The following is a 97,773-nucleotide window of genomic DNA, read 5'->3' on the forward strand; positions in this document are numbered from 1 at the left end:
TTGCCGGCGACCGGGAAGCCGGTGAGGAGCATGTCGGTCATGGCGATGTGGAAGTCGGCGCCGCCCATCGAGTGGTACTGGTTGTCGAGGCCCATGATGGAGCCCGAGTTGTAGTCCTGGACGTGGAGCAGGGTCAGGTCGTCGCGCAGGGCGTGGATGACCGGCAGGTAGGCGCCGGCGCGCGGGTCCTGGCCGCCCCAGGGGCCGGAGCCGTAGTACTGGTAGCCGAGCTGGACGAAGAAGGTCTCCGGGGCCATCGTGAGGACGAAGCCGGAGCCGTACGTGGCCTTGAGGGTCCTGACCGCCTGGATCAGGTTGACGACGACCGGGCTGGTCGGGTTCCGGAAGTCGGTGTCGCCGGTCTGGAGCGAGAGGGAGTGGCCTTCGAAGTCGATGTCCAGGCCGTCGAGGCCGTATTCGTCGATGATCTTCGATACCGACGTGACGAAGGTGTCGCGGGCCGCCGTGGTGGCGAGCTGCACCTGGCCGTTCTGGCCGCCGATGGAGATGAGGACCTTCTTGCCGGCGGCCTGCTTGGCCTTGATCGCCGCCTTGAACTCGGCCGGGGATTCGGCGTTCGGGCACTCCGTGACCGGGCAGAGGGTGAAGCGGATGTCGCCGGAGGTCACCGAGGTCGGTTCGCCGAAGGCGAGGTCGATGACGTCCCAGGAGTCGGGGACGTCGGCCATACGGGTGTAGCCGGAGCCGTTGGCGAAACTGGCGTGGAGGTAGCCGACGAGGGCGTGCGCGGGCAGGCCGCCGCCCCCGCCCCCGCCGCCGGAGGTCGTCGTCGCGGTCGCGGAGGCCGACTTCGGGGACTCGCCGGCGCTGTTCACGGCGGTGACCTGGAAGGTGTACGGGGTGGAGGCCGTGAGGCCGGAGACGGTGGCCGTGGTGCCGGTGACCGTCTGGACCTTGGTGGACCCCTGGTAGACGTTGTACGAGGTGGCTGCCGGGACCGCGGTCCAGCTCAGCGGCACGGAGGTGGAGGTCGGGGAGCCGGTGGTGAGGCCGGTGGGGGCGGCCGGGAGCTGGACGGGGTCGCCGCCGGGGCCGTACAGGGAGAGGTCGTCGGCCTGGTAGGCGGGGGTGCCGTACCAGCCGTGGGTGTAGATCGTGACCGAGGTGGTCGAGGCGCCGGTGGTGAAGGTGGTGCTGAGCTTCTGCCAGTCGGGGGCGGAGGCCGTCCAGGTGGAGACGTCGGTGGTGCCGGTGCCGGAGGCGCCGAGGTAGACGTAGCTGCCGCGCACCCAGCCGCTGAGCGTGTAGCTGGAGTTGGGCTTCACGGTCACGGTCTGGGAGCACTTCGCGTTGTCGCTGCCGGCCGGGGTGGCCTGGAGCGCCTTCGTCCCGCCGTGCACGGGTGACGGGACGACGGCGCCGCTGCCCGCCGTACAGGTCCAGCCGTCGAGGCCTGCCTCGAAGCCGCCGTTGCGGGCGAGTTCGGTGTCGGCGGCCTGGGCCGCGGGGGTGAGTGCGAGGAGCCCGCCGGCGGCGAGGGAGCCCGCCAACAGCAGGGTGAGGGGTCTGGTGCGGTCCACAACTGCCTCCGTGCGTGGGGGAATCGAGGTGGAGCGCGCCACAGCATGGTCCAGACCAATCGAGTGGTCAAGACCTCTGTCCGGCCCGGAGCCCCTTCAGTGCGGACCCTCCCCCCTGGCCAGCCGACCCGCCGCCTCGTGCATCGCCAGTTCCAGGAGCGAGGCGTCGGTGAGGGTGCCCAGGCCGTCGGGCGCCACCAGCCAGCGCACCCGGCCGGTGACCCGCCCCGGGTACGGGGCGACGATCCAGGTGCCGGCGCCCGCGCCGCGCACACCGGTGCCGAGCCAGCGGGCGGCGGTTCCCGGGGGGACGAAGAAGCCCATCCGGGCCTCGCCGAAGTCGGCCAGGACGGGTCCCGGCCGGTCGACGAGCCGGGTCAGCACGTCGAGCGTGGGATAGCCGAGCTCGCCCGGCAGGATCAGCACGTCCCAGCGCCGGCCGGCGGGCAGCAGCGCGACCCCGTGCGGGTTGCGCTCCCACTCCCACCGGCAGGCGTCCGGATCCGGTGCGACCGAGACCAGCCACTCGACCGCGGCCTTGGCGCCAGAAGCCCCCGTACCAGTCATCGCGACGTTCTCCTTCCGTGTGGACCGGATGTCCACACGGAGAGAGCGGGTACGGGGGCTTCTCTTACGCGGCTTCGACCACGAACCGAGAGTGACCTGCGTCACATCGCGGGGTCAGCTGTCGAAGCCGAGGCCCAGCTTGTCCATCGTCTTCAACCACAGGTTCCGCCGGCCGCCGTTCTCGTCGGCGCGGGCGAGCGACCACTTGGTGATGCCGATGCCGGCCCAGGCGACGGGCTCGGGCGGGAAGGGCAGCGGCTTGGAGCGGACCATCTCCAGGTCGGTGCGCTCGGTCCGCTCCCCCGCGAGCAGGTCGAGCATGACGTCGCCGCCGAAGCGGGTCGCGCCGACGCCGAGGCCGGTGAACCCGGCCGCGTACGCCACCTTCCCTTGGTGCGCCGTGCCGAAGAAGGCCGAGAAGCGCGAGCAGGTGTCGATCGCGCCGCCCCAGGCGTGGCTGAAGCGGAGCCCCTCCAGCTGCGGGAAGCAGCGGAAGAAGTGCTCGGCCAGCTTGAGGTACGTCTCCGGGCGGTGGTCCATCTCCGACTGCACCTTGCCGCCGTAGCGGTAGATGGCGTCGTAGCCGCCCCACAGGATGCGGTGGTCGGCGGTGATCCGGAAGTAGTGGAACTGGTTCGCGGAGTCGCCGAGCCCCTGCCGGTTCTTCCAGCCGACGGAGGCGAGCTGCTCGGGGCTGAGCGGCTCGGTCATCAGGGCGTAGTCGTAGACCGGGACGGTGTACGCGCGGACGCGCCTGACCAGCGACGGGAAGACGTTGGTGCCGAGCGCGACGCGACGGGCGACGACCTTGCCGTACGGGGTGCGGACGCCCATGCCGGCGCCGACCGAGACCAGTTGCAGACCGGGGGTGTTCTCGTAGATCCGGACGCCCAGGTCGAGGCAGGCCTTCTTCAGGCCCCAGGCCAGCTTGGCCGGGTGGACCATGGCGACGCCGCGCTTGTCCCACATGCCGCCGAGGAAGGTCGGCGAGTCGACCTCGGCCCGCACGGCGGCCTGGTCCAGGAACTCCAGGCCGTCGGCGAGACCGATCCGGTTCGCCTCCTCGTACCACTCGTGGAGCTCCTCCACCTGGTACGGCTCGGTGGCGACGTCGATCTCGCCGGTGCGCTCGAACTCGCAGTCGAGCCCGTAGCGGGCCACGGTCTCCTCGATGGCGTCGAGGTTCCGCTCACCCATCCGCTCCAGCCGCGACAGCTCGCCCGGCCAGCGGGCGAGCCCGTTGCCGAAGCCGTGGGTGAGGGAGGCGGCGCAGAAGCCTCCGTTGCGGCCCGAGGCGGCCCAGCCCACCTCGCGGCCTTCGATCAGTACGACATCCCGGGAGGGGTCGCGCTCCTTGGCGAGGAGCGCGGTCCACAGTCCGCTGTATCCGCCGCCGACCACGAGGAGATCGGTCTTCTCGGTGCCGGCGAGGGCGGGCAGGGCTCCGGGCTTGCCGGGGTCTTCCAGCCAGAAGGGGACGGGCTGGGCGTCGGAGAGAGATTGTGCAGCGAGACGCATGGCGACTGGGGCCATGGTTTCCAACTCCTTCGGTGCCTGACCTCTGAACGGTCAGGCGGTTGCTGTCTTCTTGCGCCGGTTCGTGATGATCTGCCCGGCCATGACCATCAGTACCGCGATGACGAACATCGCCGTGCCGATGACGTTGATCTGAACGGGGGTGCCGCGCTGCGCCGAGCCCCAGACGAACATGGGGAAGGTGACGGTGGAGCCCGCGTTGAAGTTGGTGATGATGAAGTCGTCGAACGAGAGCGCGAAGGCGAGCAGCGCACCGGCCGCGATGCCGGGCGCGGCGATCGGCAGGGTCACGCGCAGGAAGGTCTGCGCGGGTCCCGCGTAGAGGTCGCGCGCGGCCTCCTCCAGGCGCGGGTCCATGGACATGACCCGGGCCTTGACCGCCGTCACGACGAACGACAGACAGAACATGATGTGGGCGATCAGGACCGTCCAGAAGCCCAGCTCGACGCCCATGTTGAGGAAGAGCGTGAGCAGGGAGGCGGCCATGACGACCTCGGGCATCGCCATCGGCAGGAAGATCAGCGAGTTGATCGCGCCGCGCGCCCGGAAGCGGTAGCGGACCAGCGCGAAGGCGATCATCGTGCCGAGGACGACCGCTCCGAACGTCGCCCAGGCGGCGAGCTGGAGCGAGAGCGAGAGCGACTCGCACATGTCGGCGACGCCGCAGGGGTCCTTCCAGGCGTCGAGCGAGAACTCCTGCCAGGAGTAGTTGAAGCGTCCCTTCGGCTTGTTGAAGGAGAACGCCATCACGACGATGTTGGGCAGGATCATGTACGCGAGCGTCAGCAGGCCCGCGATGACGACGAGGTTGCGTCGTACCCAGCGCATCAGACCAGGTCCTCCGTTCCGGCACGGCGGATGTACACGGTGACCATGCCGAGCACGATCGCCATGAGGATGAAGGAGAGCGCGGCGGCCGTCGGGTAGTCGAGCACCCGGAGGAACTGCGACTGGATGACGTTTCCGACCATCTTGGTGTCGGTGGAGCCGAGCAGTTCGGCGTTGACGTAGTCGCCGCTCGCCGGGATGAACGTGAGCAGGGTGCCGGAGACGACGCCGGGCATCGACAGCGGGAAGGTCACCTTGCGGAAGGTGGTCGCCGGGGAGGCGTACAGGTCCTGCGCGGCCTCGTGCAGCCGGCCGTCGATCCGCTCCAGGGACGTGTAGAGGGGCAGGATCATGAAGGGCAGGAAGTTGTACGTGAGACCGGTGACCACCGCCATCGGGGTGGCCAGGACGCGGTCGCCCTCGGTCCAGCCGAGCCAGCTGGTCACGTCCAGGAAGTGCAGGGCGTTCAGCGCCTGCACCACGACGCTGTCGTCGGCCAGGATCGTCTTCCACGCGAGCGTGCGGATGAGGAAGCTGGTGAAGAACGGCGCGATGACGAGGACGAGGAGCAGGTTCCGCCAGCGGCCGGCCTTGAAGGCGATCAGGTACGCCAGCGGGTAGCCGAGCAGCAGGCAGAGCAGGGTCGCGGTCCCGGCGTACAGCAGGGAGCGGACGAACTGCGGCCAGTACTCCTGGAAGGCGTCCCAGTAGGTCTGGAAGTGCCAGGTGACCTCGAAGCCCTTCTCCAGGGAGCCGGTCTGCACGGAGGTCGAGGCCTGGTAGACCATCGGCAGCGCGAAGAAGACGAGCAGCCAGATGATGCCGGGCAGCAGCAGCCAGTACGGGACGAGCCGCTTGCGGGTGGAGGGCTTGCGCAGAACCGGTTCCTCTATCGGGTCCGCCGCCTCTTTCGTGAGCGTGGACGTACTCATCCGGCGTCCTCCACCGTCTCCACGCCCGCGTCGATGTCCTGGGCCGCGTCGAGCCCGAAGGTGTGCGCCGGGTTCCAGTGCAGGACGACCTCGGCGCCGGGGACCAGACGCGTGTCCCGCTCGATGTTCTGCTCGTACACCTGGAGCTCCGCGCCCGCCGGCGAGTTCACCACGTACTGGGTGGAGACCCCGATGAAGGAGGAGTCGACGATCCGGCCGGTCACCCGGTTGCGGCCGTCGGCGATCGTGCCCGCGTCGTCGGCGTGCGCGAGCGAGATCTTCTCCGGGCGGACGCCCACGAGCACCTTGCCGCCCTGGCGGACGGCGGAGGTACAGCGGCCGCCGGGCACCTTGAGCTTGCCGCCGCCGGCCGTGACGAGCACGTCGGTGCCGGTCTCCAGGACCTCGGCCTCGATGAGGTTCGAGGTGCCGAGGAAGTTGGCGACGAAGGTGGTCTGCGGGTTCTCGTACAGGTCGGCGGGGTTGCCGAGCTGCTCGACCCGGCCGCCGTTCATCACCGCGACCTGGTCGGCCATCGTCATGGCCTCCTCCTGGTCGTGGGTGACGTGCACGAAGGTGATGCCGACCTCGGTCTGGATCCGCTTGAGCTCCAGCTGCATCTGGCGGCGCAGCTTGAGGTCGAGGGCGCCGAGCGGCTCGTCGAGGAGCAGCACCTGCGGGTGGTTGATGAGCGCGCGGGCCACGGCGACGCGCTGCTGCTGGCCGCCGGAGAGCTGGTGCGGCTTGTGGTGGGCCTTGTCGCCGAGCTGGACGAGCTCCAGCATGTCGTCGACCTGCTTCTTCACCGACTTGATGCCGCGGCGGCGCAGGCCGAAGGCGATGTTCTCCGTGATGTCCATGTGCGGGAAGAGCGCGTAGGACTGGAAGACGGTGTTGACCGGCCGCTTGTAGGGCGGGAGGTCGGTGACGTCCTTGTCGCCGAGGAAGACGGTGCCGGTGCTCGGGTCCTCCAGGCCGGCGATCATGCGCAGCGTGGTGGTCTTGCCGCAGCCGGAGGCGCCGAGCAGGGCGAAGAAGGAGCCCTGCGGGACGGTCAGGTCCAGCGGGTGGACGGCGGTGAACGAGCCGTACGACTTGCTGATCCCGGTGAGACGGACGTCGCCGCCGCCCGTGTTCTTTCCAGTGTGAGCAGTGTTGTCAGTCATGGGTTGTGGTCCCAGGGAGTGAGAGAGGTGGACGAGGCCGGACTCAGGCGCCGATGAGCTTGGCGAACTTCTCCTCGTACGCCGTCTCCTCCGCGCTGGTGAGCGAGCGGAAGGCGTGCGACTTCTTGGCCATGGCCTTGTCCGGGAGGATCAGCTTGTTGCCGGCGAGCTCGGGGTCGATCTTGGTGAGCTCGTCCTTCACCCCGTCGACGGGGCAGACGTAGTTGATGTACGCGGCGAGCTGGGCGGCGGCGGGAAGCTCGTAGTAGTAGTCGATGAGCTTCTCGGCGTTCGTCTTGTGCCGGGCCTGCGCGGGGACGAGCAGGTTGTCGCTGGAGGTGAGGTAACCGGCCGCCGGGATGGCGTACTTGATGTCCGGGTTGTCCGCCTGGAGTTGGATGATGTCGCCGGCCCAGGCGAGGCAGGCCGCGATGTCGCCCTTGTCCAGGTCGGAGGTGTAGTCGTTGCCGGTGAAGCGGCGGATCTGCTTCTTGTCGACGCCCTTCTGGAGGCGGCCGATCGCCGCGTCGTAGTCGGCGTCCGTGAACTTCCCGGGGTCCTTGCCCATGTCGAGCAGGGTCATGCCGATGGAGTCGCGCATCTCGGTGAGGAAGCCGACCCGGCCCTTGAGCGAGGGGTCGTCGAGGAGCTGGGTGACCGAGTCGACCTTCTTGCCGCCGGTCGCCTTGACGTTGTAGGCGATGACGGTCGAGATGCCGGTCCAGGGGTACGAGTAGGAGCGGCCCGGGTCCCAGTCGGGGCGGCGGAACTGCGCGGACAGGTTCGCGTACGCGTTGGGGAGGTTGGCCGGGTCGAGCTTCTGCGCCCAGCCGAGCCGGATGATGCGGGCGGCGAGCCAGTCGGTGACGCAGATCAGGTCGCGGCCGGTGTCCTGGCCGGCCGCGAGCTGCGGCTTGATCTTGCCGAAGAACTCGACGTTGTCGTTGATGTCCTCGGTGTACTTGACCTTGATCCCGGTGCGCTTCGTGAACGCCTCCAGGGTCGGGCGGGACTTCTCGTCCTCGCTGACGTCCATGTACTCGGTCCAGTTGGAGAAGGCGACGGTCTTCTCCTTGGCCGACACGTCGATGGACGCGGGCCCCTGGCCCTCCCGCTTGGCCGGCGGGATGCCGCAGGCGCTCAGGCCGGCGAGACCGCCGACCGTGAGCGCCCCGACGCCGCCCGCGCGCAGCATCGAACGGCGGGTGAGGGCGCCCCGGCCGCTCGTCATGCTGCGCCGTATCGCCGCCAGCTGCGCCGCGGACAGGCTGTCGGGCTCGTACTGCTCCATGCGCTGTGCCCTTTCGGGATGGGTGGGGCCGCTGGTCGGGCGGCGGAGTTGTTATCGGTCCCCGAAGATCGTGCGGTGCCAGTCCTTGGCCGGCACCGCCGTGTTGTCGAACATCACGTGCTTGACCTGCGTGTACTCCTCGAAGGAGTACGCCGACATGTCCTTTCCGTAACCGGAGGCCTTGGTGCCGCCGTGGGGCATCTCGCTGATGATCGGGATGTGGTCGTTGACCCACACGCATCCCGCCTTGATCTCCCGTGTGGCCCGGTTGGCCCGGTAGACGTCTCGGCTCCAGGCGGAGGCCGCGAGGCCGTAGGGGGTGTCGTTGGCGAGCCGGATGCCCTCGTCGTCGCCGTCGAAGGGCAGGGCCACCAGGACCGGACCGAAGATCTCCGACTGCACGACCTCGCTGTCCTGTGCGGCGCCGGTGATCAGGGTGGGACGGTAGTATGCGCCGTTCTTGAGCTCTCCACCAGGGGCTTCGCCGCCGGTGACGACGGTGGCGTAGCCGCGGGCGCGCTCGACGAAGCCGGCGACGCTGTCGCGGTGGCGGTGGCTGACGAGCGGACCGAGGTCGGTGCCGGGCGCGAAGGGGTCGCCGACGCGGACGGTCTCCATGAGTTCGGCGACGCGGGCGACGAAGGCGTCGAAGAGCGGACGCTGGACGTACGCGCGCGTGGCGGCGGTGCAGTCCTGGCCGCTGTTGATGAGGGAGGCGGCGACGGCACCCTGTGCGGCGGCCTCCAGGTCGGCGTCGTCGAAGACGAGGAACGGGGCCTTGCCGCCGAGTTCGAGGTGGAGCCGCTTCACGGTGGAGGTGGCGACCTCGGCGACCCGCTTGCCGACCGGGGTGGAGCCGGTGAACGAGGTCATGACGACGTCGGGGTGGCCGACGAGGTGCTCGCCGACGACCCGCCCGGAGCCGCTGACGATGTTGACGACACCGTCGGGGATGCCGGCCTCCTTCGCCGCCATCGCGAACATCAGCGAGGTCAGCGGGGTGATCTCGGCCGGCTTGAGGACGATCGTGTTGCCGGCGGCGATCGCCGGGAGGATCTTCCAGGCGGCCATCTGGAGCGGGTAGTTCCAGGGGGCGATGGAGCCGACGACGCCGATCGGCTCGCGGCGGATGTACGAGGTGTGGTCGCCGCTGTACTCGGCGGCCGACTGGCCCTGGAGGTGGCGGGCGGCCCCGGCGAAGAAGGCCGCGTTGTCGATCGTGCCGGGCACGTCGAACTCGGTGGTCAGCTTGAGCGGCTTGCCGCACTGGAGCGACTCGACGCGGGCGATGTCCTCCGCCCAGTCGGCGAGGACGCCGGCGAGGCGGTGCAGCGCGTCGGAGCGCTCGCCCGGGGTGGCGGCCGCCCAGCCGGGGAAGGCGGCCTTGGCGGCGGCGACGGCCTCGTCCACGTCGGCGGTGGAGGCGAGCGTGTACGTGTAGACGCTCTCGCCGGTCGCCGGGTCGATCACGCTGTGTTCCTGATCCGAGGTTCCGGCGCGGAGCCTTCCGCCGATGTACTGCGCGCCGTCCGCGAAGCGGTCGGTCACCTGGAAGCGGTTGGTCATGACGCTCTCCGTTGTCCCAGCTCGAATTGAGTGCCGATCCTGACAGAGTGAGACGCACGCAACAAGGGATTCCGTTGTTGCCTTTTGGTTACGCGACGGAATCGGTCGACCATGTGTCGAGGTGGCCGGAAAATCTCCGTACGGAATGTCTGTGGTGGCTGCCAGACTCGCATGTATGACCAAGATCGAAGAGCTGACGCAGCAGGTCACGCGTGGTGACCGTGTGAAATGGCTGCACTTCTGGGGGCACCGTCCGCACCCCGACGGGCGCCTTTCGGCAAGCTGTCTCAGCCAGTGGTGGCCGGCGCGCTTCACGGTCGACGGAGTGGCGTACGCGACCGCCGAGCACTGGATGATGGCGGCCAAGGCCCGCCTCTTCCGGGACGCGGACGCCGAGCGGGCCGCGCTGACCGCCCGTACCCCCGCGGAGGCCAAGAACGCCGGGCGCCTCGTGCGGGGCTTCGACGAGGCCGTCTGGGAGCGGGAGCGCTTCGGGATCGTCGTCGAGGGCAGCGTCCAAAAGTTCTCCTCGGACGAGGCCCTGCGCGCGTACCTGGTCGGCACGGGCGAGCGCGTCCTCGTGGAGGCCAGCCCGCTGGACCGCGTCTGGGGCATCGGCCTCGCCGCGGACGACCCCCGCGCCCACGACCCGGCCCGCTGGCGCGGGCTCAATCTGCTCGGCTTCGCGCTCATGGAGGCGCGGGCGCGGCTGCGCGCCGGGTGACACGCAGAGGGGCCCCGCACCGGTGAGGTGCGGGGCCCCTTCGCGGGCGCCGGCTCAGCGGGGAGCGCTGAGGGACGTGCCCGTCGACGACCAGGAGTCGTTGCCGCTGTCGCTCCACTCGTCCGCGTGCGTCGCGAGGACGATGATGAGCGCGAGGCCCGCGAGGCCGAGGGCGATGCCGATGGAGCCGAGCACGATGCCGGTGACGGCCTGCCCCTTGTTGTTCGCCTCGCCCCGCAGGTGCCGCTTGCGGCCCACGATGCCGAGCGGCAGCGCGATCCCGCCCAGGATCAGGCCGAGGATGCCGTACGAGCAGAGGGAGAGGGCGACGGCGCAGATGCCCAGCACCATCGCGGCCACGCCCATCCCGTTGTTCGGCGGCTGCTGCCAGCCGGGCTGACCGTATCCCGGGGCCGGGTAGCCGTACCCGGTGACGACGGGGGGCGTCGGGGCCGGCGGATAGCCGTACGCGCCGGACGTGTTCGCCGCCGGGTAGCCGTACCCGGGCGTGACCGCCGGGCCGCCGGGGGCGACCGGCGGCGGCGGGACGTCCCCGCCCGGAGCTCCCGGCGCGGCCGGGAAGGACGTCATGGTCGGCTGGTCGTGCACCGGCGAGGGCGACGGCGTCGCCGGCTTGCTGAGTTCCACCCCGTCGCGGTTCGGCGGAGCCCATGGGTCGGTCGGGTCGTACCCGCCCTGCGACTGGTCTCGGTTGTCAGACATGGGCCTCCCCCATCGTGGTCACGTCATGCTACGGCCTCCCTCCTGGGAGGGCCGCGCCCGGCCTACGATGACCCGATGACCGATCTCCACCCTTTCATCGCGGGACTCCCCAAGGCCGAGCTGCACGTCCACCACGTCGGCTCCGCCTCGCCGCGGATCGTCGCCGAGCTCGCGGCCCGGCACCCCGACTCCAAGGTCCCGACGGACCCTGAGGCGCTCACCGACTACTTCACCTTCACGGACTTCGCGCACTTCATCGACGTCTACCTGTCGGTCGTCGACCTGGTCCGCACCCCCGAGGACGTCCGGCTGCTGACCTTCGAGGTCGCCCGTGACATGGCCCGGCAGAACATCCGCTACGCCGAGCTGACCATCACCCCGTACTCCTCCACCCGCCGCGGCATCGACGAGCGCGCCTTCATGGCGGCGATCGAGGACGCCCGCAAGGCCGCCGAGGCCGAGTTCGGCACCGTCCTGCGCTGGTGCTTCGACATCCCCGGCGAGGCCGGCCTGGTCTCCGCCGAGGAGACCGCACGGCTCGCCACCACCGACGGGCTGCGCCCGGAGGGCCTGGTCTCCTTCGGCCTCGGCGGCCCGGAGATCGGCGTGCCGCGCCCGCAGTTCAAGCCGTACTTCGACCTGGCCCGCGCGGCCGGGCTGCACTCCGTCCCGCACGCCGGCGAGACGACCGGCGCGCAGACCGTCTGGGACGCGATCCGCGAGCTCGGCGCCGAGCGCATCGGCCACGGCACCAGCTCCGCCCAGGACCCGGAGCTCCTCGCGTACCTCGCCGAGCACCGGATCGCCCTGGAGGTGTGCCCGACGTCGAACATCGCGACCCGGGCCGTCGCCGACCTGGAGGAGCACCCGATCCGGCAGTTCGTCGACGCCGGGGTGCTCGTCACGATCAACAGCGACGACCCGCCGATGTTCGGCACGGACCTCAACAACGAGTACGCCGTCGCCGCCCGTCTCCTCGGCCTCGACGAGCGCGGTCTCGCCGCCCTCGCCAAGAACGCGGTGGAGGCCTCCTTCCTGGACCCGGCCGGCAAGGCCCGGATCGCGGCCGAGATCGACACGTACACGAACGACTGGCTGGCTCGCTGAGGGCGAAGAGAATGGGGCCATGCGCTCCGTCACTGTCGTAGGCCATCGCGGCGATCCGTACCGCGTCCGTGAGAACACGCTCCCCTCGATCGCCTCGGCGATCGAGCGGGGGGCGGACGCCGTCGAGATCGACGTCCGGCTGACGAAGGACGGCGTGCCCGTCCTCCTCCACGACGACACCCTGAAGCGGCTGTGGCGCCACGACCGGCCGCTCGCGGAGCTGCCGTACGAGCAGCTGCGCGAGTTGACCCGCGACGGCGTGCCGACCCTCCGCGAGGCGCTGCAGACCGCCGGGGACCACCGGCTGATGCTGGACCTGCCGGGCGGGAACGAGGACTCGGTCCGCCGGATCGTCGGCACGGTCCGCGAGTGCGGGGCCGGGGAGCGCGTCTACTACTGCGCGGGCGCCGTCGCCATGCTCCAGGTCCGGGCCGCCGACCCGGCCGCGGAGATCGCCCTGACGTGGACCTCGCTCGCCCCGCCCCGGCGGGTGCTGCTCGACGCCGTGCGGCCGCACTGGCTCAACTACCGTTTCGGCCTGGTGAGTCGGGAGCTCGCCGAGCGGGTGCACCGGGACGGGCTGCTCGTCTCGGCCTGGACGGCGGACACCGCGCGGACCATGCGTAAGCTGATCGGGAACGGAGCCGACTCGGTCACCACGAACCGGCCCGACACCCTCGCCGCCCTGCTGCGAAAGGCCCGCGCGTGAACCACCGGATCACCCACCCGACCCTGGAACCGGAGCCGGGCGGCTGATGGGCATACGGGGGGATGTACGCAGCGGGTGGGAGCGGGCTCGGACCTGGGGCGCGGCGAACCCGTGGGCGGTGGACACCGGGATCGCGCTGCTCGTGCAGGCGGCGATGACGATGCCGTTCGTGGTGCCGCGCGGGCCCGAGCTCGAACCGGCGACCTGGCCGGCGTACGGGCTGACCACGCTGACCGTGGTGCCGCTGGTCTGGCGGCGGCGCGCGCCGCTCGCCGTGCTGCTCGCGGTCCTGGCGGCGAGCGCGCTGTACAAGCTGGCCGTGGAGGGCCCCGGGCAGCCGCTGCCGTACACCGGGCTGGTCTGCGTCTACACGATCGCCGCGCTCTCTCCGGCGTGGCAGCGGTTCACGACGGCGGGGCTCATGGTGGTCGCGGTGCCGGCCTCGGTGTGGCTCAACACCCAGTCGGCGCGCGAACTCACCTTCTCCCTCTTCGTGTTCGGCGCCGCCTATGTCTTCGGGCGGCTCACGGACGCCCGGCAGCGGGCGCAGCGGGTGGAGGCCGAGCGGGTCGCCGCGAGCGAACGGGTCAGGATCGCACGGGAGATGCACGACATCCTGTCGCACGCGGTGAGCCTGATGGTCGTGCAGGCGGAGGCGGGCCCGGTCGCGGTGCGGGCCGCCCCGGAGCGCGCGGAGGCGGCGTTCGAGGCGATCTCGCAGACGGGCCGGGAGGCGATGACGCAGCTGCGGCAGATGCTGGGGCTGCTGCGCGAGGGCGGCGAGTCGGCGGCTCCGCGCGAGCCCGCGCCGGACCTCGCCGACCTGCCCGGCCTGTTCGAGCGGGTGCGGACGGGCGGTCTGGCCGTCGGGTACGCGACGGAGGGCGGGGTGCGGGCGCTGCCCGCGGCGACCGGGGCGAGCGTCTACCGGATCGTGCAGGAGGCGCTGACGAACGTGGTGAAGCACGCCCGGGCGCGTACGGTCGACGTGCGGCTCGCGCACGCGGACGGCGTCCTGCGGGTCACGGTGACCGACGACGGGCGCGGCCCGCAGGGCGGTCCTGGCGGGCACGGTCTGGTGGGCATCAGGGAGCGGGCCGCCGCGCACGGCGGGACGGCGGAGACGGGCCCTGGGCCCGGCGGCCGGGGGTTCGAGGTGCGGGTGCTGCTGCCCGTACGGGAGGGGGAGGTATGACGATCCGGGTGGTGGTGGCGGACGACCAGGAACTGGTCCGCAGCGGCTTCGCGATGATCCTGGACGCGCAGCCGGACATCGAGGTGGTCGCGGAGGCCGGGGACGGCGCGGAGGCCGTCGAGGCGGTGCGCCGGCTCGCGCCGGACGTGGCGCTGCTCGACATCCGGATGCCCCGGACGGACGGCATCGAGGCCTGCCGGGCGATCAGCGCGGGGTCCGCCTGCCGGACGGTGATGCTGACGACCTTCGACACCGACGCGTACGTGTACGAGGCGCTGCACGCGGGCGCGAGCGGTTTCCTCCTCAAGGACGTGCGCCGGGACGACCTGGTGCACGCGGTACGGGTGGTGGCGGCGGGCGACTCGCTGCTCGCGCCGTCCGTGGCGCGGCGGCTCGTGGAGCAGTACACGGCGGGCGGGCCGCGCAGGACACGGGGAGAAGGAGCGGGTGGCGCCGATCCGCGGCTTGACGTCCTCACCGGGCGGGAGCGCGAGACGCTGCTGCTGCTCGCGCGGGGCCTGTCGAACGCGGAGATCGCGGCGGAGCTGGTGGTCAGCGACCACACGGTGAAGACGCACGTGGGGAACGTGCTGTCCAAGCTGGGGCTGCGGGACCGCATCCAGGCGGTGATCTGCGCGTACGAGACGGGTCTGGTCGCGGCGGGCTCTCCCCCGCCCGGGGGATGAGCCGGCCCGGTTCCTCCCCCGCGCCGGGGAGGAACCGGGCCGCCGAAGACCGCCGGTTCGGGCGATCCGCGGATCGCCGCTGGTCAGCAGGATGGAGTCATCGAGAACAACGGCTCACACCCACGGAGTTGACCATGCGGAAGTCCACCCGCACCCTGCTCGCCGCCGCCCTGGTCCTGGGCGTCGCCGCCGACCCCGCCCTCACCCCCGCCTTCGCGGCGGAGCAGCCGGCGGTGTCCGCCCCGCAGGCCGCGCAGGCCTCCCCCGCCGATCTGTCGGCGGTCATCGCGGGCCTCCCCCGCGCCGACGCGACGGCCGCGCTCGTCCGGGTCGGCGGCACCGAGGGTTCCTGGCAGGGCAGCGCGGGCGTCCACGACCTGGAGACGAACGCCCCCGCGGACCCGGCCGCCCGCTTCCGGGCCGGTTCGGTGACGAAGGTGTTCACGGCGGCGACCGTCCTCCAGCTGGCCGCCGAGGGCCGGATCGACCTGGACCGGACGGCCCGCTCGTACCTCCCGGATCTCATCCCCGGCGAGTACGCGACGGTGACCGTGCGGCAGCTCCTGAACCACACCCACGGCATCCCGGCCGCCGACATGCCGGGCGAGACGGTCGAGGAGTGGTACGCGCACCGCTTCGACGTCCACACCCCGGAGGAGCTGGTCCGCTCGGCGACGGCGCAGCCGCGCGAGTTCGAGCCCGGCACGAACCAGCACTACCTGAACATCGGGTACACGATCGCCGGCCTGATCGTGGAGCGGGTCACGGGCGACTCGTACGAGCACCAGGTGGAGCGGCGGATCCTGAGGCCGCTCGGCCTGCGGAACACGTACTTCCCGCGCGGGGCGGCCGGGATCACCGGCCCGTACAACCACGGCTACCAGACGATGCAGCTCGGCGACGGCACGACCGGCCTGCGTGACGTCTCGGAGTGGGGGACGTCGGAGGCCTGGGCCGCCGGGGACCTCGTCTCGACCACCGCCGACCTGGAGCACTTCACGAAGGCCCTGTTCAAGGGGCGTGTGGTGCGCGGTCGGCTCCTGGAGGAGATGTTCACGCTCCCGAAGGTCCCCGACGCCCAGTCGGGCGACCCGGCCGCGTACTCCGTCGGCCTGTCGATGAAGAAGCTCGGCGGCCGCGAGGTCTGGGGCAAGACCGGCGGCCGCTGGGGCTACAACACGGCCATCGCCTCGACCCGCGACGGCGCCCGCACGCTCGTCTACAGCGTCAACGCCACCGACGCCAAGGGCCAGGACATGAACAAGACGGCCCTGCGCCTGATGGTGGCGGCCTACGGCCTGCCGGACTAGGCGGGGCGCACGCCGCCGGACGAAGAGCCTGTTGGTGCATCCGAGGTGCGGTCCGCCACCCGCGCGTTCAGAACCGCCCCGCGAGCCTCCGTCCGACGCCGTGCGCCACCACCGTCGCCCCCGCCGCCACCGCGAGGCCCGCCGCCACTCCCCCGGGCCTGACCGGCCGCAGCACGCCGGCCCGGCGCAGCCGGCCGCGGGCCCACAGGGAGAAGGGGATGACGACGAGCGGCGAGGTCGCCGCGCCGGGCGTCACGTCGCGCGCCACGGCGGCCTGCGCGAGGTGGACGAGGCCGTGGAGCCCGAAGCCGGTCACCGCCCCCTGGTAGAAGCCGGACCGGCCGCCGGAGCGCGCGCCCGACACGGCGGCCGAGGCGACGATCACCGCCATCACCCCGACGGCGGCGGCGAATTCCCGCTCGTCGACGGACTCCATCGCCTTCCACACCCGCTCCGGCACGCCGGGGAAGCGCTCGCGCAGGCCCGGCAGGTTCTCCCGGAGCCAGCGCGGGCCGCGTGCGAGCTCTTCGGCGTCGTGCACGGCCCAGGCGAGGAACAGACCATAGGTGACGAGGGGGTTGAGGCGTGTGTCCGTCATGATCGTCTCAACTCACAGGCCCACGATCGAGTTCCACCGCTTGGCGAACTCCTGGCGCTCCTCGGTGGTGATGTCCCGGGCGATGGCGAGCCGGCCCCGCATGTCGGCGTCGGGGAAGATCAGCGGGTCCTCGGCGAGCGCCACGAGCTCCTCGTCACCGGAGTCGGCGAGGACCTTCTGGGCGGCCGGCACCGGGCAGACGTAGTTGACCCAGGCGGCGAGTTCGGCGGCGACCTCGGGCTCGTAGTAGTAGTCGACGAGCTTCTCGGCACTGGTCTTGTGCTGGGCGAGGTTGGGGATCATGAGGGACTCGGCCCACAGTTCGGCGCCCTCCTCGGGGACGACGAACTCGATGTCCGGGTTGTCGGCCTGGAGCTGGATGACGTCGCCGGAGTACGCCTGGCAGGCCAGGACGTCGCCGGTGGACAGGTCCTTGATGTAGTCGTTGCCGGTGAAGCGCCGGATGTGCTTCTTCCGGACGAGCCCCTCGATCTGCTCGCACAGGGCGTGGAAGTCGTCACCGGTCCACCGGGTCACGTCGACGCCCCTGCCCAGCATGAGCAGGGCGAAGGACTCGTCGAGCCCGGACAGCAGGGTGACCTTGCCGCGCAGGTCGTCGGCCCAGAGCTCCTGGGTGGAGCGCAGTTCCCGGCCGAGCTTCTTCCGGTTGTACGCGATGCCGGTGATCCCGGACTGCCAGGGCACGCTGTGCAGCCGGCCGGGGTCGAAGGCGGGCGACTCCAGCTGCGGGTCGAGGTGCCGCGCGACGTTCGGCTGGGCGGCGCGGTCCATCTCCTGGACCCAGCCGAGGCGGACGAAGCGGGCGGCCATCCAGTCGCTGACGACGATCAGATCGCGCCCGGTCTCCTGGTGGTTCATCAGGGAGGGGCTGATCTTGCCGAAGAACTCGTCGTTGTCGTTGATCTCCTCGGTGTACCGGACGGAGATGCCGGTGCGCTTCCGGAAGGCGTCCAGGGTCGGCCGCTTCGACGTGTCGTCGTCATCGGTGTCGATGTACAGCGGCCAGTTGGCGAAGTCGAGGGTGCGGTCGCGGGCCGAGAGGTCGCGCCCGGCCCGGTCGCCCTCCTCGACGTAGGCGGCGGGGACCCCGCATCCGGCGAGCAGGGTCGCGGCCCCCACGCCGCCGAAGCCGCGCAGCAGGGTCCGGCGGGACAGGTGTTTCCTGGCAGTCGCTCTCACCCGTGCAGCATCGCGGCCCGCCGCGAGCTGCGGCAATGGACGGTCCGTCGAGCGACGGCGCGCGGCCCCGACACCCTGTCGATCAAGGTGTCGGGGCCGCGCGCCGGGTCCGGGCGGGGATCAGCCCAGGGAGGTCATGACGTGCTTGATGCGCGTGTAGTCCTCGAAGCCGTAGGCGGAGAGGTCCTTGCCGTAGCCGGACTTCTTGTAGCCGCCGTGGGGCATCTCGGCGACGAGCGGGATGTGGGTGTTGATCCACACGCAGCCGAAGTCGAGGGACTTGGACATGCGCATCGCGCGCGCGTGGTCCTTGGTCCAGACGGAGGAGGCGAGGGCGTACTCGACGCCGTTCGCGAACTCCAGGGCCTGCGCCTCGTCCGTGAAGGACTGGACGGTGATGACCGGGCCGAAGACCTCGTTCTGGACGATCTCGTCGTCCTGCTTGAGGCCGGAGACGACGGTCGGGGCGTAGAAGTAGCCCTTGTCGCCGACGCGGTGACCGCCGGCCTCGACCTTGGCGTGGGCCGGGAGGCGCTCGATGAAGCCGGTGACCTGCTTCAGCTGGTTGGCGTTGTTCAGCGGGCCGTAGAGCACGTCCTCGTCGTCCGGCTGACCGGTCTTGGTCTCGGACGCGGCCTTGGCGAGCGCGGCGACGAACTCGTCGTGGATGGACTCGTGCACGAGCACGCGGGTGGCGGCGGTGCAGTCCTGGCCGGCGTTGAAGTAGCCGGCGACGGCGATGTCCTCGACGGCCTTCTCGATGTCGGTGTCCTCGAAGACGACGACCGGGGCCTTGCCGCCCAGCTCCAGGTGGACGCGCTTGACGTCCTTGGCCGCCGACTCGGCGACCTGCATGCCGGCGCGGACCGAGCCGGTGATGGAGGCCATCGCCGGGGTCGGGTGCTCGACCATGGCCTTGCCCGTCTCGCGGTCGCCGCAGACGACGTTGAAGACGCCCTTGGGGACGATCTGGCCGATGATCTCGGCCATCAGGACGGTCGACGCGGGGGTCGTGTCCGAGGGCTTGAGGACGACGGTGTTGCCCGCGGCGAGCGCCGGGGCGAACTTCCACACGGCCATCATCATCGGGTAGTTCCACGGCGCGACCTGCGCGCAGACGCCGACCGGCTCGCGGCGGACGATGGAGGTCATGCCCTCCATGTACTCGCCGGCCGAGCGGCCTTCGAGCAGCCGGGCGGCACCGGCGAAGAAGCGGATCTGGTCCACCATCGGCGGGATCTCTTCGCTGGCGGTGAGGGCGACCGGCTTGCCGGTGTTCTGGACCTCGGCGGCGATGAGCTCCTCGGCGCGCTCCTCGAAGGCGTCGGCGATCTTGAGGAGCACCTTCTGGCGCTCGGACGGCGTGCTGTCACGCCAGGCGGGGAAGGCCGCGGCGGCGGCCTCCATGGCGGCGTCGACGTCGGCCTGCCCGGAGAGCGGGGAGGTGGCGTACACCTCACCGGTGGCCGGGTTGATCACGTCGATGGTGCGGCCGTCGGCCGCGTCGCGGAACTCCCCGTTGATGTAGTTACGCAGCCGGCGCAGCTCGGTGGTCACTTGCCACCCCTCCTGTCACGTTCTGTCTTCGCACGTCCTTGTGCGGTGTCCCGATGGGCGAGACACCTCAGCCTAGTCGCTCCACTGACGCTTTCAACAGCCCCGACCCCTCGTACCTTCGGATTCAGTAAGATCCAGAGCACTTCACAACGAATTTCATCAGTCTGGGCTTGCACGACTGCCCATCTCGGTGCACAGTGAAGTCGTGGCAAGTCAAAGCAACCACTCAAGAACCGGAACCGGTTCGTCCCCGACGATCGACGCCGTCTCCCTGGCGATCATCGAGCAGCTCCAGGAGGACGGCCGCCGCCCCTACGCGGCGATAGGAAAGGCCGTCGGCCTCTCCGAAGCCGCCGTGCGGCAGCGCGTCCAGAAGCTGCTCGACCAGGGCGTCATGCAGATCGTCGCCGTCACCGACCCGCTCACCGTGGGTTTCCGACGGCAGGCGATGGTCGGCATCAACGTCGAGGGTGACCTGGATCCGGTCGCGGAGGCACTGACGGCCATGGCCGAGTGCGAGTACGTGGTGATGACCGCGGGCTCCTTCGACCTCATGGTGGAGGTCGTCTGCGAGGACGACGACCACCTGCTCGATGTGATCAACAAGCGGATCCGCACGCTCCCCGGCGTGCGCTCCACCGAGAGCTTCGTCTACCTCAAGCTCAAGAAGCAGACCTACATGTGGGGAACTCGATAATCGTGACCCAGGACCTGTCCAAGACCGCGTACGACCACCTGTGGATGCACTTCACCCGCATGTCGTCCTACGAGAACAACCCCGTCCCCACCATCGTCCGCGGTGAGGGCACCTACATCTTCGACGACAAGGGCAAGCGCTACCTCGACGGTCTCGCGGGTCTCTTCGTGGTCAACGCCGGTCACGGCCGCCGTGAGCTGGCCGAGGTCGCGTACAAGCAGGCCCAGGAGCTCGCGTTCTTCCCCGTGTGGTCGTACGCGCACCCCAAGGCCGTCGAGCTCGCCGAGCGTCTCGCCGACTACGCCCCGGGCGACCTCAACAAGGTCTTCTTCACCACCGGTGGCGGCGAGGCCGTCGAGACCGCCTGGAAGCTCGCCAAGCAGTACTTCAAGCTGCAGGGCAAGCACACCAAGTACAAGGTCATCTCGCGTGCGGTCGCCTACCACGGCACCCCGCAGGGCGCCCTGTCGATCACCGGCCTGCCGGCCCTGAAGGCCCCCTTCGAGCCGCTGGTCCCCGGCGCGCACAAGGTGCCGAACACCAACATCTACCGCGCCCCGATCCACGGCGACGACCCCGAGGCCTTCGGCCGCTGGGCCGCCGACCAGATCGAGCAGCAGATCCTCTTCGAGGGCCCCGAGACCGTCGCGGCCGTCTTCCTGGAGCCCGTGCAGAACGCCGGCGGCTGCTTCCCGCCGCCGCCCGGCTACTTCCAGCGCGTCCGCGAGATCTGCGACCAGTACGACGTGCTGCTCGTCTCCGACGAGACGATCTGCGCCTTCGGCCGCCTCGGCACGATGTTCGCCTGTGACAAGTTCGGCTACGTGCCGGACATGATCACCTGCGCCAAGGGCATGACCTCGGGCTACTCCCCGATCGGCGCCTGCATCGTCTCGGACCGCATCGCCGAGCCGTTCTACAAGGGCGACAACACCTTCCTGCACGGCTACACCTTCGGTGGCCACCCGGTGTCGTCGGCGGTCGCGATCGCCAACCTCGACATCTTCGACAAGGAAGGCCTGAACCAGCACGTGCTGGACCAGGAGGGCAACTTCTTCAACACCCTGAAGAAGCTGCACGACCTGCCGATCGTCGGCGACGTCCGCGGCAACGGCTTCTTCTACGGCATCGAGCTCGTCAAGGACAAGGTCACCAAGGAGTCCTTCAACGACGAGGAGGTGGAGCGCGTCCTGTACGGCTTCCTCTCCAAGGCGCTGTACGACAACGGCCTGTACTGCCGCGCCGACGACCGTGGCGACCCGGTCATCCAGCTGGCGCCGCCGCTGATCGCGGACCAGTCCACGTTCGACGAGATCGAGCAGATCCTCCGCGCCACCCTCACCGAGGCGTGGGCCAAGCTCTGATCTCCGACGAGCATCACGCCGCCCTCACGGCGTGACCCCCACGGCCCGGGCATGCCGCCATCCGAGTGGATGGCGGCGGCCCGGGCCGTGTGCTGTCCGTACAACCGGATCTGAATCCTTACGGTGCCGAGTGACCGACAGGCCCGTCCCTTCGTTCCCCCGGGCGGGGGAAGGCGAGAATCGGATCCGACATCGAGGTGTACGCGATGGCCCCACCGGACAACGACGTGCTCTGGGCGCGTTCCCTGCACTGCACCCTGGGCGGTTCGGAGGCGCTCAGTGGCGTCTCCCTCGGCGTCCGCGAAGGAGAGATCCTCGCCGTCGTCGGCCCCCGCGGCAGCGGCAAGACCACCCTGCTGCGCTGCCTCTCCGGCCAGCTCACCGCCCAGCAGGGCGAGGTCTGGTTCAACAGCGGCCCCGTCCACACCCTGACCCCCGCCCAGCGCGAGCGGCTCCGGCGCGACCGCTTCGGCTGGATCGACCCCGAGCCCGGCCTCGTCCCGGAGCTCACCGGCTGGGAGAACACCGCCCTGCCGCTGCTGCTCCGCGGCACCTCCCACCGGGCCGCGAAGACCGCCGCCCAGGAGTGGCTGGAGCGGCTCGACATCGGCGGCTGCGCCCGCAAGCGGCCGCACGCCCTCACCCAGTCCCAGCGCCAGCGGATCGCGATCGCCCGCGCCCTGGTCACCACCCCGTCGGTCCTCTTCGCCGACGAACCGACCGCCACCCTGCACCGGGCCGACGGCGCGCAGGTCCTGCGCACCCTCGCGGCCGCGGCCCGCTCGCACGGCATCACCGTGCTCCTCGCCACCCACGACGGCGAGGTCGCGGCGCTCGCCGACCGCGGCATCGCCCTCCTCGACGGACGCAGGGTCGCCGCCGTACCCCCGGCATCAGGGGCGGAGGGCGTCGCCGCGTGCTCGCTCTCCGTCTAGCCCGCGGGACCCACCCCCTCGTCCTGACGCGCCGGCTCCTCGTCGCCGCCGCGGCCGCGGGGGTGGGCTTCCTCCTGCTCTGCACCCTCGGATACGCCGTCGGGCACCCGGCGCAGTCCTCGGCCTCCGTGCTGCGGCTGCTCTGGTGCGTGCTGCCGCTCGCCGCGACCGTCCAGTTCGCCGTCGCGGTGGCCCGCACCGACCCCAGCACCCGGCCGCGCCCCGGACTCTCCGCCGTCGGCCTCGGCCCCACCCGGCTCACGGCGATCGCCGCCGCCTCGACGGCCGTCGCCTGCACGCTCGGCTCCGTGGTCGCGCTCCTGTTCTACCTGCACCTGCGCGGCGACATCACCGGCCTGCCCTTCGACGGCGCCGCCGCCGGGCTCCTCGCCGCCGACCAGCCGATCCCGCTCGCGGCCGCCCTCACCCTGCTCGCCGTCCTGCCGGTCGTCGCCACCACCGCGGCCGGCCTGGCGCTGCGGCCCCGCACCGCACCCGCCGCGCCCGAGGGCGCAGAGAAGGCGATGCCGTCCGGGCTGCCCTGGGGCGTCGCCCTCGTCGCGGTCGGCCTGGCCATCGAGACGTACGCGGCCCAGAGCACCTCCCGGAGCGGCCTCCCGCTTCCGGGCGGCTTCGACGGCAACCCCGCGGGCGTCCTCGCCGGCTGGATCCTCACCGCCGTGGGCCTCGCCCTGGCGGGCCCCGGCCTCACCCACGGCTGCGGCCGGCTCCTCCAGGCGGTCCGGCCGGGCGCCACCCGGCTGCTCGCCGGCCGCGTCCTGATGGACGAGTCCCGCCGTATCGGCCGCCCGCTCGGGGTGGTCAGCGCCGTGCTCTCCGGCACCCTCGCTGCGGCCGAGCTGTACGGGGCGGAAGGCGGCTCCGAGGCCTTCGGCCCGCTCACCGGCCTCGGCGCGGCCCTCGTCCTGGCCTGCACCACCGCGACGCTGCTGACCGCCACCCTCGAATCCCGGCAGGGCCGCACCCACACCACCGAGGCCCTCCTGCGCATCGGCGCCCCGCCCACCGTCCTGCGCACGGCGGCCCTGCTGCGCGCCGGCGCACTCCTCGCCGTCTTCGTCCCGCTGACCTGGGCGGTCGCGGAACTGGCAGCCGCGCCACTGCGCGGCTGAGCGCTCCGGACGAGGTGTTCCGCCGCCCGAACGGCGGGACGCCCCCTCGCGGCTGAGCGCTCCGGACGAGGGTGTTCCGCCGGCCCGACCGGCGGGACGCCCCCCGGACGGCCGCCGAGGGGCCGCCCGCGACGGCGGCCCCTATCGTGGGCCCATGGCGACGCTCCCCCCGGCACACCGCCCGCCCGGACCGCGCGGGCACGCACGCGAGATCCACACCCTCGCCGAGTTCGACGCGGCGGTCGCCCGCCCCGGCTCGCTCGCCGGACAGCGCGTCCAGTCGATCGACCTCACCGGCCGGACCTTCGCCCTGCTCACCGCCGTCACCACCGAGGCCGTCTTCCTCGGCTGCCCCATGGAGCCGGAGGCCGCCGCCAAGGTCCGCGCCGACGGGGCCCTCGTCTTCCCGCCCGTCCCCGAGCTGCCCTTCGACCCCTACCGGGCGCGGCTCTACACGCCCGGGGAACTCTTCGAGGGGATCACCGAGGGCGGCTACGAGCAGACGCCGGACTTCCGCTCGTACGCGTGGTTCGGCCGGACCAGGGCCGACGGCGACATCCTCTCCTCGATGCTCCGCTCCCTCCACGACGACGCCGTCTCCGACGCCCTCGACGAACTCCTCGACGGGGCCGGGGTCGTCGGCGTCATGGGCGGGCACGCGATGGGCCGGGGCACGGAGGCGTACGCGGGCGCGGCCCGGCTCGGCAGGACGCTGGCCCGCGCCGGTCTCACGGTGGCGACCGGCGGCGGCCCCGGCGCGATGGAGGCCGCGAACCTGGGCGCGTACCTCGCCCCGTACGAGGACGAGGCCCTCGCCTCCTCGCTCGACCTGCTCTCCAAGGCCCCGTCGTTCACGCCCTCGGTGACGGACTGGGCCCGCGCCGCCTTCGCGGTACGGGCCCTGTGGCCGCACGGCGGGGACTCGGTCGGCATCCCCACCTGGTTCTACGGCCACGAGCCGCCGAACCCCTTCGCCGCGCACATCGCCAAGTACTTCGCGAACGCCACCCGGGAGGACGGCCTCCTCGCCCGCTCGACGGCGGGCGTCGTCTTCCTGCCGGGGGCGGCGGGCACGGTTCAGGAGATCTTCGACAACGCGACCCCGAACTACTACGCCTCCCGGGGCGACCCGACCCCCATGGTCCTGGTGAACCGCGCCCACTGGACCACGACGCTCCCGGCCTGGCCGCTCCTGGAATCCCTCGCCGGGAACCGCCCGATGGCCCTGCGCATCGCCCTGGTCGACTCGATCGACGAGGCCCCGGAGGCGCTGGAGCGCCTCGGGCGGTAGCCGGACCTACTTCCGCCAGAACAGGTGGTGCGTCACCTGGCCGCTCGGGCTGGGCACCACGTCGCGGTGGAACCGGTCGAGCAGCTCGTCGGGCGAGTCCCAGAGCTTGACGCCCGCCCCGAGCTTCACCGGCGACACCGCGACGTGCAGGGTGTCGACGAGATCGGCGTCGAGGAACTCCCGGATCGTGGTGGCGCCGCCGCCGAGCCGGACGTCCTTGCCCTGCGCGGCCTCACGCGCCATGTCGAGCGCCGTCGCCGGGTCGGCGTCGACGAAGTGGAAGGTGGTGTCGGAGAGCGTGAACGACGGGCGCGGGTGGTGGGTCAGGACGAACACCGGCGTGTGGAACGGCGGCTCCTCGCCCCACCAGCCCTTCCAGTCCTCGTTCTCCCAGGGCCCGCGCTGGGGCCCGAACTTGTTGCGGCCCATGATCTCGGCGCCGATGCCGTGGTGGAAGTCCCGCGTCAGGTAGTCGTCGAGGCCCCGGCTGCCGCCGGGGTCGGTGCGGTTGGGCCAGCTCGCCGTGGCGCCGGCCCAGGAGAACATCGCGGCGGGATCCGCGTGCCCGAACGGCCGCTCCAGACTCTGGCCCTCCCCCGTACCGAATCCGTCGGACGAGACCATGAAGTTCTGCACTTTGAGCAACTGGCCCATGGGTGTTCCTCCTGCGTGGTCGAACAAGAAACGACGAACAAGAAACGTCGAACACCAAGCAGACTCCCCCGGCGACGAAAACTCATCGCACCCCGCGCTACGGAGTGTCGTCCCCCAGCACCACCACGTCCTCCCCCCGGAACTCCACGCCCACCCGGGCGCCCTCCTCCGGCGCCTCCCGGAGCGGAAGCTCGGCCTCCAGATCGGGCCCCTCGGCCGGGCGGAGCCGAACGAGGACCTGGCTGCCCCGGAAGGTCCGGGACTCCACCGTCCAGGCCGGGCCCTCCTCCACGAGGCGCACCCCGGCGGGGCGGACGAGGAGCCGCCGCTCGCCCTCCGGCGAGCCGTCCGGGACCGGGACCTTCCCCCACACGGTCTGCGCGATCCCGCCCGTCACCCGCGCCGCCACCACGTTGTCGAAGCCGAGGAACCGGGCCACGAACTCCGACGCGGGCCGCGCCCACACGTCCGCCGGCGCACCCGACTGGGCGATCCGCCCGTCCCGCATGACCACGAGCCGGTCGGCGAGCGCGAAGGCCTCGCCCTGGTCGTGGGTGACGGCGAGGACCGTCGTCCCGAGCCGCCCGAAGAGCTGCCGCAGCTCCACGACGAGCCGCTCCCGCAGCCCCCGGTCGAGCTGGCCGAGCGGTTCGTCCAGCATGAGGAGCCGGGGCGAGGGCGCGAGGGCGCGGGCGAGCGCCACCCGCTGCTGCTCGCCGCCGGAGAGCGCGGCGACGGACCGCCGCTCGGCGCCGGGGAGTCCGACGAGGTCGAGCAGCTCCCGTACCCGCTCGGCCTGCTCCGCCTTCCGGGCGCCCCGCATGCGAAGACCGAAGGCGACGTTGCCGCCGACGTCCCGCTGCGGGAAGAGCTGGTGGTCCTGGAACATGAGACCGACGCCCCGCCGGTGCACCGGCACCCCGGCCTGGTCGGCGCCGCCCAGCAGCACCCGGCCCGCGTCCAGCGGCTGGAGTCCGGCGACGGCCCGCAGCAGCGTGGACTTGCCGCTGCCGCTGGGGCCGAGCACGCACACGATCTCGTGCTCGGCGACGTCCAGGTCCACGGCGTCGAGCACGGCCCGTTCCCCGAACCGTACGGTCGCGTCCTCGATCGACAGCATCAGAACTCCCCGGAGGTCCGGTCGGTGCGGAGCCGTTCGAGCAGCAGCAGGGACACCGCGCACACCACCATCAGAATCGTCGAGAGGGCCATGGCCTGGCCGTAGTTGAGCTCGCCGGGCCGGCCGAGCAGCCGGGCCACCGCGACCGGCAGCGTGGGATTGTCGGGCCTGGCGATGAACACGGTCGCCCCGAACTCGCCGAGCGACACCGCGAAGGCGAACCCGGCCGCGATGAGCAGCGCCCGCCGCACCATCGGCAGGTCCACCTCCCGCCAGGCCCGCCACGGCGAGGCGCCGAGCACGGCCGCCGCCTCCCGCAGCCGCTCGTCCACCGCGCGCAGGACCGGCAGCATCGTCCGTACGACGAAGGGGACGCCGACCAGGGCCTGCGCGAGGGGTACGAGGATCCAGCTGGCCCGCAGGTCGAGCGGCGGCTCGTCGAGCGTGATGAGGAAGCCGAAGCCGACGGTGACGGCGGAGACGCCGAGCGGCAGCATGAGCAGCGCGTCGAAGCCCCGTACGAGCCGCCCGGCCATGGGGGTCCCCCCGTTCGAGCGAAGCCGAGAATGGGGGAGGGTGAGGGCCGCCGCCGCGAGTCCGCCGATCAGCACCGCGAGGGCGGTGGCGGCCACCGCGTACCGCAGCGAGTTCCCGATCGCCTCCAGGGGTGGGACGAGGAAGGTCCCGGACGCGTCGAGCGAGCCGAGCGCCCGGTAGTAGCCGAGCCCGTACCCGTGCGGTCCGGCGAAGGAGCGCTCCACGAGCACGCCGAGCGGCAGCAGGATCAGCAGCGCCACGGACAGCAGCACGGCGGCGAGCAGCATCCACTGCCCGACGCCGCGCGGCCGGCGCGCGGTCCGCTCCGGCGCCACGAGCCGCAGGGCGGTCTCCCGCCGCCGTACGGCCCAGGCGTGCACGCCCAGGATCGCGCCGACGGCCGCGAACTGGACGAGGGTGAGGACCGCCGCCGTCGACAGGTCGAGCAGCCGGGCGGTCTGCCGGTAGATCTCGGACTCCAGGGTGGAGTACTGGTCCCCGCCGAGGATCTGCACGACGCCGAAGGAGGTGAAGGTGAAGAGGAAGACCATCAGGGCGGCCGCCGCCACCGACGGCACGAGCGCGGGCAGCGTCACCGTCCGCCAGGCCCGCCAGCGCGAGGCGCCGAGGACCCGGGCGGCCTCCTCCTGGCGCGGGTCGAGCTGCGACCAGAGGCCGCCGACGGTCCTCACGACGACCGCGTAGTTGAAGAAGACGTGCGCGAGGAGGATCGCCCACACGCTGGTGTCGAGCCGCAGCCCCCACAGCTCGTCGGTGAGCCCGTTCCGGCCGACGAGCGCCAGGAACGCCGTGCCGACGAGGACGGTCGGCAGCACGAACGGCACCGTGACGACGGCCCGCAGCACGCGCTTGCCGGGGAACTCGAAGCGGGCGAAGACGTACGCCCCGGGCAGCGCGACCAGGAGGGTGAGCCCGGTGGAGGCGAGCGCCTGCCACACGGTGAAGCCGAGCACGTCGAGGATGTCCGGCCGGCTCAGCGTCTCGCCGATCCGGCCGAACCGCCAGGCGCCGTCGGGCCGCAGCCCCCGGTCCACGATGGACACGACGGGCCAGGCGAAGAAGACCCCGAAGAACGCGACGGGCAGGGCCATGAGCCCGAGCCGCGTCGCGTCCCCCTTGAGGTCGCGCCTCACGCCGGGACGCGCTCCCTCGGGACGCGCTACTTCAGGACGAGCGACGACCACTGCTGGATCCACGGGTCACGCTTCTCGGCGATCTTCTCGGGCGCCATGGTCTCCGGCTTGGCGATCACCACACCGTGCTTGGTGAACAGCTCCGGCAGGGCCGCGTCCTTCGCCACCGGGTTGACGAACATCTGGAGCGGCATGTCCTCCTGGAACTTCTTGGAGATCAGGAAGTCGATCAGCGCCTTGCCGCCCTCGGGGTTCTTCGCGCCGTTCAGCAGGCCGGCGAACTCGACCTGCCGGAAGCAGGTGCCGGTGGAGACGCCGGTGGGCGCCACCTTCGGCTGCGGCTCGCCGTACAGCACCTCGACCGGCGGGCTGGAGGCGTACGACACGACCAGCGGCCGGTCGCCCTTGGCCTGCTTGCCGCCGGCCGAGCCGGAGAACTCCTGGTTGTAGGCGAGCTCCCAGCTGTCGACGGTCTTCACACCGTTGGCCTTGAGCTTCTTCCAGTAGTCCTGCCAGCCGTCGTCGCCGTACTTCGCGGCCGTGCCGAGCAGGAAGCCGAGGCCCGGGGAGGACAGCTCGGGGTTCTCCACGACGAGCAGGTTCTTGTACTCCGGCTTCGCCAGGTCGTCGAAGGTGACCGGCGGCGCCAGCTTCTTGTCCGCGAAGTACTTCTTGTCGTAGTTGACGCAGATGTCGCCGGAGTCGATCGGGGTGACCCGGTGCTCCTTGTCGAGCTGGTACGTCGCCGGGACCCGGTCCAGGCCCTTCGCCTCGTACGGGACGAAGATCCCGTTGTCGAGGGCGCGGGAGAGGAGCGTGTTGTCGACGCCGAAGAAGACGTCACCCTGCGGGGAGCCCTTGGTCAGGATCTCCTTGTTGACGGCCTCGCCGGCGTCGCCGCTCTTCAGCACCTTGACCGTGAAGCCGGTCTGCTTGGTGAAGTCCGCGAGGACTTCCTTGGAGGCGTTGAACGAGTCGTGGCTCACCAGCGTCACCGTCTTCGGCGCGGGCTGGTCGGTCTTGCCCGCCGCGCCCCGGACGTCGTCGGTGCCGCACGCGGCGAGGCTGGTGACGCCGAACGCCGCGACGAGCGCGACGGCGGCGGCCTTCTTGATGCTCACTGGATTCCTCCTGGGTATGACCAGGAAGAGACGCGGCCCTGCCCACGACCGGCGGACCGGTCGCGGGCAGGGCGCAACAGCTTGAGTTACGACCGAACTTCCTACCCAGAATGACCTGGGCGAGGTTCAGAGGGTCTGCGGTCTACGGTTACCGCACTCTCAGCGCTGTGGCGCTCCCCTGTCGGAATATGGAGATGTGTTCGAGCTCAGACTACAAGGTCAGCGCTCGGCGGCCGCGAGCTGTCCACAGGCACCGTCGATCTCCTGACCGCGGGTGTCCCGCACGGTCACCGGCACTCCGTGGCGGGCGATCGCCTCGACGAAGGCCTTCTCGTCCTCGGGGCGGGACGCCGTCCACTTCGATCCGGGCGTCGGGTTCAGCGGAATGAGGTTGACGTGCACCCGCTTGCCCTTGAGGAGGCGGCCGAGCAGGTCACCACGCCAGGCCTGGTCGTTGATGTCCCGGATGAGGGCGTACTCGATGGAGATCCGGCGGCCGGACTTCTCCGCGTACTCCCAGGCGGCGTCGAGGACCTCGCGGACCTTCCAGCGCGTGTTGACGGGCACGAGGGTGTCGCGGAGCTCGTCGTCCGGCGCGTGCAGCGAGACGGCGAGACGGCACTTGAAGCCCTCGTCGGCGAAGCGCAGCATCGCGGGCACGAGGCCGACGGTCGAGACGGTGATGCCGCGCTGCGAGAGCCCGAGGCCGTCCGGCTCGGGGTCGGTGAGCCGCCGGATGGCTCCGACGACCCGCTTGTAGTTCGCGAGCGGCTCGCCCATGCCCATGAAGACGATGTTGGAGAGCCGCGCCGGTCCCCCGGGCACCTCCCCGTCCCGCAGCGAACGCATGCCGTCCACGATCTGGTGCACGATCTCGGCGGTCGACAGGTTCCGGTCGAGGCCCGCCTGCCCGGTCGCGCAGAACGGGCAGTTCATCCCGCAGCCGGCCTGCGAGGAGATGCACATGGTCACCCGGTCCGGGTAGCGCATGAGCACCGACTCCACGAGCGTGCCGTCGTGCAGCTTCCACAGGGTCTTACGGGTGGTGTCGTCGTCGCACGAGATGTGCCGCACCACGGACATCAGGTCGGGCAGCAGCTCCCCGGCCAGCTTCTCCCGCGAGGCGGCCGGGATGTCGGTCCACTCGGCGGGGTCGTGCGCGTACCGCGCGAAGTAGTGCGTCGACAGCTGCTTGGCGCGGAAGGGCTTCTCGCCGATCGCGGCGACGGCCTCCTTCCGCTCGGCGGGCGAGAGGTCGGCGAGGTGCCGCGGCGGCTTCTTGGCTCCGCGGGGGGCGACGAAAGTGAGTTCTCCGGGCACTGGACGGGCCACGATCGGGTGTCTCCTCAGACGGCACGAGGTCTGGGATCCCCGCGGCGGCGGGGAGGGCGGCATCACGATGCCGAAGCCAGGAGACCTCACGGGACCGTCCCCGCAGCGGCGGGGACGACGGAAGGGCCCGCAGCACACGTGCCACGAGCCCTTCCAGAGTACCCGCTGTCCGTCAACCCGTTCCGACGAACAGGGCGAGCAGCAGCCACACCACCGGTGCCGTCGGCAGCAGCGAGTCAAGCCGGTCCATGATGCCGCCGTGGCCCGGCAGCAGCGTGCCCATGTCCTTGATGCCGAGGTCGCGCTTGATCATGGACTCGCCGAGGTCGCCGAGCGTCGCGCTCGCCGCCACCGCGAGACCGAGGATCAGGCCCTGCCACCAGGCACCGTCGTCGATCATGAACTGCATGCACAGCGCGCCCGCCCCCATCGCGAACGTCACCGCGCCGACCAGGCCCTCGCGGGTCTTGCCGGGGCTGATCCGCGGGGCCAGCTTGTGCTTGCCGAAGCGCCAGCCGACCGCGTACGCCCCGGTGTCGCTCACGACCGTGAGGATCAGGAACGTCAGCACCCGCTGCGCCCCGTCGTCCGCGGTCAGCAGCATCGCCACGAAGGTCGCGAGGAACGGCACGTAGAACGCGGCGAAGACCCCCGCCGTGACGTCCTTCAGATAGCCCTCGGGCGGCTCCGTCATCCGCCAGACGAGCACCGCGAGCGCCGTGAGGGCCATCGCCACCCAGGCGCCCTCGGCGCCGCGGACGTAGCCGGCGACGACCATCGCCGCGCCGCCGACCGCGAGCGGCACCAGCGGAGCCTTGATCGCCTTGCGCTCCTGGAGGCGGGAGGTGAGCTCCCACAGGCCGACGACCACGGCGACCGCTATCACTCCGACGAACGCCGGCTTCCAGATGAACAGCGACGCGATGATGACGGCACCGAGACCGACCCCGACCCCTATGGCCGCGCCCAGGTCACGGCCCGCGCTCTTCTTCTGCCGGGGCGCCGACGACGGCGCGGACGGCGGAGGCGGGGTGGGGCTGGACATGGGCTCCTGCGGGTGCTCGTGCGGCGTCTCGTCACGGAACAGGGGACCGCTCGGGTGAGCGGCCCCCCGGCCGTGACCGTCCTGGAATCCGCCGGCGGGAACGTCGGGCACGATGGGCATGGGCCGAGTCTGCGCCGCCTGCTGCCGATCGTATGCGGGACCCGCCGGGGCAGGCCCCTGGTCGGGTCCCCCGTAGCCGGAACCGGCCGGGGCCCCCCAGGAAGAGTCGTTCATCAGACCTCGAGCAGCTCGGCTTCCTTGTGCTTGAGCAGCTCGTCCACCTGCGCGACGTACTTCGCGGTGGTGTCGTCGAGCTCCTTCTCGGCGCGGCGGCCCTCGTCCTCGCCGACCTCGCCGTCCTTGACGAGCTTGTCGATGGTCTCCTTGGCCTTGCGGCGCACCGAGCGGATCGAGATCTTCGAGTCCTCGGCCTTGCCCTTGGCGACCTTGATGTACTCCCGGCGGCGCTCCTCGGTCAGCTCGGGGAACACCACGCGGATGATGTTGCCGTCGTTGCTCGGGTTGACGCCGAGGTCCGAGTCGCGGATGGCCTGCTCGATGTTGCGCAGCGCGCTCTTGTCGAACGGGGTCACCACGGCCATGCGCGGCTCCGGCACCGAGAAGGACGCCAGCTGGTTGATGGGCGTGATGGCGCCGTAGTAGTCAGCCACGATCTTGTTGAACATCGCCGGGTGCGCACGGCCGGTGCGGATCGCGGCGAAGTCCTCCTTGGCGACCACGACGGCCTTCTCCATCTTCTCCTCGGCCTCGAGGAGGGTCTCTTCGATCACCACTTGCTCCTGCGTGTCGTCGCGTTGTGTCCTGCACGGTGTACGACCGGCAGGGCTCTGTCCATCCCCTTGCGGGGCGGTTCCCCGGTTCGGGTCAGGCCCGGGTGCCCTGGTCGCTCACGAGCGTGCCGATCTTCTCACCCTTCACCGCGCGAGCGATATTGCCCTCGGTGAGCAGTTCGAAGACGAGGATCGGGAGGTTGTTGTCCCGGCACAGGGTGATGGCGGTGGCGTCGGCGACCTTGAGGTCGCGGGAGATCACCTCGCCGTACTCGAGGGCGTCGAACTTGACCGCGTCGGGGTTGGCCTTCGGGTCGGAGTCGTAGACGCCGTCCACGCCGTTCTTGCCCATCAGCAGGGCCTCGGCGTCGATCTCCAGGGCACGCTGGGCGGCGGTGGTGTCCGTGGAGAAGTACGGCATGCCCATGCCCGCACCGAAGATGACCACGCGGCCCTTCTCCAGGTGGCGCACGGCGCGCAGCGGGATGTACGGCTCGGCGACCTGGCCCATGGTGATGGCGGTCTGGACGCGGGAGTCGATGCCCTCCTTCTCCAGGAAGTCCTGGAGCGCGAGGCAGTTCATCACGGTGCCGAGCATGCCCATGTAGTCGGAACGGGCCCGGTCCATGCCGCGCTGCTGGAGCTCGGCGCCACGGAAGAAGTTGCCGCCGCCGATCACGATCGCGATCTCCGCGCCGTCGCGGACGACGGCCGCGATCTCACGCGCGATGGCGTGCACGACGTCGGGGTCGACGCCCAGGCCGGTACCGCCGGAGAAGGCTTCTCCGGACAGCTTCAGCATGTAGCGGCCGGCCTTCTTGCCGTTGTTGTCGTCGCCCTGTACGGCGCCCTGATTCATGGAGATCTCCTCGTGCACATACGAAGGAGGCCATTGCCTTGGGTCCTCTCGGTATCCCGTACGGCAATGGCCTCCTCGTCAGATCTGCGGTCGTCCTGCGCGTGCGCGGACGACTGCCTCAGACCCTACCGGGGTCCGGTGTCCGTCGCGTTCGCGTACGGACTCAGATGCCGACCTTGATGCGCGTGAAGCGCTTCAGGGTGACACCGGCCTCGTCCAGGACCTTCTGGACGGACTTCTTGTTGTCCAGGGCGTACGGCTGGCCGAGCAGCGTGGCGTCCTTGAAGAAGCCGTTGACGCGACCCTCGACGATCTTGGCGATCGCGGCCTCGGGCTTGCCCTCGGCGCGGGTGGTCTCCTCGGCGATGCGACGCTCGGACTCGACGACCTCGGCCGGAACGTCTTCCTTGGTGAGGTACTTCGGCGCGAAGGCGGCGATGTGCTGGGCGATGCCCTTGGCGACGTCGGCGTCGGCCTTGTCGAACTCGACGAGGACACCGATCTGCGGCGGCAGGTCGGGCATCGTGCGGTGCATGTACGCGTAGACGAAGCCGTCGGCGTACTGCGCGAAGCGGTCGAGGACGATCTTCTCGCCGAGGTTGGCGTTGGCCTCGTCGACGAACGCCTGCACGGTCTTGCCGGCCTCGATCTCGGAGGCGAGCAGCGCCTCCAGGTCGGCCGGGGCGGTGGCGGCGACGTGCTCGGCCAGCTGGGCGGCGACGGCCTGGAACTTGTCACCCTTGGCGACGAAGTCCGTCTCGCACTTCAGCTCGACGAGGACGCCGGAGGTGTTGTCGTCGGCGATGAGGGAGACCACGGCGCCGTTCTCGGCAGAGCGGCCCTCGCGCTTGGCGACGCCCTTCTGGCCCTTGATACGGAGCGCCTCGACGGCCTTGTCGACGTTGCCGTCGGCCTCGTCCAGGGCCTTCTTGCAGTCCATCATGCCGGCGCCGGTGAGCTCGCGGAGCTTCTTGACGTCAGCGGCGGTGTAGTTCGCCATGAGTCTGTTTCTCTCTCGAAGTCTGAAAGATCGGGCGGGTCCACGGGTGGACGGCGGGGGCCTTGTGAGCCCCCGCCGTCGTCACCCGAAGGTCCTGGAGGGTCAGGCCTGCTCGGCGTCCGCGGCCGGAGCCTCGGCGGCGGGGGCCTCAGCGGCCGGAGCCTCGGCGGCCGGAGCGTCGGCGGCCGGGGCCTCCTCAGCCTTCTTCTCACCCTCGAGCAGGTCGCGCTCCCACTCGGCGAGCGGCTCGCCCTGGGCCTTCTCGCCCGGCTTCGAGTCGCCGGTCGCGGCGCCGGAGCGGGCGATGAGGCCCTCGGCGACGGCGTCGGCGATCACGCGGGTGAGCAGGGTGACGGAGCGGATCGCGTCGTCGTTGCCCGGGATCTTGTAGTCGACCTCGTCGGGGTCGCAGTTGGTGTCGAGGATCGCGACGACCGGGATGTGGAGCTTGCGCGCCTCACCGACGGCGATGTGCTCCTTCTTGGTGTCGACGATCCAGACGGCGCTCGGCACCTTCTGCATCTCGCGGATACCACCGAGGGTCTTCTCCAGCTTGGCCTTCTCGCGGGAGAGGACCAGGAGCTCCTTCTTGGTGAGACCCGAGGCGGCGACGTCCTCGAAGTCGATCTGCTCGAGCTCCTTGAGGCGCTGCAGACGCTTGTAGACGGTGGAGAAGTTGGTGAGCATGCCACCGAGCCAACGCTGGTTGACGTACGGCATGCCGACACGCGTCGCCTGCTCGGCGATGGCCTCCTGGGCCTGCTTCTTCGTACCGACGAACATGATGGAGCCGCCGTGCGCGACGGTCTCCTTGACGAACTCGTAGGCGCGGTCGATGTACGACAGCGACTGGAGCAGGTCGATGATGTAGATGCCGTTGCGCTCGGTGAAGATGAAGCGCTTCATCTTCGGGTTCCAGCGACGGGTCTGGTGACCGAAGTGGACGCCGCTCTCCAGCAGCTCCCGCATCGTGACGACGGCCATGGCCATCTCCTTGGTTTTCTCGGTTGTGTTCCTGACGCCCCGGCGCGCCGTGCCACGAAGGACCGAAAGGCGCTGCCACCCGCCTCGAAGAGCAGGTGGCGGGGCGTGCGAAGTCGACCCGGTGACCCGGGTCGCCATAGGAAGTGTACGGGACCCCGGGAGCGCCGGGTGACGGTGCCGTCCACAACCGGGCGGTCGTCCACAGATTCCGCCGCCACCGGCCACGGCGGCCGACGGGCGGGCAGCCTGCCGTCATGCACCTCTACGCGATCAGCCTGCTCCTGGCCCTGGCCACTGCGGTGTGGCCGGTGGGCCCGCCCCGCCCCGAGATCCTCCGCGGCTGGCGGCCTCCGCCCGGGCCGTACGCCGCCGGTCACCGCGGCGTCGACCTCGCCGCGCCCCCGGGCACCCCGGTGCTCGCCCCGGCCGCGGGCACGGTGACCTTCGCGGGCCCGGTGGGCGGGGTCGGCGTGCTCACGCTGACGCTGACGGGTCCCGGGGCGGACCGGGGCGGGCCACCGCTCCGGACCACCTACGGGCCGGTGGAGCCGCTCGTCCCGAAGGGGACGGCGGTGCGGGCCGGGGAGGTCGTCGCGCGCGCGGCCCCGGGCGGTCACTGCGCGCGGGCGTGTGTGCACTGGGGGCTGCTGCGGGGCGAGACGTATCTGAATCCCCTGCGGCTGCTCGGCGCGGGAGGGTCGCGGCTGCTGCCGGTGAGCGGAGGGCGATTTCGGATGCGGAGCTCAAGCGGCTGACGCCCACGCGGCGACGACCGCCGGCTCGTACGGGCGAGCTACGAGCAGCTGGGCGCGGCCTGAGGAGCACGCCCTGGCGTGGGCGCACGGGGCGTCAGACGCCGCGGATGCCGCCCAGGCCCATGGAGACCGCCGCGTCGGCGATGGTGCCCGGGTCCTCGGCGGCGCCGAGTTCGAGGCGGCGGACGGCGGCGTCGACGACGCCCTGGAGGAGCATGGCTTCGAGGCGGGGCTGCGGGCGGCCGAGGGCCGTGAGGGCGGCGACGATCATGGTGACGAGACCGCCGTGGGCCGCACGGATCTTCTCGCGGGCGCCGTCGTCCAGCTCGCTCGCGGAGATGGCGACGACGGCGCGGTGACGGCGGTCGCCGACCAGTTCCAGCTGGGTGCGGACGTACGCCTCGACCTTGCCCTCGGCGGTGTCGGCCGCGGCCATGGCGGCCTCGACCTCGGCGGCCCAGACGGGGAAGTCGACGGCGCACAGCTCTTCGACGACGGCGGCGCGCGACCGGAAGTACTCGTAGACCGACGAGCGGGCCAGGCCCGTGCGCTCGGCGAGGGCGGGGAAGGTCAGCACCTCCGTACCCCCCTCGGAGAGCAGGGAACGCGCGGCGTCCAGGAGGGCGCCGCGCTGCATCGTCCGGTGCTCGGCCACCGAGGCCGCTCGAATCCTGGGCACGGCACCACTGTACGACCGGCCCGCAAGGGTCAGCGGCCGACGTCGGCCAGCTTGGCGCGGAGCTGGAGGACGGACTTGGTGTGGATCTGGCTGACGCGGCTCTCGGTGACGCCGAGGACGTGGCCGATCTCGGCGAGGGTCAGGCCCTCGTAGTAGTAGAGCGTGACGACGGTCTTCTCCCGCTCGGGGAGCGTGTTGATGGCGCGGGCGAGCAGCCGGCGCAGCTCGCGGTCCTCGGCGACCTCGACGGGGTTGTCGGCGGCGGTGTCCTCGAGGGTGTCCATGAGGGAGAGCCGGTCGCCGCCCTCGCCTCCGACGTGCAGCAGCTCTTCCAGGGCGACCACGTTCGCCAGGGACAACTGGCTGAAGACCCCGTGCAGTTCCTCCAGGGTGATGTCCATCTCCGCGGCGACCTCGCTCTCGGAGGGCGTCCGGCGGAGCTGGGCTTCGAGGGTGGCGTAGGCGCGCTCGACGTTGCGGGCCTTCTGGCGCACGGAGCGGGGGATCCAGTCCAGGGCGCGGAGTTCGTCGATCATGGCGCCGCGGATGCGGGTGATGGCGTACGTCTCGAACTTGATCGCCCGCTCGACGTCGAACTTCTCGATGGCGTCGATGAGGCCGAAGACGCCGGAGGAGACGAAGTCGGCCTGCTCCACGTTGGACGGCAGCCCCACGCTGACCCGTCCGGCCACGTACTTGACGAGCGGCGAGTAGTGCAGGATCAGCTGCTCCCGCAGCCGCTCGTCGCCGGTGTCCTTGTACGAGCGCCACAGCTCGTCGAGTGAGGTCGGTGCGGCAGGTCGCACGGTGCCCCGGGCTGCTGGGGGCACCGCAGCGCGGTCAGACCCGGAGGTGTGCTGGGGCATGCGTTGCCTTGAGCCGTTCTGCTGTCGGGTGCGTCGGAGTGGGTGTCCTGGTGGGTGTCCTGGCGGGAATCCTCGTGAGCGTAGCGTGAGTGCGCTGTCGCGGTGCGCGAACGTCGGCGGATCGCGCCGCTCCGGGTGGACGCCGTCGACCACGTCTTCGAACCGGGGCCGCGGCGCGTGTCGGCCCCTCGGACGCGGCCGAGAGAACTCGGTTGTTCATCGGCTTCACCCTTTCACCCGAATGCTCCAGGTCAAGTACCGCCTCGCCGCGCGTTCGACGCTTCTGTCGCGGTGTTCGTCAACCTCCAGCCCACCCCGTGCCGCTCGACGAAGCCGAGCGAGTGGAGTTCGTACAGCTTGGCGAGGGTGTCGTCGGGGGTGGTTCCGGCGCGGCGGGCGATGACGGTGGTGGGGGTGGGGCCGCGGGCGGGGAGCGCTTCGAGGATGTGCGCGGTGGCGGGGGCGAGGAGGTCGCGGGGCAGGACGGGCCCCCGGCGGGCCGGGGCGAGCCGGCCGATCTCGCCGATGAGCTCGATGATCTCGTCGGCGTCGGTGACGAGGGTGGCGTCGCCGCGCAGGAGTTCGTGCACGCCGGCGGAGAGTGCGCTGGTCACGGGTCCTGGAACGCCCATGGTGTGGCGGCCGAGCCGGGCGGCGGCGCGGGCGGTGACGAGGGAGCCGCTGCGGTGCTGGGCCTCGACGACGACCGTTCCTCTGGTGAGGGCGGCGATGACGCGGTTGCGGAGGATGAAGCGGCTGGGTGTGGGATGGCTGTCGGGTGGCAACTCGCCGACGACGAGGCCCTGTTCCGCGACGCGCCGGATGAGCCGGTCGTGGCCGCGGGGGTAGGGGGTGTCGACCCCGCAGGCGAGGACGGCGACGGTGGCGCCGTCGGCGGCGAGGGCGCCCCGGTGGGCGGCGCCGTCGATGCCGTAGGCGGCTCCGGAGACGACGACCCAGCCCTGTCGGCTGAGGGCGGCGGCGAGGTCGGCGGCGGTGTGGGCGCCGTACGGGGTGCAGGCGCGGGCGCCGACGAGGGCGACGGAGCGCAGGGCCCAGGTGCGCAGGTCGGCGGGGCCTCTCACCCAGAGTCCGATCGGACGGGCGTCACCGAGGTCGTCGAGTTGACGTGGCCATTCGGTGTCGCCGGGGACGAGGAAGCGGCCGCCGAGGCGCTGGACGGTGTCGAGGTCGTCGCCGGGGCGGGCGGCGGTGGCGCGTTGCCGCCAGGAGGCGACGCGTGTGGCTCCGGTGCCGGGGAAGGGGGAGGTGTCGTCCCCGGTGCGCCCGGTGTGGAGGAGGCGGTCGAGGAAGCCGGTGGCGCCGTACTGGCGGAGCCAGCGGCCGGCGTGTTCGTCGCCGGGCTCGACGGCGCGGCTGAGGGTGGCGCGTGCCAGGCGCTCGTCCGTCGGGGCGGTCGGGGCGGGCGTGGTGGTCATGCGGGCTCCCCCGCTCCGACGGGCACGCCGCGGGCGACGCCGGTGCGCAGTTCGAGGGCGAGGCCGATGTCCTGGTGGTCGGGCCGGTCGTGTCCGTTCAGGTCGGCCACGGTCCAGGCGACGCGGAGCACACGGTCGAGGCCTCGGGCGGTGAGCAGTCCGCGCTCGACGTCGCGTTCGGCGTCGGCGAGGGCTCCGGGTGCGGCGAGGTGGCGGGTGCGGAGCTCGTGTCCGGGGATCTCGCTGTTCACCCTCCAGGGGGTGCCGTCGAGGCGCGCGGCGGCCCTGGCTCTGGCTTCGTGGACCCGGGCGGCGACGGCGGCGGTGGTCTCGCCCCGGCCGCCCTGTCCGAGGAGGTCGGCGCGGGTGACGGGTTCGACCTCGACGCGGAGGTCGACGCGGTCGAGCAGGGGTCCGGAGAGCCGTGCCTGGTAGCGGCGGATCACGGAGGCGGGGCATTCGCAGCCGGCGCCGTACAGCGTGTGGCGGCCGCAGGGGCAGGGGTTGGCGGCGAGGGCGAGGAGGAAGCGGGCGGGGAGGCGCACGACGCCGGCGGCGCGGGCGATGACGACGTGCCCGGATTCGAGGGGCTGGCGGAGGGCGTCGAGGGCCTTGCCGGAGAACTCCGGGGCCTCGTCCAGGAACAGGACCCCTCGGTGGGCCAGGGAGACGGCGCCGGGCCTGGGGAGGCCGTTCCCGCCGCCGACGAGGGACTGCATGGTGGCGGAGTGGTGGGGTGCGCAGTAGGGGGCGCGGCGGACGAGGGGTTCGCCGGGCGGGAGGATCCCGGCGACGGAGTGGACGGCGGTGACCTCCAGGGATTCCTTGCGGGTGAGGGGCGGGAGGATGCCGGGCAGGCGCTCGGCGAGCATGGTCTTGCCCGCGCCCGGCGGGCCGGAGAGGAGCAGGTGGTGGCTGCCCGCGGCGGCGACCTCCAGGGCCAGGCGGGCCCGGTGCTGGCCGGCGACGTCGGCGAGGTCGGGGCCTTCGCCGGCGTCGGCCGCGAGTCCGCTGCTGATGCCGGCGCCGGGGACGAGGAGTCCGGCGAGCATGGCGTCGGGCCGGCCTTGCTCGCAGGGTTCCTCGTCGGGGACGGGTTCGTCGGTGAGGACGGCGATCAGCTGGCGGAGCGTGCGGACGCCGAGGACGGAGACCCCGGGGACGAGCGAGGCCTCTCCGGCGGTCTGTTCGGGGACGACGACCTGGCTGTATCCGGCTTCGGCGGCGGCGAGCACGGCGGGCAGGACACCGCGGACGGGCCGGACGCGCCCGTCGAGGCCGAGTTCTCCGATGAGGACGAGGTCGGCGATGGTGCGCGGGTCGATCCGCTCGGCGGCGCCGAGGACCGCGGCCGCGACGGCCAGGTCGAATCCGCTGCCGCCCTTCGGGACGGAGGCCGGGCTGAGGCCGACGGTCAGCTTCTTCTGGGGCCATTCGGCGCCGGAGTTGACGACGGCGGCGCGGACCCGGTCGCGGCTCTCGCTGAGGCTCTTGTCGGGGAGGCCGACGAGGGTGAAGGCGGCGACGCCCGGTTCGAGGTCGGCCTGGACCTCGACGACGACGCCTTCGACGCCGACGAGGGCGACGGAGCAGGTGCGGGCGAATCCCATCAGGCCACCCCCTGGGCGTGGGTGAGGACGGGGGCGCCCTTGCGCGGCAGGACGATGCCGACGACGTCGATGCGGACGCCGCCGGCGGGGGCCGGGGTGTCGTTGCGGTCGAGCCAGCAGGCGGCGAGGCGGCGGAGCCGCTCGGCCTTGCGGGGTGTGACGGCGGCCATCGGGTGCTCGTAGGCGCCGTCGCGGCGGGTCTTGACCTCGCAGATGACGAGGGTGTCGCCGTCGCGGGCGACGATGTCGATCTCGCCGGCCCGGCCGCAGCGCCAGTTGCGGGCGAGGATGTGCATGCCGGTCGCGGTGAGCCGGCGGGTCGCCAGCTCCTCCCCGTACCGTCCGAGTGCTTGGGTCTTGTTCATGCGGTACCACCTCCGTCACCGACTGTGACGGAGTGCGGCGGACCGCGTGCGGCGCTGTGGACGGCCGGGAGGCTGTGGAGAACGCCGTCACCCCTGAGGGTGATTTCCCCGGGTGCGGCGAGGGAGCGGCGTCAGCTGCCGGGGAGTTCGAGGTCGCTCTTGTTGAGCTCCTCGATGTTCACGTCCTTGAAGGTCAGGACCCGGACCTTCTTGACGAACCTGGCGGGCCTGTACATGTCCCAGACCCAGGCGTCGGCCATGCTGACCTCGAAGAACACCTCGCCCTGCACCGAGTGCACCTGCATCTCGTAGTCGTTGGTGAGGTAGAAGCGACGCTCGGTCTCGATCACGTATTTGAACAGCCCGACGACGTCGCGGTACTCCCGGTAGAGCTTCAGCTCCATCTCGGTCTCGTACTTCTCGAGGTCCTCGGCGCTCATGGCATGTTCCCCTTCAGCCGTGCGTCCCCCTATTGTGCGCCAGTCGTACGCGTCCCTAAACGATTTCCGGGGCGAGAACCACCGGTGCACTCGGAGGTCCCTCGTCGAGCAGCGTGCGCAGCAGCTCGGCGAGCCTGGTCGGGTACACCGTCTCATGGGCCGCCGACAGTTCGGCGGAGGTCCACCATCTCAGTCCCGAGAGACTGCGGGTCTCCAGCTCCGTGAGGTGCTGCGGCCGGGGCGCGGCCCCGGTCGCGCGGGTGCGGGCCAGGTAGTACCACTCGTCCTGGTCGTAGCGGCGCCCGTCGAAGGGGAAGGAGCAGTACCGCTTCCAGAGCACGGGGCCGAGCTCGACCTCGGTGATGCCGGTCTCCTCCGCGAGCTCGCGGAGCGCCGCCTCCTCCCGGGTCTCGTCGCCCTCCAGGCCGCCGCCGGGGGTGAACCACCAGGTGTCGTCGGGGTCCTCGGGCTCGAAGCCGTGCAGGAGCAGGACCCGGTCGTCGGGGTCGAGCAGCACGACCCGCGCGACCCGCCGCCGCACGGTCCCGTGACCCGTCACCGAGCCCGAACCCGCCCCGAGCCCGGAACCCGAGTCCGCCCCGAGCCCAGGGCCCGGCCCCGAGCCCGAGTCCGCCCCGGTCCCGGCACCCAGGTCCGGTGCGGGCTCGGCGCCCGGTGCGAGGCCCGCAGCGCCTGTGTCCGTCATGCCCCCACCTTCTCCCTCGCGCCCGGCCGCGGCCCCTCGGACGGGCGGCGGGTCAGGCGGCTCGCCACCGGGCCGTACGCGGACCCCAGGACGATCAGCGCGGTGCCGGCCGCGATCATCGTGAGGAGCGCGTTGAACGGCCCCGGTCGCGAGCTGCCGCCCGGGAGTCCGGCGAAGCCCGTGGCGGGCTCCAGAAGGCCCTTGGCGGGCCACACGACGGCGTCGACCCGGCCGACGACCATGGAGCGGGACACGGAGCCCTGCCCGGCGTCCTCCAGGTGCGTACGGGAGTCGAGCGAGACGATCCGGTCGTCGCCCAGGAGGAAGAGGCTGTCCTTGGGGACGGTCACGGAGAACTCCTGGCCCGAGGCGACGGTCCGGCCGTCGGGCCCGGGGTGCAGGTACGGCTCGACGACGGGCGTGCCGTTCACGGTGAGCCGCCCGTCGCGGTCGCAGCAGGCGACGGTGTCGCCGCCGATGCCGGCGACCCGCTTGACCATGGGCGAGGCGCCCCAGAGGGGGTCCTTGAAGACGACCACGTCACCGCGCCGCACCTCGTCGCCGTCGATCCGCTCGGCGAGGATCTTGGACCCGACGTCGATGGTCGGGGTCATGGAGTCGGTGGGGACGGTGAACGGCTGGTAGAGCACGGCTCCCCAGACGAAGCCGCCGAGGAAGAGCACACAGCCGACGGCCACGGCCAGCCCCGACAGCACGCTGCCGAGGCGGCCGCGGCCGCCCTTGGTCCTCATGGTCCCGCTCATGTGCGCACCCCGCAGGTCTGTCGGCGGACCGCAGGTCTCTCGACGGCCCGGGACGGCACCCTACCCGCGGGTCGCTACTCGGCGGTATGCCCCACGGCCTGCCTCTTCCGGCGCCACAGCACCAGCGGGAGCGCTCCGGCGAGCCCGGCCGCCCCGAGGGGGGCGGCGCCCAGGGCCTTGTTGAGCGCGGGCTGGTCGAAGACGTCGGGCACGGGGAGCGTGGCCCAGCGGGTGACCGGCCAGGCGATCACGACGGCGCGGCCCACGACCTCGTCGTTGGAGACGGTGCCGCCGCCGGGGAGCTGCTGGTGGAAGCGGGAGTCCAGGGAGTTCTGGCGGTTGTCGCCCATGACCCAGATGCGGCCCTGGGGGACCTTGATCGGGCCGAAGGAGTCCTGGCAGGGCACCGCGCCGGGGGCGAGGTACGCGCTCTCGTCGAGCGCCACGCCGTTGAGGACGACCTTGCCGCCCTCCTTGCAGGAGACGGTGTCGCCGCCGACCGCGATGACGCGCTTGATGAGGTCCTTCTCCTCGGCGGACGGCATGAGGCCGATGAAGCTGAGGAACTTCTGCACGACGTTCGGCTTGGGGGTCTCCTGGCCCTCCAGCCAGCCGCCCGGGTCGTGGAAGACGACGACCTCGCCGCGCTCGGGCTCGGAGCCGAACCACGGGGTCAGTTTGTCGACGAGTACCCGGTCGCCCTTCTGCAGGGTGTTCATCATCGATTCCGAGGGGATCGAGAACGCCTGCACCAGGAAGGTCTTGATCAGCAGGGCGAGCACCAGCGCGATGCCGATGAGGAGGGGCAGCTCCTTCCAGAAGGAGCGGGGCTTCTTCGGGCCCCTGGCGGGTCCGCCCACCGCTTCGTCGCCGCCCTCGCCCGGCGTACCGCCGCCCGGCGGCTGCGCCTGCTCGTCACCCGTCACGTCGTCACCCGTCGTGTCATCGGCGAAGGCCCCTCCGGCCTTCTTGTCGGGCTCATCGTGTCCGGATCGTGCGCCGACGGCCAAATCCCCCACATCCACTCCTCAGTCTCTGCGAACGCCCGCCCCGGGTCAGGGACAGGCCCACCACTCCCATAACGAGCAGAAGTTCCGCAGGGGTCGGGAGCCCGGGCAATCCGTTCAGAATGCGCGGGGACACACTATGCGACAGACCTGACGCGGTCGCGGAACCCGCACCTGCGTGGGGGACGGCGGAGAAGGTGTCCCGCTGCTCCAGGGTGCGCCAGTGCCCGAAGGGCCAGGCGATCACCACGGCCCGCCCGACGACCTGCTCCTCGGAGACGGTGCCGTGCCCCTCCTCGCCGAGGTGGAAACGGGAGTCGGCCGAGTCGGAGCGGTGGTCTCCCATGACGAAGATGCGGCCCTCGGGGACCTTCACCTCGAAGGGGATCTTCGACGGCGGATTCCCGGGATGCAGGTACGGCTCGTCCAGCGGCACGCCGTTGACGCTGATCCGCCCGTCCTTGCCGCAGCAGCGGACGGTGTCCCCGCCGACGGCGACGACCCGCTTGATCAGGTCCCGGTCGTCGGCCGAGGGGAGCAGGCCGATGAAGGTCAGGGCCTGCTTGGCCTGCTTGATGCCGATCGGGGCGTCGGCGGCCGGAGTCGTCTCCTGCTGGAGCCAGGTGCCGGGGTCCTTGAAGACGACGACGTCGCCGCGCTCGGGACGGGCGCCGAACCAGGGCGTGAGCTTGTCGACGAGGACCCGGTCGGAGATCTGGATCGTCTGCTCCATGGAGCCGGACGGGATGACGAAGGCCTGGAGCAGGAAGGTCTTGAGGACGAGCGCGATGAGCACGGCCACCGTGACCAGGATCGGGATCTCCCGGAGCGCGGAGCGCTGGCGGCGCCGCTTGACCTTGCGGGCGAGCCTGCGGCGCTCGGCCCGGCCGGGCGGGGCGGCGGCGGGGCTCTGCCCCGACCCGCCGGGTGCGCGGCCCCGGCTACCCATGGGGTCCCGCTCCGTGTCCGCCGGCCGGTGGGGCCGGTACGGCGTGGAACGCGTCGGTGCCGGGCACGGTGGACCAGCGGCCGAAGGGCCAGGCGATCCAGTCGGCGCGGCCGACGACCTTGTCGACGGGGACCATGCCGCCGCCCGCGTTGCCCAGGTGGTCGCGGGAGTCGCTGGACTGGCTGCGGTGGTCGCCCATGACCCAGAGCCGGTCCTGCGGGACGACGATGTCGAAGGGCACGCTGGACGGCTGGTCGCCCAGCATCACGTACCGCTCCTGGACGGGGACGCCGTTCACGGTGAGCCGGCCGTCCTTGTCGCAGCAGACGACCCGGTCGCCGCCGACGCCGACGACCCGCTTCACGAAGTCGGTCTCGTCGGGCTCGGCGAGACCGAGCGCGGCCGCCCCGTCGTGCAGGAGCCCGGTGACCGGATTTCCGCGGGGCTGTTCGTCGACGAAGGAGCCGGTGCCGTCGAAGACGACGACGTCACCTCGCGCGGGCTCGTTGCCGAAACGGTACGCCAGCTTGTTCACGAGGATCCGGTCGCCGACCTGGAGCGTGGGCTCCATGGAGCCGCTGGGGATCAGGAACGGCTGGATGACGAAGTGGCTCAGGAGCAGCAGGAAGGTCACGCAGGCGCCGCCCACGAGGGCGGTGCGCCGCCAGGAGGGGCCGCGCCCCGAGTCGTCGGAAACGCGCGCGGAGCGCGACCCTTCCTCCGTTCCGGACGAATCCGTGTGGGAAGAGGGGTCGCGCTCCGTGTGCTGTGCTTCGGTGTCCATCGCTGGCAGAGCCTATCCGGCCTGTCCGTGCGGGGAGTCGGAAGCGTGGGGCGTGCCGGGAGCCGGGGCTCAGCGGTCGCGCTTCTCCTTGATCTTGGCAGCCTTGCCGCGCAGCTCACGCAGGTAGTAGAGCTTGGCGCGACGGACGTCACCGCGGGTCACGAGCTCGATCTTCTCGAAGATCGGGCTGTTGACCGGGAAGGTACGCTCGACGCCGACGGAGAACGAGACCTTGCGGACCGTGAAGGTCTCGCTGACGCCCGAGCCCTGGCGGCGGATGACGACACCCTTGAACTGCTGGATACGGGAGCGGTTGCCCTCGATGACGCGCACGTGGACGTTCACGGTGTCGCCGGGACGGAAGGCGGGGAGGTCGGAGCGGAGCGCGGCCGCGTTGACCTGGTCGAGCAGGGAGGCCATGGAGGTCTCTTTCCTCGCTGATGCCACAGGTCATCAGCGGTACGTACGAATGATGGGGAGCGTCGTCCGGTTCTGGCGGCGTCGGTCCCCCTGTGGCAGGGGCGCGCGCCGGACGGACGACAGCGGCTTATTCTTCCACGTCCTCGACCCTGCGCCAAAATCGGCCGCCGGGCTCGGGCGCCCATCCCATCATCGAGAGGACCTCGCGGTCCTTCTTGTCGAAGGCGGACGGGTCGCAGCGCTCGATGAGGTCGGGCCGGTTGGCGGCCGTACGACGGAAGGCCTCGTCGCGACGCCAGCGGGCGATCTTGCCGTGGTGCCCGCTGAGGAGCACATCGGGGATGCCCCGGCCGCGCCACTCGGGGGGCTTGGTGTAGACGGGGCCTTCCAGGAGGTTGGCCATGGCGCCGGGGGCGAAGGAGTCGTCACGGTGGGACTCGGCGTTGCCGAGGACGCCGGGCAGCAGGCGGGCGACGGCCTCGGTGATGACGAGGACGGCCGCTTCGCCGCCGGCGAGCACATAGTCGCCGATGGAGACCTCGTAGACCGGCATCCGGGTCGCGTACTCGTCCATGACGCGCCGGTCGATGCCCTCGTAGCGGGCGGGCGTGAAGATCAGCCAGGGCCGCTCGGAGAGCTCGACGGCGAGCTCCTGGGTGAAGGGGCGGCCGCTCGGGGTGGGGACGACCATGACCGGGCCGTGCGCGCCGGCCTCGTAGCCGTCGGCGAGGGCCTGGTCGAGCGCGTCGCCCCAGGGCTCGGTCTTCATGACCATGCCGGGTCCGCCGCCGTAGGGGGTGTCGTCGACCGTGTTGTGCCGGTCGTACGTCCAGTCGCGCAGGTGGTGCACATGGACGTCGAGCTGTCCACGCGCGCGTGCCTTGCCGACGAGGGAGACGTTCAGCGGTTCGAGGTACTCGGGGAAGATCGTGACGACGTCGAGCCTCATGCCTGCTCCTCGCCGTCGTCCCGGGAGGAGACGATCTCGGCGCGGTCGTCGATCAGGCCGGGCGGCGGGTCGATCACGGCCCGCTGCTCCTCCAGGTCGATCTCGGTGACGATCTCGGAGACGAAGGGGATCAGCAGCTCGGTGCCGTCGGGGCGCTCGACGATGAAGAGGTCCTGGGACGGCAGGTGGGAGATCTCGGTGATCCTGCCGATCTCGGTGCCGTCGGCGAGGACCACGTCGAGGTCCATGAGCTGGTGGTCGTAGTACTCGTCCTCCTCCTCGGGCATCTCCGTGGGGTCGACCTCGGCAATGAGGAGGGTGTTGCGCAGCGCCTCGGCGGCGTTGCGGTCGCGGACGCCCACGAAGCGCAGCAGCAGACGGCCGCTGTGCACCTTGCCGCTCGCGATGGTCAGCGGCCCGGCGGAGGCCGGGTCGGTCATCAGCACGGCACCGGGGCCGAGCCTGAGCTCGGGCTCGTCCGTCCGCACCTCGACGGTGACCTCGCCCTTGATGCCGTGGGCGCGGCCGATGCGCGCGACTACCAACTGCACTGCTCCACACTCTCCTGTCACACAGCTCGTACGTACGACAACGGGCCGGGGTGGGCTCTTCAGCCCTCCCCGGCCCGTGCCGGCACAACTAAGGTGATGCTGCCGACCTGCTCAGCGGACCTGGTCCACGTCGACGAGGTCGACGCGGATCCCCCGTCCGCCGATGGCACCCACGACGGTGCGCAGCGCACGCGCGGTGCGGCCGTTACGGCCGATCACCTTGCCGAGGTCGTCGGGGTGGACCCGGACCTCCAGCACGCGGCCCCGGCGCAGGTTGCGCGAGGCGACCTGCACCTCGTCGGGGTTGTCGACGATGCCCTTCACGAGGTGCTCGAGAGCCTCCTCGAGCATGATCAGGCCTCGGTCGACTCGGTGGACGCGGCCTCGGCCTCGTCCGCCTTCTTGTCGGCCTTCTTGGCCTTCGGGGTGATGGCCTCACCCTTGTCGTCGCCGCCCTCGAGGGTCTTCGCGAACTCGTCGAACGAGGCGCGCTTCGCCTCCTTCGTGGCGGGGACGAGCAGAGCCTTCTCGGGGGCCGGCAGACCCTTGTGCTTCTGCCAGTCGCCGGTGAGCTTCAGGATGGCGAGAACCGGCTCGGTCGGCTGGGCGCCGACGGACAGCCAGTACTGCGCACGCTCGGAGTCGACCTCGATACGCGACGGGTTGTACGTCGGGTGGTAGAGGCCGATCTCCTCGATCGCGCGACCGTCACGACGGGTGCGCGAGTCGGCGACGACGATGCGGTAGTGCGGCTGGCGGATCTTGCCGAGGCGCTTGAGCTTGATCTTGACTGCCACTGAAGTGGTGTCTCCTGGTCTTGACGTGGTTGGGCACTTGAGATGCCACGTGGGGTTGCGGTACTCGGATGCCCGATGGACGCGTCAGCCGGAGGAGAGAGGGGTCCTGTGCGACTGTCGAGTACAGCTAGCCATTGTGCCACACGCCGCCGACTCAGTTGGCGGCGCCCACTGTCTCTGGGATACGGAAGGGCTTGCCGCAGCCGCCGCAGACGATCGGGGCCTGGGCCAGCACCGACGGGACCACGCGCACGTTGCGCCCGCAGTCGCAGACGGCCTTGACGCGCACGCCGCCGCCCGAGGAGCCGTGCCGGGCGGCCGGTCCGCGGAAGGAGCGCTTGGTGTCGGCGGCCGTGGCGACCGTGTGCGCCTTGAGGGCGCGCTGGAGCCGCTCGATGGTGGGCCGGTAGCGGCGCCTGGCCTCGGGGTTGAGCGTGACCAGGGAGAAGCCGCTGCTGGCGTGCGGCTCCTCGGGGTGGTCGAGGCCCATCTCCTCGGCGATCGCGAGGAATCTGCGGTTGTGGTAGCGGCCGGCGCGGGAGGTGTCGCGGACACCTCGGGCGGCGGCGATGCCGTGGACTGCCTCGTGGAGCAGTCGCTCGAAGGAGAGCTCGGCGCCACAGGCGGACGAGGACTCTCCGATCAGGGACTCGGGCGCGGCAAGATCGGGCAGCTCGGGGTGGTGCCGCTGAATGTCGGCCCACGCCTGTGCCAGCTCTGCGGCGAGAACAGGGGGTGTCGTGCTCACGTCGCGTACAACGAGCCGGAGTGCCCCCGGGTTCCATTCCGGGGCAACTCAAATATTTTGCACTTACCCGTCAGTTGCCCGTGATGTGTCCCGACGCGGGCCAGTGCCCCGATCTGCGGAGAAGTCACGCAGGGATCGTCAAGCCGGTGCGTAGTGGCGCATACGCCCCGGCGCGTGGCCGCGGTGCGCGCGCCCCCGGGGGGCCGGAGCGGCCCGGGGGATGTTGCGAGGACATTACCGGCTCCGGAGGCAAGGCGGCGCACCGCGCCCCTCGCCCCCGGGCCAATCGGTCCGGCCCGAGCACTGGACGCGGCCCGGGAAGCGCAGTTCCCTGACTACGGGGGGCTGTCGTCCGAGCACGGATTGGGGCGCTTTTCCATGACACCTACGCTCGTCCCGCACCACCCCGCGCGCGACTGGGCCGAGATCCAGGAACGCATGCTTGTCCCGCTGTACGAGGCGGTGTACGACCGCCTCGGCGTGGGCGCGGGTACCCGGCTGCTCGGCCTGGGCTGCGGCTCCGGGCTCGCCCTCCTGATGGCGGCGGCACGGGGCGCGCGGGTCGCCGGCGCGGACCGGGACCACGCGCGCGTGGAGCTGGCGCGGGAGCGGCTGCCGGAGGGCGTCACGGTCACGGAGGAGCCGCCGGAGGACCTTCCGTACGACGTGGTCACGGCCTTCCACGCGACGGACGGGACCCTCCCCGGACTGCGGACTCTCACCCGTTCGGCCCAACCGGGCACGGCGGTCGTCCTCGCCGGTTGGGGGCCGCCGGAGCGGTGCGCCACGGAGCCGGTGCTGCGGGTCGCGGCCCGCCTCGCGGACCACGGGCCCACGCCGGGACCCGACCTGGACGCGCTGCTGACCGGGGCGGGACTGCGACCGGCCGGCTCGGGGCGCGTGGCCTGCCCCTTCGGCTACGCGGACGAGGACAGCGCGGTCCGCGGGCTGCTCTCGACGGGCGCCTTCGACGAGGCGGTCCGCACGACGGACCTCACCCAGGTGGAGAAGGAGATCGAGGAGGCCCTCTCCCCGTACGTCCGCCCCGACGGGACGGTCTGGATGCCGAACGTCTTCCGATACGTGGTCGCCCGGGTGGGGTAGTCCGTCAGGTCTTGGATCCAGGATCCGGGAGGTTGGATCCAGGATCCTGTTCCTCCCCCTCCCGCTCCCCCCGCGTGATCCCCGCCGCGCGGTACGCCGCTTCCTCCTCCAGGGTCTCGTTGGCCAGGAGGGCCTCGGCGAGGGCGTCCAGTTGGTCGCGGTGCTCGCGGAGTTGGCGTACCGCGCTCTCGTAGCACTCGTCGACGATCCGGCGCATCTCGTGGTCGACGGCGTCGAGGGTCGCGGGGGCGGCGGAGAGCCCGTACGCCTGCTGGGCGTCGCTCGGGATGGCGGTGAGGCGGCCGACGCGCTCGCTCATGCCCCAGCGGCCGGCCATGCCCCGGGCGATGTTGGTGACCTGTTCGAGGTCGCTCTCCGCGCCGGTGGTGATGACGCCGAAGACGACCTGCTCGGCCGCCATCCCGCCGAGGGCGCCGATGATCCGGCCGCGCAGGTAGTCCTCGGTGTAGGCGTACTTGTCGGAGTCGGGGGTCGACAGGGTGACGCCGAGGGCCCGGCCGCGCGGCACGATGGTGATCTTGCGGACCGGGTCGGCGCCGGGCTGGAGCATGCCGAGGAGGGCGTGCCCGCTCTCGTGGTACGCGGTCCGGCGCCGCTCCTCCAGGGGCATCACGAGCGGCCGTTCGGCGCCGAGCTGGACCTTCTCCAGGGCGTCGGACAGATCGGACCGGGTGACGGCCCGCTGCTCGCGCTTGACGGCGAGGAGCGCGGCCTCGTTGGCGAGGTTGGCGAGCTCGGCGCCGGTCATGCCGGGGGTGGTGCGGGCGACGTGCGCCAGGTCGACGTCCTTGGCGAGCGGGATCTCCCGGGTGTGGATCTTGAGGATGGCCTCGCGGCCGCCCCGGTCGGGCGGGTTGACGTGGACGATCCGGTCGAAGCGGCCCGGCCGGGTGAGGGCCGGGTCGAGGACGTCGGCGCGGTTGGTCGCGGCGAGGACGATGACGCCCTCGGAGCCGGTGAAGCCGTCCATCTCGGTGAGGATCTGGTTGAGGGTCTGCTCGCGCTCGTCGTGCCCGCCCATCCCGGACCCGCCGCCCCGGGCCCGGCCGATGGTGTCGATCTCGTCGATGAAGATGATCGCGGGGGCGACCTTGCGGGCCTCGGCGAACAGCTCGCGGACCCGGGAGGCGCCGACGCCCACGATCATCTCGATGAACTCGGACGCGGAGGCCGAGAAGAACGGCACCCCCGCCTCGCCCGCGACGGCCCGCGCGAGCAGGGTCTTGCCGGTGCCGGGAGGGCCCGCGAGGAGCACACCGCGGGGCATCTTGGCGCCCATCTCGCGGTAGGCCTGCGGGTTCTTCAGGAAGTCGACGACGTCGTTGAGCTCGCCCTCGACCTCGTCGATGCCGGCGACGTCCTGGAAGGTGGTGCGCTTGCCGCCCTCCAGCTCGACCGGCTTCGGCGGCTGCTTGCGGCCGAGCATCCCGCCCGCGCCGCCCATGCCCGTGCGCATCCGGCGGGCGATGAACACCCACAGCACGACCAGCAGCAGCATCGGCGCGAGGGAGATCAGGAGGTTGGCGAGGAAACTGCGCTCCTGGACGACGGGCTGCGCGGTGACCGTGACGTTCTGCTTGGTCAGCTGCGCCCACAGGTCGTCGTCGGCGAAGGCGGGCCGCTGGGTCTGGAACTTGGTGTAGTCGCCGTCGCCGTCGGGGATGGGCTGCTTGTTCTTCAGCTGGCCCTGGATCGCGTCCCCCTTGGAGTAGATCTTGGTGACGTTCCCGGCGGCGACCTGCTTGTCGAACTCGGTGTACGAGATCGTCGGCCCGTCGCCCTCGTTGAAGAACGACAGCACGATGTTGGCGATCAGGTAGACGATCAGCGCCGTGAGGATGAGACCGCCCCAGCCCCCCGGCATCCGCTTCTTCGGCGACGGGGGCGGCGGGGCCCCTTCCGAGCGCCAGGGCTGGTCGGTCCGGTCGCGCGGGGGTACGGGGTTGGCCACGTGGCTCTCCTCGGGGCGGCAGTGGCCCCAGTATCGAAGAACTGATCAAACCCGGCATTACGGGTGGGCTGACCGTACGAAAAGGGGCCCGGGGCGGTTTCGCACCGCCCCGGGCCCCTCACAACCTCACACCGGACTGATCAGCCCATGAACTTCTTGAACTCGTCCGGGAGCTCGAAGTCCTTCGGGGCCTGACCCGCCGCGGGGAGACCGAAGGCGCCGCCCGCCTGGGCCTGCTCGCGGCGCTCGGCCGCGGCCTGCTCCTCGGCCTTCCGCTTCATCGGGTTGCCGCTCTTGCGCTTGCCCTTGGCCTGCTTGACCTGCTTCTTCTGCCGGCCGGGGCCGCCGCCCATGCCCGGGATGCCGGGCATCCCCGGCATGCCGCCGCCCTGCGCCATGCGGGACATCATCTTGCGGGCCTCGAAGAACCGCTCGACCAGGCCCTTGACCGCGCTGACCTCGACGCCGGAACCCTTGGCGATACGGGCACGCCGGGAGCCGTTGATGATGGTCGGGTCCTGGCGCTCGGCCGGGGTCATCGACTTGATGATGGCGCCGACGCGGTCGACCTCCCGCTCGTCGATGTTGGCGATCTGCTCCTTCATCTGGCCCATGCCGGGCAGCATCCCGAGCAGCTTCGAGATGGAGCCCATCTTGCGGACCTGCTCCATCTGCGCCAGGAAGTCGTCGAGCGTGAAGCCCTCGCCCTTCTTCGAGGCGAGCTTCGAGGCCATCTTGGCGGCCTCTTCCTCGTCGAAGGTCTGCTGCGCCTTCTCGATGAGGGAGAGCATGTCGCCCATGCCGAGGATGCGGGACGCCATGCGGTCCGGGTGGAACGCGTCGAAGTCGTCCAGCTTCTCGCCGTTGGAGGCGAACATGATCTGCTTGCCGGTGACGTGCGCGATGGAGAGCGCGGCACCACCGCGGGCGTCGCCGTCGAGCTTGGAGAGCACGACGCCGTCGAAGCCGACGCCGTCGCGGAAGGCCTCGGCGGTGTTGACCGCGTCCTGACCGATCATGGCGTCGACGACGAAGAGGACCTCGTCGGGGCTGACGGCGTCGCGGATGTCCGCGGCCTGCTGCATCAGCTCCTGGTCGATGCCGAGGCGGCCGGCGGTGTCGACGATGACGACGTCGTACAGCTTGGTCCGCGCGTACTCGATCGAGTCCTTCGCGACCTGGACCGGGTCACCGACGCCGTTGCCCGGCTGCGGGCCGTAGAAGGCGACGCCGGCGCGGTCGGCGACGACGGAGAGCTGGTTGACGGCGTTGGGGCGCTGGAGGTCGCACGCGACGAGCAGCGGCGAGTGGCCCTGACTCTTCAGCCAGACACCGAGCTTTCCGGCGAGGGTGGTCTTACCGGCACCCTGGAGACCGGCGAGCATGATCACGGTCGGCGCGGTCTTGGCGAACCGGAGCCTGCGGGTCTCGCCACCGAGGATGGCGATCAGCTCGTCGTTGACGATCTTGATGACCTGCTGGGCGGGGTTCAGGGCCTGGGAGACCTCCGAGCCCAGCGAGCGCTCCTTGACCTGCTTGATGAAGGCGCGGACGACCGGCAGGGCGACATCCGCTTCGAGCAGCGCGATACGGATCTCGCGCGCGGTGGCGTCGATGTCCGCCTCGGACAGACGGCCCTTGCCGCGGAGGTTCTTGAAGGTCGCTGCAAGGCGGTCGGAGAGGGTATCGAACACGGCGGTCGCGGATCCTCGTCGGTGTCGGGGGCGGTCGGGTTGCCCTCCAGGGTATCGGGCCGCTCGAAGTGTGTGCCCCCGCCCGCCGAATCCGGCGCGCGGAGGCGGCAGGGGCGCGGTCGGCTCAGGGGCTCACCCCAGCGCCTCCTCCAGTGCCCGGGCCAGGTCGATCGCCTCCTCGTCCGGAAGGAGCGAGCCGTCCGGGCGGGTCACGTACAGGGTGTCGACGGCGTTGGCGCCCAGGGTGGAGACGTGGGCGCTGCGGACCCGTACCGTCGCGCCTTCCAGGGCGCGGCCGATGCGGTGGAGGAGGCCGGGGGCGTCCTGGGCGCGGACCTCGATGACGGTGGCGAGGCGGGAGTCGGCGGCGGCGACGGTGACGCGGGGCGGTGGCGCGGCCAGGCCCCGGCGGCGCGGGTAGGCGGCCTCGCGTTCGGCGAGGCGGGCGGGGATGTCGAGGGAGCCGTCGAGGGCGCGGACGAGGTCGGCGCGGAGCCGGGCGGCCTCGGGCAGGGAGCCGTACTCGGCGGCGACGCGCCAGTCGAGGACGAGGACGGAGCCGGAGCCCAGGCCGGTGGGGAGTTCGACGGCGCGGAGGTCGGCGGCGCGGACGGTGAGCCGGTGGAGGGCGAGGACCCCGGCGACGGCGGGCAGGACGCCGGGCTGGTCGGGCAGGGCGATGAGGAGTTCGACGCCGACGGGTTCGGGGCCCTCCGGCTCCGCGACGACGGGTTCGGTACGCAGGGCAAGGACGGGTTCGCCCGTGCGCAGGGCCTCGATCGCGAGGCGTTCCTGTTCGGCGCTGGGGGCGGCGGCCTCGGGGTCGGGCAGGGGTGCGCCCGCGAGGACGCCGGCGACGCGTTTGACCAGGTCGGCGACCAGTGAGGCGCGCCAGGAGGACCAGGCGGCGGGGCCGGTGGCGAGGGCGTCGGCCTCGGTGAGGGCGTGCAGGAGCTCCAGGGTGCCGAGGGTGCCGACGGCGGTGGCGACGGACTGGATGGTGGCGGGGTCGTCGAGGTCGCGCCGGGTGGCGGTCTCGACGAGGAGCAGGTGGTGGCGGACGGCGGTGGCGATGACGGCGGTGTCGGTGCGGTCGAAGCCGATGCGGGCGGCGAGGTCGCGGGCGATGGTCTCGCCGGCGACGGAGTGGTCGCCGGGCCAGCCCTTGCCGATGTCGTGGAGGAGGGCGGCGACGAGGAGGAGGTCGGGGCGGCCGACGCGGCGGGTGAGGGAGGAGGCGCGGACGGCGGTCTCGACGAGGTGCCGGTCGACGGTCCAGGTGTGGACGGGGTTGCGCTGGGGGCGGCAGCGGACGCGCTCCCAGTCGGGCAGGAGCCGGCTGATCAGCCCTTCGGCCTCCAGGGCCTCCCAGACGGGGACGGTGGCCTCGCCCGCGCCGAGGAGGGTGACGAGCTCCTCGCGGGCCTCGGCGGGCCAGGGCACGGGCAGGGGCCGGGCGGCGGCCGCGAGGCGGCGTACGGCGTGGAGGGAGATCGGGAGGGCGGACTGGGCGGCCGCGGCGGCGGCCCGCAGGGGCAGGACGGGGTCGCGCTCGGGTTTGGCGCTGAGGGCGAGGACGGCCTCGCCGTCCATCTCGACGACGCCCTCGGCGAGCGGGCTGCGCTCGACGGGGGGCTTCGCGCCGCCCCTGCCAAGGAGGGAGCGGAGCCGGGGGCGGGCGGAGCGGGCCTTGAGGACGCGGTTGACCTCGCGCCAGGTGACGTCGGTGGCGTACGAGATGGTCCGGGCGGCCTCGTACACCTCGCGGAGCAGGGTGTCGGCGTCGAGGAGGCCGAGTCCGGTGGCGACGGCGTCCTGTTCCTGGAGGGCGAGCCGGTCGGTGGCGCGGCCGGTGGCGAGGTGGAGGGCGTCGCGGGCGTCGAGGAGGCGGCGGCGGGCGGTGTCGAGGCCTTCGCGGGGGGCGTCGGCGACCCAGGAGGCGGCGACGGCGCGCAGCACCTGGGCGTCGCGGAGGCCGCCCCTTGCCTCCTTGAGGTCGGGTTCGAGGAGGTACTGCAGCTCGCCCACGCGCTCGGCGCGCTCCCGGCAGAGCGCGTCGAGTTCGGGGAGGCGCCGGGGGGCCTGGTTGCGCCAGTCGGCGAGGACGGTGGTGCGCAGGGCGGCGACGAGTCCGGCGTCGCCGGCGACGGTGCGGGCGTCGAGGAGCCCGAGGTGGGCCTTGAGGTCCTCGCCCGCGGTGGCGCGGGCTTCGGCGGGGGTGCGGACGGAGTGGTCGAGGGCGAGGCCGAGGTCCCAGACGGGGTACCAGATCCGGTCGGCGAGGGCGGCGACGGCGGCCTTGTCGGCGGTGCCGTCGTGGAGCAGAAGGAGGTCGAGGTCGCTGCGCGGGGAGAGTTCGGCGCGCCCGTAGCCTCCGACGGCGACGAGGGCGGTCCCGCGGGGCGGGGCGGCGGCGGCGAAGAGGGCGGCCAGCCAGTCGTCGGTGAGCCGGGCGAGGGCGGCACGGCGCGGCGGCCCGGGCCGCTCCTTCTCCTGGAGGAGGAGCAGCCGGGCCGCCGCGTAGCCGTCGGGGCCGGTGTCTTCGGTCTCTTCGCCTGCTTCGAGGTTCGTCACCCGGCGGCTCCCATCCGTGCTTACAGTGCGTCCGGTCCGCGTTCGCCGGTGCGGACCCGTACGGCGGTCTCGACCGGCACGCTCCACACCTTGCCGTCTCCGATCTTGCCGGTACGGGCGGCCTTCACGACGACGTCGATGAGCTGTTCGGCGTCCTCGTCCTCGACGAGGACCTCGACGCGGATCTTGGGGACCAGGTCGACGGTGTACTCGGCGCCCCGGTAGACCTCGGTGTGGCCGCGCTGGCGGCCGTATCCGCTGGCCTCGGTGACGGTGAGGCCGTGGACGCCGAAGGCCTGGAGGGCCTCCTTGATCTCGTCGAGCCGGTGCGGCTTCACGACCGCGGTGATGAGCTTCATGCGTCGACCTTCGTGTTCTGCGCGGGGGCGGCGGCGGGTGCGGCGGCGGTGCGCGGGGCGATGCCGCCGCCGGCTCCGCTGAAGTCGTACGCGGTCTCGGCGTGCTCGACCTGGTCGATGCCGGAGACCTCGTCGTCCTCGCTGACGCGCATCCCCATGGTCTTGTCGATGATCAGGGCGAGGATCGCGGAGGCGATGAGGGAGTAGGCGAGGACGGCGAAGACGCCGACGGCCTGCTTGCCGAGCTGTTCCAGGCCGCCGCCGTAGAAGAGGCCCTTGGCGTCGGACTGGACGCCGCCGGTGGCGAAGAGGCCGACGAGGAGGGAGCCGAGGACACCGCCGACGAGGTGGACGCCGACGACGTCGAGGGAGTCGTCGTAGCCGAACTTGTACTTGAGGCCGACGGCCATGGCGCAGAGGAGGCCGGCGATGGCGCCGATGGCGATCGCGCCGAGCGGGGAGCAGGAGCCGCCGGAGGGGGTGATGGCGACGAGGCCGGCGACCGCGCCGGAGGCGGCGCCGAGGGTGGTGAAGGAGCCGTGGCGGATCTTCTCGTACGCGAGCCAGGCGAGCATGGCGGCGGCGGTGGCGACCTGCGTGTTGACGAACATCACGGCGCCGACGCCGTCGTCGTTGCCGAGCCAGGAGCCGGCGTTGAAGCCGAACCAGCCGAACCAGAGGAGACCGGCGCCGAGCATGACCAGCGGGAGGCTGTGCGGGCGCATCGGGTCCTTCTTGAAGCCGACGCGCTTGCCGATGACGAGGATCACGCCGAGGGCGGCGGCGCCGGCGTTGATGTGGACGGCGGTGCCGCCGGCGAAGTCGATGACGCCCATCTCGAAGAGCCAGCCGCCGGCGCCCCAGACCCAGTGGGCGACGGGGAAGTAGACGAGCGTGACCCAGAGGGTGATGAAGAGGGCCCAGGCGGTGAACTTGACGCGGTCGGCGAGGGCGCCGCTGATGAGGGCGGGCGTGATGATCGCGAACATCAGCTGGAAGACGGCGAAGACGTAGACCGGGATGGTGTAGCCGTCCCAGAGTTCGGTGATGCCGATGCCGCTGAGGCCGACGTAGTCGGAGGACCAGCCGATGAGCGAGCCGGAGTCGGTGCCGAAGGCGAGGCTGAAGCCGAAGAGCACCCAGAGGATCGTGACGATCCCGAGGCTGATGAAGCTCATCATCAGCATGTTGAGGGTGGACTTGACGCGGACCATGCCTCCGTAGAAGAAGGCGAGTGCCGGGGTCATCAGCATGACCAGGGCGGAGCAGATGAGCATGAACCCGGTGTTGGCGGCGGACAGCTGGGGGGCGTCTGCTGCCAGGGTCGTGATGGCTGGTGCCATCGGCGTCTCCTCGTCGTCGAAGCGGCCTGTGCGGGGCGGGGCCGGGGAGCGTCCGGCCTTGAGGGGTGGCCGGTTATGCGCCAGAGATTCGCGCAGCGCGGTTTCCGCCGATGCCGCTCGATGTTTCGGAGCCGTGACGAAGGGGTGGGGCGTGTTACGCGGCCGTGAACGCCAGAACACCCTCGGAACCTCACCCGCGACTACCGCGACCATCCATTGGCGAGCCACGACGGCGATCAGCCACATCCGCGAGAGCGGCGCCGGTTTAGGCGCACAAAGCGAGCCGGCCGCGCCGGGCGTCCGTGTGACCTTGCGGCGGGGGAGCCGAGTCGGGCTTTACGGGACGGCCGGCACGGCCGGGGTCTGTGCGGGCCCCACAGCGGGGCCGGGCGGGCCTCGGGGCCCTTTCCGGTGGGGTCAGACCGCTTCGGCGGCCTCGGGGAGGAGCTGGGTGAGCCGGTCGGTGAGCTGGACGACCTCGGCGACGTCGCTGTAGTTGCGGGCGGCGTGGTCGACGGTCTTGCGGAGCCGGGTGTTGACCCGCTCGGAGCGGATGCTGCGGGCGACTCCGAGGGCCTGCTCGGCGAGGACCACGGACTGCTCGGGCTCGCGCTTGAGGAGGTGGACGGTGGCCATGCCGATCAGGTTGAGCGCGTACGACCGCTGGTGGTCGGGGTCCTTCTCGAAGAGTTGGACGGCCCGCTCCATGACGGGCTCGGCCAGCGAGGCGTACGTCGGGGAGCGGCCCGCGACGTAGGCGAGGTCGCGGTAGGAGTGGGAGTTCTCGCCGTTGAGCTCGGCCTCGGAGAAGAAGCCGATCCAGTCGGGCTCGGGATCGCCGTCGAGGCCGACGTCGGCGAAGGTGTCCTCGGCCATCCGGACGGCCCGCTTGCACTTGGAGGGCTGCCCCATGTTGGCGTAGGCGCGGGCCTCCATCGCATACAGCATGGCCTGGGTGCGGGCGGTGGCGCAGTCCCGACTGCCGTACTGGGCGAGGTGGATGAGTTCGAGGGCGTCGTCGGGCCGGCCGAGGTGGATCATCTGGCGGCTCATCGAGGACAGGATGTACGAGCCGAGGGGCTTGTCGCCGGCCTCCTTGGCGGCGTGCAGGGCGAGCACGAAGTACTTCTGGGCGGTGGGCTGGAGTCCGACGTCGTAGCTCATCCAGCCGGCGAGCTCGGCGAGTTCGGCGGCGCAGGTGAAGAGGCGCTTGGCGGTGGCGGCGGGCTGGGGCTCCTGGAGGAGGTCGGTGACCTCGTGGAGCTGGCCGACGACCGCCTTGCGGCGCAGTCCGCCGCCGCACTGGGCGTCCCACTTGCGGAACATGGCGGTGGTGGACTCCAGGAGGTCGAGCTCGATCTCGGAGAGCCGGTTGGGGCGGCGGGAGTCCACCAGGGGCTCGGGGCGCTCGATGTCGCCGACGGGCGTGGGGACGAGCCAGCGCTGCATCGGTTCGATGAGGCCGGGTCCCGCGGCGAGCTGGAGCGAGGAGCCGAGGAAGCCCCGGCGGGCGAGCATGAGGTCGCTGCGGGAGAACTCGCTGAGCAGGGCGACGGTCTGCGGGCCGGCCCAGGGCAGGTCGACGCCGGAGACGGAGGGCGACTGGTGGGCGGTGCGCAGTCCGAGGTCCTCGACGGCGACGACGGAGCCGAAGCGCTCGGAGAAGAGCTCGGAGAGGATCCGCGGGATGGGCTCGCGGGGCTGCTCGCCGTCGAGCCAGCGGCGCACGCGCGAGGTGTCGGTGGAGATGTGGTGCGCGCCCATCTGGCGCGCCCTGCGGTTCACTTGGCGTGCCAGTTCGCCCTTCGACCAGCCGCTGCGCACGAACCACGAGCCCAGCTGCTCGTTCGGGCGCTTGCCGGCAGTCGTACCGTCTGCGCCGTTGCCGCTCACTGGAACGCCCCCATCCACCTGAAGAACCTGTCGTCCGAACCCCTATCAGAATGCCGCCTCTCGCGGCACCCGTCCGACGTTCGCACTCCTTCGAACTGGAAACCGGGTTGCCTCCGGCATACCCACGCGTGCTGTCGGTCCCGGGGGTTCGAGTACCGAAAGTAATCCTACGATCACCCCTCCACGAGGGCGATTCAAGAAACGCCACCATTCGCCACCCCTTCGAATGAACTCGCCGCGCGTGGAACGCGATTCACTTGACATGCGACGAACCGGAGTCGGCGGACCGAAGCGCGGAGAGGCGTGCGCCAGGGTCCGCGCCACCCCACGCACTACCGTGCGCCATTTTCGACGGACGGACGGTGACGAAGGGTGACGGCGGTGCTCCGGGTCGTAACCACCGGCGCGCTCGACCCGTTGGAGGGGGCATGGGTTTCACGATCGGCGGCATTCGTGAGATGCGGTCCGGCGCACGCCGCCGCGTACGCACCACGGAGTGCACAGCGGTGGCGGAGTACACGGGACTCTGGGGCTGGGACGTCGTCCCCGGCGTGCGGGCCGTCTCCGGCCGGTGCTCCTGCGGGGATCCGGCGTGCGCGGCCCCCGGCGCCCACCCCCTCGCGTTCGCGGAACCGGTCCCGGCCGGCGCCGGCCTCGACGACGCCACCAAGGCCTGGTCCGAGTATCCGGGCGCGGCGCTGCTCCTCCCGGTGGGCCGGGCCTTCGACGTGATCGAGGTCGCCGAGGCGGCCGGCCGGCGGGCGCTGGTGCGGCTTGAGCGCATGGGCCTCCCCCTGGGCCCGGTGTGCGCGACCCCGACCGGGCGGGCGCGGTTCTTCGTGGCCCCGGGCGCGGCGGCCGAGCTGCCGCAGCTGCTGTACCGGATGGGCTGGGACGACGCCGACCTGGACCTGCACTGTCTGGGCCCCGGTTCCCACATCACCGCTCCCCCGTCGGACCTGGGCGGGCTCGGCCCGGTGCGCTGGCTGCGGCCGCCGACCCTGGACACGGCGGGCTCGCCGCCGCAGGCCCGGCTGCTGCTCGGCACCCTGGCGTACATCTGCCATCGGACGCACTTCTGAGACATGCGGAAGGGCCCCCGCCACGAGGTGGTGGGGGCCCTTCCGCATGTCGTACGAGGCGTCAGTCGCCGATCAGGGCGTCGACGAAGGCGCCCGGCTCGAAGGGCGCCAGGTCGTCCGGGCCCTCGCCGAGGCCGACCAGCTTGACCGGGACGCCCAGCTCGCGCTGGACGGCGACGACGATGCCGCCCTTGGCGGTGCCGTCGAGCTTGGTCAGCACGATGCCGGTGATGTCCACGACCTCGGCGAAGACGCGGGCCTGGATCAGGCCGTTCTGGCCGGTGGTGGCGTCGAGGACGAGGAGGATCTCGTCGAGCGGGCCGTGCTTCTCGACGACGCGCTTGACCTTGCCGAGCTCGTCCATGAGGCCGGTCTTGGTGTGGAGCCGGCCGGCGGTGTCGATGAGGACGACGTCGGCCTTCTCGGCGATGCCCTCCTTGACCGCGTCGAAGGCGATCGACGCCGGGTCGCCGCCCTCGGGGCCGCGGACGGTGCGGGCGCCGACGCGCTCGCCCCAGGTCTGGAGCTGGTCGGCGGCGGCGGCGCGGAAGGTGTCCGCGGCGCCGAGGACGACGGACTTGCCGTCGGCGACGAGGACGCGGGCCAGCTTGCCGGTGGTGGTGGTCTTGCCGGTGCCGTTGACGCCGACGACCATGACCACGCCCGGGACGTCCTCGGGGCTCTCCGTCTTCACCGAGCGGTCGAAGTCGCCGAGGAGGGCGACGAGCTCCTCGCGGAGCAGGCCGCGCAGCTCGTCGGGGGTGCGGGTGCCGAGCACCTTGACGCGCTCGCGCAGCCGGTCGACGAGCTCCTGGGTGGGGGCGACGCCGACGTCGGCCGTGAGGAGGGTCTCCTCGATCTCCTCCCAGGTGTCCTCGTCGAGGTGCTCGCGGGACAGGAGCGTGAGCAGCCCCTTGCCGAGCGAGTTCTGGGAGCGGGCGAGCCGGGCCCGGAGCCGTACGAGACGGCCGGCGGTCGGCTCGGGGACCTCGATCTCGGGAGCGACGAGCTCCTCGACGAGGGGCTCCTCGACCGCGGCCGGGGCCTCGGCGGTGGGGAGCTCGACCTCCTCGACGGTGCGGCGCGGTTCCTCCCGCGGCGTCTCCGCCTCCTCGCCGACGTGCGGCTCTGCGGGCGGAGCGGTGATGGTCGGCGTGGTGGACGGCGGCTCGGCCGGCGGCAGCTGCTTCTTCTTGCGACCGCTGATCACGAGCCCGCTCGTCACGGCGACCGCGACGACCAGAGCGATGACTACAGCAAGGATGAGTTCCATAACCCTTCCAGTATGGCGTGATCCCGCCGGGTGCCCCCCGTGCCGGGCCGGGGCGCTCCGGGCGCGTCCCGGGCGTGACGGAGCCGTTCCCATCTGACGAGCCGTCAGCTACCGTCCCTCCCGCCGGTGCCGTCCGCCACGGAGGGGTCCCCCATGCCGTTCACCGTCGTCCGGTTCAACCTCGTCGATCCGCACGCCGACCCCGTCTCCCTGTCGGCCCGCTACCGCGCGGCCGTCGAGATGGCCGCGTACGCCGACGGGCACGGCGTCGACACCGTGCAGACCGAGGAGCACCACGGGGTCGAGAACAACTGGCTCCCCTCCCCCTTCGCCTTCGCGGGCGCGGTCTTCGGCGCGACCCGCAGGATCGCGGTCACCGTCTCGGCGATCATCGGCCCGCTGCACGATCCGCTGCGCCTGGCCGAGGACATCGCGGTCCTCGACCTGCTGAGCGGGGGCCGGCTCGTGACGGTGGCGGGGATCGGCTACCGGCCGGAGGAGTACGAGGAGCGCGGGGTCGACTGGGGGCGGCGCGGCAGGCTCCAGGACCTGCTCCTGGAGACCCTGCTCACGGCCTGGACCGGGGAGCCGTTCACGTATCAGGGCCGTACGGTACGGGTCACCCCGCGGCCCTTCACCCGGCCGCATCCGCTGCTGCTCGTCGGGGGTTCCTCGCGGGCGGCGGCGCGGCGTGCGGCCCGGCTCGGGCTGCCGTTCTTCCCGAGCGCGCACCTGCCGGACCTTGAGACGTACTACCGGGAGCGGTGCGCGGAGTACGGCACGGAGGGCTGGACGATGATGCCGGCCGAGGAGACCCCGCTGCTGCACCTGTCGGAGGACCCGGACCGGACCTGGGCGGAGTACGGCGAGCACTTCCTGCACGAGGCGCGGACGTACGCCTCCTGGCAGTCGAAGGACATCCGCTCGGCGGTGCGGTCGACGGCGACGACGGTGGCGGAGCTGCGGGCGGAGGGGGTGTACCGGGTGGTGACGCCGGAGGAGTGCCTGGCGCTCGGCCTGGAGAGCCTGGTGCTGCATCCGCTGTGCGGCGGGATGCCGGTCGAGGAGGGGTGGCGGAGCCTGCGGCTGTTCTGCGGGGGCGTGCTGCCGCGGCTCACCGCGTAGGAGGCTCGTGGCGCCGGACGGCGTACTGCCCCGGCTCACCGCGTGAGCCGGGGCAGTCGTCGTGAGGAGAGGGGCAGCGGGGTTTAGCCCATCTCCTCCAACGCCTTGCCCTTCGTCTCCTTGACGTACCGCAGCACGAAGGGGATCGAGAGCACGGCGAAGACCATGTAGATGACGTAGGTGCCGGAGAGGTTCCAGTCCGCGAGGGACGGGAAGCTGGCGGTGATGGCCCAGTTGGCGATCCACTGGGCGGAGGCGGCGACGCCGAGGGCCGCGGCGCGGATCCGGTTGGGGAACATCTCGCCGAGGAAGACCCAGACCACCACGCCCCACGAGAGGGCGAAGAAGAGCACGAAGACGTGGGCGGCGACGAGGGCCACGACGCCCTGGGTCTGGGGCAGCTTGCCGTCGACGAGGTCGGCGGAGAAGGCCCAGGCCTCGAAGCCGAGGGCGATCGCCATGCCGACGGAGCCGACGAGGGCGAGCGGCTTGCGGCCGACGCGGTCGACCAGGACCATCGCGATCACGGTGCCGATGATGTTGATGATCGACGTGGTGAACGAGTAGAAGAACGAGCCGGACGGGTCGATGCCGACGGACTGCCAGAGGGTCGCGGAGTAGTAGAAGGCGACGTTGATGCCGACGAGCTGCTGGAAGACCGAGAGTCCGATGCCGACCCAGACGATGGGCAGCAGCCTGAACCTGCTGCCGATGACGAGCAGGTCCCTGAAGGTGGACTTGTGCTCGCTGCGCATGGCCTGGTCGATCTCGGCGACGCGGTGGTCGAGGTCGACGCCGTGGCCCTCGACCTCGGCGAGGACCTCCTTGGCCCGGTCGATCTTCCCGACGGAGATCAGGAAGCGCGGGGACTCGGGGATCGCGAAGGACAGCATGCCGTAGAGGAGCGCGGGGACGACCATCACGCCGAGCATCCACTGCCAGGCCTCCAGGCCGCCGATCTCGCCGCGCTGGTCGCCGTCGGCGAGCTGGAGGATGCCGTAGTTGACGAGCTGGGAGATGGCGATGCCGATGACGATCGCGGCCTGCTGGAAGGAGCCGAGGCGGCCGCGGTACGCGGCGGGGGCGACCTCGGCGATGTACGCGGGGCCGATGACGGAGGCCATGCCGATGGCGAAGCCGCCGACGATCCGCCAGAGGGCGAGGTCCCAGAGGGCGAAGGGCAGCGCGGAGCCGACGGCGCTGACGGCGAAGAGCACCGCGGAGATCTGCATGCAGCGGATGCGGCCGATGCGGTCGGCGATCCGGCCCGCGGTGGCGGCGCCGATGGCGCAGCCGATCAGGGCGATCGCGATGACCTGCGCGAGGGTGCCGGAGCCGATGTCGTAGCGGCCGCGGATCGCCTCGACGGCGCCGTTGATGACGGAGCTGTCGTAGCCGAAGAGGAAGCCGCCCATGGCGGCGGAGGCGGTGATGAAGATGACGTGGCCGAGGTGGTCCGGGTGAGCCGCCCGGCCTTCGGAAGGCGGCGGCGTGGGCGCCTGCGCGGTGCTGGTCACATGGACTCCTCGGTGGGGCGGGCGAGCCCTTCCAGTGGCGCACAACTTCACGCCGCCCACCACGTGAAGGTAAAAGCAACGTTGCAGAGACTATGCCTTCAAGTTTCGAAGTCAATAGTCGATGTCATGTGACTTTATGGGCAGAGCGAGGGGGCTTGGGTTCAGAACTTGAACGCATGTCTCTCAGCGGAGGCGCTGACTGATCACCTTCGAGACGCCGTCGCCCTGCATGGACACGCCGTACAGCGCGTCCGCGACCTCCATCGTCCGCTTCTGGTGCGTGATCACGATCAGCTGCGAGGACTCCTGGAGCTCCCGCATGATCGCGATCAGCCGCTGGAGGTTGGTGTCGTCGAGCGCCGCCTCGACCTCGTCCATCACGTAGAACGGGCTGGGCCTGGCCTTGAAGATCGAGACGAGCAGCGCCACGGCGGTGAGCGAGCGCTCGCCGCCGGAGAGCAGGGAGAGCCGCTTGACCTTCTTGCCCGGCGGGCGGGCCTCCACCTCGACGCCGGTGGTGAGCATGTTGTCCGGGTCGGTGAGGATCAGCCGGCCCTCGCCGCCCGGGAAGAGCCGCGAGAAGACACCCTCGAACTCGCGGGCGGTGTCCCGGTACGCATCGGTGAAGACCTGTTCGACCCGCAGGTCGACCTCCTTCACGACCTGAAGCAGGTCGGTACGGGTCTTCTTCAGGTCCTCCAGCTGCTCCGAGAGGAACTTGTGCCGCTCCTCCAGGGCCGCGAACTCCTCCAGGGCCAGCGGATTGACCTTGCCGAGCTGGTGGTACGCCCGTTCGGCGGATTTCAGCCGCTTCTCCTGCTCCGAACGGACGAACGGGCGCGGCCGCGCGTCGGCCGCGTCCTCCGGGTCGCCCTCGGCGGCCGGCGACGGCGGTACGGGCTGGTCGGGGCCGTACTCGGCGACGAGGTCGCCCGACTCCACGCCGAACTCCTCGAGGGCCTTCGCCTCCAACTGCTCGATCCGCAGCCGCTTCTCGGCACCGAGCACCTCGCCCCGGTGGACGGAGTCGGTCAGCTTGTCGAGCTCGGCCTTGAGGTCCCGGCCCCTGGCCCGGGCGGCCGTCAGGCCCTGCTCGCGCTCGGCCCGTGCCGCCTCGGCCGCCACCCGCTCGCGCTCGGCGCGCAGCAGGGACACCTCGACATGGGCGAGGAGGCCGCGGGCTCCCGCGGCGACGGCGCCCGCGACGCGCTCCTCGTGGCGCAGCCGGGCCCGGCGCTGCTCGGCACGCGCGCGCGCCTCCCGTTCGGCGCGGGCGGCCCGGTCGAGCGAGTCGGCCCGTCCGGCGAGCCCCTTGACCCGCTCCTCGTGGGTACGGACCTGGAGCCGCGCCTCCATCTCGGTCTGGCGCGCCTGGGTGCCCTCGCTCGCGAGCCGGTCGCGGGTGGCCGTGTCGGGCTCGTCCTCGGTCGGCGTCTCCTCGGCCACCAGGAGCCGTTCGGCGAGCTCCTCGGCTTCGGCGGTGGCCCGCTCCAGGGCTTCCTGGGCGCGGGCGGCGGCCGCCGCGGTGCGCTCGGCCTCCCCCGCCGCTCCCCTGGCCTGCCCGGCGAGCCGTCCGAGCCGCTGGGCCACGTCGGAGCGCTCGCGCTCGCCGGCGCGGCGCCGGGCGTCGAGCTCCTCGACGAGCGCGGCGGCGTGGCTCCGCCGCTCGGCTGATTCCTCCTGGGTGACCGTCAGTTCCTCGCAGCGGACGGTCAGTTCGTCGAGCTCGGCGGCGGCCTCGGCGACGGAGGCCTGGACTTCGAGGAGGCTGGGCGCGCCGGCGGAGCCGCCGTGCGCGAAGTGCGCGCCGAGAAGGTCCCCTTCGGCGGTGACGGCGGTCAGCGCGGGCCGGGACCTGACCAGTTCGACGGCCTCGTCGAGGTCCCCGACGACGACGATGCCGGCGAGCAGGCGGCGGACTGCGGCGAGGAGTTCGGCGGGCCCCCGGACCAGGTCGGCGGCGTACGGGTGTCGCCCGGCCGCCGCCGCGGGTTCGGGCTCGGGGGCTCCGGCCAGGATCAGGGAGGCGCGGCCCGCGTCCTGTTTGCGCAGCAGGCGCAGGGCCTCGGCTGCGGCGGAGGGCCCGTCGGCGGCGAGCGCGTCGGCGGCCGCGCCGAGGGCGGCGGCGACGGGGATCTCGTACCCCGGGGTGACGGTGAGGAGTTCGGCCGCCGGGCCGAGGAGTCCGGTGAGGTCCGCGGAGAGCAGCACGCCGGTGCCGTCCTTGCGGCGCAGCCCGAGGGCGAGGGTGTCGTGCCGGGCGCGGGTCGCGGCGCGGCGGCGTTCGGCGGTGGCGGCGGCCTCGCGGGCGGCGCTCAGCGCGGTCTCGGCGTCGGCGAGTTCGCGGCGGGCGGCCTCGTACCGCTCGGCGTGCTCGGTGTCCTCCGCGTCGAGGCCGTCGACCTCGGCCTTGAGCTGCTCGTACTCCTCCTGGGCCGCGGCCGCCCGCTCGGCGGCCTCGTCCCGGGCGGCGGCGAGCCGGTCGATCTCGGCCTGGGCGGAGGCGGCGCGCGAGCGGGCGGCGTTGACCTGGCCGTGCAGCCGGGCGAGGCCTTCGCGGCGGTCGGCGATGGCGCGGGCCAGGTCCCTGAGGCGGCGTTCCTCGTCGGCGAGCGTCCGTTCCAGGTCGGCGCGGTGGGCGACGCTGTCGTCCAGGGCGCGCTCGGCGACCTCCAGGGCGGCTTCGAGTTCCGCCTCCTGTTCGCGGACGCGGGTGGCCTCGCGCTCCAGGTCCTCCGGGTCGCGGCCGCGGCGTTCCTCGGCGGGGGCGGTGGTGGCGCTCTTCACGCGCGCGTCGGCGAGGGAGACGGTGCCGCGGACGCGTTCGGCGAGCTGGGAGAGGTCGTACCAGTTCTGCTGCGCGCGCTCCAGGCGGGGCACCAGGGTGCGGGCCTCGGCCTCCAGGCCGGCCTCCTTCGCGAGGGCGGCGCGCAGTTCGGTCTCGGTGGCCTCCTTGCGGGCGAGGAGGGCGGCCTCGTCGGCGACCTCGGCGGTGAGCGCCGCCTGGAGGCGGACGAGGTCGTCGGCGAGGATGCGGAGTCGGGCGTCGCGCAGGTCGGCCTGGATGACGACGGCCCGGCGGGCGACGGCGGCCTGCCGGCCGAGCGGCTTGAGCTGGCGGCGGAGTTCGTCGGTGAGGTCCTGCACGCGCGCGAGGTTGGCCTGCATCGCGTCCAGCTTCCGCAGCGCCTTCTCTTTGCGTTTGCGGTGCTTGAGGACTCCGGCGGCCTCCTCGATGAAGGCGCGGCGGCCCATCGGGTCGGCGTGCAGCACGGAGTCGAGCTGTCCCTGTCCGACGATGACGTGCATCTCGCGGCCGATGCCGGAGTCGGAGAGCAGGTCCTGGAAGTCGAGCAGCCGGCAGGTGTCGCCGTTGATCTGGTACTCGCTGCTGCCGCCGCGGAACATGATCCGGGTGAGCGTGACCTCGGCGTAGTCGATGGGCAGGGCGCCGTCGGAGTTGTCGATGGTCAGCGAGACCTCGGCGCGGCCGAGCGGCGGGCGCCCGGTCGTGCCGGCGAAGATGACGTCCTCCATCTTGCCGCCGCGCAGCGACTTGGCGCCCTGCTCGCCCATGACCCAGGAGAGCGCGTCCACGACATTGGACTTGCCCGATCCGTTGGGGCCCACGACACAGGTGATTCCGGGTTCGAACCGCAGGGTGGTCGCGGAGGCGAACGATTTGAATCCGCGGAGCGTCAGGGCCTTGAGGTGCACTCCGGGGACTCTACCGGGGCCCGTGCGTTTCACCCGCGATGACGTGGGGCAGATCCTCGGATGAGGAGGGGTGGGACGCGGGGGAAACAGCGGGTGAAAGAGAGAAGGGACGCCGGAGCGCCCCTTGCAGGTCCAGCCGTCGTGCACGTGCGTCGTTCCGCACGATCAGCTGGGTGTGGTGTTCGGCTGCGCCGACGAGAATGCTTTCCACCCGGCCCCTGGGGGCTGGGTTGTCAGGTGAGCGCAGGCTCTGCCTGGGGTACGTCGAGGTCGATGCTGTTCAGCAGCGACTCTCCCTGGTGCTGAGCGGCGGCAGCGGCGAGCGTGTCGTTCTCGGACTGGATCCGTACCAGCTCGGATTCGAGGTCCTGGACACGCTGCTGAAGCCGTCGCATCTCGGCGAGGAGTCGCGGGTCGGAGCCGCCGACGTAACCGAGAAGCGCCTTTGCCATGATGGATGGTCCTCCACAATGAGTGACCGACCGAAGCGGTGTGGGTCGTGAGGGATTCGCACCCGCGGTGCTCGGCAGTACTGCTTGTCGTGCCGGTTCCACTGCCAAACAGCTAAGGTGCGCGGGGCTTCCAGAGTCTCACCAAAAAGTTTGACGGTCAACACGATCACGCCCCGTTTGAAGGGCTACCGAGGAGTCCACGGCCGCTCAGCGGGCGGCGGGGCCTTCGAACTCGGAGCCTCGGGGGCGTCGCGATCATCCTTACGGGGCAGCCTTGCACGCCCGGCGTCAGATGGCAACCATCAGGTGCTTCGCTGGTCACGCCCCTGTTACCGCGCGTCCGCCCGGAGCCGCTCTCGGTCACCGGGCGGGGTGTCGGAGCGTGATCGTCAGCGGATGGCGAAGCTGTCGTAGCCGCCGCGCGGCGTGTCCCAGATCTCAGTGACACCGTCCACACGTCCGGGTGTGTCGTCCGACTGGAGCCAGTCGAGCAGACGGTGGCAATTCTCACGCGCCCCCTCGGCCACCACCTGCACCCGGCCGTCGTCGAGGTTCAGGGCGAAGCCCACCAGGCCGCCGATCTCCAAGGCGTTTGCCCTGGTGAACCAGCGGAAGCCCACTCCCTGTACCCGGCCGCGCACCCAGGCGGTCATCCGTACGTCGTCGCTCATGGCTGAACGCTAACGGGCGGATTGCCAGATGAGCACATCGCCCCCGCTGCGCATCGCGTACAGTCCGGACCGAACAGGCCTCACCCGTTCGGGCGCGCGCCGTTCGACTGTCCATCCGGAACGGTACCGACAGCAAAGATCAGCAAAGCTCAGCGAAGACCAGTAAGAGGAAGGCAGAGCAGATGGGACGCCACCGTCGCTCCGGCGCCACACCCGCCGCAGAAGACTACGCGGCCGGTTCGGGCCGCCCGCGCCGGGGTGCCCTCCGGCGGCGGCCCGTGCGCACCGGCCTGCTCGGCGCCTCGGCCGCGGTCGCGGTCGGCGCCGTCGCCGTCGCCTCGGGTCTGCTCCCCGGCGGGGACACGTTCACCGTCGGCAACGCCGGTACGAGCGAGCGCCAGGTCCAGACCCGGCAGGCCCCGGAGCTGACGACGCAGGGCGGCGCCACCCAGACCCCCGCCGGGGAGTCGGGCGGCCCGGTGACGGGCGGAAAGATCCACATCTCCCCGTCGGCGAAGCCGAGTCCGAAGGCCACCCCGAAGCCGAAGCCGACGCCGAAGCCGACGCCCACCCCGGCGAAGACCAAGGCCCCCACCGCCAAGCCGGTGGTGCCCAAGGTCACGGCCGCGCCCACGACGAAGGCGCCCGCGCCGAAGCCGGCCCCGACGACGGCGGCGCCGACCGAGAAGGCCGCGGTCACCTCCACCGCGGACCGCAGCGAGGCCGCCGAGGCCGAGGTGGTCCGCCTGGTGAACGCCGAGCGCGCGAAGGTGGGCTGCACCCCGGTCCGCGCGGACGTGAAGCTCGCGGCGCTGGCCGGCGCGTTCAGCGCGGACATGGCGACCCGCGGCTTCTTCGACCACACGGACCCGGACGGCGACACCCCGTGGCTCCGGGCCGCGCAGGCGGGCATCTCGGGCATGGGCGGCGAGAACATAGCCCGCGGCCAGGTGGACGCGGCGGCGGTGATGGCGTCCTGGATGAACAGCGACGGCCACCGCGCCAACATCCTGAACTGCGACTTCACCACCCTGGGCGTGGGCGTCGCCTTCGGCGACGGCGGCCCGTGGTGGACCCAGGACTTCGGCTACTGAGATTCCCGCAGGCCAGAGCCCTGCACATGCATGTGGGCCGCCCCGGGGCCGTGATCGGCACCCGGGGCGGCCCACAGTGCGTCTACGCCCTACAGATCGGCGTCGGCCTCTCTGTGCATACCGGTGCACAGAGCCCAGACGATGAAGATGTTGACGGCGACCAGAGTCAGGGCCCAGAAGGGGTAGTACGGCACCCACAGGAAGTTGGCGATCGCACCGAGCCCTGCCACGAACACGCCGAAGAAACGTGCCCACAGCGCTCCGCTGAGAACGGCGCACCCGGCGAGGACGATGACGATGCCCAGGATGAGGTGTACCCAGCCCCAGCCCGTCAGGCTGAACTCGAACACGTAGTGGCGCGTCGCGATGAACAGATCGTCCTTGGCGAGGGCGGCGATTCCTTCGAAGATCCCCATCGCACCACCGAAGATCATCAGTGATGCCGCGAGGACGGTCGTACCCGACGTGGCCGCGTGCCACGGCTGTGGGTTCGCATCGGCCGTTCTGGGTGGGACTGCGTCACGGGCCATGTCGGACTCCTTGTGTGGCAGGGTCGTCAGCCGAACGCTCGGAGGGGCGCGACCTCTCCCAGCCTGGCACCACCGTGCTCCACCGGCATCCCGAGCCGTGGCGTCAGAGTCCGTCCGTTTCTTCGGCCACTGGGCCGGAAGCCCCGTACGCGGAAGGGCCCCGTCACCGGAAGAGGTGACGGGGCCTTCCCGTTACGCGCGCGGGCTTGTCAGGCCGCGGCCTGGCCGGCCGCGAAGGTGCGGGCGGTGGCGGCGACGCGGCGGCCGAGGTGCTCGGCGGTCGCGATGTCGGCCTTGTGGACGCCGTCCGGGCCGAGGTCGTTGTGGGTCTGGGCGCCGGCGCCGGCGAAGAAGCCGAGGCGGTTGAGGTCGTTCTCGGAGGCCTCGGTGGTGTTCCAGCCGGGCTTCAGGCCGAGGTTGACCCAGGTCATGCCGTGCTGGCCGGCCAGGGTCTGGAAGAACTGCAGGGTGTGCAGCTTGTCGCCGCTCTTGGAGCCGGAGTTGGTGAAGCCGGCGGCGAGCTTGTCCAGCCAGGCGTCGGTGAACCAGCGCTTCGAGGTGGCCTCGGCGAACTGGTGGAAGGCGCCGGAGGCGGTGCCCATGTAGGTCGGGGAGCCGAAGACGATCGCGTCGGAGGCGTCGAGCAGCTCCCACTCGGCGTCGGTGATCTCGTCGACCTTGATCAGGTGGACGGTGGCGCCCGCGTCGGCGGCGCCGTCACGGACGGCCTCGGCCAGGACCGCGGTGTGGCCGAAGCCGGAGTGGTAGGCGATGGAGACGACGGGGGTGGTCACAGAGGACTCCTCGAAAAGGCGTGCGGGGTGATGACCAGAAGTAGAGCACTAACTTTTGGATAGCGCAAGCGGATGGTTAGCGCACACATGGCGGTAAGCGCTGTGTCCGAGTACGGTGGAGGACATGACTGACGACCTCGCCTACGACGTGTTCGCGCGCGCCTGCCCCTCGCGCGGCACGCTGGAGCACGTGACGGGCCGCTGGGGCAGCCTGACCCTGGGCGCCCTGCACGAAGGGACGTTCCGCTTCAACGAGTTGCGGCGACGGGTCGACGGCGTGAGCGAGAAGATGCTGTCGCAGACCCTGCACGCCCTGGAGCGCGACGGCCTCGTCCACCGCGAGGCCCAGCCCACGAACCCGCCGCGGGTCGACTACCGGCTCACCCCGCTCGGCCGCGAGGTCGCGGAGCGGCTGATCGGGCTGATCGAGCTGGTGGAGGGGCGGATGGACCAGGTGATCGCGGCACGCGAGAGTTACGACTCCGAGCGCGCCGAGACCGTCACGGCCTGACGGCTCAGGCGCCGGCGCGCGGCGGGCGCTGGCAGCGCGGGCAGAAGTAGCTGGACCGGTTCATCCAGGCGCGCCGCCGCATGGGCGTGCCGCAGCGGCGGCAGGGCTCGTCCTCGCGTCCGTAGGCGTCGAGGGAGCGGTCGAAGTAGCCGGACTCGCCGTTGACGTTCACGTACAGGCTGTCGAAGCTGGTGCCGCCGGCGTCGAGCGCCGCGTTCATCACGTCCCTGACGTGCCCGAGGAGTTCGGCCGAGCGCGGCCGGGTGAGGGTGGCGGTCGGCCGGTCGTAGTGCAGCTTCGACCGCCAGAGCGCCTCGTCGGCGTAGATGTTCCCGACGCCGCTGATCAGCGACTGGTCGAGCAGCGCCCGCTTGATCGTCGTACGGCGCAGGCGCAGCGCGCTCTGGAAGGCGGCGTCGTCGAACGCCGGGTCCAGCGGGTCGCGGGCGATGTGCGCGATGACGTCCGGGAGGCCGTCGGGGGTCTGGTCGTGGAGCGAGAGCCCGCCGAAGGTGCGCTGGTCGACGAAGCGCAGCTCGCTGCCGGTGTCGTCGGCGAAGCGGACCCGGATGCGCAGGTGCTTCTCGTCCGGGGCGTCCTGCGGCTGCACGAGCAGTTGACCGCTCATGCCGAGGTGTCCCAGGACGGCGGTGCCGGTCTCCGCGAGCGGCAGCCAGAGGTACTTCCCGCGCCGCCGCGCCGCCTCGAAACGATGCCCCGTCAGCCGGGCCGCGAAGTCCGCGCCGCCCGCCGGGTGGCGCCGTACGGCCCTGGGGTGGAGCACCTCGACCTCGGCCACCGTCCGTCCGGCGACCCAGCGCTCCAGACCGCGCCGAACGACCTCGACCTCGGGCAGCTCGGGCACGGGGTTCCTCCGGAGGGGGTACGGGTGGTGGTCCCAGGGCGTTTCCGGCCCCGGTCCACCGGGCAGGCCCAGCCAGCCTACCGCCCGGGAGGGCCCGCCCCACTCCCCCGGAAACGGCTCCGCCCGCCCCTGGCGGGGGCGGGCGGGAAGAACTCCGCTGAAGGAACGCGGGAGCTGCGGGATCACGGTCAGGCGGTGGCCGGGGGCCCCGCCCTCACCGTGCGGGATCCGCGGTCAGGCCGTAGCCGAGGTGGCCCCGTCCTCACCGCACCGCGGCGCGGTCAGGCGGTGGCCGGGGTGGCCCCGTCCTTCCGCTCCTGCCCGCCGGCGTCGGCCGCGGCCTTCGCCGCCGCCACGCGCTCGTCCGCGGCCGCGCGGATCGCGCGCCACGCGGACTCCGCCGCCTGCTGTTCCGCTTCCTTCTTGCTGCGGCCGGTGCCGGTGCCGTACGAGACACCACCGACGCGGGCGGCAGCAGTGAAGGTCTTCTCGTGGTCCGGACCCTCTTCGGAGACGAGGTATTCCGGGACCCCAAGACCCTCGGCCGCGGTGAGCTCCTGGAGGCTGGTCTTCCAGTCCAGGCCCGCACCGAGGTTCGAGGACTTCTCGATCAGCGGGTCGAAGAGCCGGTGCACCAGCTCGGACGCCGCGTCGAGGCCCTGGTCGAGATAGACCGCGCCGATCACCGCTTCGAGGGTGTCGGCGAGGATGGACGCCTTGTCCCGGCCGCCCGTGCCCTCTTCGCCCCGGCCGAGCCGGATGAAGGAGCCGAGTTCAAGGCCGCGTCCGACCTCCGCCAGCGCACGCGAGTTGACCACCGCGGCCCGGAGCTTGGCCAGCTGGCCCTCCGGAAGATCGGGGTGGGTGCGGTACAGCGTGTCCGTGACCACCAGGCCGAGCACGGAGTCCCCGAGGAACTCCAGACGCTCGTTGGTGGGCAGACCGCCGTTCTCGTACGCGTACGAGCGATGCGTCAGCGCACGCACCAGAAGGGCGGACTCGAGCTGATACCCGAGCCGCCCTTCCAGAAGCGTGTGGGACGAGGCTGCGCTGATGTTCTCAGACATCGTGCCTCTCACCAGCCCAATCAGACCGAGAGGACCTGGCGCTTGTTGTAGGTGCCGCAGCTCGGGCACGCGATGTGCTGCAGCTTCGGCTCCTGGCAACGCTCACACGAAACCAGGGTGGGGACCGCAGCCTTCCACTGCGACCGGCGGTGGCGCGTGTTGCTGCGCGACATCTTCCGCTTCGGAACAGCCACGGCTACTTCTCCTGCTTCTCGGCGGCGCTTCGGACGTCCCCGTCAGAGGCTTTGCCGCTCATGTTGTCCTTCTCATCGGTTCCCAGCGAACCGGCGAGTCCCTGCAGTGCCGCCCAACGGATGTCGACGGCGTCATGGTGGTGGTCCGGGTTCTCGTTCAGGTTGGCTCCGCAGTCGGAACACAGACCCGCACAGTCCTCCCGGCACACCGGCTGCATCGGCAGTGCGAGCACCACCGCATCACGCAGCAAGGGTTCGAGGTCGAACATGCCGTCCTCGAGGGGGATCATGTCCTCGTCGTCCTCGGCTTCGTCGTCCGCGGCCGCCTTGGAGCGGCCCCGGTCGTCGGAGTCGGGGTACGAGAACATCTCCTGGAAGTCCACGTCGAGCTCGAGCTCGACGGGCTCCAGACACCTTACGCACTCCCCCTCGGCCGATGCACGGGCGGTGCCTGTGACAAGCACCCCTTCCATGACCGACTCAAGACGGAGATCGATTTCCACCGGGGAGCCCTGGGGCACTCCGATGACTCCTTCGACGCCGAGCGCGGCGGAGCCGCCGGGCGCCTCGACCGAACGCGAGATCCGCTGCAGGGCACCAGGACGCCGCCCCAGCTCGTGCGTGTCGAACACGAGGGGGTTGCGGTGGTCGAGGCGCGTACTCAGGGCTCTTCCTGCTTTCGTATCGTTCTGCGGCGTAGAGGAGGCTGCCAGACGTGGGCAGCAAGGATCACGGACATAGCGCGACCGAAGAGCCAGGATACTGGACGCTTCGCTCAGGGCCCAATCCGGGCCCCGTGTCCCTTACTGTCCCTGTTCGTACCGGCGCAGCTGCTCAAGGTCGATCATGCCCGTGTCGAAGAAGCTGGTCTCGTCGAGCGCGGCGGCCTGCTGCGGCTGGGCGTGCATCTGCCCCTGGGGGGCGTACTGCTGCTGTTCGTAGCCGCCGTACTGCCCCTGGTACGCGTAGGGGTCCTGCTGCGCGTAACCGTAGGCGTCCTGCTGCTGGTAGCCGTACGCGGGGTCCTGCTGGAGCTGCTGGGGGTAGCCGTACGGGTCGGGCTGCTGCGCGGGGATCTGCGGGGCCTGCGCCTGGGGCTGCAGGGCCGGCTCGGGGTCGGAGAGCTCCGCGAGCCCGGCCAGGTAGTCGGCGTCGCTGGTGTGGGCCGCGCCGCCGAGGCCGTCCTGCGCGGCCATGTGCTCGCCGAGGGCGTCCGTGGCGATCCGGCCGTGCAGCTTCTGCCGGCCCCGCCCGACGGCCTCCAGGGTCTTGCTGAGGACGGCCTCGAAGGCGCCAAGCTTGGCGTCCACGTATTCGTCGGCCCGCTGGATCAGCGTCTGCGGGTCGGCGCTGTACTCGGGCGCGTCCGCGTCGGCGTAGCCGTCCTGGTCGAGGCCCGGGCCGCGGCCGAGGAGCTTCTCGCGGCCGCGGTCGACGGAGCCGATGGTCTTGTTGAGGACGACCTCGAAGTTGGCGAGCTTGGAGTCGACGTAGTCGTCGGCCTCGGCCCGTACCTCCTCGGCCTCGCGGCGGGCCTCGGAGAGGATCCGGTCGGCCTCCTCCTGCGACTCGCGGGCGACCTGGGTGTCGGAGACGATCGAGCCCCGCTCGGCGTGGGCGGCCTCGATGATCCGCTCGGCCTCCTGGCGGGCCCGCTCGACCATCTGCTCCCGGCCGCCGATGAGCTCCTGGGCCTGGGCGAGCGAGCCGGGCAGGGCCTCCCGCACCTCTTCGAGCAGGGCGAGCAGCTCGGCGCGGTTGACCACACAGGATGCCGACATGGGCATGGAACGGGCGCCCTGCACGGTCGCGACGATCTCGTCGAGCTTCTTCTGCACGTCCACCTGGTGCTCGCCACTCTCTACAGCTGGATGGAGACGGACGGGACGACTGTACGGGCAGTCGGCGCCCGTCCGACACCAGGTGACGGAGCGTCAGCGGCGGTGGCCGCGCGTCACTTCCGCGCGAGCCGCTCCTGCAGCTTCGGCAGGACCGTCGGCGGGACGAGATGGGAGACGTCGCCTCCCCAGGCGGCCACTTCCTTGACCAGGGAGGAGGAGAAGAAGCTGTACGTCGGGTTGGTCGGGACGAAGAGGGTCTCGACGCCCGAGAGACCGATGTTCATCTGGGCCATCTGCAGCTCGTAGTCGAAGTCGCTGACCGCGCGAAGTCCCTTGACGATCGCGGGGATGTCGCGCTGCTTGCAGAAGTCGACGAGGAGGCCGTGGAAGGACTCCACCTCGACGTTGCCGAAGCCGGCGGTGACCTCGCGGATGAGCTCTATCCGCTCGTCGACCGTGAAGAGGCCCTGCTTCGACTGGTTGATCATCACGGCCACGTGTACGACGTCGTACAGCTTGGAGGCGCGGGCGATGATGTCGAGATGTCCATTGTGGATGGGGTCGAATGACCCCGGACAGACGGCGCGGCGCAACTTGAGTCCCTCGCTCTCCGGTCCGGTCATCGTGCGTCTTCGCACGTAGAGGCGGCGCGACCGTACCAAAACGTTCCCTCGCCGTAGCGACGGGACCGCAGGGGTTCGAAGCCCTCGGGCCAGCCGAATTCCCCGCCTCGGGTGCTGCGCTCCACCGTGACGAGGGCATCCTCGCTCAGCCAGCCCCCTGACCGCAGTGTGAGGAGAATCTCGCGGAGATCGTCGTCCGAGACGGCGTAGGGCGGGTCGAGGAAGACGAGGTCGTACGGGTCGGCCGGGGCCGGTCCCGTCACGATCTGCTCGGCCTTGCCGGTGCGGAGCTCGGCTCCGGGCAGGCCGATCGACCGGATGTTGTCCCGGATCGTCTTCGCGGCGCGGGGGTCGGCCTCGACGAGGAGGGCGTGGGCGGCACCCCGGGAGAGCGCCTCCAGGCCGACGGCGCCGGAGCCCGCGTACAGGTCGGCGACCCGGGCCCCGGCGAGGCCCTGGAACGACTCCCAGGTGGAGAAGAGGCCTTCCCGTGCCCGGTCGGAGGTGGGGCGGGTGCCGGTGCCGGGGGGCACGGCCAGGCGCCGTCCGCCGGCGCTGCCGGCGATCACGCGGGTCATCGGTGTCCTCGTTCTCCATGAGCCATTGCCTACGCAATAGCTTATGGCTGCCATCGGCACATCGGCCTCAGCCCTTCTCCAGGTACTCCTCCCGCTCCTCGCTGAGCAGCGCGTCGAGCGCGGTGCGCAGGCCCGGGTGGGCGGTGAGGTCGGGGTCGGCGAGGACGAGGGCGGTGGCCTCCTCGCGGGCGGCGGCGATGACCTCCTCGTCGTCGATGACGGTGAGCATCCGCAGGGAGGAGCGGACGCCGGACTGGGCCTGGCCGAGGACGTCGCCCTCGCGGCGCTGTTCGAGGTCGATGCGGGAGAGCTCGAAGCCGTCGAGAGTGGTGGCGACGGCGTTGAGCCGTTGGCGGGCGGGGCTCGCCTCGGGCATCTCGCTGACGAGGAGGCAGAGGCCGGGGGCGGAGCCGCGGCCGACGCGGCCGCGGAGCTGGTGGAGCTGGGAGACGCCGAAACGGTCGGCGTCCATGATCACCATGGCGGTGGCGTTGGGCACGTTGACGCCGACCTCGATGACGGTGGTGGCGACGAGGACGTCGAGCTCGCCCGCGGCGAAGCGGCGCATGACGTCGTCCTTGTCGTCCGGGTGCATGCGGCCGTGCAGGACGGCGATCCGCAGGCCGGTGAGGGGGCCGGTGCGGAGCTTCTCGGCGACGTCGAGGACGGCGAGCGGCGGGCGCTTCTCGGCCTCGTCCTCGGGGGACGCCTTGGACTTCTTCTTCTGGTCCTCCTCGTCGCCGATGCGGGGGCAGACGACGTACGCCTGGTGCCCGTTCGCCACCTCCTCGCGGACCCGCTCCCACGCGCGCGTGAGGAAGTGCGGCTTGTCGGCGGCGGGGACGACGTGGCTGGCGATCGGCGAGCGGCCGGCGGGCAGCTGGTCGAGGACGGAGGTCTCCAGGTCGCCGAAGACGGTCATGGCGACCGTGCGCGGGATGGGGGTCGCCGTCATGACGAGGAGGTGCGGGGGCTGCTTCCCCTTGCCCCGGAGCGCGTCGCGCTGCTCGACGCCGAAGCGGTGCTGCTCGTCGACGACGACGAGGCCGAGGTCGTGGAACTGGACCTTGTCCTCGATCAGCGCGTGCGTGCCGATGACGACGCCGGCCTCGCCGGTGACCAGGTCGAGCAGGGCCTGTCGGCGGGCGGCGGCGCCCATGGAGCCGGTGAGCAGCACGACCTTGGTGGCCCGGCCGTCGCCGCCGAGCATCCCTCCCTCGGCGAGCTCGCCCATCATCTCGGTGACGGAACGGTGGTGCTGCTGGGCGAGGACCTCGGTGGGCGCGAGCATGGCGGCCTGCCCGCCGGAGTCGACGACGGCGAGCATGGCACGCAGCGCGACCATCGTGTTGTGCGTCACCGTGAAGTGATCAGTCACGTAGGCATGACTCGCGTCGGTGACACTGATGCATTGCACGGGCTTGCGCCCGACGTATTCGACCGCACGGATACCCCGCCGGAAGGTGTTGTACTTCGGCCTCGGGCGCATGCGACGCGCCTTCCGGGCCAGCCGGAACGGGACGTACTCATCCGGCAATGCGATCGAGACGTTGAACGCCGCCTTCTTCGGCAGTACCCGAGCCCGCCCTCCCAGAGACCGAACCAGCCATGCCACGTCGTCGGCCAGTGTCCGGGAAGCCGAACAGAACGAGACACTCGTACCTTGGGCATCCACTGTCCCGTCGGTGTCCATGAGGCCTTGCAGGACCGCAAGACGGTTCTTGATCGATGTGTTCTTGAAAGCGAGGGGCAGGAACTTGCCGTGCGAAGTGAGCCCCCAGAGACTGAGCTCACGCAACACGCTGATCACCGGGTTCCGCCGGGTGCCACCCTTGGGGCCTGACAGCCCGATGTTGTAGTCGCAGCGCGAGCCGGGAACCGGTGTGACCGCGCAATCCGGAGCCAGAGTGGATCCCACGGCAGCCAGGATTTCCTCGTCGGCCGTCGAGAACCGCAGGTTGTGCCGGAAAGATCCGTCTCCCAGCAGCAAACCGAACAGGTAGGGGTCGAGAGGCGGTGCCGTGCCGTCGGACAGATCCACCGGGGTGGCCACCGGGATGTACCACTTCGAAGAACCGTTGGCCTTGAACATGTCCGCACGGATCTCGCGAGTCGTCATGACCTTCGGCGGCTGTCCCCGGTCCCAGGCGCAGCGTGTGCCGACGATCCACAGATGTTCGTCATCGCATTCCACGGATGTGTCGTCAGACAGCACGAGACGCCATACGTCCCGCTCGTCCTGGGGGAAGACGCCGTCGACCAAGCTGATCTCCCCGCTTGGGACCACGACCTGGTCTCCCACGGCAAGGTCCCCCATTCTCCTGAAGCCCTCAGGGGTCAGCACGAGCGAGTCGAGGGGCTGGGCCTTTCCCGAACCGACCTCGCCCTGGAGGAGGCGGTGCATGGGGTGTTCGGTGGCGAGGTCGTCGAAGATCTCCTTCGAGACCTTCGTCTGGCCGTCGGTGAGGGTGAAGGGCAGTTTGGCGTCGAAGGCGTCGAGGATGCCGTCGGGGGCCGGTCGGCGGGCGACGGCGGGCAGTTGGGTGTCGGCGTGCCGGCGGCGGGCGAGGGCGACCTGGAGGACGAAGGCCTCGTCCCACTTGAGCCGCTCGCGCGCGTCGGCGATGTCCGCCTTGGTGCGGGGGCGGTGGATCTTCCGCAGGGCGTCGGGGAGGTCGGTGAGGCCTCGGCCCTCGCGCAGGGCGGGCGGCAGCGGGTCGGCGGCGTCGACGGCGCTGGGCAGGACGGCGTCGACGGCCTTGGCGATCTTCCAGGACTCCAGCTTGGCGGCGGCCGGGTAGATCGGGATGAGGGCGCCGGCCCAGGTGACCGCGCTGTCGGCGGAATCGTCGCCGTCGCCGCGGAGGAGTTCGTAGGCGGGGTGGGCGAGCTGGAGGCGCCGGTTGAAGAGCGAGACCTTGCCGGCGAACATCGCGCGGGTGCCGGGCAGCAGGTCCTTGTGCGGTTTGTGCACGCCCTTGCCGAAGAAGACGAGCTGCACCCGGCCGCTGCCGTCGGTGATGGTCACTTCGAGGCGCTGGCCGCGTCCCTTGGGGCCGTTGAAGGTCAGCACGCGCGCGTCGGCGACCTGCGCGACCACCGTGACGTGCTCGTCGAGCGGCAGGTCGGAGAGGGTGGTCAGCTCCCCCCGCTCGGCGTACCGCCGGGGGTAGTGGTGGAGGAGGTCCCCGACCGTGTGCAGGTCGAGCGCCTCGGCCATGACCTTGGCGGTGGCGGGGCCGAGGGACTTCTTGAGTGGTTCGTCGAGCGCGGGCACGCCTTCCATTGAAGACCACGGGACCGACAGCCGGGCCGAAGCGTGTGGACAACCGCCGGGACCGTGTCCTGACCGAAGCCTGTGGACGACCACCGGGACCGTGTCCTGGTCGAAGCCCGTGGACGACCGCCGGGTCCGTGCCCTATTCCACCCCGATGAGCAGCGGCGGGGCCCCCGCGCCCGCGTGGTACGTGGTGGTGTCGACGGCCAGGTAGCCGCGCCGGACGTGCCGTTCCAGGTCGGGGGCGAGCTCGGGCGGGGTGTCGTCGGCGACGACGAGGGTGACGAGTTCGCCGCCGGCCGAGAGCATGCGGTCCAGGACGGTGCGGGCGGTCTCGGTGAGGTCCTTGCCGATGACGGCGACGTCGCCCTCGATGAGGCCGAGGACGTCGCCGGCCTGGCAGACGCCTGCGGAGGTGAAGGACCGGCGTTCGGCGACGGCGAGTTCGGCGTAGCGGGTGGCTCCGGCGGCGGCCGTCATGGCGACGACGTCCTCGTCGAAGCGCCGGTCGGGTTCGTGGACGGCGAGGGCGGCGATGCCCTGGACGGCGGCCCGGGTCGGGATGAGGGCGACGCGGATGCCCTCGGCCCTGGCGCGTTCGGCGGCGGCGGCCGCGGTCTGGCGCAGTTCGGTGTCGTTGGGGAGGAGGACGACCTCGCGCGCGTGCGCCCGTCGGATGGCCTCCAGGAGTTCGTCGCCTGCGGGCGGTTCGCCGGGCCTGCTGCGGACGGTGGTCGCGCCGGCTTCGGCGCAGAGTCCGGCGAGGCCCTCGCCGGGGACGACGGCGACGACCGCGCGCTGGGCGCGTTCCCCGCGTGCGGTCGCGGCCGCGGCGTCGGCCGCGAAGTGGGTGATGCGGATGCGGTGGGGCCGGCCGGCCTCGACTCCGGCCTCGACGGCGGCGCCCGCGTCGTCGACGTGGACGTGCACGTTCCACAGGCCGTCGCCGCCGACGACGACGAGGGAGTCGCCGAGGGCGTCGAGCCGGGCCCGGAGCAGGTCCACGGCGGCGTCCCCGGCCTCCAGGAGGTAGATCACCTCGTAGGCGGGTCCCGCCTCGCCGTCGCAGGGCGGGGCGGCGGCCGGCACGGCCCGTACGTCTCCGAGGAGCCGTACCCCGCTCGGAGCGGTCTCCGGTCGCTCCGGTGCCCGGCCGCTCACGGTCTCGACGAGCGCGCCGAGGACGGCGAGCAGACCGCGTCCGCCGGCGTCCACGACGCCCGCGCGGCCGAGCACGTCCAGTTGGCGCGGGGTCGCCTCCAGGGCGGTCCTGGCCCCCTCGTGGGCCCGTGCGGCCACCTCCACGAGGGGGCCGCCGCCCGCGCAGCCGTCCGCGGCGGCGGCGGCCACGGTGAGGACGGTGCCCTCCACGGGGTGGGCGACGGCCTGCCGGGCGGCGGTGGAGGCCTCGGCGAGGGCGCGGGCGAGGTGATCGCCGTCACGTCCTTCGGCGAGGACGGCGGCCATGCCGCGCAGGAGCTGGGCGAGGATGGTGCCGGAGTTGCCGCGGGCGCCGAGCAGGGCGCCGTGCGCCATGGCCCGTACGGTCTCGGCGGTGTCGGGCGCGGAGGCGGCGAAGACGGCTTCGACGGCCTGGTGGGCGGCCTCGGCCGTCAGGTAGAGGTTGGTGCCGGTGTCCCCGTCCGCGACCGGGTACACGTTGATCGCGTCGATCTCCTCGCGCTCCCGTCCGAGGGCGTCGAAGGCCCGTGCGCACCAGGTGCGGACCGCTGCGGCGTCGAGCTCGACGAGCTCCTCGTCGGGCTGAAGGGCTCGCGACAACGGGGGGTCCTCCTTCGGCGGTGAGCTCACCGCAGGGTAGACCGGGGGCTGCCCGCTCGTGACCGGGGCCCGGGGCGAGGTCCGCGCAGACCATGGTAGTTTCGTTCCACGGAAGCAGGCGTTGTATGCTGCTTCGGTTGCCCGGTTCACACCGGGCCATCCCCCGGCAAGCCACTTCAGACTCCTGATTCCGGTGCGCCGGATTTCACTGTAATTCTGAAGTCTTTGGAGTGACCCGTGGCTGCCAACTGCGACGTCTGCGGCAAGGGGCCGGGCTTCGGCAACAACATTTCGCACTCGCACCGCCGTACGTCCCGTCGCTGGAACCCGAACATCCAGCGCGTGCGTGCCGTGGTCGGTCGGACGCCGAAGCGGCTCAACGTCTGCACCTCGTGCATCAAGGCCGGCAAGGTCTCGCGCTAGTCGCGACGTTCTGTCGTAGCGCAGCCCCTGCGGTTGCCTTGAAAGGCCGGTTCACCTCGGTGAACCGGCCTTTTGCCATGCCCGGAAACGGTCGGACCCTCCTCTAGGCGCGGAACCGCCAGCCGTGGTCGACCGGGCCGATGCCCGAGCCCAGGGCGAATCCGGCGGCGATGGCCCCCGTCACGTACTCCTTCGCCTGCCGTACGGCCTCCGGCACGGGAAGGCCCTTGGCGAGCCCGGAGGCGATCGCCGAGGCGAGCGTGCAGCCCGTGCCGTGGGTGTGCCGGTTGTCGTGGCGCGGGGCGCGCAGCCAGTGCTCCTCGGTGCCGTCCGTGAGCAGGTCCACGGCCTCCTGGCCGGTGGGCAGGTGTCCGCCCTTGATCAGGACCCAGCGCGGCCCGTACGAGAGGACCGCCTCGGCGGCCGTCCGCATGTCGGCCTCGCCCCCGACGTGTACGCCGGTGAGCTGCGTCACCTCGTCCAGGTTCGGGGTGGCGACGGTCGCGGCCGGCAGCAGCTTCGTACGGACGGAGTCGAGCGCGGCCTCGGCGAGGAGCGGGTCGCCGTGCTTGGAGACGCCGACCGGGTCGACGACCACGGGGGCCTCGACGGAGGCGAGGAGCTCGGCGACGGTCTCCACGAGCGCGGCGGAGGCGAGCATGCCGGTCTTCACCGCCTGGACGCCGATGTCGTCGACGACGGCCCGGAACTGGGCGCGCACGGCCTCCACGGGGAGCTCCCAGACGCCCTGGACGCCCCGCGAGTTCTGGGCGGTCACGGCGGTGAGCACGCTCGTGCCGTGGACGCCGAGCGCGAGCATCGTCTTCAGGTCGGCCTGGATGCCCGCGCCGCCGCCGGAGTCGGATCCGGCGACGGTCAGCACGAGGGGCGGATTCACTCCGCCTCTCCGAAGTGGTCCCAGCCGCCCGCGCTGTGCCAGGGCGCGCCGTCCACGGTGACCTGCGGCAGCGCCGAAGGGTGGAGGACCTCGCCGATGACCTTCCAGCGGGCGGGGAGCTTCACGTCCGGCGGGAAGGTGGCCACGATGGCGTGGTCCTCTCCCCCGGTGAGCACCCACTGCATGGGGTCGACGCCGACGGCCTGGCCGATGTCGTTCATCTGGGTGGGGATGTCGATGAGTCCCGAGCGCAGGTCGATGCGGACCTTGCTGGCCTCGGCGATGTGCCCGAGGTCGGCGATGAGGCCGTCGCTGACGTCGCACATGGCGGTGGCGCCGAGCCCGGCGGCGGCCGGGCCCGCGTGGTACGGCGGCTCGGGCCTGCGGTGGGCCTCGACGAAGGCGCGCGGGGAGCGGAAGCCGCGGGAGAGGACCGCGTATCCGGCGGCGGACCAGCCGAGCCAGCCGGTGTAGGCGACGACGTCGCCGGGCTTGGCGCCGCCCCGGGTGACCGGGTCGTGGTTGCGGAGGTCGCCGAGCGCGGTGATGGAGACCATGATCGTGTCGCCGCGTACGACGTCCCCGCCGACCACCGCCGCGCCCGCGACCTGACATTCGTCGCGCAGTCCGTCCATCAGTTCCGTGGGCCATGTCACAGGGAGTTCGGCGGGGACGACGAGGCCGAGGAGGAGCGCGGTGGGCACCGCGCCCATGGCCGCGATGTCGGCCAGGTTCTGTGCGGCGGCCTTGCGGCCGACGTCGTACGCCGTCGACCAGTCGCGGCGGAAGTGACGTCCTTCGAGGAGGATGTCCGTGCTGGCCACCACGCGCCGGTCGGGCGCGGCGACGACCGCGGCGTCGTCGCCGGGCCCGATCCGTACCGCCGGGGTGGAGGTGAGCCGGGACGTGAGCTCCCTGATGAGCCCGAACTCGCCCAGCTCTCCGACTGTGCCCTTCACCGCGTCTCACCTCGTGTCTTCGTGCCGGCGGGCGGGCGGGGGCGCGTCTGGGCGCGCCGCGGGTCGCGGGCCGTCACCGTGCTGGGTACCGTCAAGTAGACCGTCAACTTCTGTCCTGCGTACGCCACACCCCGAGCGCCTCCGGACGCGCGGGTCTCCCCGTGGCCCGCGGCGACGCGGTACCGTGGCGTCCCTTTCTCCCACAAGATCCTCGTGGTCGCCCTGGAGGTTCCGTGGTTCAGGCGTACATCCTCATCCAGACCGAGGTGGGCAAGGCGTCGACCGTCGCCGACACCATCTCCAAGATCCCGGGGGTCATCCAGGCCGAAGACGTCACAGGCCCGTACGACGTGATCGTGCGCGCGCAGGCGGACACCGTCGACGAGCTGGGCCGCATGGTGGTCGCCAAGGTCCAGCAAGTGGACGGCATCACGCGCACCCTCACCTGCCCGGTCGTTCATCTGTAGCCCCCGTCTACGCTTGGCCGGTGACGTCTTCCCACCGGCCCTTCGGCCTGCCCGCCGCCGTCGCGGCCGCCGTCCTGCTGTCGGCCGCCGTCGGGTGCTCCTCGCCGGACGCCGCGGCGTCCGTCGTGGTCCCGAGCCCGCCGGCGGAGGAGGCCGCCTTCTGCCAGGCACTGGCGAAGGAGCTTCCCGACACCGTGGCGGGTCTGGCGCGGAGTGACCCGGAGCCCGGCTCCGAGTTGACCGCCGGGTGGGGTGACGGTGCGATCGTACTGCGCTGCGGGGTCCCCCGGCCCGAAAAGATGAGCGACCCGAAGGCGCAGGCCGTCGAGGCGAACGGCGTCGACTGGATGCTGGAGCGCACCGAGGGCGGCGGGCCGCGCTTCACCTCGACGTACCGGAAGGCGTATGTCGAGGTGACGCTCGACGAGCGGTACGCGCACGACGCCACGCCGCTCGCGGATCTCGCCGCCCCGGTGCGCAAGGCGGTGCCGCCGAGCCTCTGAGAGGCGCGGCGGCACGGGGCCGTGCTCCTGGGTCAGCGCAGGCCCGTGGAGCGGTTCAGCGCGGCCTGGATGAGCCGGTCGACGAGCTCGGGGTAGCTGACGCCGCTCTCCTGCCACATGCGCGGGTACATGGAGATGGGCGTGAAGCCCGGCATGGTGTTGATCTCGTTGATGACGAAGTCGCCGTCCTCGGTGAGGAAGAAGTCGGCGCGGACCAGGCCCTCGCAGGACACGGCCTCGTAGGCGAGGACGGCGAGGCGCTGGATCTCGGCGGTGGCCTCGTCCCCGATGGGGGCGGGCACGATGCCGGAGGCCGAGTCGATGTACTTGGCCTCGAAGTCGTAGAAGTCGTGGTCGGTGACCGGCGGGATCTCGGCCGGGACGCTGGCGCGCGGGCCGTCCTCGAACTCCAGGACGCCGCACTCGATCTCGCGGCCGCGCAGCAGCGACTCGACGAGGATCTTGGGGTCGTGGCGGCGGGCCTCCTCGATGGCCTCGTCCAGGCCGGAGAGGTCGTCGACCTTGGTGATGCCCATGGAGGAGCCGCCGCGGGCCGGCTTCACGAAGAGCGGCCAGCCGTGGTCGGCGGCGAACTCGACGATCTTCTTGCGGGCGGCGGCGGGGTTCTGCTCCCACTCGCGCGGCCGGATGACCTCGTACGGGCCGACCGGGAGGCCGAAGGAGGTGAAGACCCGCTTCATGTACTCCTTGTCCTGGCCGACGGCGGAGGCGAGGACGCCCGCGCCGACGTAGGGGACGCCGGAGAGCTCCAGGAGGCCCTGGAGGGTGCCGTCCTCGCCGTAGGGGCCGTGGAGCATGGGGAAGACCACGTCGACCTCGCCGAGGGCCGTGGGGACCTGCCCCGGCTCGGTGAGGACGACCTCGCGGCTGGACGGATCGACGGGGAGGACGACGCCGCCCCGCTCGGACTCGGCCAGTTCGGCGACGTTGGGCAGCTTCCGGTCGGCGATCGCCATCCGCTCGGGGGCGTCGGCGGTGAGCGCCCAGCGCCCGTCCGTCGTGATGCCGATGGGCAGCACGTCGTACTTGTCCCGGTCGATGGCGCTCAGGACGGCGCCCGCCGTGACGACGGAGATGGCGTGCTCGGAGCTGCGGCCGCCGAAGACGACGGCCACGCGCGGCTTGCGGGGGCTCTGGGTGTTCTCGCTCATATCGCGATGAGCGTACCTTGCGACTCCCGAACTGCTGAGCGCCCCGCTGCCGCCTTGCGCGTACGGGTCAACAGGGCCGGCTCAGCGGCGCTCGGGCTTGGCCGAGCGCGACATCAGTTCCTTGAGCGCGACGACGGGCGGCTTGCCGTCGTGGACGATCGAGACGACGGTCTCGGTGATGGGCATGTCGACGCCGTGGCGGCGGCCCAGATCGAGCACGGACTCGCAGGACTTGACGCCCTCGGCGGTCTGCTTGGTGGCCGCGATGGTCTCCTGGAGGGTCATCCCGCGGCCGAGGTTGGTGCCGAAGGTGTTGTTCCGGGAGAGCGGCGAGGAGCAGGTGGCGACGAGGTCGCCGAGGCCCGCGAGGCCGGAGAAGGTCAGCGGGTCGGCGCCCATGGCGAGGCCGAGGCGGGTGGTCTCGGCGAGGCCGCGGGTGATGAGCGTGGCCTTGGAGTTGTCGCCGAGGCCCATGCCGTTGGCGATGCCGACGGCCAGGCCGATGACGTTCTTGACGGCGCCGCCGAGCTCGCAGCCCACCACGTCGGTGTTGGTGTACGGGCGGAAGTACGGGGTCATGCAGGCCGTCTGGAGCCGCTGGGCGACCGTCTCGTCGGAGCAGGCGACGACGGCGGCGGCGGGCTGCCGGGCGGCGATCTCCTTGGCCAGGTTGGGGCCGGTGAGGACGGCGACGCGGTCGGCGGGCACGTCGGCGACCTCGGTGATGACCTCGCTCATCCGCTTGGCGGTGCCGAGTTCGACGCCCTTCATGAGGGAGACGAGGACGGTGTCGGGGGCGAGGACCGGCTTCCAGGCGGCGAGGTTGCCGCGCAGGGTCTGGGAGGGGACGACGAGGACGGTGAAGTCGGCGTCCGCGGCGGCCTCGGCGGGGTCAGCGGTGGCCGTGATCCCCTTCGGGAGTTCGACGCCCGGCAGGTAGTCGGGGTTCGTCCGGGTGGTGTTGATCTCCTCGGCGAGTGCGGCGCGGCGGCCCCAGAGGCTCACCTCGCAGCCCGCGTCGGCGAGCACCATCGCGAAGGCGGTGCCCCAGGATCCGTTGCCGAAGACGGCTGCCTTGGTCACTTGGCGCCTTCCCCGGCGGCCTTGCGGCGCTGCTCCAGGCGGGCCTTGCGGTGGTCGTACGGCTCGGCGGGGGCCTTCTCGCCGCGGACCTCCTCCAGGAGGGCGGTGATGGCGGCCATGATGACCTCGGTGGCCTCGCGCAGGACCTCCGGCGTCGGCTCGAGGCCGTCGAAGCGGGAGAGGTCGACGGGCGGTCCTGCCTGCACGATCAGCGTCTTGCGGGGGAACAGGCTGAGCTTGTTCTCCTTCGCGTACGGCGGCATCGCGAGGTTGGCGCCCCACTGGGCCACCGGGATGACGGGGGCCCGGGTGAGCAGCGCGACGCGGGCGGCGCCGGTCTTGCCGGCCATGGGCCACATGTCGGGGTCGCGGGTGAGGGTGCCCTCCGGGTAGAAGGCGACGCACTCGCCGCGCTCGATGGCCTCGACGGCGGCGCGGAAGGCGTCGAGCGCGTTGGTCGTCTCGCGGTAGACGGGGATCTGCCCGGTGTTCCGGAGCATGGTGGCGACGAAGCCGCCCTTGAAGAGGCCCGCCTTGGCGAGGAAGCGCGGGACGCGACCGGTGTTGTACTGGTAGTGCGCGTACGACAGCGGGTCCAGGTAGGAGTTGTGGTTGACCGCGGTGATGAAACCGCCGTCGGCCGGGATGTGCTCCGTGCCGCGCCAGTCCCGCTTGAACAGAACCACCAGGGGGGGTTTGGCGATGACCGCCGCGAGGCGGTACCAGAAGCCGATTCTGCGGCGGGGCACTCGGACACCTTTCTCCGGGACTGGCTGGCAGGGGGTCAAGTGTCGCCCCATGCTCCTGCTCTGTCGAGTGACACCGTACGCCCCGGGGCCTGGGGCGGACCGCGTGGGCGGGACAGAATGGCCCCGATGAAGACGCTGCCCACGGTGCGGACCGGCACCGACGACGGCTGGTCCCTGGTCGTCCCCCTGAAGCCCCTTGCCCTGGCGAAGAGCAGGCTCGCCGCGGCGGCGGGAGCGAGGCTGCGGCCCCGGCTCGCGCTGGCGTTCGCCGAGGACACCGTGGGTGCGGTGCTGAACTGCGCGCGCGTGCGCGATGTGGCGGTCGTCACGGACGATCCGGTGGCCGGCGCGGCGCTCGCGGCGCTCGGCGCGCGGATCGTGCCGGACTCCCCGGCGGCGGGGCTCAACGCGGCGCTCGGGCACGGGGCCCGTGCGGTGCGGGCCGGGCGGCCGCACGCGCGCGTGGCGGCGCTCAACGCGGACCTTCCGGCGCTGCGGCCCGAGGAGCTGACCCGGGTCCTGGACGCGGCCGGAAATTTTCCGCGGGCATTTCTCGCGGATGCCGCCGAAATAGGTACGACATTCCTCTCGGCGGCTCCGGGGGTGGAATTGGAACCGGCATTCGGAGGCGAGTCGAGGCTGCGGCATTTGTCTTCGGGGGCGGTCGAAATCGGGCTCGCCGGGGTGGATTCCGTACGCCGGGACGTGGACACCGGCGAGGATCTGGCGGCGGCCCTGGCCCTGGGGCTCGGTCCGCGGACGGCCGCACGGTGGCCGGCGGCGGCCGGATAGGCTGCGGTCCATGCAGGCGACCGCGTTCACGTACGACCCCGAGACCCGCAGCGGCAGTGTGCTGCTCGACGACGGCACCCCCGTGGAGTTCGGGGCGGAGGCCTTCGAGGCGGGCGGGCTCCGGCTGCTGCGGCCGGGGCAGCGGGTGCGGATCGAGGCCGAGCCCGGCACGTCGGGCGCGGGGCTGCGGATCACGCTGGTGACGCTGCAGACCCTCTGAGCGGGCCGGAGGACGCGCCGCGGGCCGGGCTCCCCAGGGGGAGCCCGGCCCGGCGGGTCGGTACCGCGCGTCCTACTTCTTGGCGGCGGTCTTCTTGGCGGCGGTGGTCTTGCGTGCCGTCGTCTTCTTGGCGGGGGCCTTCTTCGCCGTGGCCTTCTTGGCCGGAGCGGTCTTCTTGGCGACCGCCTTCTTCGCGGCGGCGGCCGTGGTGGTCTTCTTGGCGGCGGCGGTGGTCTTCTTCGCCGCGGCCGTCGTGGCCTTCTTCGCGGGCATCGCCTTCTTCGCGGCGGCCGTGGTGGTCTTCTTGGCGGCGGCGGTGGTCTTCTTCGCCGCGGCCGTCGTGGCCTTCTTGGCCGGCATCGCCTTCTTCGCGGCGGCCTTCTTGGCGGTGGTGGCCTTCTTCGCGGCGGCCTTCTTCACGGTCGCGGAGGCGCCACCGGTGAGGCTGCCCTTGGGGGCCTTCTTGACGGAGACCTCGCCGCCCTTGGGGAGCTTCTTCGAGCCGCTGACCAGGTCCTTGAAGCCCTGACCTGCACGGAAGCGCGGGACGGAGGTCTTCTTGACCCGGACCCGCTCACCCGTCTGCGGGTTGCGGGCGTAGCGGGCCGGACGGTCGACCTTCTCGAACGAGCCGAAACCCGTGACGGAGACCCGGTCGCCGGCCACCACGGCGCGCACGATGGCGTCGAGCACGTGGTCGACGGCTTCGGCGGCCTGCTGACGACCGCCCATCTTGTCGGCAATCGCTTCTACGAGCTGCGCCTTGTTCACGTCTTCCCCTTCGGAGACATTGCCAGAACGAAAGTGTTCAAGCTTTTTCGCACGTTAGGCATGTATATACCGCAAATCAAACACGAAACGGTCTAATCACCCTAGTGCCGCAACGCGGAAGTGCCGTTGCGGAGTTCCTGGTGTCAGTCGTCCTCTGGGAATCGGCCCTCGTCGAGGTCCTTCATCAACCGGTCGAGACGCGTTGCCGCGTCCTTGAGATCGTGCTTCGCCGCGGCCGTGACGACCAGCAGCTTCCGGGACAGCGCCATCCTTACGCCCTCCGGGACTTGCAGTGAGCGCACTCTTGTGTGCGCTTCCTTCAATCGGGCGGCGACTGCCTCGTAGAGCTCGAGTTGGCTGTCGCGTTCCATGCACCGATTGTGCCATCTAGGGCGAGTTGTCGCCCGACAGGGTCCCAACAAGCGACTGCGCCCCCCACCGGGCGGTGGGGGGCGCAGTCTTGGAAAAGCGCTGCTCAGACCGTAATTGTACGGGGCTTGAAGGCCGGTCGAGTGGCCTCGTAGGCCGCGATGTCGGCTTCGTTCTGAAGGGTGAGGCTGATGTCGTCGAGTCCGTTGAGCAGTCGCCAGCGGGCGTTCTCGTCGAGCTCGAAGTCGGCGTCGATCCCCTCGGCGAGGACCTTGCGGGCCTCCAGGTCGACGGTGATCCCGGCGGTCGGGTCGGCCTCGGTCAGCTCCCAGAGGGCGTCCACCGTCTCCTGCGGGAGCACGACGGTCAGGAGGCCGTTCTTCAACGAGTTGCCGCGGAAGATGTCGGCGAACCGGGAGGAGATGACCGTCTGGAAGCCGTAGTTCTGGAGCGCCCAGACGGCGTGCTCGCGGGAGGAGCCGGTGCCGAAGTCGGGGCCGGCGACCAGCACCGTGGCGCCCTGCCGCTCGGGGCGGTTGAGGACGAACTCGGAGTCCTTGCGCCAGGCCTCGAAGAGGCCGTCCTCGAAGCCGTCGCGGGTGACCTTCTTGAGCCAGTGCGCCGGGATGATCTGGTCGGTGTCGACGTTGCTGCGGCGCAGCGGGACGGCCCGGCCGGTGTGCGTGGTGAAGGCTTCCATGGTTCTCAGACCCCCGCGGTGGTGGCGACGTCGGACAGATCGGCCGGGGAGGCCAGGTGGCCCAGGACGGCGGTGGCGGCGGCGACCTGGGGGGAGACCAGGTGCGTCCGGCCGCCCTTGCCCTGCCGGCCCTCGAAGTTGCGGTTGGAGGTGGACGCGGAGCGCTCACCGGGAGCCAGTTGGTCGGGGTTCATGCCCAGACACATCGAGCAGCCCGCGTGCCGCCACTCGGCGCCGGCCTCCTTGAAGACCTTGTCCAGGCCCTCCTCGACGGCCTGCAGGGCGACCCGGACCGAACCGGGGACGACCAGCATGCGGACGCCGTCGGCGACCTTGCGGCCCTCCAGGAGCGAGGCGGCGTTGCGCAGGTCCTCGATGCGGCCGTTGGTGCAGGAGCCTACGAAGACGGTGTCGACCTTGATGTCGCGCAGCGGCTGCCCGGCGGTCAACCCCATGTACTCCAGGGCCTTTTCGGCGGCGAGGCGCTCCGAAGCGTCTTCGTACGAAGCCGGGTCGGGGACGTTCGCCGAAAGTGGCGCACCCTGGCCGGGGTTGGTGCCCCAGGTGACGAACGGAGCCAGAGAGGCGGCGTCGATGACGACCTCGGCGTCGAAGACCGCGTCCTCGTCGGACTTCAGGGTCTTCCAGTACGCGACGGCGGCGTCCCAGTCCTCGCCCTCGGGGGCGTGGGCACGGCCCTTCAGATAGGCGAAGGTCGTCTCGTCGGGGGCGATCATGCCCGCGCGGGCGCCGGCCTCGATCGACATGTTGCAGATGGTCATCCGGGCCTCCATCGAGAGCTTCTCGATGGCGGAGCCGCGGTACTCCAGGATGTAGCCCTGGCCGCCGCCGGTGCCGATCTTCGCGATGATCGCCAGGATCAGGTCCTTGGCGGTGACGTCCTCGGGCAGCTCGCCGTCGACGGTGATCGCCATGGTCTTCGGGCGGGCCAGCGGCAGCGTCTGGGTGGCGAGCACGTGCTCGACCTGGCTGGTGCCGATGCCGAACGCCAGCGCGCCGAAGGCGCCGTGCGTGGAGGTGTGCGAGTCGCCGCAGACCACGGTGGTGCCGGGCTGGGTCAGGCCCAGCTGGGGGCCCACGACGTGGACGACGCCCTGCTCGACGTCGCCCAGCGGGTGCAGCCGGACGCCGAACTCGGCACAGTTCTTGCGGAGGGTCTCCAGCTGGGCGCGGGAGACGGGGTCCGCGATCGGCTTGTCGATGTCGAGGGTCGGGGTGTTGTGGTCCTCGGTGGCGATGGTGAGGTCGAGGCGCCGCACCTGCCGGCCGTTCTGCCGGAGGCCGTCGAAGGCCTGGGGGCTGGTCACCTCGTGCAGCAGGTGCAGATCGATGAAGAGGAGGTCGGGCTCGCCCTCGGCGCGCCGGACGACGTGGTCGTCCCAGACCTTCTCCGCGAGTGTCCTACCCATCGCTTTCCCTCCGGCCGGCGGCTGCGCCGGCACTACTAGAGACCCGTTTCGCGGGCCGTTGTGCGGCCGCCTCACCAGAGTGACGGGTTCCTCGGAAAATTGAACTTGCGTTTCACAGAGTGAGACGCGAATATCGTTGCATGGACAACTCTAGCGGCGTAGGCGTTCTCGACAAGGCAGCCCTTGTCCTGAGCGCCCTGGAGTCCGGTCCGGCCACCCTCGCAGGACTGGTCGCGGCGACGGGACTCGCACGACCCACGGCCCATCGACTGGCCGTGGCACTGGAACACCACCGGATGGTGGCGCGCGACATGCAGGGCCGGTTCATCCTCGGACCGCGCCTGGCGGAGCTCGCCGCCGCGGCCGGCGAGGACCGCCTGCTCGCGACCGCGGGCCCGGTGCTGACGCATCTGCGCGACGTCACCGGCGAGAGCGCCCAGCTCTACCGCCGGCAGGGCGACATGCGCATCTGCGTGGCGGCGGCCGAGCGGCTCTCGGGCCTGCGGGACACGGTCCCGGTCGGCTCGACGCTGACCATGAAGGCCGGCTCGTCCGCGCAGATCCTGATGGCCTGGGAGGAGCCCGAGCGGCTGCACCGCGGCCTCCAGGGCGCCCGCTTCACGGCGACGGCCCTGTCGGGCGTACGACGCCGCGGCTGGGCCCAGTCGATCGGCGAGCGGGAGCCGGGCGTCGCGTCCGTCTCCGCGCCCGTACGCGGCCCCTCGAACCGCGTGGTGGCCGCCGTGTCGGTCTCGGGTCCGATCGAGCGTCTGACGCGCCACCCGGGCCGTATGCACGCCCAGGCGGTCATCGACGCCGCCGCCCGTCTCTCCGAGGCGCTCCGCCGCAACGGCTGACGTCTCCCTGTTCACCTGTACGTTCCCGGCCCACCGCTCCAACGCCGCAGCGGTGGGCCGGAGTTGTGTGCGCGGGACCGGGAACAGCGAAGAAGCCCTCCCCCGAAGGGAAGGGCTTCCTCGTCTTGTACCCCCGACCGGATTCGAACCGGCGCTACCGCCTTGAGAGGGCGGCGTGCTAGGCCGCTACACAACGGGGGCCTTTGCGGATCAGATCCGCGGGTGCAGATGAGCTCTGCGAGCTGGCCTACCTGGACTCGAACCAAGAATGACGGTACCAGAAACCGTAGTGTTGCCAATTACACCATAGGCCATGGTGGTTACACCGTACCCCCGACCGGATTCGAACCGGCGCTACCGCCTTGAGAGGGCGGCGTGCTAGGCCGCTACACAACGGGGGCCCTAGCGATCCTGCATCGGGTTCACCGGGAGCTACCCAGGTGATCCCGCGGGAAGGATCTGTACCCCCGACCGGATTCGAACCGGCGCTACCGCCTTGAGAGGGCGGCGTGCTAGGCCGCTACACAACGGGGGCTTTGTGGATGCCAATCCACGGTTGCAGATGAGCTCTGCGAGCTGGCCTACCTGGACTCGAACCAAGACTAACTGAACCAGAATCAGTCGTGCTGCCAATTACACCATAGGCCACCGGGACTCGATCACTTCGAGGAGCGATCTTGTTCGGCTTGCGCTTCCGGGGCTTTCCGGCCTTTCGGCCCGTTCCCCTCGGCGCAGAAAGAACATTACCCGAAGGTGGACGGTGCTCCAAAACGCGTATCCGCACGCAGCAGCGCGGGCAGCTCGCGGAGGCCGGTGATCCGGGTCAGCTCGGGTCTCCCGCCGGTCCCCGCGCGATCCAGCCAGATGCCCCGCAGGCCCGCCTCCACGGCGCCCCGGGCGTCGATGTCCGGCTGGTCCCCGACGTAGGCCACCTGGCCGGGGCGCAGGCCAAGGGCGGCACAGGCGGCGTGGAAGGCCTCCGGGGCCGGCTTGGCCACGCCGAGCTCGGCGGCGCACACGACGGCCTCGAAGCGGTCCCGTACGCCGAGGGCGCGGAGCTTGTGGTCCTGGTTGTGGATGCTGGAGTTGGACAGCACTCCGTGACGGTAGTCACGGGCGAGCAGGTCGAGGACGGGCACGGTGTCGGGGAAGAGCTCCCAGGCGGCCTCGTAATGGACCACGTACCGGTCGAACCAGTCGTCGGCCTCGTCGGCGGTGAGCCCCGGCCGCCCGAGGAAGTCCCGCACGCGCTCGCGCCGCTGCTCCCGGAAGTCCCCGCCCCCGGCCTCGTACCGTCGCCAGTGCAGCTCCGTGAGCTCCTTCCAGCGCCCCAGGGCCTCCTCCACGGAACCCCAGGCGCCGAGCAGCCCCTCGGCCGCGAGATGCGCCCGCATCCCGGCCCGGTCCGCGCTCGCGTAGTCGAAGATCGTGTCGTCGACGTCCCAGAGCACCGCGCGGATGGCCATGGAGACGAAGGTACCGCTCCTAAACAGTGAGCAGGAGTGGGTCTTGGACCCATGCCTGGTCGACTGGCGCATCCCGAACGGTCTTGGGTGCGCTGGTCTCCCGCGTTCGTTCCGCGTCCGGCTGCACGGATCGTGTCCGTGGTCCGGGGACGCTGGGGCGGGTTTCCTCGCTCCCCCGGGTGCCGGGTCGGGCCTGGGCGGTCCGATGCCCGCGACGATCGCTCTGGTCGTCACGGGGCGGTGCCGCCCGTCGCCTGATCCGGTGCCCGAGGGCGCGCCTACCGATCGCCACCGCTGCGGCGGCGTGTCGGCTGATCTTGCGATGTGGCGTGGTCAGCGGCTGCTGCCAGTGCTCCGCACCCCACATCGAGGTGTAGGCCGGGTCGACGGCGATCACGCCGATACCGGCTTCCGCGCACATCGAGACGAGGCTGGCGCGGAGTCTCCCGGTGGGGATGCCGGAGACGAGCTGCCGGAACCTCTTCCTACGGCCGTGTTTCTCGCGGGTGGTGGAGTCGGTGAAGTCGAGGTCCTCGATCGCGATGGCCGTGACGCCAGTGCCCCTGGCCCAGTGCAGGAGGCGGGTGAGGGCGTGGCGGAGCTGAGCGTCACGGTGACCGGCGCAACCCGTCAGGTCGTAGTCGAAGCGGCGCGGCTGGCCGGTCGGGTTGCCGTGGGCGTCCAACTGCCAGGCGGCGAGGTGATCGGCATTCATGTCCACACCGGCCAGCCCACCTGCCCGCAGCGTGGCGAGGGGAACGACGGGGAGGGCCTGACGAGTCCAGGAGGCGTCGAGATACCAGCGGCCACGGACCACGTCCAGATGGATGCGGTAAGCAACGGCCCGGTTCTCTGCGACGCGGTCGCGCCACTCCTCTCCCCGGTGCGGGAACGACACGTTCGCGGCCAGCACGTACCGGCCGTGCTTCGCGTTGGCCAGACCGGCCAGCGGCGCGGGCAGCCTGATGCTGATCTCGCCGTCGGGGGTGACGCGGATCGTCTCGTTTCCGAACCTCTTGCCGGACTCACCGTCCGCGGTCACGAACCAGCGCGCCGCCTCCCACTCCGCCCGCCACTGTTCAGCCGTCCTGCCTGCGGCGGCGAGGTTGTGGCGCTGGTTGAACAGCCGCCCGCCACCTCGCACCACGGACACCCGGCCGGCCTCGCGCTCGGCCCTGACCTGCTCATAGCGGTCTTAGAGGATCGCCAGACGGCGGGACTTGTGAAACCACTCGCGCTTGCTCCGGTAGCCGCCGGGCCGGCCCCGGGATCCCTTCTCCCCGACCGGCAGGGACAGCCGGTGCCGGAGCGTCCCGATACCCGCGTCCAGAGACCGCAGATACGCGTGCTGCGCACGCCGGGACAGACCCCACTGATCATGCGTGTTCGAGGTGACCGAACCCGCCCACCGAGACGACGAGAGAGCGGTCAGCTCCCGCTTACGTGCCGCCCACGTGTCGGTGGAGTGGTCGAGACCGTCACGAACGCGGGGGCCAGATCCCACGAGGAGAGGCGGCCCATATGGGCACCCACGGCGCGCAGCACCTCCTCGTCCTTTACGGCCAGGCCCTTGAGCCGGTCCCGGACCGACACACCAGTAGGGCCGACGGCGACGAACGGACGCGCGATCTGCCGGAACGGCTTCTTCTCGGCCACGCCCGACCTCCCCGCCCAATCAGCCGATCACCGACACGTCGAACCTAACCGAGACCACCGACAATCCACCCGCAAGCCTCTGGGACCCTCCCCCCGGGGGAGGGTCTTTCCCTTCCGCAGGAGCACCAGGGCAGACATGGCGAGAGGGGGGGGGGGGGGGGGGGGGGGGGGGGGGGGGGGGGGGGGGGGGGGGTGTGGGGGGGGGGGGGGGGGGGGGGGGGAGGTAGGCGTAGGCGGGGTGGT

Annotated in this window: 93 protein-coding genes, 5 tRNA genes and 2 pseudogenes (1 of these 100 cut by a window edge); 23 read left to right on the top strand and 77 right to left on the bottom strand. The window is 71.5% G+C overall.

The features are described 5' to 3' along the window. The 8 genes from ACZ7HT_RS02210 to ACZ7HT_RS02245 form a co-directional block, all read right to left on the bottom strand. Positions 1–1,541: the 5' portion of a chitinase gene (locus ACZ7HT_RS02210; protein ID WP_471158798.1), read on the bottom strand. It extends 262 nt beyond the left edge of the window; only the first 1,541 of its 1,803 coding nucleotides appear in the window; its start codon is at positions 1,539–1,541; its stop codon lies beyond the left edge, outside the window. Between the two features lie 96 nt (positions 1,542–1,637). Further along, positions 1,638–2,108: a bifunctional DNA primase/polymerase gene (locus ACZ7HT_RS02215; protein WP_471158800.1), complete on the bottom strand. Its 471-nt coding sequence runs from the start codon at positions 2,106–2,108 to the stop codon at positions 1,638–1,640. A 114-nt stretch (positions 2,109–2,222) separates the two neighbouring features. Beyond that, a complete protein-coding gene (locus ACZ7HT_RS02220; RefSeq protein ID WP_471158802.1) occupies positions 2,223–3,641 on the bottom strand; it encodes an NAD(P)/FAD-dependent oxidoreductase in 1,419 nt (472 codons plus the stop codon). A 36-nt stretch (positions 3,642–3,677) separates the two neighbouring features. Then, positions 3,678–4,472 carry an ABC transporter permease gene (locus ACZ7HT_RS02225; protein WP_471158804.1) on the bottom strand — a complete coding sequence of 265 codons (795 nt, stop codon included), beginning with the start codon at positions 4,470–4,472 and terminating at the stop codon, positions 3,678–3,680. Further along, positions 4,472–5,404 carry an ABC transporter permease gene (locus ACZ7HT_RS02230; RefSeq protein WP_471158806.1) on the bottom strand — a complete coding sequence of 311 codons (933 nt, stop codon included), beginning with the start codon at positions 5,402–5,404 and terminating at the stop codon, positions 4,472–4,474. The genes ACZ7HT_RS02225 and ACZ7HT_RS02230 overlap by 1 nt, the downstream gene beginning before the upstream one ends. Further along, positions 5,401–6,570 (bottom strand): ABC transporter ATP-binding protein, encoded by a 1,170-nt coding sequence (locus ACZ7HT_RS02235; protein WP_471158808.1) that lies wholly within the window; start codon positions 6,568–6,570, stop codon positions 5,401–5,403. The genes ACZ7HT_RS02230 and ACZ7HT_RS02235 overlap by 4 nt, the downstream gene beginning before the upstream one ends. Before the next feature lie 43 nt (positions 6,571–6,613). Then, positions 6,614–7,861 (bottom strand): ABC transporter substrate-binding protein, encoded by a 1,248-nt coding sequence (locus ACZ7HT_RS02240; RefSeq protein WP_471158810.1) that lies wholly within the window; start codon positions 7,859–7,861, stop codon positions 6,614–6,616. Between the two features lie 51 nt (positions 7,862–7,912). Next, positions 7,913–9,427: a gamma-aminobutyraldehyde dehydrogenase gene (locus tag ACZ7HT_RS02245; RefSeq protein ID WP_471158812.1), complete on the bottom strand. Its 1,515-nt coding sequence runs from the start codon at positions 9,425–9,427 to the stop codon at positions 7,913–7,915. A 175-nt stretch (positions 9,428–9,602) separates the two neighbouring features. Here ACZ7HT_RS02245 and ACZ7HT_RS02250 point away from each other — a divergent pair, with 175 nt between their 5' ends. Continuing rightward, positions 9,603–10,151, top strand: coding sequence for an NADAR family protein (locus tag ACZ7HT_RS02250; RefSeq protein WP_471158814.1), 549 nt, complete (start codon positions 9,603–9,605; stop codon positions 10,149–10,151). 54 nt (positions 10,152–10,205) lie between these two features. Here ACZ7HT_RS02250 and ACZ7HT_RS02255 read toward each other — a convergent pair whose 3' ends face one another. Next, positions 10,206–10,874: a DUF4190 domain-containing protein gene (locus ACZ7HT_RS02255; protein ID WP_471158816.1), complete on the bottom strand. Its 669-nt coding sequence runs from the start codon at positions 10,872–10,874 to the stop codon at positions 10,206–10,208. A gap of 75 nt (positions 10,875–10,949) precedes the next feature. On the opposite strand from ACZ7HT_RS02255, the gene ACZ7HT_RS02260 reads away from it, so the two are divergent. The 5 genes and pseudogenes from ACZ7HT_RS02260 (at position 10,950) to ACZ7HT_RS02280 (ending at position 15,881) form a co-directional block, all read left to right on the top strand. Continuing rightward, positions 10,950–11,981, top strand: a complete 1,032-nt coding sequence (locus tag ACZ7HT_RS02260; RefSeq protein ID WP_471158818.1) for an adenosine deaminase — start codon at positions 10,950–10,952, stop codon at positions 11,979–11,981. A gap of 19 nt (positions 11,982–12,000) precedes the next feature. Further along, positions 12,001–12,690, top strand: coding sequence for a glycerophosphodiester phosphodiesterase (locus tag ACZ7HT_RS02265; protein ID WP_471158820.1), 690 nt, complete (start codon positions 12,001–12,003; stop codon positions 12,688–12,690). Positions 12,691–12,736: 46 nt separating this feature from the next. Continuing rightward, on the top strand, positions 12,737–13,885 hold the full coding sequence (locus tag ACZ7HT_RS02270) for a sensor histidine kinase (protein WP_471158822.1): 1,149 nt from the start codon (positions 12,737–12,739) through the stop codon (positions 13,883–13,885). Then, a pseudogene (locus ACZ7HT_RS02275) lies at positions 13,882–14,603 on the top strand (response regulator); the annotation flags it as partial. The gene ACZ7HT_RS02270 and the pseudogene ACZ7HT_RS02275, both read left to right, overlap by 4 nt. Before the next feature lie 102 nt (positions 14,604–14,705). Continuing rightward, the gene (locus ACZ7HT_RS02280) at positions 14,706–15,881 is read left to right on the top strand and encodes a serine hydrolase domain-containing protein (protein WP_471159040.1); all 1,176 of its coding nucleotides are present in this window, start codon (positions 14,706–14,708) and stop codon (positions 15,879–15,881) included. Positions 15,882–15,948: 67 nt separating this feature from the next. Here ACZ7HT_RS02280 and ACZ7HT_RS02285 read toward each other — a convergent pair whose 3' ends face one another. The 3 genes from ACZ7HT_RS02285 to ACZ7HT_RS02295 all read right to left on the bottom strand — a co-directional run bounded on the left by ACZ7HT_RS02285 (position 15,949) and on the right by ACZ7HT_RS02295 (position 19,236). Next, positions 15,949–16,479 carry an HXXEE domain-containing protein gene (locus ACZ7HT_RS02285; protein ID WP_471158824.1) on the bottom strand — a complete coding sequence of 177 codons (531 nt, stop codon included), beginning with the start codon at positions 16,477–16,479 and terminating at the stop codon, positions 15,949–15,951. A 12-nt stretch (positions 16,480–16,491) separates the two neighbouring features. Continuing rightward, the gene (locus ACZ7HT_RS02290) at positions 16,492–17,655 is read right to left on the bottom strand and encodes an ABC transporter substrate-binding protein (protein ID WP_471159042.1); all 1,164 of its coding nucleotides are present in this window, start codon (positions 17,653–17,655) and stop codon (positions 16,492–16,494) included. 144 nt (positions 17,656–17,799) lie between these two features. After that, positions 17,800–19,236, bottom strand: a complete 1,437-nt coding sequence (locus ACZ7HT_RS02295) for a gamma-aminobutyraldehyde dehydrogenase (RefSeq protein WP_471158826.1) — start codon at positions 19,234–19,236, stop codon at positions 17,800–17,802. 205 nt (positions 19,237–19,441) lie between these two features. On the opposite strand from ACZ7HT_RS02295, the gene ACZ7HT_RS02300 reads away from it, so the two are divergent. The 5 genes from ACZ7HT_RS02300 (at position 19,442) to ACZ7HT_RS02320 (ending at position 24,656) form a co-directional block, all read left to right on the top strand. After that, complete coding sequence (locus tag ACZ7HT_RS02300) at positions 19,442–19,933, top strand: Lrp/AsnC family transcriptional regulator (RefSeq protein ID WP_181924492.1); 492 nt, start codon at positions 19,442–19,444, stop codon at positions 19,931–19,933. Next, positions 19,918–21,297, top strand: coding sequence for an aspartate aminotransferase family protein (locus tag ACZ7HT_RS02305; RefSeq protein WP_471158829.1), 1,380 nt, complete (start codon positions 19,918–19,920; stop codon positions 21,295–21,297). The genes ACZ7HT_RS02300 and ACZ7HT_RS02305 overlap by 16 nt, the downstream gene beginning before the upstream one ends. A gap of 206 nt (positions 21,298–21,503) precedes the next feature. Then, positions 21,504–22,232 carry an ABC transporter ATP-binding protein gene (locus ACZ7HT_RS02310; RefSeq protein ID WP_471158831.1) on the top strand — a complete coding sequence of 243 codons (729 nt, stop codon included), beginning with the start codon at positions 21,504–21,506 and terminating at the stop codon, positions 22,230–22,232. Beyond that, positions 22,214–23,365 (top strand): hypothetical protein, encoded by a 1,152-nt coding sequence (locus tag ACZ7HT_RS02315; protein ID WP_471158833.1) that lies wholly within the window; start codon positions 22,214–22,216, stop codon positions 23,363–23,365. The genes ACZ7HT_RS02310 and ACZ7HT_RS02315 overlap by 19 nt, the downstream gene beginning before the upstream one ends. A 154-nt stretch (positions 23,366–23,519) precedes the next feature. Beyond that, on the top strand, positions 23,520–24,656 hold the full coding sequence (locus tag ACZ7HT_RS02320; RefSeq protein WP_471158835.1) for an LOG family protein: 1,137 nt from the start codon (positions 23,520–23,522) through the stop codon (positions 24,654–24,656). 6 nt (positions 24,657–24,662) lie between these two features. On the opposite strand, the gene ACZ7HT_RS02325 is transcribed toward ACZ7HT_RS02320, so the two are convergent. The 10 genes from ACZ7HT_RS02325 to rpsB form a co-directional block, all read right to left on the bottom strand. After that, a complete protein-coding gene (locus tag ACZ7HT_RS02325; protein ID WP_471158837.1) occupies positions 24,663–25,310 on the bottom strand; it encodes a dihydrofolate reductase family protein in 648 nt (215 codons plus the stop codon). 97 nt (positions 25,311–25,407) lie between these two features. Beyond that, positions 25,408–26,430, bottom strand: coding sequence for an ABC transporter ATP-binding protein (locus tag ACZ7HT_RS02330; protein ID WP_471158839.1), 1,023 nt, complete (start codon positions 26,428–26,430; stop codon positions 25,408–25,410). Continuing rightward, positions 26,430–28,079, bottom strand: coding sequence for an ABC transporter permease (locus tag ACZ7HT_RS02335; RefSeq protein WP_471159044.1), 1,650 nt, complete (start codon positions 28,077–28,079; stop codon positions 26,430–26,432). Before ACZ7HT_RS02335 ends, ACZ7HT_RS02330 begins: the two co-directional genes overlap by 1 nt. Before the next feature lie 68 nt (positions 28,080–28,147). Beyond that, complete coding sequence (locus ACZ7HT_RS02340; RefSeq protein ID WP_471158841.1) at positions 28,148–29,242, bottom strand: thiamine ABC transporter substrate-binding protein; 1,095 nt, start codon at positions 29,240–29,242, stop codon at positions 28,148–28,150. 219 nt (positions 29,243–29,461) lie between these two features. Continuing rightward, positions 29,462–30,574 carry a dual-specificity RNA methyltransferase RlmN gene (gene rlmN, locus ACZ7HT_RS02345; protein ID WP_181924493.1) on the bottom strand — a complete coding sequence of 371 codons (1,113 nt, stop codon included), beginning with the start codon at positions 30,572–30,574 and terminating at the stop codon, positions 29,462–29,464. A 172-nt stretch (positions 30,575–30,746) separates the two neighbouring features. Then, positions 30,747–31,853, bottom strand: a complete 1,107-nt coding sequence (locus ACZ7HT_RS02350) for a phosphatidate cytidylyltransferase (RefSeq protein ID WP_471158844.1) — start codon at positions 31,851–31,853, stop codon at positions 30,747–30,749. Beyond that, positions 31,853–32,410, bottom strand: coding sequence for a ribosome recycling factor (gene frr, locus ACZ7HT_RS02355; protein WP_026057589.1), 558 nt, complete (start codon positions 32,408–32,410; stop codon positions 31,853–31,855). The genes ACZ7HT_RS02350 and frr overlap by 1 nt, the downstream gene beginning before the upstream one ends. Before the next feature lie 94 nt (positions 32,411–32,504). Beyond that, the gene (gene pyrH, locus ACZ7HT_RS02360; protein ID WP_015036487.1) at positions 32,505–33,269 is read right to left on the bottom strand and encodes a UMP kinase; all 765 of its coding nucleotides are present in this window, start codon (positions 33,267–33,269) and stop codon (positions 32,505–32,507) included. Positions 33,270–33,432: 163 nt separating this feature from the next. Beyond that, positions 33,433–34,269 (bottom strand): translation elongation factor Ts, encoded by an 837-nt coding sequence (gene tsf, locus ACZ7HT_RS02365; RefSeq protein ID WP_471158846.1) that lies wholly within the window; start codon positions 34,267–34,269, stop codon positions 33,433–33,435. A gap of 102 nt (positions 34,270–34,371) precedes the next feature. Then, on the bottom strand, positions 34,372–35,253 hold the full coding sequence (rpsB, locus tag ACZ7HT_RS02370; protein WP_471158848.1) for a 30S ribosomal protein S2: 882 nt from the start codon (positions 35,251–35,253) through the stop codon (positions 34,372–34,374). A 254-nt stretch (positions 35,254–35,507) separates the two neighbouring features. Here rpsB and ACZ7HT_RS02375 point away from each other — a divergent pair, with 254 nt between their 5' ends. Next, positions 35,508–36,008 (top strand): M23 family metallopeptidase, encoded by a 501-nt coding sequence (locus tag ACZ7HT_RS02375; RefSeq protein ID WP_471158850.1) that lies wholly within the window; start codon positions 35,508–35,510, stop codon positions 36,006–36,008. Between the two features lie 94 nt (positions 36,009–36,102). Here ACZ7HT_RS02375 and ACZ7HT_RS02380 read toward each other — a convergent pair whose 3' ends face one another. The 17 genes from ACZ7HT_RS02380 to ACZ7HT_RS02460 all read right to left on the bottom strand — a co-directional run bounded on the left by ACZ7HT_RS02380 (position 36,103) and on the right by ACZ7HT_RS02460 (position 49,082). Then, on the bottom strand, positions 36,103–36,663 hold the full coding sequence (locus tag ACZ7HT_RS02380; protein WP_471159046.1) for a TetR/AcrR family transcriptional regulator: 561 nt from the start codon (positions 36,661–36,663) through the stop codon (positions 36,103–36,105). 53 nt (positions 36,664–36,716) lie between these two features. Then, positions 36,717–37,553, bottom strand: coding sequence for an RNA polymerase sigma factor WhiG (gene whiG, locus ACZ7HT_RS02385; RefSeq protein ID WP_471158852.1), 837 nt, complete (start codon positions 37,551–37,553; stop codon positions 36,717–36,719). Between the two features lie 251 nt (positions 37,554–37,804). Further along, positions 37,805–38,992 carry a DNA-processing protein DprA gene (gene dprA / locus ACZ7HT_RS02390; protein ID WP_471158854.1) on the bottom strand — a complete coding sequence of 396 codons (1,188 nt, stop codon included), beginning with the start codon at positions 38,990–38,992 and terminating at the stop codon, positions 37,805–37,807. Continuing rightward, the gene (locus ACZ7HT_RS02395) at positions 38,989–40,602 is read right to left on the bottom strand and encodes a YifB family Mg chelatase-like AAA ATPase (RefSeq protein WP_471158856.1); all 1,614 of its coding nucleotides are present in this window, start codon (positions 40,600–40,602) and stop codon (positions 38,989–38,991) included. Before ACZ7HT_RS02395 ends, dprA begins: the two co-directional genes overlap by 4 nt. Beyond that, a complete protein-coding gene (locus tag ACZ7HT_RS02400) occupies positions 40,602–40,967 on the bottom strand; it encodes a YraN family protein (protein ID WP_471158858.1) in 366 nt (121 codons plus the stop codon). Before ACZ7HT_RS02400 ends, ACZ7HT_RS02395 begins: the two co-directional genes overlap by 1 nt. A gap of 131 nt (positions 40,968–41,098) precedes the next feature. Continuing rightward, a complete protein-coding gene (locus tag ACZ7HT_RS02405) occupies positions 41,099–41,407 on the bottom strand; it encodes a DUF2469 domain-containing protein (RefSeq protein ID WP_329098825.1) in 309 nt (102 codons plus the stop codon). A gap of 55 nt (positions 41,408–41,462) precedes the next feature. Then, complete coding sequence (locus ACZ7HT_RS02410) at positions 41,463–42,113, bottom strand: NUDIX hydrolase (RefSeq protein WP_471158861.1); 651 nt, start codon at positions 42,111–42,113, stop codon at positions 41,463–41,465. Further along, the gene (gene lepB / locus ACZ7HT_RS02415) at positions 42,110–42,877 is read right to left on the bottom strand and encodes a signal peptidase I (protein ID WP_471158863.1); all 768 of its coding nucleotides are present in this window, start codon (positions 42,875–42,877) and stop codon (positions 42,110–42,112) included. The genes ACZ7HT_RS02410 and lepB (ACZ7HT_RS02415) overlap by 4 nt, the downstream gene beginning before the upstream one ends. 74 nt (positions 42,878–42,951) lie before the next feature. Then, positions 42,952–43,887 carry a signal peptidase I gene (gene lepB / locus ACZ7HT_RS02420; protein WP_471159048.1) on the bottom strand — a complete coding sequence of 312 codons (936 nt, stop codon included), beginning with the start codon at positions 43,885–43,887 and terminating at the stop codon, positions 42,952–42,954. Further along, positions 43,856–44,833, bottom strand: a complete 978-nt coding sequence (gene lepB / locus ACZ7HT_RS02425) for a signal peptidase I (protein WP_471158865.1) — start codon at positions 44,831–44,833, stop codon at positions 43,856–43,858. Before lepB (ACZ7HT_RS02425) ends, lepB (ACZ7HT_RS02420) begins: the two co-directional genes overlap by 32 nt. Further along, complete coding sequence (lepB, locus tag ACZ7HT_RS02430) at positions 44,826–45,617, bottom strand: signal peptidase I (protein ID WP_471158867.1); 792 nt, start codon at positions 45,615–45,617, stop codon at positions 44,826–44,828. The genes lepB (ACZ7HT_RS02425) and lepB (ACZ7HT_RS02430) overlap by 8 nt, the downstream gene beginning before the upstream one ends. A gap of 69 nt (positions 45,618–45,686) precedes the next feature. Next, on the bottom strand, positions 45,687–46,037 hold the full coding sequence (gene rplS, locus ACZ7HT_RS02435) for a 50S ribosomal protein L19 (protein ID WP_317874030.1): 351 nt from the start codon (positions 46,035–46,037) through the stop codon (positions 45,687–45,689). Positions 46,038–46,164: 127 nt separating this feature from the next. Next, complete coding sequence (gene trmD / locus ACZ7HT_RS02440; protein ID WP_471158870.1) at positions 46,165–46,986, bottom strand: tRNA (guanosine(37)-N1)-methyltransferase TrmD; 822 nt, start codon at positions 46,984–46,986, stop codon at positions 46,165–46,167. Further along, positions 46,983–47,537 (bottom strand): ribosome maturation factor RimM, encoded by a 555-nt coding sequence (gene rimM, locus ACZ7HT_RS02445; RefSeq protein ID WP_471158872.1) that lies wholly within the window; start codon positions 47,535–47,537, stop codon positions 46,983–46,985. Before rimM ends, trmD begins: the two co-directional genes overlap by 4 nt. Positions 47,538–47,648: 111 nt before the next feature. Next, positions 47,649–47,888 carry an RNA-binding protein gene (locus ACZ7HT_RS02450; RefSeq protein ID WP_020868149.1) on the bottom strand — a complete coding sequence of 80 codons (240 nt, stop codon included), beginning with the start codon at positions 47,886–47,888 and terminating at the stop codon, positions 47,649–47,651. 2 nt (positions 47,889–47,890) lie between these two features. Next, positions 47,891–48,334 (bottom strand): 30S ribosomal protein S16, encoded by a 444-nt coding sequence (gene rpsP / locus ACZ7HT_RS02455; protein WP_015036470.1) that lies wholly within the window; start codon positions 48,332–48,334, stop codon positions 47,891–47,893. Between the two features lie 154 nt (positions 48,335–48,488). Next, the gene (locus ACZ7HT_RS02460) at positions 48,489–49,082 is read right to left on the bottom strand and encodes a hypothetical protein (RefSeq protein WP_030690647.1); all 594 of its coding nucleotides are present in this window, start codon (positions 49,080–49,082) and stop codon (positions 48,489–48,491) included. A gap of 378 nt (positions 49,083–49,460) precedes the next feature. Between ACZ7HT_RS02460 and ACZ7HT_RS02465 the strand changes: the two genes are divergently transcribed. Further along, complete coding sequence (locus tag ACZ7HT_RS02465; protein ID WP_471158875.1) at positions 49,461–50,186, top strand: methyltransferase domain-containing protein; 726 nt, start codon at positions 49,461–49,463, stop codon at positions 50,184–50,186. A 4-nt stretch (positions 50,187–50,190) separates the two neighbouring features. Here ACZ7HT_RS02465 and ftsH read toward each other — a convergent pair whose 3' ends face one another. The 6 genes from ftsH to nsdA all read right to left on the bottom strand — a co-directional run bounded on the left by ftsH (position 50,191) and on the right by nsdA (position 60,021). After that, the gene (gene ftsH / locus ACZ7HT_RS02470; RefSeq protein WP_471158877.1) at positions 50,191–52,158 is read right to left on the bottom strand and encodes an ATP-dependent zinc metalloprotease FtsH; all 1,968 of its coding nucleotides are present in this window, start codon (positions 52,156–52,158) and stop codon (positions 50,191–50,193) included. A 140-nt stretch (positions 52,159–52,298) separates the two neighbouring features. Then, positions 52,299–53,852, bottom strand: coding sequence for a signal recognition particle protein (gene ffh, locus ACZ7HT_RS02475; protein WP_471158879.1), 1,554 nt, complete (start codon positions 53,850–53,852; stop codon positions 52,299–52,301). A 132-nt stretch (positions 53,853–53,984) separates the two neighbouring features. Continuing rightward, positions 53,985–56,426 carry a [protein-PII] uridylyltransferase gene (locus ACZ7HT_RS02480; RefSeq protein ID WP_471158881.1) on the bottom strand — a complete coding sequence of 814 codons (2,442 nt, stop codon included), beginning with the start codon at positions 56,424–56,426 and terminating at the stop codon, positions 53,985–53,987. A gap of 20 nt (positions 56,427–56,446) precedes the next feature. Then, positions 56,447–56,785: a P-II family nitrogen regulator gene (locus ACZ7HT_RS02485; RefSeq protein WP_116158629.1), complete on the bottom strand. Its 339-nt coding sequence runs from the start codon at positions 56,783–56,785 to the stop codon at positions 56,447–56,449. Next, complete coding sequence (locus ACZ7HT_RS02490; RefSeq protein ID WP_471158883.1) at positions 56,782–58,128, bottom strand: ammonium transporter; 1,347 nt, start codon at positions 58,126–58,128, stop codon at positions 56,782–56,784. The genes ACZ7HT_RS02485 and ACZ7HT_RS02490 overlap by 4 nt, the downstream gene beginning before the upstream one ends. Positions 58,129–58,545: 417 nt before the next feature. Then, a complete protein-coding gene (gene nsdA, locus ACZ7HT_RS02495) occupies positions 58,546–60,021 on the bottom strand; it encodes a transcriptional repressor NsdA (protein WP_471158885.1) in 1,476 nt (491 codons plus the stop codon). A gap of 428 nt (positions 60,022–60,449) precedes the next feature. On the opposite strand from nsdA, the gene ACZ7HT_RS02500 reads away from it, so the two are divergent. Continuing rightward, positions 60,450–61,103 carry a bifunctional DNA primase/polymerase gene (locus ACZ7HT_RS02500; protein WP_471158887.1) on the top strand — a complete coding sequence of 218 codons (654 nt, stop codon included), beginning with the start codon at positions 60,450–60,452 and terminating at the stop codon, positions 61,101–61,103. 61 nt (positions 61,104–61,164) lie between these two features. Here ACZ7HT_RS02500 and ftsY read toward each other — a convergent pair whose 3' ends face one another. Further along, complete coding sequence (gene ftsY, locus ACZ7HT_RS02505; RefSeq protein WP_471158889.1) at positions 61,165–62,376, bottom strand: signal recognition particle-docking protein FtsY; 1,212 nt, start codon at positions 62,374–62,376, stop codon at positions 61,165–61,167. 153 nt (positions 62,377–62,529) lie between these two features. Here ftsY and ACZ7HT_RS02510 point away from each other — a divergent pair, with 153 nt between their 5' ends. After that, entirely contained in the window at positions 62,530–63,501 is a 972-nt protein-coding gene (locus ACZ7HT_RS02510; RefSeq protein WP_471158891.1) for an LLM class flavin-dependent oxidoreductase, read from the top strand. A gap of 83 nt (positions 63,502–63,584) precedes the next feature. On the opposite strand, the gene ACZ7HT_RS02515 is transcribed toward ACZ7HT_RS02510, so the two are convergent. The 4 genes from ACZ7HT_RS02515 to ACZ7HT_RS02530 form a co-directional block, all read right to left on the bottom strand. Further along, on the bottom strand, positions 63,585–65,018 hold the full coding sequence (locus tag ACZ7HT_RS02515) for a sugar porter family MFS transporter (RefSeq protein WP_471158893.1): 1,434 nt from the start codon (positions 65,016–65,018) through the stop codon (positions 63,585–63,587). Between the two features lie 183 nt (positions 65,019–65,201). Beyond that, complete coding sequence (smc, locus tag ACZ7HT_RS02520) at positions 65,202–68,735, bottom strand: chromosome segregation protein SMC (protein WP_471158895.1); 3,534 nt, start codon at positions 68,733–68,735, stop codon at positions 65,202–65,204. Positions 68,736–68,968: 233 nt separating this feature from the next. Continuing rightward, on the bottom strand, positions 68,969–69,187 hold the full coding sequence (locus ACZ7HT_RS02525; protein ID WP_030690660.1) for a hypothetical protein: 219 nt from the start codon (positions 69,185–69,187) through the stop codon (positions 68,969–68,971). A gap of 389 nt (positions 69,188–69,576) precedes the next feature. Next, positions 69,577–69,858, bottom strand: a complete 282-nt coding sequence (locus tag ACZ7HT_RS02530; protein WP_471158897.1) for an acylphosphatase — start codon at positions 69,856–69,858, stop codon at positions 69,577–69,579. A 182-nt stretch (positions 69,859–70,040) separates the two neighbouring features. On the opposite strand from ACZ7HT_RS02530, the gene ACZ7HT_RS02535 reads away from it, so the two are divergent. Then, entirely contained in the window at positions 70,041–70,952 is a 912-nt protein-coding gene (locus tag ACZ7HT_RS02535) for a CAP domain-containing protein (protein ID WP_471158899.1), read from the top strand. Positions 70,953–71,041: 89 nt separating this feature from the next. Here ACZ7HT_RS02535 and ACZ7HT_RS02540 read toward each other — a convergent pair whose 3' ends face one another. Both ACZ7HT_RS02540 and ACZ7HT_RS02545 read right to left on the bottom strand, forming a co-directional pair. Continuing rightward, a complete protein-coding gene (locus tag ACZ7HT_RS02540; protein ID WP_471158901.1) occupies positions 71,042–71,482 on the bottom strand; it encodes a DUF7144 family membrane protein in 441 nt (146 codons plus the stop codon). A gap of 209 nt (positions 71,483–71,691) precedes the next feature. Then, positions 71,692–72,276, bottom strand: a complete 585-nt coding sequence (locus ACZ7HT_RS02545; RefSeq protein ID WP_471158903.1) for a flavodoxin family protein — start codon at positions 72,274–72,276, stop codon at positions 71,692–71,694. Between the two features lie 124 nt (positions 72,277–72,400). Between ACZ7HT_RS02545 and ACZ7HT_RS02550 the strand changes: the two genes are divergently transcribed. Further along, positions 72,401–72,787, top strand: a complete 387-nt coding sequence (locus ACZ7HT_RS02550) for a winged helix-turn-helix transcriptional regulator (RefSeq protein ID WP_471158905.1) — start codon at positions 72,401–72,403, stop codon at positions 72,785–72,787. Between the two features lie 4 nt (positions 72,788–72,791). Here the strand turns inward: ACZ7HT_RS02550 and mutM are convergent, their stop codons facing one another. From mutM to ACZ7HT_RS02595, 9 genes are all read right to left on the bottom strand, one after another. Beyond that, a complete protein-coding gene (gene mutM, locus ACZ7HT_RS02555) occupies positions 72,792–73,652 on the bottom strand; it encodes a bifunctional DNA-formamidopyrimidine glycosylase/DNA-(apurinic or apyrimidinic site) lyase (RefSeq protein WP_471158907.1) in 861 nt (286 codons plus the stop codon). A 281-nt stretch (positions 73,653–73,933) separates the two neighbouring features. Continuing rightward, positions 73,934–74,719, bottom strand: coding sequence for a ribonuclease III (gene rnc / locus ACZ7HT_RS02560; protein WP_471158909.1), 786 nt, complete (start codon positions 74,717–74,719; stop codon positions 73,934–73,936). 20 nt (positions 74,720–74,739) lie between these two features. Next, positions 74,740–74,913 carry a 50S ribosomal protein L32 gene (gene rpmF / locus ACZ7HT_RS02565; RefSeq protein WP_015036448.1) on the bottom strand — a complete coding sequence of 58 codons (174 nt, stop codon included), beginning with the start codon at positions 74,911–74,913 and terminating at the stop codon, positions 74,740–74,742. Between the two features lie 2 nt (positions 74,914–74,915). Next, entirely contained in the window at positions 74,916–75,578 is a 663-nt protein-coding gene (locus ACZ7HT_RS02570) for a YceD family protein (RefSeq protein WP_471159050.1), read from the bottom strand. Positions 75,579–75,716: 138 nt separating this feature from the next. Continuing rightward, entirely contained in the window at positions 75,717–76,757 is a 1,041-nt protein-coding gene (locus ACZ7HT_RS02575; protein WP_471158911.1) for an ATP synthase F0 subunit B, read from the bottom strand. Positions 76,758–76,867: 110 nt separating this feature from the next. After that, entirely contained in the window at positions 76,868–77,347 is a 480-nt protein-coding gene (gene coaD, locus ACZ7HT_RS02580; RefSeq protein ID WP_471159052.1) for a pantetheine-phosphate adenylyltransferase, read from the bottom strand. Positions 77,348–77,373: 26 nt separating this feature from the next. Further along, complete coding sequence (gene rsmD, locus ACZ7HT_RS02585) at positions 77,374–77,955, bottom strand: 16S rRNA (guanine(966)-N(2))-methyltransferase RsmD (protein ID WP_471158913.1); 582 nt, start codon at positions 77,953–77,955, stop codon at positions 77,374–77,376. Positions 77,956–78,022: 67 nt separating this feature from the next. Continuing rightward, on the bottom strand, positions 78,023–81,241 hold the full coding sequence (locus ACZ7HT_RS02590; RefSeq protein WP_471158915.1) for a helicase-related protein: 3,219 nt from the start codon (positions 81,239–81,241) through the stop codon (positions 78,023–78,025). A 133-nt stretch (positions 81,242–81,374) separates the two neighbouring features. Then, positions 81,375–83,015: a DAK2 domain-containing protein gene (locus tag ACZ7HT_RS02595; protein WP_471158917.1), complete on the bottom strand. Its 1,641-nt coding sequence runs from the start codon at positions 83,013–83,015 to the stop codon at positions 81,375–81,377. A gap of 237 nt (positions 83,016–83,252) precedes the next feature. Between ACZ7HT_RS02595 and rpmB the strand changes: the two genes are divergently transcribed. Further along, a complete protein-coding gene (rpmB, locus tag ACZ7HT_RS02600; RefSeq protein WP_003957616.1) occupies positions 83,253–83,438 on the top strand; it encodes a 50S ribosomal protein L28 in 186 nt (61 codons plus the stop codon). Between the two features lie 103 nt (positions 83,439–83,541). On the opposite strand, the gene thiD is transcribed toward rpmB, so the two are convergent. Further along, on the bottom strand, positions 83,542–84,336 hold the full coding sequence (thiD, locus tag ACZ7HT_RS02605; protein ID WP_471158919.1) for a bifunctional hydroxymethylpyrimidine kinase/phosphomethylpyrimidine kinase: 795 nt from the start codon (positions 84,334–84,336) through the stop codon (positions 83,542–83,544). Continuing rightward, the gene (locus ACZ7HT_RS02610; RefSeq protein WP_471158921.1) at positions 84,333–85,295 is read right to left on the bottom strand and encodes a thiamine-phosphate kinase; all 963 of its coding nucleotides are present in this window, start codon (positions 85,293–85,295) and stop codon (positions 84,333–84,335) included. The genes thiD and ACZ7HT_RS02610 overlap by 4 nt, the downstream gene beginning before the upstream one ends. Positions 85,296–85,528: 233 nt before the next feature. Between ACZ7HT_RS02610 and ACZ7HT_RS02615 the strand changes: the two genes are divergently transcribed. Together ACZ7HT_RS02615 and ACZ7HT_RS02620 are read left to right on the top strand one after the other, a co-directional pair. Further along, positions 85,529–85,762, top strand: coding sequence for an Lrp/AsnC family transcriptional regulator (locus tag ACZ7HT_RS02615; protein WP_017947604.1), 234 nt, complete (start codon positions 85,529–85,531; stop codon positions 85,760–85,762). Between the two features lie 20 nt (positions 85,763–85,782). Then, positions 85,783–86,265 (top strand): DUF3515 domain-containing protein, encoded by a 483-nt coding sequence (locus tag ACZ7HT_RS02620; RefSeq protein WP_471158923.1) that lies wholly within the window; start codon positions 85,783–85,785, stop codon positions 86,263–86,265. 32 nt (positions 86,266–86,297) lie between these two features. Here the strand turns inward: ACZ7HT_RS02620 and ACZ7HT_RS02625 are convergent, their stop codons facing one another. The 3 genes from ACZ7HT_RS02625 to ACZ7HT_RS02635 form a co-directional block, all read right to left on the bottom strand. Then, the gene (locus ACZ7HT_RS02625) at positions 86,298–87,437 is read right to left on the bottom strand and encodes a D-alanine--D-alanine ligase family protein (protein ID WP_471158925.1); all 1,140 of its coding nucleotides are present in this window, start codon (positions 87,435–87,437) and stop codon (positions 86,298–86,300) included. 81 nt (positions 87,438–87,518) lie between these two features. After that, the gene (locus ACZ7HT_RS02630) at positions 87,519–88,520 is read right to left on the bottom strand and encodes an NAD(P)H-dependent glycerol-3-phosphate dehydrogenase (RefSeq protein WP_471158927.1); all 1,002 of its coding nucleotides are present in this window, start codon (positions 88,518–88,520) and stop codon (positions 87,519–87,521) included. Beyond that, entirely contained in the window at positions 88,517–89,269 is a 753-nt protein-coding gene (locus tag ACZ7HT_RS02635) for a lysophospholipid acyltransferase family protein (RefSeq protein WP_471158929.1), read from the bottom strand. Before ACZ7HT_RS02635 ends, ACZ7HT_RS02630 begins: the two co-directional genes overlap by 4 nt. Before the next feature lie 126 nt (positions 89,270–89,395). Between ACZ7HT_RS02635 and cofC the strand changes: the two genes are divergently transcribed. Together cofC and ACZ7HT_RS02645 are read left to right on the top strand one after the other, a co-directional pair. Then, complete coding sequence (gene cofC / locus ACZ7HT_RS02640; RefSeq protein ID WP_471158931.1) at positions 89,396–90,061, top strand: 2-phospho-L-lactate guanylyltransferase; 666 nt, start codon at positions 89,396–89,398, stop codon at positions 90,059–90,061. A 10-nt stretch (positions 90,062–90,071) separates the two neighbouring features. Further along, positions 90,072–90,281: a hypothetical protein gene (locus tag ACZ7HT_RS02645; protein WP_471158933.1), complete on the top strand. Its 210-nt coding sequence runs from the start codon at positions 90,072–90,074 to the stop codon at positions 90,279–90,281. 72 nt (positions 90,282–90,353) lie between these two features. On the opposite strand, the gene ACZ7HT_RS02650 is transcribed toward ACZ7HT_RS02645, so the two are convergent. From ACZ7HT_RS02650 to leuC, 4 genes are all read right to left on the bottom strand, one after another. Beyond that, on the bottom strand, positions 90,354–91,052 hold the full coding sequence (locus tag ACZ7HT_RS02650) for an HU family DNA-binding protein (protein ID WP_471158935.1): 699 nt from the start codon (positions 91,050–91,052) through the stop codon (positions 90,354–90,356). Between the two features lie 143 nt (positions 91,053–91,195). Beyond that, positions 91,196–91,423 (bottom strand): SCO5555 family protein, encoded by a 228-nt coding sequence (locus ACZ7HT_RS02655; protein ID WP_015036430.1) that lies wholly within the window; start codon positions 91,421–91,423, stop codon positions 91,196–91,198. Between the two features lie 104 nt (positions 91,424–91,527). Continuing rightward, a complete protein-coding gene (gene leuD, locus ACZ7HT_RS02660) occupies positions 91,528–92,121 on the bottom strand; it encodes a 3-isopropylmalate dehydratase small subunit (RefSeq protein WP_471158937.1) in 594 nt (197 codons plus the stop codon). A 5-nt stretch (positions 92,122–92,126) separates the two neighbouring features. Next, positions 92,127–93,551 (bottom strand): 3-isopropylmalate dehydratase large subunit, encoded by a 1,425-nt coding sequence (gene leuC, locus ACZ7HT_RS02665; RefSeq protein WP_190159773.1) that lies wholly within the window; start codon positions 93,549–93,551, stop codon positions 92,127–92,129. Between the two features lie 140 nt (positions 93,552–93,691). Here leuC and ndgR point away from each other — a divergent pair, with 140 nt between their 5' ends. Further along, entirely contained in the window at positions 93,692–94,408 is a 717-nt protein-coding gene (gene ndgR / locus ACZ7HT_RS02670) for an IclR family transcriptional regulator NdgR (protein ID WP_005311436.1), read from the top strand. Between the two features lie 128 nt (positions 94,409–94,536). On the opposite strand, the gene ACZ7HT_RS02675 is transcribed toward ndgR, so the two are convergent. The 7 genes and pseudogenes from ACZ7HT_RS02675 to ACZ7HT_RS02705 all read right to left on the bottom strand — a co-directional run bounded on the left by ACZ7HT_RS02675 (position 94,537) and on the right by ACZ7HT_RS02705 (position 97,530). Continuing rightward, a tRNA-Glu gene (locus ACZ7HT_RS02675) sits at positions 94,537–94,609 on the bottom strand. 41 nt (positions 94,610–94,650) lie between these two features. After that, positions 94,651–94,722 (bottom strand) — tRNA-Gln (locus ACZ7HT_RS02680). Positions 94,723–94,736: 14 nt separating this feature from the next. Next, positions 94,737–94,809: transfer RNA gene (locus ACZ7HT_RS02685), tRNA-Glu, on the bottom strand. A 61-nt stretch (positions 94,810–94,870) separates the two neighbouring features. After that, positions 94,871–94,943, bottom strand: a tRNA-Glu gene (locus tag ACZ7HT_RS02690). A 41-nt stretch (positions 94,944–94,984) separates the two neighbouring features. Beyond that, positions 94,985–95,056, bottom strand: a tRNA-Gln gene (locus tag ACZ7HT_RS02695). Positions 95,057–95,151: 95 nt separating this feature from the next. Continuing rightward, positions 95,152–95,874 (bottom strand): HAD family hydrolase, encoded by a 723-nt coding sequence (locus ACZ7HT_RS02700; RefSeq protein ID WP_471158939.1) that lies wholly within the window; start codon positions 95,872–95,874, stop codon positions 95,152–95,154. Positions 95,875–95,893: 19 nt separating this feature from the next. After that, a pseudogene (locus ACZ7HT_RS02705) lies at positions 95,894–97,530 on the bottom strand (IS200/IS605 family accessory protein TnpB-related protein). Positions 97,531–97,773 lie beyond the last annotated feature (243 nt).

This window comes from Streptomyces sp. NPDC037410, assembly GCF_055602235.1.

What these genes read in the sequence shown, in the direction of transcription:
- ACZ7HT_RS02525 (WP_030690660.1), bottom strand. Translation starts at nt 69,187, where the DNA reads ATGGCAAAGGCGCTTCTCGGTTACGTCGGCGGCTCCGACCCGCGACTC.
- ACZ7HT_RS02465 (WP_471158875.1), top strand. Translation starts at nt 49,461, where the DNA reads ATGACACCTACGCTCGTCCCGCACCACCCCGCGCGCGACTGGGCCGAG.
- dprA (WP_471158854.1), bottom strand. Translation starts at nt 38,992, where the DNA reads ATGACCACCACGCCCGCCCCGACCGCCCCGACGGACGAGCGCCTGGCA.
- ACZ7HT_RS02700 (WP_471158939.1), bottom strand. Translation starts at nt 95,874, where the DNA reads ATGGCCATCCGCGCGGTGCTCTGGGACGTCGACGACACGATCTTCGAC.
- leuD (WP_471158937.1), bottom strand. Translation starts at nt 92,121, where the DNA reads ATGGAAGCCTTCACCACGCACACCGGCCGGGCCGTCCCGCTGCGCCGC.
- ACZ7HT_RS02280 (WP_471159040.1), top strand. Translation starts at nt 14,706, where the DNA reads ATGCGGAAGTCCACCCGCACCCTGCTCGCCGCCGCCCTGGTCCTGGGC.
- ndgR (WP_005311436.1), top strand. Translation starts at nt 93,692, where the DNA reads ATGGACAACTCTAGCGGCGTAGGCGTTCTCGACAAGGCAGCCCTTGTC.
- ACZ7HT_RS02450 (WP_020868149.1), bottom strand. Translation starts at nt 47,888, where the DNA reads ATGCTCGAGGAGGCTCTCGAGCACCTCGTGAAGGGCATCGTCGACAAC.
- ACZ7HT_RS02215 (WP_471158800.1), bottom strand. Translation starts at nt 2,108, where the DNA reads ATGACTGGTACGGGGGCTTCTGGCGCCAAGGCCGCGGTCGAGTGGCTG.
- ACZ7HT_RS02490 (WP_471158883.1), bottom strand. Translation starts at nt 58,128, where the DNA reads ATGGCACCAGCCATCACGACCCTGGCAGCAGACGCCCCCCAGCTGTCC.
- ACZ7HT_RS02250 (WP_471158814.1), top strand. Translation starts at nt 9,603, where the DNA reads ATGACCAAGATCGAAGAGCTGACGCAGCAGGTCACGCGTGGTGACCGT.
- ACZ7HT_RS02625 (WP_471158925.1), bottom strand. Translation starts at nt 87,437, where the DNA reads ATGAGCGAGAACACCCAGAGCCCCCGCAAGCCGCGCGTGGCCGTCGTC.
- ACZ7HT_RS02265 (WP_471158820.1), top strand. Translation starts at nt 12,001, where the DNA reads ATGCGCTCCGTCACTGTCGTAGGCCATCGCGGCGATCCGTACCGCGTC.
- rsmD (WP_471158913.1), bottom strand. Translation starts at nt 77,955, where the DNA reads ATGACCCGCGTGATCGCCGGCAGCGCCGGCGGACGGCGCCTGGCCGTG.
- lepB (WP_471158863.1), bottom strand. Translation starts at nt 42,877, where the DNA reads ATGAGCGGGACCATGAGGACCAAGGGCGGCCGCGGCCGCCTCGGCAGC.
- ACZ7HT_RS02310 (WP_471158831.1), top strand. Translation starts at nt 21,504, where the DNA reads ATGGCCCCACCGGACAACGACGTGCTCTGGGCGCGTTCCCTGCACTGC.
- trmD (WP_471158870.1), bottom strand. Translation starts at nt 46,986, where the DNA reads ATGAGGCTCGACGTCGTCACGATCTTCCCCGAGTACCTCGAACCGCTG.
- ACZ7HT_RS02260 (WP_471158818.1), top strand. Translation starts at nt 10,950, where the DNA reads ATGACCGATCTCCACCCTTTCATCGCGGGACTCCCCAAGGCCGAGCTG.
- ACZ7HT_RS02245 (WP_471158812.1), bottom strand. Translation starts at nt 9,427, where the DNA reads ATGACCAACCGCTTCCAGGTGACCGACCGCTTCGCGGACGGCGCGCAG.
- ACZ7HT_RS02510 (WP_471158891.1), top strand. Translation starts at nt 62,530, where the DNA reads ATGCCGTTCACCGTCGTCCGGTTCAACCTCGTCGATCCGCACGCCGAC.
- ACZ7HT_RS02255 (WP_471158816.1), bottom strand. Translation starts at nt 10,874, where the DNA reads ATGTCTGACAACCGAGACCAGTCGCAGGGCGGGTACGACCCGACCGAC.
- ACZ7HT_RS02485 (WP_116158629.1), bottom strand. Translation starts at nt 56,785, where the DNA reads ATGAAGCTCATCACCGCGGTCGTGAAGCCGCACCGGCTCGACGAGATC.
- ACZ7HT_RS02655 (WP_015036430.1), bottom strand. Translation starts at nt 91,423, where the DNA reads ATGGAACGCGACAGCCAACTCGAGCTCTACGAGGCAGTCGCCGCCCGA.
- ACZ7HT_RS02240 (WP_471158810.1), bottom strand. Translation starts at nt 7,861, where the DNA reads ATGGAGCAGTACGAGCCCGACAGCCTGTCCGCGGCGCAGCTGGCGGCG.
- ACZ7HT_RS02645 (WP_471158933.1), top strand. Translation starts at nt 90,072, where the DNA reads ATGCAGGCGACCGCGTTCACGTACGACCCCGAGACCCGCAGCGGCAGT.
- ACZ7HT_RS02270 (WP_471158822.1), top strand. Translation starts at nt 12,737, where the DNA reads ATGGGCATACGGGGGGATGTACGCAGCGGGTGGGAGCGGGCTCGGACC.
- ACZ7HT_RS02410 (WP_471158861.1), bottom strand. Translation starts at nt 42,113, where the DNA reads ATGACGGACACAGGCGCTGCGGGCCTCGCACCGGGCGCCGAGCCCGCA.
- ACZ7HT_RS02350 (WP_471158844.1), bottom strand. Translation starts at nt 31,853, where the DNA reads ATGAACGACTCTTCCTGGGGGGCCCCGGCCGGTTCCGGCTACGGGGGA.
- ACZ7HT_RS02395 (WP_471158856.1), bottom strand. Translation starts at nt 40,602, where the DNA reads ATGGGATTCGCCCGCACCTGCTCCGTCGCCCTCGTCGGCGTCGAAGGC.
- tsf (WP_471158846.1), bottom strand. Translation starts at nt 34,269, where the DNA reads ATGGCGAACTACACCGCCGCTGACGTCAAGAAGCTCCGCGAGCTCACC.
- ACZ7HT_RS02590 (WP_471158915.1), bottom strand. Translation starts at nt 81,241, where the DNA reads ATGGAAGGCGTGCCCGCGCTCGACGAACCACTCAAGAAGTCCCTCGGC.
- ACZ7HT_RS02220 (WP_471158802.1), bottom strand. Translation starts at nt 3,641, where the DNA reads ATGGCCCCAGTCGCCATGCGTCTCGCTGCACAATCTCTCTCCGACGCC.
- ACZ7HT_RS02405 (WP_329098825.1), bottom strand. Translation starts at nt 41,407, where the DNA reads ATGAGCGCCGAGGACCTCGAGAAGTACGAGACCGAGATGGAGCTGAAG.
- rpsB (WP_471158848.1), bottom strand. Translation starts at nt 35,253, where the DNA reads ATGGCCGTCGTCACGATGCGGGAGCTGCTGGAGAGCGGCGTCCACTTC.
- ACZ7HT_RS02535 (WP_471158899.1), top strand. Translation starts at nt 70,041, where the DNA reads ATGGGACGCCACCGTCGCTCCGGCGCCACACCCGCCGCAGAAGACTAC.
- ACZ7HT_RS02500 (WP_471158887.1), top strand. Translation starts at nt 60,450, where the DNA reads ATGGGTTTCACGATCGGCGGCATTCGTGAGATGCGGTCCGGCGCACGC.
- ACZ7HT_RS02320 (WP_471158835.1), top strand. Translation starts at nt 23,520, where the DNA reads ATGGCGACGCTCCCCCCGGCACACCGCCCGCCCGGACCGCGCGGGCAC.
- ACZ7HT_RS02225 (WP_471158804.1), bottom strand. Translation starts at nt 4,472, where the DNA reads ATGCGCTGGGTACGACGCAACCTCGTCGTCATCGCGGGCCTGCTGACG.
- ACZ7HT_RS02335 (WP_471159044.1), bottom strand. Translation starts at nt 28,079, where the DNA reads ATGGCCCTGCCCGTCGCGTTCTTCGGGGTCTTCTTCGCCTGGCCCGTC.
- ACZ7HT_RS02400 (WP_471158858.1), bottom strand. Translation starts at nt 40,967, where the DNA reads ATGAACAAGACCCAAGCACTCGGACGGTACGGGGAGGAGCTGGCGACC.
- ACZ7HT_RS02550 (WP_471158905.1), top strand. Translation starts at nt 72,401, where the DNA reads ATGACTGACGACCTCGCCTACGACGTGTTCGCGCGCGCCTGCCCCTCG.
- ACZ7HT_RS02540 (WP_471158901.1), bottom strand. Translation starts at nt 71,482, where the DNA reads ATGGCCCGTGACGCAGTCCCACCCAGAACGGCCGATGCGAACCCACAG.
- ACZ7HT_RS02285 (WP_471158824.1), bottom strand. Translation starts at nt 16,479, where the DNA reads ATGACGGACACACGCCTCAACCCCCTCGTCACCTATGGTCTGTTCCTC.
- leuC (WP_190159773.1), bottom strand. Translation starts at nt 93,551, where the DNA reads ATGGGTAGGACACTCGCGGAGAAGGTCTGGGACGACCACGTCGTCCGG.
- ACZ7HT_RS02235 (WP_471158808.1), bottom strand. Translation starts at nt 6,570, where the DNA reads ATGACTGACAACACTGCTCACACTGGAAAGAACACGGGCGGCGGCGAC.
- ACZ7HT_RS02230 (WP_471158806.1), bottom strand. Translation starts at nt 5,404, where the DNA reads ATGAGTACGTCCACGCTCACGAAAGAGGCGGCGGACCCGATAGAGGAA.
- lepB (WP_471158865.1), bottom strand. Translation starts at nt 44,833, where the DNA reads ATGGGTAGCCGGGGCCGCGCACCCGGCGGGTCGGGGCAGAGCCCCGCC.
- ACZ7HT_RS02375 (WP_471158850.1), top strand. Translation starts at nt 35,508, where the DNA reads ATGCACCTCTACGCGATCAGCCTGCTCCTGGCCCTGGCCACTGCGGTG.
- lepB (WP_471158867.1), bottom strand. Translation starts at nt 45,617, where the DNA reads ATGGACACCGAAGCACAGCACACGGAGCGCGACCCCTCTTCCCACACG.
- cofC (WP_471158931.1), top strand. Translation starts at nt 89,396, where the DNA reads ATGAAGACGCTGCCCACGGTGCGGACCGGCACCGACGACGGCTGGTCC.
- rnc (WP_471158909.1), bottom strand. Translation starts at nt 74,719, where the DNA reads ATGTCTGAGAACATCAGCGCAGCCTCGTCCCACACGCTTCTGGAAGGG.
- whiG (WP_471158852.1), bottom strand. Translation starts at nt 37,553, where the DNA reads ATGCCCCAGCACACCTCCGGGTCTGACCGCGCTGCGGTGCCCCCAGCA.
- ACZ7HT_RS02330 (WP_471158839.1), bottom strand. Translation starts at nt 26,430, where the DNA reads ATGCTGTCGATCGAGGACGCGACCGTACGGTTCGGGGAACGGGCCGTG.
- ACZ7HT_RS02530 (WP_471158897.1), bottom strand. Translation starts at nt 69,858, where the DNA reads ATGAGCGACGACGTACGGATGACCGCCTGGGTGCGCGGCCGGGTACAG.
- rplS (WP_317874030.1), bottom strand. Translation starts at nt 46,037, where the DNA reads ATGGCCTCCCTGCTCGACCAGGTCAACGCGGCCGCGCTCCGCTCCGAC.
- pyrH (WP_015036487.1), bottom strand. Translation starts at nt 33,269, where the DNA reads ATGAATCAGGGCGCCGTACAGGGCGACGACAACAACGGCAAGAAGGCC.
- ftsY (WP_471158889.1), bottom strand. Translation starts at nt 62,376, where the DNA reads ATGGAACTCATCCTTGCTGTAGTCATCGCTCTGGTCGTCGCGGTCGCC.
- ACZ7HT_RS02325 (WP_471158837.1), bottom strand. Translation starts at nt 25,310, where the DNA reads ATGGGCCAGTTGCTCAAAGTGCAGAACTTCATGGTCTCGTCCGACGGA.